We start from the raw sequence: 115,343 nt of genomic DNA, 5'->3' as shown, positions 1-115,343 counted from the left end.
CACATCTAACCAAGAATCGATTGGAAAATCCAATTCCGATTGTAAAAAATAATAAATCTCTGATTGAAATGGAAATACCAAATCACGGGTCATACGTGAAAGAGATAAATACGTGATATATTCTTTTTCTGTCCCTTGTTCTAAAATTAGATAATTTTTCTTTTCTGTGATTCCTGCACTGGCCAAATTCAATACATCATAGTGATACGTATACGTATTCGTTTCTTCTTTAAAGCTATTGGGTCGATACATCACTTCATCTAAGGATTGTTCTTTTTTTCCTTCTAAATGTTCCACTAAAAACACCATGTCTTCTGGTGTTGTTTTTCGTAACCGAAAGTATTTACTAATCCGGTTATACAATAAATTCTCCAATCGCTTATATCGTTGAATTTTTTCATTTGGGATGGTTTCAAAGTCTCCAAACAAACGGGCATTGGATCGGTGAAAAAAATCTTTTGTCGCAATACGAAATTCTTTCATCCAATGAGCTTCTTTGGGAGCACTTTCTTCTAATACCAGCTCAATCCCAACATACCAACAAACATTTTGAATATATTTTCCATGTAGCTCTTCTAAAATGTGCTGAACACCTTCTAAATGTTGGTAGGCAATCGTTTTTAATTCCCCTTCAGAACGCACCAATTCTTTTGAGGCTTTAATCGTTTTTTCAATTTTTTCTTCGTTTGTACAAAAAAAGAACCGAACATGCGAAGAATGACTTTGACGAATCAGACGCATGATTGCTTGTTGGAGTTGATACGCCTGATCTTCTCCCACGAAGCTATATGAATACATTGGGAATTCATAATAAGCGTACACACGATCTTCTTCTCCAAAAACTAAATTGTCTTCTAAATAATAAAAAGGAATCTTAGGCACTAGTTTTGGTAGTCGCATCCTTTTCACCTCCATAACGTACTACACAACGAATTCCTCGTTTGATTTCTTTTTTTTCTATTGGCTTTACCCATTGGCCATGAAAGGATTCTTTTGAACGACACTGAAATAAAAGAAAAGAAGCCAAATAATTATAAGGCTTCCTTCCTTGAAATTGTTTTCGTGTCATTAAAAAAGCAAATAACCACGGACAAAAAAATTGTCGAGTAATCGTATGTTCCATAACAAATGGAAAAATTCGAAAAATCCCCCCAAAAAAGCCAATCCCAAACCATATCGCAAATGTTTGTGTTACGGGACGAGGTAACGCGACCCCATCCCACAATTTATAAAACACTCGCTCTATATACCAAATCTTTGTCCAATTGCGTATTTTGTTCATTTTATCGCCCCCATGACCGCATACGATCCAAAATCCAATTGAATACGCCAGACGTATCTCCAACTAACCAAACAGCTACTGCTAGCACAAGAATCAATGGAATGGCTTTGCTTACTTTCCGTTCAAAGGCAATATATGCCGCACCACCAAGCATCGCCAACATAATCAAATACTTAAAATCCCCAACAAAATCAGTAAACACATTTTGAAAAAAATTCATTTGCTTTTTCCTCCCTGTTAATACTCATTGAACTAATGACGATACACAATACCACAGAGCAAAACTGATAAAAATTTCACTTGATATTCCTCATTATGCATTTTTTCCGTTCCTTGATTGCTGTTTTTTACGTAAGAAGTATAAATAATTTCTCACACGACGATACATTACTTTTACAGGAACATGCGTACAATAAATCCGGTGCTGCGTACTTTTCTTTGTTTTAGGATCAAGTTTCATAGAATAGAAATCATAAAAATACTTACCACTTTTTTTATCGTATGTTCCTTCAATCACCAGTGAAAAGCTAGGGTGGTAAATCTAACAAATACAATTGATACTTCCCTCTACTAGATAAAGGGATAAAACCAAGTACCTTTAAATGATCTGATACAGTCATAAACACGATCTATCTCCTCCCAAATAAAACAAAAAAAGGCTGTAATCGCATTTTGATTACAGTCTTTTTTGTTCTCTTTTTATAAATGTACTAATTAAAGGTTTACTTCCGGTCTTTTTATTTAATAAATCAATTTTCCCAAATTATTTTCTTTAGCTTTATTAACGATTTCTGTCGCAACTACCACATCTAATACAGCCGAACCAACTGTTTTGAAGATTGTGATTTGTTCTCCACTTGTCCGACCGATCAATTCTTCATTGATCAGTTGGCCTAGTTCCCCATGATAACTGTCTCTTTGAATATACCCATCTTGCAGCGGTGAAATGAAGTCCCCAGCTTCTTTTAGAACACCGTCCATGGTATCAAAAATAACAACATCTGCGGCTTTGATTATTTCTCGTGGAATTTCACACATTTCCGGTGTGTAAGCACCGACTCCGTTGATGTGCGCACCTTTTTTGACCCACTCAGCAGAGAATGTCGCACGTTTGGAAGTGGTCACACTTGTAATGATATCTGCTCCTTCAACGCATTCTTGACTGGTTTTTGTTGGGCGCATCGTTACAGAAAACTGTTGCATCATTTCTTCAGCAAATCGGCTGGCACGGTCAAAATCAATATCAAAAATCCGAACTTCTTCTAATTTACGAACGGTCAACATCGCTTCTAATTGCGACTGTGCTTGTCCGCCGGTTCCGATCAGTGCGCCGATTTTAGCATCTTCTCTTGCAAGAAGTTCTGTTGCTGCACCTTGAACAGCGCCGGTTCTTAATTGTGTCAAATAGGTACCATCCAAACAAGCGGATACCATACCCGTTTCTGGATCAAGGACGATCATCGTTGCTGGTACACTTGGTAAGTTTTTCTTGATGTTTTCAGGATACACGGAAACGATTTTGACACCTAACGCACCTTCGCCACCTTCTACATAAGCTGGCATATATAAGCTTTGTCCGTTGCTTTTTGGCACATCGATATTGGTGCGAAGAGGCACACTTGCCTTTCCTGCTGAATACAATGACAATGCTTTTTTGTCTGCATCGATGGCTTCTCTCATTGAGAAACTTTTGATAATATCTTCTTTTTTAAGAAATAACATTTGAATCGCTCCTTAATTAGCTGCTGAAACTTTTTTTAATTGACTGCCCAACATTGTATATGCACTGTATAGTAAGACCAAAATTACGATCCATTTCAAGACATAGGTATCTAAAGATTTGACTAGGAATACAGCGACCAATACCCCCAATACACCGAAGGTTGAAGTGAAAAGTGTGATTTTTCTGCTGTATTCATTAAATTTAATGAATTGAACACTACCGATCGGTACTGAGAATGTACAAGCACCCATCATGATAGGAAAGGCTGCCACTGGATTCAAGCCTAGCAAGTAGACAGTTACCATCGTTAACGCATAAGAACCAATGCCGATATTGTTCAATGCGCCATAGACAAAGAGTAAAAATCCTGCCAAGATTAATTTTCCGCCATACAATTCACTGGCTGTTCCGTTTGATGGAATCCAGTTCATTTGTCCTGCAAAAATCAATAATGCAGCAATGACCAATCCTATGCCGACAAACACTTTGATCGTTTTCTCTGGTAACTTCACGACAAATCTTGGTCCTAAATATGCACCGATAATTTGACAGATAATACAAACAGCTAGTGTCTTGATCCCTACGTTGATGGCAGTGATATAAGACAATGCCATGACGGCTACCGGTACGACACATTGGGTATTCAACGTTCCGGGTAGTTTTTTCATGCTGACCCATTTCAACTTTGGATAAAGAACGGTTCCGATAGCAAAGTCGGAAACGCCAAATGTTGAAAGAAAGAAGATGATAAATGACGTGAAGGGCAACAGACGCATATCCCCAGGTTCTTCTTTGAAATTTTGTTTGTTTTTGAAAAGGTCTCTTAGAAAGTAAATAATAAAATATAGATTGATTGCGACAATTAGTGTCAGCAAAATATTCCGAATCATAAAAATTTCCTCCTACTAGTAAATCTTTCTGATTCCCTCAAAGTCCTCACCATATTTTGCTTTAAGTTCTTCAGAAGATTCTGCAATCACTTTTAGTGTATATGCATCATGTTTGACATATTCTTTTGCTAGATTGACCATGGCGTGGTTTTTTGTCCAAGTGACATCGGTTGATTGCAGTTCTTCGTTAATGGTGCCAAACACGACTTCTTGCTCATCGGCGACGATGTTTATCCATCTTGCTCCAAAGTCAGCAAGTTTGTCTGTTTCAAAGCCATGAATATAATATTTTTCTAAGGGAAGATCATATTCATGGGTAGAACTGAATAAAATTAGTACAAACTTATCAACTCTTTTTTCAGCTTGCTGCAATGTCTTTAGCAGTGAATCCGTGAGGTTCTCATGCCAAACTTGAATGAGCAAACTTTCTTTTGCGTTTTTCACCAAATGCTCTACTTTATCCAGAACATACTCGATGCCATCAACTTTCCACAGCATTTCTTCTTCATCTTTTTCTTTGATCATCCCTAGATTCTTGGTAAGAAAAGAAAGATCATTTTTAACACTTTTTTCTAATTTCTCTAAAAACTCATTTGCCGAGATGGCATGATAAAGTTTAGGTTCTGATTTATTAACGACAATCAAATTCTTTTTTAATAGTTTTTCCAAAATGTTATATACTTTCGAGCGTGGCACACCTGAGATTTTACTTACTTCATATCCTGTAAGATTACCTTTTTCTAATAGTGTGGTATACACTCTTGTTTCCATCTCTGAAAAATCATATTTTTTCATGATTTGAATAATCGTTTCCATTGATTAATCCTCACTTTATTTTTAGTAGCTACTACGGTAACAACTATAAATTCTTTTTGATGATCTGTCAAGAGTTAGTTCAATAAAACACATATAATAATTAGCTTAAAAACAAGCTTTTTATTAAAAAGAAACATTATAATATAAATCTTTGTGAAAAAATAATACAACTTAGTCATTCTTTACAACGATTTACAGAAAAACGACCTCTTTAAAAATAAAAGGTACGGGTTACTGATTACTTGTAAATCTTTACGTTCCAGTTTTATTCTTTCTAAAAAAACTCCTCACTTTTTTTCTTAGACTTCTTTTTTTGATTCTCCTCTTTATGGTCTTGTCCTTTTTTGCCTTCAAAATATTTAAACAAACCTCTTTCAAAAGCATTTTTAGGTTTTGGACAATAAGGAATAACTTTTTTCTTCATATAAACACCTCATTTAACTATTTGATCTATTTTATATCACCACATTATCAAAATAACAAATGTATTAAAAGAAAGTTTTTATTAAAACCATCTTGACCTTTTGAGAAATTTCAATGCGATTTCTTTTTATTCCCATACTTTTTTTGTTGGTCACTTTCATATACCCAATCTAAGCGATCATCGGCGACGGTGCTTTTACAACGGATGGTAAGACAAAACAAGGGGCGGAAAAACTTTTTTGATCATTTCATAAAAAACTTTTTCCTACAGCATTCCCTTGTTTTCTCTTACCACACGTTGTGAACCCAAAGCACGCCGACGAACGCTTAGCTATACGAAAATGACCAACCAAAAACAAAAAGTGAGGTGAATAGAAACAAAAAGAAATTGAAATCTCCCAAAAGGTCGCCCACCTCGGAGACAACTTGCTGCCGAAAATGGTTGGTTGATTCGGCTAAGTATCAAATAAGGCAAATCAAACATTATTGGAGGAATAGATCATGAAAGCAAATACACCATACAAAGTAGGAGACATTTTTTATAGTAGTTGGGGCTATGAACAAACCAACGTTAATTTTTGGCAAATTATTAAATTAACCGAAAAAACAGCATGGTTTCGACCCATCAAAAAGCAAACTGTAAAAACCTATACTTCTATGAGTGGAGAAACTATGCCAATACCAAATGAATTTATCGATTATCCGCTTGCACGAACCAAAGACAGCATTGTTAGAAAACGAATTAATCCAGCCTTATATCCCAATGAATTATACGGTAATCGCAGTTGGGATACATTTTACCGCTATGATAATCAACCGGTTTATGAAAGCAGTTATTACTAAGAGGGAATTTCCCTCTTAGTCAATGTTAAAAATAACAAAAATAAAAGGAGCAAGAACAATGAAACCAATAACTCTATATGAAATCTTAGGTGAAGAACGGTCTGACAATTTACCAACAACGCATAAATTAAGAGTTCTTGCTTCTAAATCTATCAATAAAAAATGATAACTGAGTATTTCTAATCAAGGAGAGATTGCAATGCTAAGAACAAATGCTATTCCTATCGTTGATTCTTACGATCGGAATACCAATAACTATTTAGGATCTTTTGAACAAACAGATGAAAATATTTTGAACTATGTTGCTGGGTTAAGTCCTTTTCAATCTGTACGTTTAGTTGAACATACAACAGATACACTCATTTTAACAACAATCGGCTACTTCTTCGATCACGTATCTGACCAACAATGGTTACAACAGATTTTACCTAAACTTATCGCAAAACAAACTGGAAAAAAAACCATCGAAGCAGTCAAAATATTTTTTTACTAAATACATGTATTCATTCTCAAGGGATTTTTCCCTTGAGTGAAAGGAGAAAGAATGATGGCCATACTTCAACCCTTTGGTGAACCAATCGAACGAACAGAATTCATTCAACACTATATGAAATTATTTGTTCAAGTTATTAAACACACTCATCAAATTGATGAGTTTTATTCCAAAGAAATAGAGTATCTTCTAGCAGAGAAACAAAAAATTGCTTTACTTTATGACTATTTTGTCGAAATGTATGATCGCGCACCAGATTACTTTTATTTATCTGATACACTTACTACTAACTTTTTAGCTAAAGAATATCTTTTTGCCTCACACACAAAAAACTTTATGTGTGTAGAACACTTTGTCAATACCTATCTTCATTTGTTAAAAACTCAAAAAATCTGTACATTTGAAGCATTTCAAACAGATTATCTATTTATTTTAGATCGTGAAGCATATCATGCAAAACAAGCATTTGAAAAGCAAAATCAAGCCATTGAAGGCTATCCAGAATTACGCATCCAAAACAATTCTTTTTTACAACAACGATTGTTGAAACAGCTAATAAATGGATTCCATCAACGAAATAAAGGCTATCAAAAACAGAAACTTTTTTTTAATTGTTTGATTACTTTTTCAGTCATAAAGATCATTCGAATTTTTTCAAACAAATTATCCATATCTTCTAATATTAATGGAACATCTGCAATTATTCGATCCCTATTCGTACCAAATAATTCAATCGATGAAGCATCAAAGAAAGAAACTGTTTTTTCTAAATTACTAAATGTAGTTAGCTCTTATCTTCCTCAACATTAGAAACGCTTTGTACATTGACACCTAATTTATTAGCCAGCTCTTTTTGTGTAGCTCCCTTTTTCTTTGGCAATCTAGATAACTTATACTCGAAATTTTCTATCACATAGCCCACTTCTAAACATTAAATTTTTTAAATATATTTTTTTATCCAAAACGTTGCTGCGCCCAATGAATTATCACTTGTATTTGATCCGCCACAAAATTCAACACGCTTATGATAAAATCTTTTGGCGTTGGCATTCCTTCTCCCGATAATAAAATTCTAAAACAAATATAGGCAATACCTAAAATAATCACTAATTTCAATACATACCAAACACCGGTAAGAAAATACTGTCCCATTTTTCCAACATATTCCTTTCTTTAAAGTGTTAATAACCAAATAATACTACAGACAATACAAACTAAAAGAAACAGTAATTTCAAAAAATGCCAACCTACAGAAAATAAAAATCGAATCATTTCTTTTCCCCTCTATTTTTCATATATAGATACAGTTTTTCTTCCAATACTTGTTGTAAATCTAGGATGTCTTGCTTGGCAAATCGTCATATTTCATCATTGTTTTTACTGCTTTTTCGTATATCCACATACTTGTGTTGCATATAAATAAATCTTTGTCAACGAATATTTTAACGAATCACTAATACGGTAGCTTAATACTTCCCCTATTTCTACATGTAACATTTTGATTGATTGTTGATAATCTAAATATTCTTTAAATAACTGTAGATCATTTACAACACATAGGATCGTTTCTTTTATTAATTGTTAACAAGCAATCATATACTCTCCCCATCATTGGTCTTCTGTTTTAATCATGTTTCACCCATCTTATCGCAAGCTTTATAGCAAATAATGAATCGCGTCTGGATTTTCTTGTATATATTCATATACAGCACGCACCTCATCTTCTACAATTTTTTCATCTTGTTCCCGTAATTCTGTTTCTTCTAAAATTTCTCCAAATCGATTCAATCCTAAAATTTCATCCACAGTTTTTACAATCTTCATTGTACGAGCAGGTTGTGTCTTTAAATACATCAATTTCCGATTATAATTTGGCTTTTCTGGTGTTATTGTCAAATTGACTTTTCCAACGTTCTGAATCAATTTTCCCCATGGTTTCCACACATTTGCGTTTTTCTCTCCCTCAAACATTATTAACTGATTGGCTAAAATCCCCATCGTTAAATCTGAAAAATCTACTTTATTTAAGTATTGTTCAATAAAACTGACCGCTTTTGCATCACGTAAGCGAATTTCATAACGATTTTTTACCTCGACCTCTTCCAACGGAAGTTTCTGCTTTTTTGCAATTTCATAATTCTTCTGATAAAAACAAAAATACATCAAACTTTGTGAACTACCTAAATAAACAGATAAGCCACTACTTAGATTATCTAACAACTGTTTTTCTTCTTGAAACCGCCAGGTTCGAAATTTTGAATCAAATTCGCCACGATTTAGTTTTTGTGCAAATTCATGTAAAGAAAATAGTTCTTCAAAATCATCTACCGCAATATCAATTCTTCGAGGCACACCATTGAAAGAGACACATCGTGTAAAGAATTGATACCAACTATCATTTCGTTCATCCAGTACACTTTCATAATTCCGACAGCCTTGACCAGATAATTCGATCAACACTCCTTTATCGTCACCTTTTTTAGAATTTAATACACGGATCATGCCTTTTTGATACATTTCAATATAACCATATAAGCGGGTTTCTGCATAAAAAAAAGAGTTAAAATCCATTCCCAAAATTTCTTCCACAACTGTTTTCGTATCATTTGTCGGAACTCGTACACGGACATAATCAAATTTAATTTCTAAACTCGTAAAACTTGAAAAATTCGCATAAAATTCACAAAGTGCTTCTTCTTGTTCTTTCGAGCAACTTCGTTGGTCATTTTCTATCATTGATAAAAAAGATTGTGGCCATCCTAATGTATCTGCCACTAATTTCTGCGTCAAATTCCGACTTAACCGCATTTGCTTTAATTGTGTCCCATCCAAATATATCTTTCCTTTCTTTTGTGATATTTTATGTTACAAAGCGAAGAAAAATATCACAAAATTTTTGAAGCAAAATAGTGTTATATCAATGTTTCAATCACCCATCTTTGCCACCGAATATAAATTCTACCCCCCTGTTAGAATATGGGGGTTTTAGGCGTGCGCTACGCGCACGCCCCACAACGCACCCTGCACCTCAGGGCTTTCGCTAACGCTAGGACGCTTCCGCGTCCTTCCGCCCTGAGGCTTGTTTGCTTGTGGAGCACACGCACAGCATCTTCCGTATTCTAATGAGGACAAATTTAATTTTCTGACAACGCAAAGGACAAGTTAATATCCTCTACTTGTAGGTACAGTCGAGACCGGTCTTTACTTTTAACATAAGAACAGGAAAGTCCTTTGAATCGTCCATAAAAAACAGGCTGTTCCGCTGCTTTTTCGACAATTTGGTCACTATAGGATCGAGCACTTTTATTTGAAGTAAAAACCCGTCATATTCGCCTTCGATAATTGTCATAAGGCAACTGTAACCAATCGGTTAACTCGTTGGATACATACGTTCTAATCTCCAACGATTCTCTACTTTTTTATTGATAAAGAAGCTTAATCTCTTCTCACTGAAAACAATTGCCAAAAAAGAGTCAATCATTAAATCTTTTATTCCTAATCGAGTTCCACATGTAGCTGGGATTTCTTCATACATTTTTTCCCTCTTTCGTCTCCTTGATTTTTTCAGCCATTAATTGATCAGATAGTTGTTTAAATTCCGCAAAAAAGTTAAATCTTGTTATATCGATAAATGGCGCATAAAATTCTCGTACTTGATCGGTTCCCGAATCAATATAACCACGACCTTTAATCGGCTTATTAAATAATGATTTTACTGTATGTTCAAAGATCATCTTATACCCAGCTTTGGATACTCTTCCCAGTGTTACACGTAAACCAAAATTATCTCGTATCGCGCCGTCCAAATACTTTGTATCTGGACGTTGGGTACCTAAAATTAAAAACACGCCACATTGACGACCCATTAAAGCAATTTGGTTCAAACATCCCATTGCCTTCTTTTTTTCTTTAGTATCTAACGATGCATAATATGCTGCCCATTCATCAATCACCAAAAAATGAGGAGTTAGATGATAATAAGTATAATCGTACCCTAATTCATACTCGGGCTGTTCTCTTAAAAAATCGTATCGATTAGCAGTTTCTTTAGCTAGATTTATTAAACAAGATAAAATACCACCACCATAAAAAACTTGATCTTTAAAAATTGGTATTTTTTCTAAACTAGCCAAATCTGCACGTTTTGGATCACAAATATCAAACGTACCATACGGTAATAATGCATAGATCAAAGACATTATAAAATACGTTTTCCCACCGCCAGTACTTCCTATAATTATGGCATGTGGTGCTTTATTAAATGCCCATTGAACATTCTTCATTAAGGTGATTATGCCATCTTTTACGGTTATATCTCGAATCCCAATACGATTTTTTTCCACATCGTATAAAAAGGTATAACAAATATAGTTTTTCTCTCGTTGCTCTTCTACTAAATCACAAAAAAAGGCTTCTTCTAGTTGCCCAGCCATCTCATTAAACCGATCTTGAAAGGGACCTAAATCTAATGGCAATCGAACATGAATTAAGCCATTTTTATAGTGATAAAAAATTTTTGGATAATACACCACTTTCCGCCGTCCATTTTTCAATACTCTTTCAAGAATCAATCGACGACTATGTATCATCTTTGCTAATTTTCCTTTATGAACCAATCGCTGATAAACATTATAAAAGTAAAAATACAAACACATATACGCAAATAGACCAGCTAAACCAAATGCGATTATCCAATAAATACAGCACCATTCCCATGTGATCGTTGTATAAAAGAGAGAAAAAAATCCACTCATTAGCAACAGAACCGGCAACATAAGATAAAAAATAAATCGTTCTGAAGCATATTTATGTCGATTTCGAATACGAATACCTTTATATTGAAACACTTATTCTCATCTCCTCGCATCATAGAGTGACTAATGTATTGGATAAAAGAAAACCTTCATTAACACTAACAACATCAATATTAACTTAATGTAAATACCACACAATACTTAAATAATACAAAATACACAAAGAATCAATCGTATCTAACCACTATCTAAATTCTTAAAAATTCAAAAATTTATCCCAATAATATAGCCAGCCAATTCAATTTTCTCCACATCAGCTACTTCTTCTAGCTTTAAAATAAGAAAGAGCAATGGAAACCATTACTCTTTCTTTGCACTTTCTTTATTTGAGTCTTGTTTTTCTTTTACATATGTTGCACGAGTAGAGGAAGACGTTTGAAAAACGTTTTTTCCCGTTTTTTTATAACGAAGCGCAGATACTTTCAGATCATTCTCTGCTCGGTTACTCATTGATTCGCGATCAATAGAAATCCAAAATCGAAATTCAACCTCTTCTAATTCCACCACATCACCAAAATTTAATTCATCCAAATTCGTTTCTGGTGGAAAATTTACCACAAACGTTGTTTGTTGAGCAGCACTTGAAAACTCCACTGGACGTTCCTTAATCTCACCTGTATTTTCATTATCTTCATACAACATACGTGGACGTTGTGCCTTAACAAAATAGATTTCTCCTAATGTTTCTTTTACCAATCCTGAAACAATTCCTTGATCAAATTCTAGTGCCATTAGTCATTTCCCCCTTTTACTTCCACACGATCGACTAACAAATAAAACCTATTACGTGCTATTTTGTTTGTTTCACCGTCATTTCCAATATTTCGTACATCTGCTCGACGAGAAATTCTAGGATTTGCCAGTAACACTTCTGCATTGTATCGCATGGCTTTAGGCGCACCACCGACAGCTACACGTACTTCAATTTCTCCCATCTTTTCAGAGTTCATCTGAAAAATCTCCCACTCTACTTTCTTCATATTTCCTCGACGATCTCGTTCACCTGTCGAGCCAACGTGTTTTTGATTAAAACACTTTCCCAATACTTCTTCCTGACTAATTGCAACATAAGATAAACCCATTTTTACTCTCTCCTTACTAAATAGTTTTCTTAAACATATGACGCAAATGACGCCATTGTTTTTTACCATAAAAAATGCCCCCGGTTACTGCTGTTAAAAGAGAACCAAGGATAGTTAAACTAATTTGAAGTTCTTCACCTGTTTTTGGCAATACTTTTGTTTTCCCATCGATTGTTTTGATTTCAATATTGCCGCTAGGTAGTTTTTTTACAGGAATGGATAAATCTTCTACCAAATTCCCTTGATTATCTTGTACAAGTGGTACACCATCTTGTACCCCAACAATCGCTTGACCAATCGCTACTTGTAAAGGAGTTTCAGGTGTTGGGACATGATTAATTTCTTCTAAATTACTTGTCACAATAGGAATTGATTTTTCGGTACCCGTTCCTTGTACAATTTTTCCATCTGAACTGACTGAAACAGTCATTTCCTTTTCCGATACAGTCTTTATATGATTTTCAGGTGTTAAATTTTTGGGAGCTCCTAAATCATTTTTCTTTTCTGTTTCTTTTGGTGTATCTATTGTAGTAGATGAAGAACTAAAATCGTCTATTTTTGAATCATTATCTACCGAACTAGTTCCCGAATAAGACTCACTGGTAGTTGGTGTAGTATCTTTATCATTCGTTGTTTCTCCAGTAGAAGGCGATACAACTGGTGTTTCATTTTCTGAATTTTCCGTTATATCAGGAACAACAGGTGTTGTTGGTTCAGTTACTTCTGAAGATATATCCGGATCAACAGGAGTTGGTTGATCCGGAACAGACTCATCTATTTTAGAAATATCTGGAATTGGAACAACAGGTGTTGTTTCTTCTATCACAGGTGGCGTAACTGGTGTAATACCTATTTCATCTGCAAAAACGTTTATTCCACCAGCAAGAACTACGGAACTAAATAAACATGCGAAAAATAGCTTCTTCATTCTCTTTTTCCTTTCTTTTTTCTTCATAAAACAAAGATCATTTCTTATCTTTTCAAAGGTTACTTATGCAATAACTTTTTTAAAACCAAACAAGCGATTAGGCATCTAACCGCTTGTTTGTCCTACTTAGTCTTTGACTTTGCGTAACTCGTAAAATGTAAGACCTGCTGCTAAAACAAATAGCACACCAATGATCATCCATAATACAGTATCTTCTGATCCTGTTTTTGGCAACATTGGTACTACTGAAGCTTGTTTCACCTCTTTAAAAGGTTGTGATTTTTCAGGAATTTTTGGTTCCGGTACTTTTGGAACTTCTACAAAATAAACCGTTTGATCTTCTGATTTTAAGTCTACGTTGTGGTTTGCGATTTGTTCAAATCGAACTTCATAATCGTTTTCATCTTTTGGTTCACTTTGGGCTTCTAACCATTCTGCAAAAGATAATCCTTTGCCTGCTAGCTTACGTCCATCTACCAAAAATTCAAATAAGAACTCTAAAGTTGTCTTATCTGCTTTGAAAATTTTTTCAGCACTTGTACCGTCTAATTTCACACCATCAGGTGTAATATAACCTTGTACGAGCACTTTGTACGTTTGACCAACAATTAAGTCGTTCAACTGTACCCATTCTTTCACTTTTTGATTTGGTAAAGCTTGTAATTGTTTTTCGCCGTTTTGACCTGTTGCTTTTGTATGAATCATAGGGTTCACAATACGAACCGTTTGTCCTTTATCGTGAATATCTGTATGAGACGCAACTAAGCGTCCGTCACGATAGACATTTTCAAATACGACTATCTCTTTTCCAGCTAATGCACTAGCATCAAAGGCAAAGTCAAGGGAAATCATTCCGTTAGGATTTTTTGCGACAAACACTTTACTTGCGGTAATTTGTTTACCATTTACTAACAACGGTACGTCTTTTCCTGCTGTGATAGATTCTTCCTTATCCATCAAAACACCATTGACGGTATAAGTTTTTCCGATGATTAGATTACTGTATTTTACAGTGTCTGTAATCGTTACTTTTTTCAATGGGGTCACTTTTTGTTGGTTTGTATACTTACCGATAGCTGTAGTACCAATTTTAGGTGGAATCCGTTTGTTTTCCACTTCTAGTGCAATCACTGTACCGTCTTTATCAACCGTTACAGTAAATGGTACGTCTTTATCTAAGGCCAGATACCCTGCTAATGGTTTCACTTCTTTAAAGAAGTAATCGCCAACCAATAAGTCTTTCACATTGATTTTACCTTTTTTGTCTGTTTTGAATGTACCAACAAAGGTTGTGCCTGTTTCATCTTTTTTGAATAGGTCAAATTCAACACCAGCAATCGCCGTTTTTTGATCAAAATTCGTACTAGTATCATATTTGAAAACCTCTACGTTGGCTTTCGCTAAACGGTTAGCGAAGTAGATTAATTGAATCGTATTGGTGTCGTCTGTTACTGAAAAGACATAAGGCGTTTTATTTAGAACATATTTTTCAGGTGCTTTGATTTCTCGCAACTCGTAACGATTTTTTCCGTATTTCAATGTATCCGTTGTGACAAAGTACCCTTTCTCGTTTGTTGTAAATATGTCTGAAACCTCTGTATCATTCGGTAATGCCATCGATACATAGCCACCTTTACCATTGTTTGCGTATTTATCCCAAATTTTGAATTGGGTACCAGCTAGAGCAATGACTTTCCCTGTTTCTTGATCCACTTTCACCACTTTAAGACGTTGTTCGATTACTTTGTCTTCTAAAACATAATGGAAGGTTTGTCCATTTTCAGAAATTGTGACTTCGAATGGTTCAAATAGTTTATATCCTTCTTTTCCTTTGGTTTCAGAAAGAATGTACGTATCAAAGACAACGGTATTTTTACCAAAAGTAGCGTAACCATCATTATCTGTCACAACTGTTTTCACCACTTTTCCAGTTGTTTTTGACGTCAAAGAGATTTCAATACCAGCTAATTTGGGTTTGTTGTCTGGATTGGTTGAATCGACTAAATCTTTATTTGCGACTTTGACTAAATCAATGGTTCCTTTGATCACTTGATCTTTTGCGATCGTATTGACAGTTTTTCCAGGTTCAACGACGATTTCAATTGCTTCATCAGAAAGTACATAACCTTTTGGTGCTTTGATCTCTTTTAAAACATATTTACCAGGATCAAGATCTTTGATTTCTGCCTGTACTTTGCCATTGATATTTTTCAATGTAATTTCTTTGATTTTCTTCCCATTTGCTTGATACAAGCCATACACTGCATTTTCTAAAGAAGCTGCACCTTGTGCTTTCACACCGGTTTCTGCATCTTCTTTAAAGACACGAATGTTTCCTTGTTTCAAAATGGTCAAATTGACAACAGAGTCACCAGGTACAAAAGGATTCAGCACCCCAATTGTTTGAGCACCTGGACGACGATACGCTAATGGCACGCCTAATGCTTCAATTTGATTGAAATGAATTTTTGCCTTTTCTGGTGCCTCTTTTGTGATTGTAATCCATACTTCATTATCATGAATAGATACATTAACACCTTTTGGCTTTTGAATGTCTTTTACACGTTGTAGAAAGTCATTGCCACTTTTTACTTTTAACGTTTCGCCAATTTTTACCGTATGTGTTTGATTATGAAAAGTAGCTCTTACATCAAAATTATTAAGCAAACGTTGAATTTCTGCTTTTCGACGATCATAGTCAATACGGATATTTTTAATTGGAATTTTTGTGCCCAAAACTTCCCAAATCATAAATTGTGCCGCAATGTATTGTTCATCGGATTTGTCTTTGCTTGTGACATATCCTAAATAAGAGATCAAGCTTGTTTTTTTTCGTATATTTAAATCTTTCAAATAGTTTTCTAAAGCAGTAGCTGTATAAACTTGACCTTCTGCGGCTGCGACACCAGGTTCAATACAAAATGCTACTTGTCCATTAATCTCAAAACGAACCATGTAATTTAAAGTGAAATTGGGATTATTGGCACTAGAAATAACACCAATATTTTCGCCCCAATCAATTTTCCGACCACCCAAAACTGCTGTATTGGTTGCACGTCGCACCCGTGCACTTCGAGCGGTTTGTTGTACAATCAATGTATCTTCTTTTGAAGAGGTAGGAGAAACAGCTTCTTTTTTTGTATCAACAAATTCCTCGACTTTTTTCAATTCAGGTTCACGAGGTTCTGTCAAAAGAACTGTTTTCTCTTCTTTCTCAGAAGAAAGAGAAGTATTAGAATCCATTTCTTCTTTCGTTGATTCAATCGGAGTCGTTACCTCTTTTGAATCTTCTGATTGAACTGATTCTGTTCCTTCGTTTATTACAGTAGAACAACTTTTTTCTGATGAATTTTCCTTTTCAAAAATTGTTTGAACTTCAGGTGTTTCTATTGGTATTTCTTCTGCCACAACTGGACTATCTCCTGGTTGTTGGCTTTTACCGATGGTTTCATCGAGTACGCTTTTTTCGTTCATTGAAGGTGCTTCTGTTGGTGGAACAAATTCTGTCGATATCTCTTCTTTGGCAGTCTCTTTTGGTAAATCGGATTGTACTTCAACTTCATTTGAAGTAGGAGAAACTTGAGAAACAGTTGTTCCTTGAGTTATTTCTTCTGCTTGTGTTGTCAGTGAGCCTACCCAAAAAAATACTTGACAAAAAGCTGCCAATAAAGCAACTTTCAAGCAAAGCTTTTTGTTTCTTATCATATCAAGAAACCTCCTTTTATAAATTTTTTATAAAAAAAACGTCGATAACTTAATAAGTATCGACGTAAACTATTTATTGTGTTCTTAATCAAAAAATCTAAAGAAGCATAGCCTATTATGCATATTGTATCTATCTTAATATTTGATATATTCCTATCATACCTACTACTCTCATTTTGAATTTGAAGGAGAAAAATTCAAAACTCATCTGTACATTTAGCTTTTAAATCAAATTTTTTACCTTTTGTAATAGAAATAAATATTTTTCGTTCACATCTCTATTTTCTATTAAAATACAAAGTTTAAGCAGTAACATGAAAATAAGCAGTGAATTCAGTATTGTATTTTAAACCTCATAAATCATGAATAAACTGCTATGGATATTTAAAATAATGGTACAGATAAAAATATGCTGAAAAATACTTTGTTTATTCATATCTTGAACATATTTTTTTTGATCTACAACGCAAATTATTTCTCTGTTTTTTTATTTTTATTTCTTTATAATCATACCCAATTTCGCTCATCAATTCTTCCCATGTCTTATTTGTCCGTCTCATAATTGTATATACAGATGGAAGATGTTTGGATTTTGAATAGTTTTGAAATTTTGTCATAGATAAATCATCTTCCATATTAAGTCTAATTATTTCATTCTTAAGCTCTAAAAGTATCTCAAAATTAGTTAATCCCTTATTCACTTCCTTTTTAAAAAGAAAACGAATGTCGCCCAATCTATTCTTTAAAGTGCTTAAACACGGAACATCTTTACCAGCAGACTTTTTTTCATAAACGCGTTGTGATTTTATTTTTTCTGAATCAATAAATATTTGTGCCACTTTTATTAATTCATCGGTCTCCATTCTAGCCCATTTTTTAGATCCGTTATTATCAATTCCAATGCTATTCAGCAAATTATTCCACGAGCCATATTTATTAATAATAAACCACATGCTGGGAGCTGAATGTGGATTTTTCGATAACTGTTTCTGATATTCTCGACTAGATTTTATTTCGTAAGTTTCAATAAACTGACTAATTGTTAATATAATTTTTAAATCGCTTTGATCCTTCCAAACAATACGCTTATCTTTTCCCATTACAAAAAACTCCTAAAATTATTTAAATAGAAACCTATCACATAAACTTTTTAGCACAATCGTATATGTTTTGCTTTTTTCGAAAGCATTCAACCTTTTTAGCAACTCGGGTTCAAAAATTGCTAAATTCGGTAAGTGTTTAGGTATTTTTCGTATTAAATTTGTCGTCAAAATGACTACTAATTTTTTCGGTATTTTGACGATAATAGTAGTCAATATTGGGAGATTCAGGACAATTTGAGAGAACATTAGAAAAAAAGGCCCAAAACATATTAAAAATGTGATAGAGAAAAAAGAAAAAGTCCTTGATATACAAGGACTTTTCACAGATTTCAGATTTCCAAGGAAGTTTTCCGTGTTTATCTTCTGATTTCTTTGATACGAGCTGCTTTTCCGTGTAATGCACGCAAGTAGTACAATTTTGCACGACGTACTTTACCGTAACGAACAACTTCGATTTGTGCAACACGTGGTGTGTGCAATGGGAAGGTACGTTCAACACCTACACCATTTGATACTTTACGAACGGTATAAGTTTCGCTAATACCAGCTCCGCGGCGTTTGATAACAACACCTTCAAATAACTGGATACGTTCGCGCGTTCCTTCAACAACTTTCGCATGAACGCGAACAGTGTCCCCAGGACGGAAAGCTGGGATGTCAGTACGTAATTGTTCTTGAGTTAATTCTTGAATCAATGGATTCATCTTTATCATTCTCCTTATTCCCAAACATTCTTAAAGCAATTTGCTCCAGCGGAATATCGTAATAGTTGAGTTTACACTCACTGAAATATCTTACCATAACTTTCCAGCTCATGTAAAGACAAATTTCTTGTCACCAGCTTTTTTTCCCGACATTTATTTTGTCTCTATAAAAAAGACAACGGACTAGACTGGTGCTTCTAGTATCCGTTGTGGTGGTTTCATTTGATTGCAGGTGCGATTCTAGATACTGAGATTTCTTACTTTGATTCATCCTCTGCCGAAGCTTCTTCGGCGATCTCTTGTAGCATTTTTTTCATTTCTGCTGTTAGGGGATAATCCGCCAACATATCAGGTCGCCGATGATAAGTTCGTCTCAAGGATTCTTTTAAGCGCCATTCTTCGATCAGTTTGTGGTTGCCGTTCATCAAGACTGGTGGGACCGTCATCCCTTGAAATTCTGCTGGTCGCGTGTACTGCGGGTGTTCAAGCAACCCTGTGGAGTGGGAATCAGTCTGCGCAGACGTCTCGTTTCCTAGCACTTCAGGCAGCAAACGAACGGTCGCATCGATCATCACCATCGCGCCTAATTCGCCACCAGTCAAAACATAATCCCCGAGAGAAACTTCATCCGTCACTAGCGAACGAATTCGTTCATCATACCCTTCATAATGTCCGCAGATAAATACCAGATGCTCTTCTTGCGAAAAAGATTCGGCCATTTTTTGATCGAATTTCTTACCGGCAGGGTCTAACAAGATAATACGTTTTTTGGTTTGCGGGGTGGCAGTTTCAATCGCTTTTAAATTATCATAGATCGGCTGAACTTTCAGCAGCATCCCTGCCCCTCCGCCATAAGGGTAGTCATCTACTGTTTGGTGTTTGTTGTCCGAAAATTCGCGAAAGTTTGAGACATTGATTTCTAGAAGCTCTTTTTCCCGAGCTTTTCCAATGATCGATTCCCCCATTGGGCCGTCAAACATTCTTGGGAATAAGGTTAAAACATCAATCCTCATCATCCAACAACCCTTCTGGGATCTCAATATGCACTTCGCCTTTATCCAAATCAATTTGCTTTACCACTGATTCGATGTAGGGAATCAACGCATCTTTTTTGCCTTTGCGTTGGACTACCCAAACATCATTGGCACCGGGAGATAGGATTTCTTTGATTTTTCCTAGTTCTCTGGCTTGCTCATCAATGACGGTCAAGCCGATGATTTCATGATAGTAATACTCATTTTCTGTTAGTTCGCTTAATTCGTCTTTTGAAACTTTTAAAATACCGTCTCGCAAAGGTTCCACATCATTGATCGTGGGGTACCCCTCGAATGTCAATAAATCAAAATTCTTGTGTTTACGATGACCAGCGACGGTTAATTCCAGCGGTGCTTTATTTTCTCGAAACAGTGTTAATCGTTGCCCTTTACGGTAGCGTTCTTCTGGGAAATCGGTTTGCGAGATCACTCGTACTTCTCCCCGGATTCCGTGGGTATTGACAATTTTTCCTACATTTAAAAATTCAGTCACGATTGGTCCTCATTTCCTTTATAATCCTTCTCATTTTAGCATGGGCAGTTAAGGAATTCTAGTGTTTTCCCGAGGAGGAACTGCTTGGATCATCAACAAGCATGGATTTTCCGCTCCCCAAAGGGTGGGAAAAGTTTCCACCGGCAAGAATCCCATAGATCGATAAAAGTTTCGTGTACGCTGATAATATTGGTCTGGATGCGTCTCTGCCAATGTCTTAACCTGTAAAAAGGCCATACTTTCTCGTTGGCACCAACGGATGGCTTCTTGGATCAATTGGCTGCCGATTCCTTGATGGTGATCGGCTTTCAATACGCCCATAACATAGATCTCAGCAGTCGCTGGACTTGTTTTTACAAGGGTCAAAAAACCTTTGTTTTCTACTACGATCATTTCTTGATAGGCACTTTTTTCAATATAATCGGCAGTGCTTTCAGGCAGACCGAACCATTCCGGCAAATCAGCCAGAATGGTTTGTGCGATCTGTTTCTTTTCTTGAGGATCAGATAAATACGTAATTTGCATGACTTCCTCCTACACGTTAGATTGGCTCTTTTATTGATTCATTGAGACAGCCATTTTCAATGCGGATAAAGGATCTTGATGTTGCAAGGTATAAGTGATCTTACTGTCTTGCCAAGAAACGCTGTTAGCCGTGTAATCTGATTTTCCCATATCAATGGTGATTTGACCAATTCCTGGAGCGGGCAGCATAGCTTCTTCTAAATAGGCCACGATTTTTTTTGCTACTGGCACGGGATCTTGATTTTCTTGATTGACTGCTCGTACCGTCAAGTTCCAATTGCCTTCTTGCCAACTTAGATAACTGGAACCAGCTGCACCTTGCATATGACCAGTGATGTTATGTCCTAGATCGACCGCCTGTCCGCCTTCATCAAGGTTCGCATGTACAGCCTCCGCCGCTTGGTCTTCATTTTCGTAAGCAGCATTTTTGTAGCTAGCGATTGGTGTCTCATTGTTCAATGATGGATCATTCAATTCTCGTTGATCATTTAACTGATAATAGAGGATAGAGAGTTGATCTGTCCCTTCGTCGGTTGCAGCATTCAAGGTCTTTTGCTCCGTCAGCGGCACCTCTGATGGCAAGCGATCCTGCGGAAAAGCAGCTGACAACTGATCCAGTGTTCCTGCTTGGGTAACTGTCTTACTTGAAGTTTGCGCGGCACTGCTGGAGGCTGCCTCACTACTACTGCTACTGCTTTCAGAAGAAATGGTTGTACTAGTATGAGTGCTTGAATGGGTTGACTCAGACTTATCCGTATTATTTTTCGTGTCGCATCCTGCTAATGCCCCAATGGCCAATACTGTCACTAGGAGACCTATTTCTTTTTTCATGATGATTCCCCCTTTTTATAGAGCATACCTTTTCCAAAATAAAAAGACAAACAACTTTGCTTGTCTCCTGTTCCTAGCTAATCCTATTCGAAATCCAGCTTTGCAAGGCTTGCCAGCCGTCTTTTACCCATTGAATTCCTTGGTCCAAATAAGTTGGTAGTTGGTCCCAGCGGAAATCTCGTGTCCATTGACTAACTTGTGTAAAGATGACATCCCGATAGATCCATAGTAAAAATAGCAAAAACAATACGCCTAATGTGCGCCAGATAAATGACCCCACTTTATAAATAAAGATCAAAACAAAAATAAATAGGATCCATGCAATCACTTGTGACATACTCCCGCCTCCTTTTTCTTATTATCTCAAAAATCAGCCGATCTGTCATAGGTCTTGAGCATGAACTAACAGGATAGAAAAAAAGCATCACTCAATGAGTGATGCGATCAATTACTTTCCATCAATGATATTTAAACGGACCTTTTTGGGGCCGTTGGTGCGAACCCCGTAAACGATCGTCCGGATTGCTTTAGCCACCCGACCTTGTTTACCAATGATTCGTCCGATATCTTCCGGAGCAACTGTAAGATTATATTCAAAGAAATCTTCTGATTCAACCACATCAAGCTGGATCTCCTCAGGTTTGGTCACTAATGGTGAAACGATCGTTAAGACTAATTCTTGCAAATCATTCATCCGTCGTCACCTTATTTCTTAGTGAATTTAGCTTCGTGGTGTTTTTTCATTACGCCTTCTTTTGAAAGAATATTGCGTACTGTATCAGAAGGTTGCGCACCTTTTGATAACCAATCAAGAATCAAATCTTCTTTGATTGTCACTTCAGCTGGGTCTTGCAAAGGATTGTAAGTACCTACTGTTTCGATGAAACGTCCGTCACGAGGAGAACGTGAATCTGCTACGACAATACGGTAAAAAGGTTTCTTTTTAGAACCCATGCGTTTTAAACGAATTTTTACTGCCATTATTTACACCTCCATTGTTTTAATCACAAGAGCTAGTTTAACAGGTTTTACTGACGGTGTAAAGAGTTTTTTCTTTACAGTCTCTTTTTTTCTGTTTCTTTCTTCTATAGGTTATCTTTTGCCAGATTTTCCTGCAACGCGTATCATTAGAGAGAGACAGTCATTATAGCTGAGACATCGCTTTATGACTGGATTTTTTAGGCAAATGCTTTTTATTTGTCAGTTTTACTTACTTTTGGTAAGATAAAACATGTAAAAGATATGAGGAGGAATTCAACATGACAAAAAAAATTGGTTTTATCGTTGGTAGTTTACGCGAAGGCTCTTATAACAAGCTGGTAGCGAAGAAATTTGCAGAATTATTGCCAGAAGGTTTCGAAGCTGTCTTTTTAGAAATCGGCAATCTCCCATTTTATAATGAAGACTTGGAAGTAGAAGGCAAAGTGCCTACAGAATGGACAACATTCCGTAATGAATTGCAAAGTGTGGACGGTGTATTCTTCTTTACACCAGAGTACAATCGTTCTGTACCAGCAGCATTGAAAAATGCCTTGGATGTCGGTTCACGGCCTTACGGAGCAAGCAGCTGGAGCGGGAAACCTGCTTTAGTCGTAAGTGTTTCACCAGGTGCGATCGCTGGTTTTGGTGCGAACCATCACCTGCGTCAATCATTGGTATTCTTAGATATGCCGACTTTGCAACAACCAGAAGCTTATATCGGTGGAATCATGAACTTGATCGATGAAAACAATACGATCAAAGAAGATACCGTCAACTTCTTCCAAACAATCGTTGATAACTACATCGACTTGTTTAACCGTTACAACTAAAAACCGGTCACGATTTTGTGACAGTCAGATAAGAAACGCACACTCACTGATCTATCCCATAAGGGAAACCAGTGAGTGTGCGTTTTTTTGCTGGATGGTTCAATGTAAACTCTGAGTGAATCATAAGGAAGTATCTGCAACACAGAAAAAGAGAAACTCAGAAAGCAAGCCATCTATTTCCGTTGATAGTGGATCTCTACGAGTTCACCCATTTGCGTCATATCCACGAATTGTAAACGAGTAGTATACTCTCCTGGCTCAAACAAGCGCTTGCCTGTTCCTAATAACACAGGAGCGATCTGTACATACCATTCATCAATCAGATCTGCTTCCAATAAAGGGTGCAATAACTTTCCACCGCCAACCAACCAAACCGTTTTCTCTTTTTTCAATTGTGATAAAAAAGCAACCGGGTCTTGATCCACAACTACTGCGTCCGTTAAATCGGTCTGCATCTGACGGGAAAACACATAATTTTCTTTTTCTGGATAGAGCTTCTCCGTCGCCAACATTTTTTTGGCTTCTTCGTACGTCTTACGGCCCATCGCTGTTGCATCAATCGTTTCAAAAAATTTCTCATACGTAGTACTTGTCCCCGTATCGGTCTCCAACAACCAGTCCAATTGATCCTTTGCTCCAGCTAAATAGCCATCTAAACTGATAGCGCCATAAAAAACCAGTTTTCCCATATATGACTCCTCCTCGATTTTTCTCGTCTTCTTTCTAACGTTCCTCGTAACAGATACAGCTTGTCAGGTGATCGTTAACCATTCCTACAGCTTCCATGAATGCATAGATTGTCGTCGTTCCTACAAACTTAAAGCCACGGGCTTTCAAATCTTTCGCCAAGCGATCAGAAATTGGTGAATGGGTGGGTACTTCTGATTGTGTTTGAAAATGATTGATGACGGGTCGATGGTCGACATAACGCCATAAAAAATCAGAAAAACTGCCGATTTCTTGCTGAATCGCTAATACGAGTTGTGCATTATGAACTGCCGCTTCTATTTTTCTGCGATTACGAATAATACCTGGATCATCCATCAGTGCTAGAATTTTTTCCTCCGAATAATTGGCTACTGTCTCAATATCAAAGTGATCATATGCTTGATCAAAGTTTGACATCTTGTTCAAAATCGTTTGCCAACTCAGCCCTGCTTGATTCATATCTAAAACCAACTTACGAAACAACTGCTGATCATCATACTCCGGTTTCCCCCAGACATGATCATGGTACTCTTGCATTGCGGGACTACTTGTTGCCCAACCACAACGAGTCATAGTCACTCCTCCTTTTTGTCTTATTTTAGCAAAAGTTCTTTACTTTTGATAGTGTACTACGTATACTAGTACACATAAATGAAAGGGGCTGAGTACATGGTCATGATCAACAAGACAAGCAGCAAACCTTATTACGAGCAGCTGATATTGAGCATCAAAGAAGACATCTTGCATGGTGTTTTGAGACCGGGTGATCAAATTCCTTCGGTTCGTGAGATGGCCAAACGCTTGTTGATGAATCCAAATACCGTCAGCAAGGCCTACAAAATATTAGAAAATGAGCAGGTCTTGATCACCATCAAAGGCAAAGGAACGTTTGTCAAAGCACTGGACAGTGTTCCACGCGACGAGCGGCGCATCCAACAATTAAAAGAACGATTGAAAGAATTAGTGATCGAGGCAGGACATTTGCAGATCAGCATCCAAGAAATCACTGCTTGGGTCACTGTTTTTGAAGAAGAACTGGGAGGGATCAATAAATGAACCTAGAAGGCGTTACAAAGAAAATTGAAGGGACTACTATTCTAGAAGATGTTACATTTTCATTGCGCAAAAATGAAATCGTTGGCTTGATTGGGCGCAACGGCTCTGGAAAAACCACGCTTTTCCGTACACTCTCAGGACAGTACGCTTTAGACGGCGGCGAAATCATGATTGATGGTCAATCATTGGCTCAGAAGCCACAACTAAAGGAAAACTTATTTTATATCGATGAAAAAGAGAACTTTTTAGCGGCGTATTCATTGAAAAAAATCAATGCCTTTTATCGTCTCGCCTATTCCCACTTTAATCAAAACCTTTATCTTGAGCTGATGCAGAGCAATGGATTGCCGCTTGGCCATTCGTATCGCCGAATGTCTAAAGGCATGCAAGGATTGTATAAAATGATCTTAGCCATTGCTTCAAATGCCGATTACTTGCTATTGGACGAACCTTTTGACGGTTTAGATATTATTGTACGCAAAAAGGTCATTGGCCTTTTGTTAGAAAACTTGAGTGAATCTAATCGCACAGCCATCATCGCTTCTCATAATCTAAATGAGCTTGAGAACATTATCGACCGAGCCCTTTTAATCAAAGGAAGAACAATCGCTAAAGATTATCGGTTAGAAACGATGCGGGAAAATGCCCGTAAAATTCAATTCGTCTTTCGTGGGAAACAGGTACCGCCAATGATCAAACAGCATTCAAAATTGATCAATCGTCAAGGGCGGGTGATTGTTGCTTTGTTCGAAGAATACGACGCGGCATTAGAAGAACAGATCCGGCAACTAGAGCCGTTGCTCTTTGAAGAACTCCCATTGACCTTGGAAGATTTATTTGAAGCCAATTTGAGTCAAGAATCCTTGTTGAAAGGTTAGAGGTGAAAGAAAATGTTAAAACAAATTTATTGCCAGCGATATGGCAAACTGTTGCTTGGCTTTTGTCTGATCTTGGTTTTGATTTATGCAGGAATGGGCTGGGATACCCAACGTTCTTGGCACAATCAAAAGAACTATTTTGATTCAGAAGAATTCAAGAAAGATTTCCAAGAGCATCCTGATTACTATATTAAGGACTATAACGGAGAAAAACCAGTCTATTACTCATCGATCGATGAATACAAGGATGAAAACTTGCTCATTTATAATAGGCCGGTACCAGAAAGTAATGGACAGGATACGTATATTGCTAATTTCAATACCTCAGGCGCTTATTTTATTCTTCCATTATTGTTTGTTTTTGGTTTTCTTAGTTTTTTCATTGATCAAAAGACAAATTTCAATCGTTTTTTATTCTCATTGCCGTTTAAAAAACGACAGATTTTCCGTCAAAAAGCGGTTTTCTTATTTGCACCGATCAGTTTCGCTTTAATCATTGGTATTTTGAGCAATATTTGCATTCGCTACTTGATGATTCCCTCCGAATATTTCCAAATTCCGCTATCAGATCTATTCGCATCTGGTGTTGGTACGTTTGTAGGAAATTTGGCAGTGACAGCCATCGGATCCTTATTAGGGGTGCTTTTGGGCAATCTCTTTTTCGGTCCATTAACGATCGTTTTGATTTTTTTCTTGATGAGCGGTTTTTACAGTTTTTACTATAATCTGCAAGAATTTCTGAGCTTTTTCTTCTATGGAAAAGGGGGGCACTTAGTCTTGAACAATCTTTGGAATGACTGGCCCAATGGCTTACCAGTCAATTGGTGGGCAGTCTTCGCCACACTACTCCTATCCTTGTTGTTGATTGCTGCTGCTCAAGAAGTGTTCGCCCGCATCTCCTTAGAAAATGACGGCGACTATCTGACGGTTCCCGCCTTTCGATTGTCCGTCTTTTTAGTGATGGCCATTGGTACTTGGTTCTACTTGATCAATATGAATTGGTTGCTGGTCCAACTCTATTATGATGACTTCTCTCAAACGAGAACTATCGTTTCGATTTGTATTTACTTAGTGGTCTGTCTTGTAGTCAGCTTCCTATTGGTTTATCCGAAAGCAATCAAAAAATGGTGGCATGCTCGTCGCTTTATGAATAGCCGGACTGTCAGCTAGCACTTCTTTGACAGTCTTCCTTTTTAAAAGAAAAAAACAACCGTTAACGAAATCGTTAACGGTTGTTTCAGTTAAATTAGCGGTTAGGCTTATCTTTATCGTCATGTTTATCAAAGAAATGATTCACTTTGCGAGAAACGTCATCTGCAAAGTCTTCTACTTTATCTTTCACTTTACCGTATTCGTTTTGGGTTTTCCCTTTTAATTCTTCGGAGTCATCGCCCGTAACTTTCCCTTTTGTTTCAGTAATTTTACCTTCAACTCGATCTTTGTTTGTCATCGTCACTTGCTCCTTTCAATTACTATAAATAAATAGTAGCATCTATCCGTCTAAAGCACGAATATTTTGCCTTGCAACGCGTTCAAGTACTTAATGAATCTACTTGGATCAGCTAGTTAAACCATCTATCCTTGCTCAGCCGATACATGTTCAAAGGTCGCTATATTACGTTTCAGCTATCGATCCAACTGATAGGTATTCCCTTTTCCAAACAAGCAACTGACGAACAGAAGACCGCAAACGAAAAAAGCAACCGTTGTCGACCAAACCATCTTCTAGTATCAGAAATGATCCTGGAATCTTTTCGATACTTCTCATGGTGATCAGCATAACGGCTGCTTGCTTATTTCAGTTAATTATTTACGTTTTTTCTTTTTCTTCTTTTGTTTTTTGACCATTCGGTTCATGGCCATTTTACCTAATTTTCCTTTAACACCGCCGCCAAACATTTGATCCATACCCGGGATATTCATATTCCCTTTGGTCATTTGTTGCATCATTTTTCGGGATTCTTTGAATTGTTTGATCATCCGATTGACTTCGACCACGCTATTTCCAGACCCCGCTGCGATCCGACGACGACGACTTGGATTCAGCAAATCAGGATTCTCCCGTTCTGCAGGCGTCATTGAATAGACCATCGCTTTTTGACGCGCGATTTGTTTCGGATCGACTTTGACGTTTTCGATACCTGGCATTTGACTCATTCCTGGAATCATCTTCAAAAGATCTTCGATAGGTCCCATGCCCATCACTTGGTCGATCTGCTCAACAAAGTCATTGAAGTCGAAGGAATTTTCTTTCATTTTTTGCGCTAATTCTTCTGCTTTTTTCTCGTCGTAATCTTGTTGGGCTTTTTCGATCAGCGTCAACATGTCTCCCATACCTAAAATACGGCTGGACATCCGATCAGGGTGAAAGACTTCTAAGTCTGTCAGTTTTTCCCCAGTACCGGTAAATTTGATTGGCGCACCAGTCACTTGTCGAATGGAAAGCGCAGCACCCCCACGAGTATCCCCGTCTAGTTTCGTAATAACGACCCCAGTAATACCTAATTGTTGATTGAAGCTGTCGGCGACATTCACGGCATCTTGTCCAGTCATCGCATCAACGACTAAGAGGATTTCATTCGGCTGTGCTAACTCTTTGATCTGCTTCAATTCATCCATCAATGTTTCATCGATGTGTAAACGACCGGCAGTATCGATTAGGACATAATCATTTTTCTTTTCTCTTGCCAATGCCATCCCTTGACGAACGATCTCAACAGGACTGACATCGGTTCCCATATCAAAAACTGGTACATCTAATTGTTGGCCTAAAACTTTCAGCTGATCGATCGCTGCTGGACGGTACACGTCTCCTGCGATCATCAAAGGCCGCGCATTTTCTGTCTTGATCAAATGGTTGGCTAATTTCCCAGCAAATGTCGTTTTACCGGCCCCTTGCAGACCAGCCATCATAATAACAGTCGGGATTTTTGGTGATTTCTCAATACCAACTGTTTCAGAACCTAATGTTTTGGTCAGTTCCTCATCAACGATCTTGACGATTTGTTGCGCGGGAGATAAGCTGTCTAAGACTTCTGCTCCAACTGCACGTTCACGAACATTTTTGGTAAATTCCTTGACTACTTGTAAATTAACGTCGGCTTCTAATAAAGCCAAACGAATCTCCCGCATCATTTCTTTTACATCTGCTTCAGAAACTTTCCCTTTCTTACGCAGTTTGCTCATCGCCTGCTGTAGGCGTTCTGTTAAACTTTCAAATGCCATCTTTTTTCATTCCTTTATTCTTCGATTTCTTGGATCTCTTCGATCAACGAGCGCAATGTCTCATCTTTGGGATAGTGCGTCTTGGTGTACTCAGATAATTGCTCCAACAAGTCTTCCCGCATCATATAATCCGAAAACATGTGTAGTTTTTTTTCATAGTCTTCAAGAATTTTTTCCGTTCGTTTGATATTATCATACACTGCTTGCCGACTTACATGGTATTCTTCTGCAATCTCACCTAATGAGAAGTCATCTGCATAATACAATTCCATATAATTCATCTGCTTCTCAGTTAACAGTGTAGAATAAAATTCAAACAACGCGTTCATTCGATTGGTTTTTTCAATCTCCATTATTTTCCTCCTGCTCAGCAAGCCAGTCGACATCCGACAGCACGGTCATTCCTTGTTGTTGAAAATAAGCACTGGCGACACCAACACCTTCTTTTTTGACTCCTGAAAAATTGCCGTCGTAAACAATCCGACTGCCGCAAGAAGGACTTTTTTCTTTTAAGATCAGTTGCGTGATCCCAAGATCGCGTAATTTTTGATAGGCAAGGTTTGCGCCGATCATAAATTGTTCTGAGACATCTTCTCCAGTGACAGTAATGACTTTGGCTTTTTGTGACCAAACATCTCTACCGTCCCCACCAACAATTTCTGCTGGCTCACGAGGAATTGGCAACCCGCCAAGGACTTCTGGACAGACCATCACTGCTTGACCAGTTTGAACGAGTTCAACCAGTTGAGCAACCGCTTGATGCTGCCCGTCATAGCGGCACATGACCCCACCTAAACATGCACTGATTCCAATCATCGAACACCCTCAGCTTTCTTCTCAAATCGTCCTTTATTATAGCATTTATTTGTGGTAGACAATAGTACCAATTCTTTATTCATGCTAAAATATAGCTAGAACAACGTAAAATGATTGTTCCTTTGTTAAGAAAGGAGTTCATGATGAAAAAAATTCTCGTGGTAGATGATGAACCATCTATCGTTACTTTACTTACATTCAATTTAGAAAAAGAAGGATACCAAGTCGTTTCGGCTGTCGACGGTAAAATGGGGGTTGATCTGGCACTATCTGAAGATTTTGACTTCATTATCTTAGATGTGATGTTGCCGCAAATGGACGGTATCGAAATCACCAAGAAACTACGACAAGAAAAAATCGAGACCCCTATTTTAGTTTTAACCGCTAAAGATGATCCGATTGATCGGATTCTTGGGCTTGAAATCGGAGCAGATGATTATTTGACCAAGCCCTTTAGCCCTAGAGAAGTGCTTGCTCGGATGAAAGCAATCTTTAGACGGTTGGAACCGCGAGGCACTGCAGATCTTTCGGATCAGCCAGCAGAAATGTTGCAAATTGGTGACATTTTAGCAGACTTGACCAATTACCAAGTAAGCGTCAAGGGAGAAAAGATTTTTCTGACTCCAAAAGAGTTTGAACTGCTAATATACTTCATGAAACGGAAAGGCCGTGTGATCGACCGCGATACGCTGCTGAATCGCATTTGGAATTTTGACTTTGATGGCCAAAGCCGAATCGTTGATGTGCATATCAGTCATTTACGCGAAAAGCTGGAACGTGACCCGAAACATCCCGAGTATTTAGTAACAGTTCGCGGATTTGGCTATAAATTTCAGGAGCCTCATTCATGAAACGCTTTGGCTATGGCCTATGGAGTCTGCTATTAGCCGTACTGTTTATCATCTGCTGGCAGTTTCTTAGCAGCTTCTATCGCCAGCAAGTGATTGCCCAACAAGTAGACTTCTTGGAAGAAAAAGCGGCGATTTTCTTGAACCTTTCTGATAATCAACCAGCGACATTGCAACAATTTGCTGATGCCTATGTACAGGATAGTTCCAGCCGGATCACTTTATTGGACAAGGATGGGCGGATCATCTACGATACTTACGATTCGTCTTTAAAAGAAAGCAGAGCCAACCGGCCTGAAGTGCAGGCAGTCTTAAAAGGTAGTAATCTGGGCCAGTCTTTGCGAAAAAGTGATACATTGAATGAAGAATTGCTGTATGTTGCGATCCCTGTCAAAGAAGATGGCAACTTGCAGCAAATTTTGCGGATCGCTGAACCAACGGCACCTTTTTTTGCTAAAAGCCAAACCATTCAGCGTTCGATCTTTTTCGTTTATCTCCTATTTTGTTTATTTGTCAGCTTTTTGACGTTTCATGCGTTACGTCAAAGAAATCGTCCTGTGCAGACTATTTTGCCTGTTCTAAAAAAAATGATTTCTTCTCCTGATCAACAGGCGATCATTATGCAAGAAACACCTGAGCATGATGACTTATACCAGACGATCAATCAATTGAGTGAACAAATGAGTCGAACCTATCAAGCTTATGCCGCTTCTGAGCAACAATTGTATGGCCTGTTGAATGAACTGATGATCGGGGTTTTTATCATTGATCAGGATGACCGATTGTTATTGCTGAACCCTACCATGCAAGAGCAGCTAGGGATCGAAGCATTGCCTCAGTTGCCACAACCATTCACTGAAGTGATTCATGATACACAGTTGATTCAATTAATTTATCACATGAACGAGCAGACCCCTTCTTTACAAGAAGAAATTGCTTTGAGTGATGATCATCCGCGAGTTCTTGATGTAACATTGCGTCTCTTTAATGAAAATGAGTTGTTAGGGATCTCTTATGATCTGACTCGGGTGCGTCAATTAGAAAAAATGCAAAAAGATTTCGTCGGTAATGTTTCTCATGAATTGAAAACGCCAGTCACTTCTTTGATTGGTTTTACGGAAACATTATTGGATGGTGCCTTAGAAGATCGAGAAACATTGGTTTCGTTCCTTAAAATCATCCAAAAAGATGCCTATCGTCTAGAAAATTTGATTCAAGAGATTATTCTCCTATCCAAAGATAGTCATTCATTTGATTACACCGCACAAGAAATCAACCTTCGAGCATTGATTGAGCAAATCATCCGTTCCTATGAACCAATTGCACGAGAAAAACAGTTGTCCTTTATCATCAATGGTCCTGAAGAATTGATTTTCATCTCAAAAAGAGAGCTACTGCAACCAATCTTAAAAAATTTGATTGAAAATGCAGTCAATTATTCCAAATCACAAGGGACCATCCAAGTTGACTATTCGTATCGAGCAAAACAATTACAGCTTTCAGTTCGTGACCAAGGGATCGGTATAGATCGAGAAGATCAAGTTCGGATCTTTGAACGTTTTTATCGCGTAGATAAAGCTCGTACGCGTAATTCAGGAGGAACCGGCTTAGGACTAGCCATCGTTAAAGATTATACGAAACTGTTAGGCGGCACTATCACAGTTGACAGTTTCCCAGGGGCTGGCTCAACGTTTACGATCACACTTCCTCTTGAGACCAAAAAAAATTCAGGACCTGCGTAATCTATACGCAAGTCCTGAATTTTTTAGTTTACTTGGCGAGTGGCCGATTCATTAATATAACCTTGCCAAATGCCTTTGTTGTCATAAATTGATAAGTAATTGCTTCCGTTAAAATGACGATATACATATCTTGCTTCATACGTCTCTTGTTTCATTGCATCTGTAACGGTACTTTTCTTTTTCCAGTTAAAGTTTTGCCACAAAGGAAAATTTTGTGTGAACTTTATTTTCTTATGATAGCTTTGTGCACTCCCAGCTGCATTATCCGCCATCTTCATTCCACCACTATTAATATATCCTTGCCAAGTACCTCGATTATCATATAAAGAATAATAGGTACTGCCATTAAAATGATTATAATAGCGTTTCACTTGCAATGTCTGTCCATAAACGTTAGCACTTTTATTTTTTTCTTTCCAAGAAAAATTTTGCCATATTGAATAATTTTTACTAGTAACCGTTCCGTATTGTCCACTGGATAACACAGCACCCGCTGCATTGTCGGCAACTTTCGTGGCATTTGCATTAATATAACCCACCCAATTGTCTTGATTGTCATATAATGAAAAATAAACGCTGCCGTTCAAATGCTCATAACGATATTTAATTTTTAGCGTCTGGTGCAAATAAGAACTACTTGACGCACGCATTTTCCAAGAAAAATTTTGCCAAATCGAGTAATTTGCACTAGTGATTGTTGTATAGCGTCCGTCGCTAATAGCTGGACCTTGATTCTCCACACTAAGCTTTGCAGAATCGATATAACCGATCCATTTACCATTGAGATCATATACTGAATCATATACGACACCATTAAAATGACGATAGGTGCCTGTTACCTTGTAAAGATTCCTCAACATTTCTTCTGATACTATTGCTGTGGAATCGAAATTAAAATTGCGATAAACCGTTCCGGTCGAACGAAACTTTACATACGTTTCTTTTGACTGCCAACTTCCTTGTGCGCCATCAGTTGTCTTAGTTCCACCAGCATTAATATAACCTATCCAAGTACCTTGATTATCGTACACAGAAAAATACGTACTACCATTGATATGCTCGTAACGATATTTTATTTGTAACGTTTGACCCAAATAATCTTTTGAATCTGCTTTTTTCTTCCAAGAAAAATTCTGCCAAATCGTGTAGTTATCTTTCGTAATCGTAGCGTAGCGGTTGTCTGGTATTGCTCCTCCTTGCCCCTGACCAGTAAAGTATTTCTTATAGTCAGAAGACATATCGAAGGTCCCACTGACTCCTGGGAAAGAAAGATTATAGGTCCACTGCCATGCACTATATTCCGTGAATTTTTGTCCTGCAGGAACATACGGATAATTCGCGATCCAGACATTACTATAGCCAAGTGCAGCAGGATCGATCGCTTTTTGAGTGACCCAAAGTACCCCAGTGTAATGATGGGTATTACTATAGCCTAATTCTTTGATACGATTGGCAAATACTTTAGAAAGTGCAGTATGATCTGCTTTTCCCATTATTTGATTGTCCTCGATATCATTAACCATCAAAGCTGAGGTTGGCAGCTTCAATTCTTTGGCATATTTGACAAAATACTCGGCTTCTGCTTTAGCTTGCGCTTCTGTCGTGAACCAACTGTAATGATAAGCATGTACTACCAGTCCTGCCGCTTGAGCATTCGCAATTTGAGATGCTGCTAATGGATTGCGATAAGAAGTAGCTTCTGTCAATTTCACAACCACGGAAGAAATACCATAACTTTTGATAATCTTGTATTGTTCCACGCTAATGATGCCATTGTGAGAAGAGACATCAATAAAATCCTGACTAGGAGTCGATGGGTCTCCGGCTTCAATAAACGCGACGTCTGCTGAACGCAGAGAACGCCGCTGAATGCCCACCTGTTCTTTCAAATCGGAACGATTTCTGCTCGATGGATCAAGTCCACCTTGAACATCATAAATTTTTTCGGGTTCTTCTTGTGTTTCTTGCTGTGATTCATCTGAAGCTTGTGTTTCTTCTTTTGTACTTTCTTGACTACTCTTTTCTGAACTACTGGTATTCGAAGCTCCCTCTGAATCTGACAACACGGTACTTGAGCTCTCCGTTGATGAGGTTTCAGAAGTACTGGTTTCTTCCGTTATTCCTGTAGTTAGTATTTGACTGTTGCTTCCATTTTCTATAGCTAAAACAGTTCCTGTATTTCCTAAAAACAGTAGCGGCAAAAGTGCACAAATATATATAAAGTATTTTGTCTGTTTTGACATTTTTTTCCCCTTTCAATTTTACTCCTTTTCATTTTATAGGAAAAAAGCATAAAAATACAGAAAAAAAGGGCATTTATTTGCCCTTTTCGTCTCTGACTATTCATTGATAACTATAGTTTCTTAGTTTATATTCGTAACTTCCCCTTCAACACTACGTTCAACTTTCATTTCTGTGATTGGTAAGTATCCTAATTCTTTCACCACACCTTGTTGAATATCGTCACTCAACATGTAATCAAGAAATGTTTTGACGTTTGCATCTGGTTCGCCATTTGTATACATATGCTCGTAAGACCAAATTTTCCAGTCATTTGTAGCAATATTTTCTGGAGTTGCTTCAACACCGTCAATCGTTAATGCTTGTAAAGAATCATCCAGATAAGATAGAGCAAGATAGCTGATTGCTCCTGGTGTTTCTGCAACGATTTTGCGAACCGTTCCAGAAGAGTCTTGTTCTTGGGTTTGAATTGTTTCGGCCCCGTCAAGTCCCCATTTTTCAAATGTTGCCCGTGTACCACTACCAGAGGCACGGTTGATCACTGCGATCTCTTGGTCTTTTCCACCAAGTTCAGACCAATTTTTGGTTTTACCAGTGAAGATATCAATCAAGTCCTGTTTGCTGATATCTTTAACACCAACTTCTTTATTCACTACAGGAGCCATCCCAACTACGGCGACTTTATGGTCTACCAATTTGCTAGCATCTACTCCGTCTTTTTCTTCAGCAAAAACATCAGAATTACCGATTGTTACAGCACCAGCTTCTACTTGGCTCAGTCCTGTGCCGCTACCGCCGCCTTGAACAGTAATCATATAGTTTGGATTTTCAGAGGTGAAACTTTCTTGTGCAGCTTGAACTAATGGTTGTAGTGCAGTTGATCCAACAGCCAAAATTTCTACATTTCCAGACGCTGCTCCTGAAGCACTTGATTCATTTGATGCTTGACCGCTATCAGCAGCATTTGATCCGCTATTTCCACAGCCAGCTAGTAATAGTCCTGTTGCTAAAATTAAGAATCCCAGTTTTTTCATTTGTTAAATCTCCTTTCGTTATATGCTTAGTTTAGCAACCCCTTGTAAACCCATGATTGATTTAAAGTAAAGAATAGATAAACCCATGTAAATCTTTTGTAAACATTAAAATGTATCGCTCGTCATTGTTCCTCTCTTTTCATTGAAGTGAAAAGAGCTTGCCTGGTTCCTTCTTAAAAAGCAAAAGGTACAAGTGCCGCTGTGTGTTGTTCTTTATGACTCCATATTGGGGCTACACTTACTTTGCTTCGCACTGGCTTCTAGCGTGTTTGCGCTAAGACGAACTTACATGCCACTCTTCGAGTGTCAATCGCAGTGATTCATTTGAATGTGACTACGCTCTCTTTGATCGCCTAGTACTGCTCATCATCTACTCTGCCACTCTTCGAGTGTCAATCGCAGTGATTCGCAGCAAAAGAGCGTCCCATTGGGACGCTCTGATGTGTTTATTGATTTGGTTGTTTCTTCATATAATTACTTAGTCGCTTCATGGCTTCTTGCAGGTTCTCTTGGCTGGCTGCGTAGCTTAGGCGTACATATCCTTCGGCTTCGGGTCCGAATGCAATCCCTGGTATGATTGCTAATTGATTTTTTTCTGCTAAATCAACACAGAATGCCATCGAATCTTGTTCATAACCGGTTGGGATTTTTGCAAATAAATAGAAAGCTCCTGACGGCTTGGCGATTTCAAAACCTAATGCTGTCATTTTTTCATAGAGAAAATCACGTCGCTGACGGTACTCGGCTTTCATAACTGCAGCATCATTGATTCCTTCAACTAACGCTCTTACAGCTGCTTTTTGTGAAATCGTTGAGGCTGCCGTTACTAAATATTGATGAACTTTGATAATTTGGGCAGTTAAGGCAACGGGAGCAAAGATAAAACCAATCCGCCAGCCAGTCATTGCATGTGATTTTGATAACCCATTGATCAAAATGGTCTGTTCCGGTAAATATTCTGCGATCGATACATGGGGTGCGTCGTAAGAAAGTTCACTATAAATTTCATCACTAACGACAAACACAGGATATTTTTTCAGAACTTCCGCAAGTGCTTGAACTTCTTCACGAGAATAAACCACGCCGGTTGGATTACTAGGATAATTTAAGATAACCGCCTTGACCTGATCCCCATGCTCAATCAAAGCCGCTTCCAACATCTCCGGTGACAATACAAAATCGTTCGCTGTGGTATCTAAATAAATGGGGGTAGCGTGAGCTAGTTGAATCACGGGCTCATATCCGGGATAAATAGGTGCTGGCAAAAGGACTTTATCTCCTGGTTCCAGAATTGCTAATAAAGAAGCAGAGATTGCTTCAGTTGCACCGATAGTCACTAATACTTCTGATAACGGATCATAACTCAATTGATATTTTTCTTTTAAAAAAAGGCTTGCGGCTTCTCGAACATCCGTTAACCCGGCCATTCCTGAGTAATGGCTGTAATTTTGCTCAATTGCTTGAACACCAGCATTTTTGACATGATCCGGTGTATTGAAATCCGGTTCGCCTAATGTTAATTTCAAAATATCTGGTATACCAGATACCCGCTCATCAAATTTTCGAATCAAAGAAACAGCAATTTGATAGACTTCTTTGTTAAAACGTTGACTGACATCTGTCATCGTATCACTCCTATCCACACAAAGTTACCTTTTGTTATTGCTGTTAATCCTATCACATTTTGATCCGTAATTTAATACTTTCGCTAAAACAAAAAATAAAAAATCCATCTGTTTATATATTTGCAAACGATATTTGTAAATGTTAGTATATAAACAAACGAAAGGAGATGATTAAAGTGAATACTATTCCCGCCACCTCTTTGTCTGACTATGAACATGGGTATCGTTCCACAAAAACACATTATCAATGCCTATTCTGCGATGTTAATTATGAAAAAGGACAAATTTATCCAACCTCTGATCGCTTTTATACCGCCAAAAAATGCATCTTATTACATCTAAATGAGGTCCATGGTGGTTTACTGAATGCATTGCTGTCATTAAGTCGCGAGCAGACAGGTTTGTCAGAAAGCCAACAAGAGATCTTATCATTATTTGCGCAAGGACTCAGCGATGCCGTCATCGCGCAACGTCTAGGTATCTCTAATTCGACAGTACGAAATCACCGCTTTAAATTAAAAGAAAAAGAACGGCAAGCGAAAGTCTTTTTAAGTATTATGGCACATTTAGAGGAACAAGATTTTGTTCTTCCCCATACAGGAGCAACCATGTTGGATGATCGTTATGCAATCACCAGCGAAGAAAGAGAAAAAATCATTGCGACTTACTTCGATCAAGATGGGGTGATTCATCAATTCCCAAGTAAGGAAAAACGCAAAATCGTGGTATTGAGTGTTTTGGCTCAAAAATTTGATTCTCAAAAAAATTATTCCGAAAGTGCCGTCAATGATATTTTGAAACAGTTTATTGCTGACTACGTCACTGTTCGCCGCTATTTGATCGAATACGGATTCATGCAGCGAACCAAAGATGGTAAAACCTATTGGTTGACGGTTGCTTAGTGGGTCGCTGAAAAAGGCTGAGACTTAGCTGTTATCTGATGGTACTTTTTGATCCTAATCAGGAGTATCCTTTTCACACCTTTTGTCTCAGCCATTATTTCTATCGGTATCGACTAAACTCACACTATTACACTTACGCAAAAAAACAGTTATGCTGCAGCATAACTGTTAGTTTTCTTTAAGGAATATTTTTTTGATGATCAATTTATCAAAAAGCTGCGTTTGATTGTCTTGCTCGCCGATGACTTCGGCACTGATAGATTTTCCATCGGGCTTTTTGCGCAATTGATAGACAATCTTTCCGGTTTCTTTTAATTCATTGATCATGTCAACTACACCGCCAAAGCCTGTTTTGCGGGTAATAAAGCCTAATGCGACCATTCGTTCGTCCAAATTTTTTGCAGAAATCGTTGCCCCTGTGATCAATGCTTGCCGCATAATCTGTAAGAATTCTTCCAATCCCGCCACAGCTGGTTGATCCGGCTCTTCTTCCGCTAATGGCCGTTGATCCAGTTCCTGTAAGAGTGTTTCATATTGCTCTTGTGTCAGCATGACCCCCGCCACTTTTTCACGATTGAATACATATACTGCTGTTCCCGCTTCTCTCGCTTGATTAAATACATCCATCGGAGATTTTTTTACTTCAGTGATCGAAGTAGTGGGAACCTCTAACTTCTTCAGTTCCATTCTCAACGTCCTCCTTGTCTCAACGAACACATTATAGCATAAAGTCACTGGTCGATTGTAGGTTTATTTCGACGGCTTTGCCGTTAAATCACCAAAGAATCTTCGATTCTCAACTGACTAAAAAACCGAATCAGTTTGTTTCGGTCGTTCTCCTGCTTACAAGAGAATCAATGGAAACAAACGATTCGGTTTTTTGTCACTCATCAATTTTGAGTGTCATAGCATTGATTGCTACTACGATTGTGCTTAGTGACATCAAAACGGCGCCGACAGCGGGATTTAAAATGATACCAATTGGTGCTAGGATTCCTGCAGCTAAGGGAATCGTCACAATATTGTACCCTGCTCCCCACCAAAGGTTTTGAATCATTTTTCGTCTAGTTTTATGAGCCAGTTCAAGAAAATGCAGAATATCATTAGGGTTACTATTGGTCAAAACAACATCTGCGGAATCAATCGCGACATCTGTTCCAGCGCCGATAGCAATACCGATCGTTGCCCGAGCCAAGCTTGGTGCATCATTGATACCATCACCAACCATCGCTACCCGTTGTTTCTTATTCAGATAATCAGCAACGATTCGTTCTTTATCTTCTGGCAATAATTCAGCAAAATACTCATCGATGCCTAGATAAGTTGCCACTGCCTTAGCAGCTGCTTGATTGTCTCCAGTTAACATCACTGGTGTGATCCCCTGTTTCTTCAATGTTTCGATGAATTTTACCGCCTCTGGTTTGATTTTGTCTCCCAAAGCTACGAGCCCTTCGACTTGATTGCCTTTCACCAAGTAGCTAATGGTGTTCCCTTGTTCTTGATATTTATTCAATTGGTCCGGATCAATGGTTGTCTGATACTTTTCGATCCCTTTTTGATTGACGATCTGCCATTTCTCCCCAGCAATCATCCCTTCGATCCCGATACCAGAATGCGCTTGGATTCCAGTCGCTTCCTTCGGCTGAATATTTTCCTTTTTTGCTTGCGCTAAGATGCCATCAGCAATAGGATGATTGGCCGATTGTTCCAGCCCTGCTAGATAGGCTAGTAGTTCATCTGCTGTATAGTCACCAAAGCTTTCAATTCCTGTGACCGAGAAAGTTCCTTGTGTTAAAGTACCGGTTTTATCAAGTAACAAATAGTCTAGATCATGGGCATTTTCCAGTGCATTACGATTTTTTAACAATAAGCCGTTTTTAGCAGCAATTGATGTCGAACGTGCGACAACCAACGGAATGGCTAATCCAAGTGCATGAGGACAGGCAATGACAAAAACAGTTACCATCCGATCCAGCGCTGTTGGCAAATCCGCTGCGAACACCCAAATTACAAATGCGGTAATTCCGACGACCAATGCAATATAGAACAACCATTTTGCCACTTTATCTGACAAAGCTTCCAATTTTGATTTATCCGCCTGCGCTTGACGAACCATTTCCATTACTTTTGAAAGATAGCTCTCATCACCGGTTCCTGTTACTTCAATAGTAATCGTTCCATTTCCATTTACGGAACCCCCGATTACCTTCGAACCGGACTCTTTCGCTACTCTACGGGACTCACCCGTAACTGCGGATTCATCAATCGTGGTTGCCCCTTCTTTGATGATACCGTCTGTAGGGATTTTGTCACCCGCTCGTACGATCAAACGATCATTTTTCTTCACTGTGTCCAGTGGTATCTTTTCTTCAGAACCATCTGCCTTTTTGCGAGTTACTTCATCAGGCAATAATTCAGCTAATTTTTGCAATGCATTCCCTGCATTGGACACAGCGTTCATCTCGATCCAATGTCCTAAAAGCATGATCACGATCAATGAAGCCAGTTCCCAAAAGAAGTCCATGACATGTGCGCCATGCATGAAATGATTCGCGATAAACGCGTAAATACTATAGACATAAGAGACTGTGATCCCCATAGCAATCAACGTCATCATTGCTGGACTCTTTTGCTGCAGTTCCATCTTCGCTCCGCTCAAGAAAGGCTGACCGCCATAGAAGAACAAAATCGTGGCTAAAATCATCACTAACCAGTCAGACCCTGGAAAAGTGAACTGAAAAGGCAATTCAAGCCCCATCATAGGGGATAAAAGAATAATCGGGATTGCTAAAACCAAGGAAAGCCAAAACTTTTGTTTGAAATTCCCCATATGCATACTATGATCCATTCCACTCATGCCATGATCCATGTGGCTATGATCCATCTTACTATGATCCATCTTACTGTGATCCATCTTACTATGATCCATCTTACTGTGATCCATCTTGCTGTGATCCATCTTACTATGATCCATCTTACTGTGATCCATCTTACTGTGATCCATCTTGCTGTGATCCATCTTACTGTGATCCATCTTACTGTGATCCATCTTACTGTGATCCATCTTACTGTGATCCATCTTACTGTGATCCATCTTACTGTGATCCATCTTACTGTGATCCATCTTACTGTGATCCATCTTACTGTGATCCATCTTACTGTGATCCATCTTACTGTGATCCATCTTACTGTGATCCATCTTACTGTGATCCATTTCCGAATGTCCTCCGTCCATTTCGTTATGGCTCATCTCAAATTCCTCCTTTTTGCTGGAAAGTTTTGCGCCCTGCTGGAACGCGTTGGGGGGTGACAGAAGTTGCCTACCGTCTTTCCGCAAACAATTAAATGAACTTTTTTCATTCCATATCTTTCAAGAACAGCAGCGAGAGACTTATTCAACCGTGGCTGTGTACCCCACCTCCGTTACTTTAGCGATGATGTCATCATCTGTAACAAGTTGTTCGTCATATTTGACTTTGGCATTGGCTTTCTTTAAATTTACCTTTGCTTTTTTGACACCTGGCACTTCAGACATTGCTTTTTCTACCCGAGCAACACAGTGGTCGCAGCTCATTCCTTCAATGTGATAGATTTTTTTCATGATTTATTCTCCTGCATTCATTGTACATTGACATTGTCCCGGTATACAGTTGCAAGCAATAGCGGCTACCGGTTCTTTTTGCGCCAGTGCCTCTTCCAACATTGTTAGATCTTCATTCGTTAGTTCCGATTCACGAATCATTTCTGCCAATGTTTGGCCGATTTTTTTTGCACAGATATGAGAGAATAAACTCTCTGTGGCACTTTGAATCGTAGCATCCTCGGAAACCAAAGGATAATAAACAAATTTTTTTCCTTGGGTTTCTGTCCGCAATACGCCTTTTTTCACTAGACGGCCTAGTAATGTTTTAACGGTTGCTGTTTTCCAGTCTTTGGATTCGCTAAGAAGTGCCGTGACTTCTTGGGCATCGGATTTTCCTAATGTCCAAATCACTCGCATGATCTCCCATTCGGAATCACTGATTTTTATAGGAGCACTTGATGATCGCATATTTTTTCCTCCTTGCTTGTTTACGATTTAAGTTTACATCTGTAATCGAAAATTGTCAAAAAAAACCTCTGCAGTGTTTGAGATCAACTGACAGAGGTCATATATTATCTATGATTAATAAAAAACACGATAACGAGTCACAGAATGGAAAGGTTTTTCTGGACGTAAGAGGATCTCCCCAAACTGAGGATATTTTTCTGTTCCAGGAACGCCTTGGGTCTCAATAGCCATTCCGCCATGGTTTGCAAAAGGTCCAGTTTTCATTGGTGCTCCTTCTTCGCCATCTCGTGTGGTATAGATGACTACAGCCGGTCGATCCGTTGTAACTGTGAGGGAAACTTTTTCATCAGGGCTCGTCACTTTCAAGTCCCAGTCCTGAGTATGATCCAATAAGAATGGATCATCAAGTAATGTTGTGCCCATTTTTCGTGCTACACGAAAGTCAAACTTCGTATCAGCAACAGGTTGTTTTTTTCCTGTTGTTGTGACATCAGGATTCGTTTCAGCCACATATTCTGCATTGATTTGAACCATGTGATCATCGATTGGATTTCTAGTGTCACCAGTCAAATTGAAATAGCCATGATTCGTGGGATTATATAGTGTAGGCTGATCGGTTGTGGCATCGTAAGTAATCGTAAATGAATCATCATTTTCCAATGTATAAGTCACTGTGTATGAAACATTGCCCGGAAATCCACTATCGCCGTCTTTGCGTTCTGTCCGATAAATTACGCCAGCTGCAGTTTCTGTTTCAAATGTTTCAGCTTTCCAAGTATCGGTATCCAATCCCTTAAATCCGCCATGCAATGTATTGCCATTATCATTATCTTCTGTTTGATACTCTTTCCCATCGATAGTAAATCGGGTTCCTGCAATTCTGCCGGCAACTGGCCCAATCGTTGCGCCATAATAACGCGCTTTCTGGTGTCCTGCGATCGTATCATACCCAACAACTAAGTCTCGGCCGCCATCAATCGGCACGATCCAATCCAGTAAGCGTGCTCCTTCCGGGCTTGTTACAAGTTTGACACCGCTATCATTTTCAACTTCATAAACTGTTCCCATTTTTTCTGTTTCTCGTTGCTGTACACTTGGCATTGACCATCCTTCTTTCTTCACTGAAATAACTTCTCATTCAGTATAGACGTTTTAGCCTCAAGACGTCAATAAGCTGAAAGCAGATTACTTTTGTTCTGAGGGAAATGCTCTTAGAATGAAATTGAAGAGAAAGAAGGAGGAACACATGATGGAACTAAAAATGTCACAAGCAGTCATCAACAAACTAGAAGGATATCATAGCAATGAGGGTGCTTTACTGCTGGATCTGGATGACGGTGTCGGACCTTATTCGAAATTAGGGATCTGTTCTCTCGATACAAGTTTTCGTTTCTTGCTGGTCTCAGACAAAGAGGTTCCCGCACCTTACACCATTACTCTCTCATCTGCGGTTGGACCTATTTATATCAAAGACTATACAGCCAATTATTTCGACCAAGAACCAAAGCTTAATTTAAATGAGCGTTTCCAATCGATTGTGTTAGAAACAGAATCTGGCGTTGTCGATCGTAACGTTGAAATAATCGATTTGCGCAAACAATCCTTTTAGGGATAGATACAAAAAAAGAACGACCCACACGTGACTTTCAGCTTCAACTGAACATGTCATGTGAGGATCGTTCTTTTACTGATGGACCGAGATTATTTTTCATGCCTAGCCCGTCGTTTTCTGCGCGAGGTCCGCTGAGGGGTTTTTGATTCTGTTGGTTCCTTTATTGGCTCCTCGGTTGTTTCTAGTGAGTCGCCTGTTCTCTTAGTCAAAACTTCCTGACGAAAGCGCCGATTACCTAGAAATTTCAAGGCGCACATCAATGGTTGGCGATTCTCTCCCACCAAACCAATCAATTCAATAAATAATTCAATCCCAAATGCGGTACTAATGATCAGTAGAATAATTGCCGTATTACTGGCATAGTTCATCAACAGTGCAATAAAAGAAAATACCATTGCTAACGCATAGATTGTCAATACTGCTCCCCGATGAGTAAATCCTAAAGAAAGCAAGCGATGATGAAGATGCATTTTATCAGCAGAAGAAATTTTTTGTTTGTTGAACTTCCGTCGAATCATCGCATAGACAGTATCGGTGATTGGTACGCCCAGAATCAGCATAGGCGTGATCACGGTAATAAACGTCGCATTCTTCAACCCTTGCAATGAGAGAACGGAAATCATAAACCCTAAGAATAAAGCACCCGTATCACCCAGAAAAATCGTTGCTGGATAAAAGTTATAGGGAAAGAATCCCACGATGGCAGCGACTAAAGTAAAGATCACCATTGAAACAGCTACTGAATCAGGCAAAAAGAAGTAACTGATAATCCCAATCGTTATCAAACTGATGATCGATACTCCACTAGCCAGTCCATCTAACCCATCAATCAAATTGACAGCATTTGTGATTGCCAATATCCATAAAATTGTCATTGGCAGGCCTAACCACCCTAAATCGAATACACCGATATAAGGAATCGACACAGTACTGATCTTGATCCCCGCCACAAAATAGATTTCCAAAGCCGCTAGCGTTAACCCACAGACCTTTTGTAATGGAGAGAGCTCAAAGATATCGTCAAGCAAACCAGTCACTACAACGATCGCGGCTCCTAAGAGCATTGGCCAGACATAGTTAAATGGGATCATTTCGCGAAATTCCCAAAGCAAGGCAAAAGAGAAGGACAGGAAAATACTAAGTCCTCCTGCTGTAGGCATTGTTTTGGTGTTGATTCGTCGTTCTCCTGGGCGATCGACTGCACCAATTTTAAAGGATATCAATTTAATGATGGGCGTCAATATCAAAGATATGATCATCGTGATGAAAAGACGTACAATAAATTTAAATGCAAATTCCATCGCTCATTCTCACTTTCATTTATTTCTCCTTATTGGAAAATGTATCTTCAAGTTTTGATGAGATACGTTCCACGGGATCTTTTCGTTCTTTGATCTCTTGTCCCGATAAATATTCTTCCACAACTGCGTTGATGATGCCGCCTAAAATAATGATCGTTGCTGCCAGATTCAGCCAAATCATCAACACAATGAAACTCCCGATGATTTGATAGCCGCTGATCCTAGCAGCAAAAAAGCGGGCATATAAGCCAAACACTTGCGACAGCAGCATCCAGCCCGCAGTAGCAAATACTGCGCCAGGAAGCGTTGACCGAAGTTTTACTTTGGCATTAGGCACCAACCAGTAGATTAGCATCAAGATAAACAGCAACGCAATGATCGTCAAAGGCCATTTGACAGTTTGGAAGGTAGCAATCAAATCATCTTGAATATGGAAGATTGGTTGTAGAAAGTCCAAAATGATCTTCCCTAAACCAATAACCATCGTCACACCTACGATTGCAATCATAAACAAGAGAATAATGACAAAAGAGACCGCACGAACAACAATAAAGTTCGAACGCTGATCGACACCAAACGCTTTGTTCATGGCAATTTGTAATGCATTGATGCTTTGGCTGGCTGACCAAAGAGCTGCAAGTGCCGAAATAGACAACAAGCCGCCGGAACCAGAAGTCAGCAGATTCTCAATGGCCGGTCCGATAAATTCATACACTTGACCAGGAATCAATTCTTGGACATAGGGCAGCACGTTACTAGGAGCGATTGAAAGAAAAGGCAGCAAGTTTCCGATCGCGATCAGCAATGGAAACAAGGATAGTAATAAATAATAGGCTACGACAACTGAGGTCGTTCCCATTTCAGATTCCGTGATCCGCGTTTGTGTCGTTTCTATAAATCGCATAAGCTTTTGATTGCTTTTCGCCTTATCGATCCATTTCATTTGGGGTTCCTCCGACATCCGTCCATTCTTTTCTAGTAGGTTCCTTCTTCTCCTTGAGAAGTCAAGATCCGTGGACCATCTTTTGTGATAGCTAAGCTATGCTCATATTGACAACTCAATCCACCATCAAGTGTGTACGCTGTCCAACCATTTGGATCCATCTTCATTTTCCAAGTTCCTGTGTTGATCATCGGCTCGATCGTGATGACCATCCCTTCTTTCAAGCGCAGGCCTTTCCCTGCTTCGCCATAATGAGGAATCATTGGTGCTTCGTGGATCGTTGGACCAATGCCATGACCGACAAAATCACGGACAACACCATAGCCTTCACCTTCCGCATACGTTTGGATCGCATGACCAATATCACCGATTCGATTCCCAACTTGTGCTTGTTCGATTCCCAAATACATCGCTTTTTTCGTTACTTCCATTAAACGATCGATTTCTGGGGTCGATTCACCTACGACATAACTCCAGCAAGAATCGGAGATTCCGCCTTTTAGATCAATACACATATCTACTTTGATCAGATCACCATTTTTTAATACTTTTTTTCGGGGAAACCCATGACAAATCTCATTGTTGATGCTGCAGCAAGTCGCATATTTATAATCTTCAAAGCCGATCTGTGCAGCGATTCCGCCATGGCTTTCAATATAATTTCTCACAAATACTTCGATATCCCAGCTAGTGATCCCTGGTTTAATAAACGTACGAAGTTGTTTATGAACGTCCGCAAGTAATGCGCCGGACTCAGCCATTTGATCAATCTCTCTGGCAGATTTTAATGTTATCATTTTCTCGTCTCCCTTATTTAAATTCCTCTTATTTTACCATAGAAAGCAAGAATTTTACAAAGTCTGCTGATTCACCTAAGACTTTTTTCAAGAATTGTTATTCTTGACTGGGTTTGCTATAATCAGAGAGGGTTTTTACTGTTGACCGTTAAAGGATCGGAGGACTTATTTATGACTTTAGCTAAAATCGTTTACGCAAGCATGACAGGCAACACCGAAGAAATAGCTGATATCGTTGCAGAAGCACTTGAAAATCTGGCTATTGAGGTAGATATCAATGAATGTACGCAAGTAGATGCCGATGAATTCGAAGAGGCAGATATTTGCATTGTAGCCACTTATACCTATGGTGATGGTGAACTGCCAGACGAGATCGTTGATTTCTATGAAGACTTGCAAGAATTAGACCTGAGTGGAAAAACATTTGGTGTTTGCGGTTCAGGTGACACGTTCTACGATGATTTTTGCAAATCTGTCGATGATTTTGAAGCAGCTTTTGCCAAGACCGGTGCTATCAAAGGAGCAGAAAGCGTCAAAGTTGATTTGGCTGCCGAAGAAGAAGACATTCAAAACTTAGAAGACTTTGCGAAAAAAATCGTTGCATCTCTTTGATGCGCATACATAAAAAAGCATGTATCCCACGCTGGGTACATGCTTTTTTTCTCTTTACGTATGATTTAATTATTGATCGAATGACTTGTATGAAATATCAATCGGTGTTTCTCGATGAATGATATTTTCTGCGGTCTCGGTCATCAATTTTGCAATTTGGTCTTCCGTCGGATGAAGAATTCCCGAAGACATCAATGCGGCTAATCCAGTGGCAACGATCCATACACCCGTATGCAATGATTTCAGTTCGACTTCTGTTAAATCCTGATATTTCGGATCTTTTTTCACAGATTTGACGAATAAATCAAAAGAAAATTTTTGCATGGAATCGCCACCGCCATACTCTTCCAGGTAAAGCGCGCGATACAAGCGTTTTTCTTTATTCGCAAAACCAATGTAATTCAAAGTCAGATCGACGATCACGTCCCCACGTCTCTCAATGGGAAATACTTCTGTTGCTAGATAATCATAAATTTGATTGATCAAGGCACTTTTAAGGTCATCCATGTTTTTGAATTCTAAGTAAATCGGTTGGGTTGAACACTTCATTTTCGCTGCAATATTACGTGCGGTAAAACGTGTGAATCCTTCGGTTGCGACAACTTCATAGGCAGCTTTTAAAATCTGGTCTCTAGTAATTGTTTTCTTTCTTGCCATAATTTTTTAATCTCCTTAATTCTGCTATACATCGCTTTCAGAAAAACCTTTTATTCATTGTATCATGTTTTTTTAAGATTGCAAAACAACTTTTAAGATTGTCCTAGTCCCTATTTGCTTCCAATTCAGCATGAAAAAATCTGTTTTTTTGACTTCGATTTCATTTGTTTTCAAAAAAAGATAGTGCTATCATAGAGAAAGTTATAGTTAGAAAAATTAGGAGGAATTTTAATGGTTTTACCAAATTTTAATCAAAATCTTGAGAAATATGCCCAACTAATCACAGAAGTTGGCGTCAATGTTCAAAAAGGCCATACGATCGTCATCCAAATCGCTGTTGATCAAGCACCTTTGGCTCGCCTTTTGACAAAAAAAGCCTATGCATTAGGGGCAGCAGAAGTCATCGTTCAATGGACAGATGATGTCGTTCAAAAAGAATTTCTTGCCCACGCCGACAGCGATCGCTTGGAAACGATTCCTCAATACAAAATCGATCAAACAGACGATTGGGTAGCAAAAGGTGCGAGCCGTATCAGTGTGGTTTCAGCCAATCCCGATGCATTAGCAGGTGTAGATTCAGACCGCGTAGCGACTTATCAAGCCGCCTCGGGGAAAGCCATGATTAACTTGCGAAAAGCAACCCAAGCCAACAAAGTGAGCTGGACGGTTGTGGCAGCCGCTGGTCAAGATTGGGCACAAAAAGTCTTCCCTGATGCAACACCAGAAGAAGCGCAAGACTTGCTTTGGGATCAAATTTTCAAAACAACGCGCATCTATGAAGAAGACCCTGTGGCAGCTTGGAAGAATCATGATAAAACGTTGCAAGAAAAAGCCAATGAACTCAACGAAGAACAATTCACAGCGTTGCATTATACTGCCCCAGGCACAGACATTATTATCGGCTTGCCAAAGAACCATTTATGGGAAGGTGCCGGCAGCTTCAATGCCCGTGGCGAAAAGTTTATGGCAAACATGCCAACAGAAGAGGTCTTTACCGCTCCTGATAGCCGCCGCATCGATGGCTATATCTCAAGTACGAAACCATTAAGCTATGCGGGAACGATCATCTCTGGGATGAAGTTCACCTTTAAAGATGGGAAAGTGGTTGATTTCTCTGCAGAACAAGGAGAAGAAGTTTTAGCAAAATTATTAGCCATTGATGAAGGCGCAAAACATTTAGGCGAAGTGGCCCTTGTTCCTGATCCTTCACCAATCTCACAATCCGGAATCATTTTCTTCAACACCCTTTTTGATGAAAATGCTTCAAACCACTTAGCTCTTGGTTCGGCTTATGCATTCAGCTTACAAGGCGGAACAGAAATGAGCGAAGAAGAATTGGCCGCTGCTGGTCTCAACCGCAGCCAAACACACGTTGACTTTATGGTAGGATCTGCCCAAATGTCCATCGATGGAATCAAAGAAGATGGCACAACAGTCCCAGTATTCAGAAATGGCGATTGGGCTTAATACACACTAAAAAGGCTGAGAGGATGAATCATTCTCTCAGTTTTCTTCTTCTTAAAAAAACTGACTGTCAGAATAAGCGAATAAAGTAAAGCGGTTTATAAAAAACCTTCTTCTTCCCACGGTTTTTCCGTAGTAATCTGTGGCTTTTTTTGATAGAATTTAGTTTGATAGTCTTTGATAAGAGAGGATGAATACCATGACACCAAACCGCGAAGATTATTTGAAGCTCATCTTGGAATTGGGCGGTGATCAGAAGAAAATCAACAACAAACAAATCGTTTCTGGTCTGGATGTGTCTGCTGCTTCAGTAAGCGAGATGATTTCTAAGCTTTTAAAAGAAGGCTTAGTGGAACACTCTCCTTATCAAGGCGTTCAATTGACCGAAAGCGGACTAGCTTCGGCAAGTGCTCTCATTCGTAAACATCGTTTATGGGAAGTATTTTTAGTGGAGCATTTGAATTATTCTTGGAATGAAGTCCACGATGATGCGGAGGTACTTGAACATGTCACATCAGGGACATTGGCTGATCATTTAGAAGCCTATCTAGGACATCCTAAGTTTTGTCCTCACGGCGGAATGATCCCCGAACAGGGACAACCCGTCCACGAAGGAGAAAAAACGACGATGAGTGCTTACCCTGTCGGGACAAAGATCCGGATTGCTCGCGTATTGGATGAACGGGAATTGTTGGACTATCTGGTAGCCATCGACCTGAATATTCATGAAGAGTTTGAGATCATTGATACGGCTGCCTACGAAGGACCGATCACCATTAAAAATGCGGATAAAGAAATTGCTGTCAGTTATAAAGCAGCTAGTACGATTTTTGTAGATAAATTGTAAGGAGTGAAAACGATGGAAAAAAAGGTGCTTTTTACTATTTTTGGCGGAACCGGTGACCTTGCACAACGCAAACTTTACCCTTCCCTCTTCCGTTTGTATAAAAAAGGCGATCTTAAAGAAGATTTTGCTGTAATCGGTACGGCTCGCCGTCCTTGGTCAGATGAACATTACCGTGAAGTTGTTATGGGAACGATCGAAGATTTGATCGAGTCAAAAGAACAAGCTGAGACTTTCGCTTCACATTTTTATTATCAGTCTCATGATGTAACAGATACCACTCACTATGACTCATTGAAAGAGCTGGCAGATTCTCTAGATCAGAAGTATCAGCTTGAAGGAAACCAACTGTTTTATCTGGCAATGTCTCCAAACTTCTTTGGTACCATCGTCTCACATTTAAAATCACAAGGCATGCTTGAAACCGAAGGCTACCATCGTGTGGTGATTGAAAAACCTTTCGGAAGTGACTATGCCTCTGCGAAACAATTGAACGAAGAAATCAATCAAGTTTTCAGTGAGCAAGAGATCTATCGAATCGATCACTATCTAGGAAAAGAAATGATCCAAAATATTTCTGCAATCCGTTTTGCCAATAATATTTTTGAATCGCAATGGAACAACCGCTATATCGACAATGTTCAAATCAATATCGCTGAAGATCTCGGCGTTGAAGAACGCGGCGGCTATTATGATAAGAGTGGTGCCTTAAAGGATATGGTCCAAAACCACATCTTGCAGATTCTCTCTTTGCTAGCTATGGAACCACCAGTCGCTTTCTCAGAAAAAGAACTCCGTACAGAAAAAATCAAAGCATTGAATGCGATTCGCATTTATTCAGAAGAAGAAGTCAAAACCAATTTTGTCCGCGGACAGTATGCTCACGGGCAATTAGAGGATCAGCAGTTTGCTGGGTATCGTGAAGAAATGAATGTTGCGGAAGATTCTGCCACCGAAACATTTGTCGCAGGCAAGTTTTTGATCGACAACTTCCGCTGGTCAGGAGTCCCTTTTTATGTACGCACAGGGAAACGTTTAACAGAGAAAGGCACCCGTATCAATATCGTTTTCAAGCAAGTCCCAGTGAATGTTTTCAAGAAAGATGTGACTGATTGCGAAAGCAAGAAGAAATTAGCACCTAATGTCTTGACGATTTATATTCAACCGACGGAAGGCTTTTCACTTTCTCTAAATGGCAAAGAAATCGGTCAAGGATTCGACACCCTTCCTGTTAAACTAGATTACCGCAATAGTACTGAAATCGTAGAAAATACGCCAGAAGCCTATGAAAAATTGCTCTTAGATGCTTTGAATGGGGACGGCACCAACTTTACTCATTGGGACGAAGTTGCTCAATCATGGCGCATCGTCGATGTCATCCGACATGCTTGGGATAAAGAAACACCTGATTTTCCGAACTATTCAGCAGGGACCATGGGACCAAAAGCCGCCTATGATCTATTAGCAGCTGATGGCTTTGAATGGATTTGGAAACCAGATGAATGGTATCGTGAACGGAACTTACTAAATAATCAATAAGCAGCAGCCAATTGGATGGGTAAAAAAACAGCCAATTGGCTGTTTTTATTTTTGCTCCATTCGCTATAATAAAACGAAAGACTAAAGGATGTGAATCAATGAAACAAGTATTGACCATTGCTGGCTTAGACAGCTTAGCAGGTGGTGGTGCCACTGCAGATATCAAGACCTTTGAAGAATTCAATACCTTTGGTCACATGGTGCTCACTTGTGTCGCAGCCATCAATGAGGAAATCACCATTTATGATATCCCTCCTGCAACGCTGAAGGACCAATTAGCTTCAGTTACAGCTTTCACCCGTTTAGCAGCCATCAAAATCGGCCTATTACATACACTGGAAACGATCGAATTAGTGAAAAATTTCCTAGTGACCCAAGACTGCCCGATCATCTTAGATCCAGTCTTAGCTTTTAAAGAAGGACAGACAAAAGCCAATCAAGAGTATCAACACGCCCTGCAATCCTTATTTTCCTTAGCCACTATCGTTACTCCCAATTTGGTTGAAGCAGAATATTTCGCAAATCAAGCCATTACTACTCGGGAACAAATGAAGATAGCTGCCAAAAAAATCAAAGCACTTGGGCCTGCTTTTGTGTTGATCAAAGGTGGCGCTCGTCTGAACGGGCAGCAAGCCTGCGACCTGCTCTATGATGGGGATGACTTTTTCTTTTTTGAGACACCAAAATCACCCAAACAGACAACGAACGGCGCCGGTTGTACGTTATCCGCTGCCATCGCTGCGCTTTTGGCTACTGACCGCTCAATGACAGATGCTGTACAGCAAGCCAAAGACTTTGTTTTTGCCGGCATTGAAAATGGGCTACAGCTGACAAAATCTTTAGGAAATGTCGATCAACTTGCTTATTTTAGGGAAGGAGTTACCTCATGTCTACCAAGAAACTAACAACGTTAGCTATGCTGACAGCACTGACTACCGCTCTTTCTTTATTATTTGTCCTGCCAGTTCCTCAGACAAAAGGTGTCGTGACCCTTTGCGAAGCCGGCATCTATACCACGGCTCTTTTATTAGGCGGTCCTTCAGGTGCGATCGTCGGCAGCTTGAGCGGCGGAATGATCGACTTTTTGTCCGGTTATCCAGAATGGGCATTGTTTTCTATTTTGATCCATGGCTGCCAAGGCTACTTTACTGGTCGTTTTCGTCACTATCCCCTGCTGGCACTTTGTTTGGGAAGCGTGACGATGATTTTAGGCTATGCCGCAGCAACGACCATCATGTTTGGCTTTGGAGCAGGCATTGCTTCGATTCTCAGCAATAGCCTTCAAAATGTTTTTGGTATATTGGTAGCATTTCCGCTTGTCAATTATTTAAAACGAACGCAAAAATTTTCTTTGAATGAGAGGTAAGATTCCAATGAATGATTTTCATCAACTTAAAAATGACTTAGTAACCATCACAACTGAAGTAATTGACGCAGCACACTTAACGCAAAATGATTTATTTGTTTTAGGCTGTTCTACTAGCGAAGTCGTTGGCGGGATGATCGGCAAAAACTCCAGCGAAGAAGTAGGCTACGTCATTATTAAGACCATTAAAGAGGTGTTGGATCCGCTTGGCATTCGCTTAGCGGTTCAAGGATGCGAACACTTGAACCGTGCATTAGCTGTAGAGCGTAGCACTGCTCAGTATTATCAATTAGAAGAAGTGGCAGTTGTCCCTGCACTTCATGCGGGAGGTGCTTGTTCTGTAGCGGCATTTCGCTTGTTTGATGATCCCGTTGAAGTGGAGCATATCGTTGCGAAAGCTGGCATCGATATTGGTGATACTGCCATCGGCATGCATGTCAAACACGTACAGATCCCTATTCGGCCAAGTATCAAAACGTTAGGTGCAGCTCATGTGACTGCATTAGGCTCACGCCCCAAATATATCGGCGGACCGCGGGCACAGTACAAAGTATCTGCTATGTGACGAAAGATTCAACAAAACCGAAGGATACCTGCTAAGCTTCTTGGACGATTCGTCCTTCGCGCAAGATTGCGCATCGCTTTTCAGAGATAGCCTTCGGTTTATTTGTCTTATCTGTCGCATTTTTCCCGTTGTTTTTGCTAAATTTGTTGATAAATCAAGGCCCTCAGCGATTGATCGACTTTCTCCGCAGCGAGCCGCCCCTCTCGAATTGCCCAAATCACTAAGCTAGGACCTCTTTTTGCATCACCAGCTACCAAAACCCGTTCATTATTGGTTGTATAATCATCATAGATTTCACGGACATTGAAGGTGTCTAACAAGTGTGTTTCTGGACCTAAGAAGCCCATTGCCAACAAAACTAAATCGGCTTTCATCACTTGCTCTGTACCAGAGATTGGCTGAAAATTCTCATCTACTTTGACTGTTTCGATCCCAATCACCTGTCCCCGTTCCGCTCCTACAAAAGCAGTCGTCGAAATGCTGTGATACGTATGTTCCTGTAGAACCGCAGCAACTTCTTCCTGACCATACCCGATTTTAGCTGTCATTGGGTATTCAGGCCATGGATTTTCAGCTAAACGTTGTGGTGGAAGCTGTGGCGTGATTTCCAACTGACGAACAGAAGCAGCCCCTTGGCGCATCGCAATCCCTAAGCAATCATTTCCGGTATCTCCGCCGCCGATCACGACTACGTGTTTGCCTGCCAAGGATTCATTCGCAGCTTTTCCATGGTTCAATACCTCTTTGGTTGCTGCTGTCAAATAATCAACAGCAAACTGAATCCCTGTCAAAGACCTTCCTGGAATCTTTAAATCCCGCGGAACACTGGCGCCAGTAGAAATAATAACACGATCATAAGCAGCTTCTAATTCTTCAGCAGAAATGTCGCGGCCGACTTCGACATTCGTTAGGAACGTCACGCCTAGTTCTGCCATCAAATCGATTCTGCGCTGAACCACTGTTTTATCTAGTTTCATATTAGGGATGCCATACATCAGCAACCCCCCGCAACGATCACTGCGTTCATAAACCGTCACTTGATGACCTAACTGATTCAAGCGCCAAGCAGCGGATAGACCAGCTGGTCCACTGCCAATGATGGCGATTTTGAAACCCGTTGCTGCTTGCGGTTCTCCCGATGCTCGGACCCAATCATTCTCAAATGCAGTGTCGATAATGAAACGCTCATTGTCATGAATCGTGACCCCGCTCCCATTTAGTGCCTCCGTGCAGCCTTTCTCACAAGGAGCTGGACAAACCCGTCCGGTCATTTCAGGTAATGGATTCGTTTTCGCTAACCGTTCAAAAGCCGCTTGAAACCTGCCTTGATAAACAAGATCATTCCATTCAGGAATCAAATTATCGTTGGGGCATCCAGATACTGTCCGTTGCCCACCATAGAAAGAACCGGTATGACAAAAAGGAATGCCACAATTCATACATCTTGCTGCTTGTTCTTGCCGCTCACTTGCTGGCAATGGTTCTTGCAGTTCTTGCCAATCAGTGATCCGCTCTGCTACCGGACGATACGGATTTTCTTTTCGAGGGTATTTTAAGAAACCAAAAGGATCTGCCATACTAGTCATGCTCCTTTCCTGGGATCGTCATCTGAGGACCGACAACTGACTCAAAAGCTTTAGCGATCAGTTCATCTCCTGAGAGACCTTGTTGCGCCAATTGATGAGTCGCTTCCACCATTTGATGATATTCCTTAGGATAAACTTTGATGAACAACTGCTTATGATAGAGCCAATCGCTTAGAATCTCGGCTGATTTTAAGGAATCTGTATAGGCAAAATGGTTCTCGATCAATTCTTTCAATACCGCATCATCCCCGCTCTCATCTACCTTAAACAATTCCACCATTTCTAAATTGCATTGAGCAGCAAACGCTTGCTCCGGATCGTACACATAGGCGACACCTCCAGACATGCCAGCAGCAAAATTGCGGCCTGTCTTGCCTAGAATAACAGCGACACCTCCAGTCATATACTCGCAGCCATGATCGCCGATTCCTTCTACAACCACTTTGGCTCCGCTATTTCGAACACAGAAACGTTCTCCTGCCAGACCTCTGAAATATCCTTCTCCTCGATTTGCCCCAAAGCAAGCTACATTACCTACAATGGGCGACTGTTCAATATCATAACTAGCATCTGCTGGCGGTACAATGATCAAACGGCCACCACTCAATCCTTTGGCTACGTAATCATTGGCTTCTCCAACCAATCTCAGCTCAAGTCCTTGCGTTGCAAAGGCACCAAAACTTTGACCCGCAATTCCTTGATAATTGAATTGCAGCAATCCTGGAGGAAGTTCATAGTTCCCAAAGCGTTCTGCAATCCATCCCCCTATGCGGGCACCAACAGAACGTTGAATATTGTTGATCGGTTGACTGATAGCAACAGGATGTTGTTTTTCAATTGCTGCTTTGGCAAAACTATCCAATTCTGGCCATTGTCGTTTCTCCAAAAAAGGATCCGTCACTTTACGTGCAATCGGAAGTGTCGTACCCAAGATGCGAGCGAAATCCAATGATTTTGCTTTCCCTTTGGCAATGAAACGAGGTACCAAGACTTCTGTGTGCCCCACCATCTCATCAATGGTACGAAAACCCAGTTCTGCCATGATTTCTCTGAGGTCTTCTGCTAAGAAAAACATAGTATGAATAATATGTTCCGGTTTACCAGCAAAAAACTTTCGTAAAGCTGGATTTTGGGTGGCAATACCCACGGGACAAGTATTCAGACTGCAGACTCTCATCATCACACAGCCTATCGCAACAAGGGCCAATGAAGCAAAACTGTACTCTTCAGCACCTAAAAGTGCCGCAATCGCAATATCCCTTCCCGTCATCAATTTACCATCCGTTTCTAAGGTCATCCGCTGACGAAGATGATTGAGTGCCAATGTTTGATGAGCTTCTGCTAACCCCATTTCCCAAGGCAAGCCCGCATCTCTGATGGAATTGCGGGGAGAAGCACCAGTACCGCCATCATAGCCTGATATTACAACAACATCAGCACCTGCCTTGACAACACCGGTTGCAATCGTTCCAACACCCGTACTGGCAACCAGCTTCACATTGATTCGCGCATAAGGGTTGATGGTCTTTAAATCATGGATCAATTGTGCCAAATCTTCAATCGAATAAATATCGTGATGAGGAGGTGGTGAAATCAAGCGAACCCCAGGGGTTGATCCGCGAATCTCAGCGACCCAAGGGAAAACTTTATTTCCAGGCAGTTGACCGCCTTCACCTGGCTTCGCTCCTTGAGCCATCTTGATCTGCAACTCATCGGCACTCATCAAATACTCCGCATTAACTCCAAAACGTCCAGAAGCAACTTGCTTGATCCGACTATTGTAATTTTTGCCGTTGACCGCTTTGAAACGCTCGCGATGTTCCCCGCCTTCTCCACTATTTGATTTAGCTCCGATGGCATTCATTGCCTCAGCAATACATTTATGAGCTTCCTCACTTAGCGATCCATAAGACATTGCTCCTACTTTGAATCGTTTGACGATTTGGACAGCAGGCTCTACTTCCTCCAATGGAATTGGCTGACGCGAAGGTGTGAACTCCCATAGTGAACGAAGTGTCGTGGGTGTGCTTAAAGCCTCTTGATTCATGACAGCTGCATACTCCTTGTACAACTGATAATCTCCTGTGCGCACCGCTTTTTGAAAGTGATAGATGGTTTTGGGATTAAAAAGGTGATGCTCACCTTCTGCTTTAAACTGAAAGCTGCCTCCCGAATCTAGATAATCCTGTTGTTTTTCACCATAGGCAGCTTCGTATCGCTCAAAATACTCTTGTTCGATTTGTTTCAACGACAGTCCGCCAATCCGAGAAACAGTTCCCGTAAAATAAACCTCAGTGACTTGTGGTGAGATACCGACAGCTTCAAAGAGCTGAGCACCATGATAACCGGCAATAGTTGAAATTCCCATACGAGACATAATCTTTATGAGTCCCTTCTCACAGGCCTGTCGATAATTTTCGACATGATCACTCATGTCATAATAATGCAGCGTTTCGTAAGCCCCGTAAGGATGAATCCCACTGGCACCGTAGCCAACTAACATAGCATAGTGATGAACTTCGCAGACTTCAGCCGTGTCAACAATGAGTGAGGCAAGCGCTCGCTTTCCTTTTCGCACCAAGTAATTATGCAAACCCGAAACAGCCAACAAGACAGGAATTGCCATCTTACCTAGTTGTGGTGCAATGGGTTCGCGATCACTTAACACGAGAATCGTAGCCCCTTGATCAATTTTGGCTTCACTTTCTTTAAAAAGAGTATCCAAAGCTTGGTGCAGTGTTTGTTGCTCATTGCCAGTCACAGAATAAAGAGTAGAGAGGACTGCCGCCGATTGTTGTTTCTGATTTAGATGTTTGATCTTCAGATACTCGCTTGTGGCTAAAATCGGACTAGCGATTTTTAATTTATGGCAATTTTGGCTAAGATCTTTTGTAACATCGCCATCTCGTCCCAGAAATAATTCTGTACCGATCACTAGCTTTTCGCGAATCGCGTCAATTGGTGGATTCGTTACCTGTGCGAATTGTTGCTTAAAGTACGTAAAAAGCGACTGGGGACGTTCACTTAAGATTGCTAATGGTGAATCAAATCCCATGGAGATAACCGGTTCCTCTCCTGTCTGAGCCATAGGGATCAGCAGTGTCCGGATGACTTCGTCGGTGTACCCGTGAAGTTTCCATAACCGCTGTAATGTCTCTGTCGATAATCCATCAGAAAAAGGAGGTTCTGGTAAGTCATCCATCGTTAACAAATTTTCTGTCAACCATTCGCGATAAGGATGAGCTTGCGCGTATTTTTCTTTGATCTCTTTATTTCTCAAAATCAAGCCATTTTTGGTATCGACCAAAAACATATTGGCTGGACCTAAAACCCCTTTTTCAATTACCTCTGCTGCGGGTAGATCAACCACCCCTGATTCGGATGCTACGACAACTAAGCCATCCCTCGTAATTGAATAGCGGGAAGGCCGCAACCCATTGCGATCCAAAGCAGCACCCACCAGCTCACCATCCGTAAAACAAAGCGCTGCCGGTCCATCCCATGGTGCCATAAAACTAGCATTGTACTCATGAAAAGCAACTAGTTCTTCTGGCAAACCGGCTTCTTTCGACCAGGCTTCAGGTACCATCATCAAAAGCGCCTGAGGTAAATCTCTCCCTTGGCGATACAAGAATTCCATGCAATTCTCAAGTTTTGCGGAGTCCGAATTTTCCTCATCATAGACTTCGATTTGATGACTATGCATCCAATTTTCGGCTCCTCTTAACGTATTGATTTCCCCATTATGGGCTAAAAAACGAAAAGGCTGCGCGCGATTCCAGCTAGGAAAAGTATTGGTTGAAAAACGAGAATGAGTCAATGCGATACTGGAAGTCATACGCGGATCTTGTAAGTCCGTATAAAACAGTCCGACCTGATAAGCATGTAACATGCCTTTATAGACGATTGTTTGGCTAGAAAGACTGCAGATGGCTAGTTCCTTGGCTGCATAGTTTTTTTCTAATTGTCGCCGCAAATGATACAAACGGTCCTCAAAATCTCTGCCGACTGTCACATCGAGAGGTTTTTCAATAAAGAATTGACAAAAACTAGGCATCACTTTTTGTGCTCCTGGACCACATTGCGAATAGTCATAGGGAACTTCCCGCTGCCACAACACCCGAAATCCCATTTGCTGAATATCCTGAGCAACGGCCTTTCTTAATTTGACTGCGGATTCTCGTTCTTGCGGCAAAAAAAACATGCCTACTGCATAGTGACCTTTCGGCGGTAAAACAATCTCTGCCGCTAAAGCAATTGCTTGAAAAAAAGGATCAGGTAATGCCATCAACACACCAGCCCCATCCCCTGTATCTGGTTCGGCTCCTGTTCCGCCACGATGATTCATTCGTTCTAACATCGTCAACGCATTTTCAATCAGTTTTCTCGAGTATAATCCATCTTTTTGTACGATAAAGCCCATGCCACAAGCATCACTTTCAAAACGAGGATCATACATTAATGTCTCTTTTTCCCTCATCCCCTCATCCTTTCTTTAAATATTCTGAATATTCCAATTTTTAACAGTTTACCTTTTCTATGTAAATCTTGCAATCTTTTTCTGCAAGTTGGTCTAGCTTCCTCTCAAAAACGCTGAACGGGTAAAACCGATTGGGACAAAGAAAGCACGATTGCCTAGCGCTGCATTTTTGTCACTTCTATGCTTCTTATCATCAGTTGCTGTCGTCTAGTTGCTATTGCTAGGAGAAAACGATGAAAAAGACACAAAAGCTGATAACTAAGTCAGCACAATGAAATGATCACAAAAAACGTGTGCCATCGGACGATCTACTTAGATCGTCCAACGGCACACTAATAATTTTTGGCTTACCTTTATTTCTCAGCTAATTTTTATTTCTCAAAGCCTTCAGCAACGGCTTCTGGATAATATTCTTCCACCAAATGAGCACAACGCCCGCAAAGTGTTGGCAGTTTCTCATCCACTCCGACATCTGTCCGCACTTGCCGACAACGGTCGCAAACTTCACCATCGGCTTTTTCGATCAAGATTGCACCATCTTCAAATTGTAGCGCTGCTTCTGGAGCAGCACTTCCTGCCTCTTTGATTTCGAAGAAGTCTGGTGAAATGATCAATAATTGGGCCAAATCAGCATCAACAGCCGTTAATAGGTCTGCCAGCGGTTGTGATGGATAGATGGTCACTTTTGCTTCCAATGACTTACCAATCAGTTTTTCATTCCGTGCTTCTTCTAGTGCTTTCAGGACATTGTCACGGAATGAAAGAAATGCCGTCCACATATCAAGCAACTCAGCTTGATTCGCAAATGATTCATAACTTGGCAATTCAGCTAGTTGAACATAGGCTTCCTCTTCTTTTAAGTGAGACCAGATTTCTTCGGCTGTGTGAGGAATGATTGGCGTCAACAATTTTGTCAAAGCCACTGCCGTTTGGTAAAAGACAGTTTGCATTGCTCGCCGTTGTGGATCATTTTCCGCTTCGATATAAACAACATCTTTCGCAAAGTCTAAATAGAAAGCAGAAAGATCGCCAGTCAAGAAATTGATGATCGTCTTATAGATATGCAAGAAATTGTATTTCTCATATCCATCTTCACGAATGGTTTTGATCGTTTCGTTTAATCGAACCAGCATGTATTTGTCTACAGAGCGTAAGTTTTCATAAGAAACCATATCCGTTTTTGGATCGAAATCAGCCGTATTGGCTAATAAGAAACGCATTGTATTACGGATCTTACGGTAAACCTCGGAGACTTGATTCAAAATATCCATTGAAACTCGGACATCTGCTTCATAATCTACACTGCTAACCCATAGGCGAAGGATATCGGCACCCATTTGTTTGATTACTTTCTCTGGAGCAATGGTATTTCCAAGAGATTTACTCATCTTCCGGCCTTCACCATCCAAGGTAAACCCTTGAGACAAGACTGATTTGTAAGGTGCTTCCCCATTGATCGCCACACTTGTGGTGATACTTGAGTTAAACCATCCACGGTATTGATCTGAACCTTCCAAATACATGTCAGCTGGGAAAGTCAACTCTGGACGTTGACGCAAGACTGCTTCATGAGAAGAACCAGAATCAAACCAAACATCCATGATATCTGTTTCTTTAGAGAATTTGCCATTTGGTGAACCCGGATGCGTAAAGCCTGCAGGCAATAATTCTTCGGCTTCTTTTTCAAACCAGATATTTGATCCGTGTTGTTCAAATAGCGTTGCAACATGTTCGATCGTTTCTGGCGTAATGATTGCTTCGCCGTTTTCGGCGTAGAAAATCGGCAGTGGTACCCCCCAGGCACGTTGACGTGAGATAACCCAATCGCCTCGATCACGAATCATGTTGTACAAGCGTGTTTTGCCCCAAGGAATGATCCAGTCCACTTTCTCGATTTCATCAAGGATGTTTTGACGGAATTGATCGATTGAAGCAAACCATTGTGGTGTTGCCCGATAGATAACAGGTTTTTTGGTCCGCCAATCATGAGGATAACTATGGACAAAGAAATCAAGTTTCAATAATGCACCTTTTTCTGCTAACAAATCGGTGATCATTGGGTTCGCTTTATCATAGAAGATTCCTTCAAATCCTGGTGCTTCTTCCGTAAACATCCCACGACTATCGACAGGAGATAGGACATCTAATTTGTATTTTTTGCTTACGATGTAGTCGTCTTCCCCGTGCCCAGGAGCAGTATGAACCAATCCAGTACCTGCTTCCAGCGTGACATGGTCACCTAGCATCACCAATGAAGTCCGATCATAGAAAGGATGCTGGCCAGTCATGTATTCTAGTTTTTCTCCAGCAATTTCTTGCAAGATTTCAACACTTTCCCATCCAATAGCTGCTTGAACAGTCTCCAACAAATCTTTGGCGATCACAAATTTACGGCCATCTGCCATGATTTGAACATAAGTAAACGTTGGGTTTACTGAAATTCCTAAGTTTGCTGGTAATGTCCAAGGTGTCGTCGTCCAAATAACGAAAGATGTATCTTCATCAAGGATTCCTTTTCCATCTGCTACAGGAAAAGCGACATAGATCGAAGGTGATTTGACATCTTTGTATTCGATCTCGGCTTCTGCCAATGAAGACTCGCTGGATGGTGACCAGTAGATTGGCTTTAATCCTTTATAGATGTAGCCTTTTTCTGCCATCTTTCCGAATACACGGATTTCAGCAGCTTCGTAATCAGGTGTCAAAGTGATGTAAGGATGATCCCAATCACCTGAGATTCCTAAACGTTTAAAGTCCTCACGTTGGGTATCTACTTGTGTCAAAGCATACTCTTCGCATTTTTTGCGATATTCCGCAAGTGTCATTTCTTTGCGTTTGATGCCCTTGTTTGTCAGCACTTGTTCGATCGGCAATCCATGCGTATCCCAACCTGGTACATAAGGTGAGCGGAATCCTGACATTGATTTAGAACGTACAATAATGTCTTTACTGATTTTGTTTAATGCATGACCAATGTGGATATTGCCATTCGCATAGGGAGGGCCATCATGTAAGACAAATGTTGGTTTCCCTTCGTTCAGTGCTTGTCTTTGTTGATAGATATTTTGTTCTTCCCAATCTTTTTGCCATTCGATTTCGCGATTAGGCAAATTTCCCCGCATCGGAAAAGCCGTTTTTCCCAGATGCAATGTTTCTTTCATCTTCATTGTATTCGCTCCTTTTACTGATTACTCATGATTATGGCATGTGCAAGCACATGTCGATCAAACAATTTTGTCTATCCTGCCTCAATTTCAGTGAATTCACTCATTGAAATGACTAAATCCTTCTAATAAGCCCATAGGCTATGAAGCTATAAAAAAAAACACATCCATCCCGGAAAGGGACGAACGTGTTCGTGGTACCACCCAAATTTTATTGTCAGTGACAATTCTTTGTTGATCGGTAACGAGATCAAACGTTGGACTCTACCACTGTTCAAGACCAAGACTAACAGATGATCTAATTTCTTACAGGGTTTTATCCGGCTTCCACTCTCCCAGACTCGCTTTAAAAGTATAAGAAATTTTTCTGTTCTGTATATTAGTCATTTGTTTTATTTAATTCATCTAGTAATTGACGTGCATCATCCAATGTTTTCACTTCTGGATTTTCTTCTACATCAATTTCTTTCTCACTGGATTCCACGATTTCTACTGGACTCTCCACTGCTTCTGAGTTTACTTCAGAATCATTTTCGCTGTCAAGTTCTTTTGATAAAACTTCTTTGATTACTTGATGAGAATCTTTTACATAGCTAGAAAATGGCGCCAAAATTTCTTCCCATTCTGGACTTTTTACTTGCTCTAATTGTGTTTGCAGCATAACCAAAAGATTGTTGTGGAAAACACGCGTTTTCTTCTTCAAATCATTGGTTTCAGTTGCCAATTGACGCGCATTATTGGTTGCATCCGTCAGAATTTCTTTGGCTTTTTCTTCTGCAGCTGTTGTCAATGCATGAGCGCGTTTTTCGGCATTCGTTACTAATTCATCTGCACGGTTTTGAGCAGAAGTAACGATCACTTCAGATTCTTTGCTTGCGCTCGTTTTTACTTTGTCTGCGGTATCTTGAGCCACGATGATCGATTGGTTCAATGCATCTTTCAATTCATTGAAATACTCAAGTTTTTCTTCTGCATGCTTCAATGATTTTTCTAGTTCACGGTTCTTTTGAACAGCTTCTTCATAATCACGAACGATCATATCTAAGAAGTCATCGACTTCATCCTGATTGTAACCGCGCATTTTTACTGAAAAGCTTTTGTTTTGAATATCTAATGGAGTTAATGCCATAAGTTTACACCTCTTTGTTTTATTTACGTAATACACCTAATAACAATCTAACTTTTTCTTTTTTTGTCGTGCCTTCTAACCCCTGAATCTGGATACGCCCAAATCCTCTGATTGATACGATATCCAGTAGATCCAACATAAAATCCGGACGTAATGTTTCTGTCCAATTGACTTTCACTTTGCCAGACTCGATGAGTTGTTTGGAACGCTGGCGCGAAATATTATAGACAGCAGAAATGACAGTATCCAAACGGAGAGAGCTGACCGTTTCTCGTTCTTCGCTCCAGCCGTCTTTTGGTACGATCAATTCCGTGTACTTCGTTTCTTCGAGGCGAACTGAGACATTCCCGATTTTATCGACCTGTGTTTGGACAAAATGACTGATTTCGCTTGCCACAAATACTTGCCAATTTTCCCCATCAGAAATGATGTCACCAAAGTATTCCCTTTTGACCCCTGTGCCCATTAACGTTCCTAAAACCTTCCCATGACTTAAAACCGTGAATTTTTTTGGATAGATAATGGTGAATAATACCAAATCAAATTCTTCACTTGCTGGTTGGTAATAGTCTGGGTAGATCAGGCACCGTCTTCTTTCAGCAGCTTCATATCCGCCAAAAAAATGAAAACTCAAATCGGTTGATTGCCGAATCAGACTTTCTAAAATATAGGCTTGCCGCGGATCAAGAAAATCTGTTAAATAGGGTGCGTATTGCATCTGCACTTGTTCGATCCAGCCTTGCGCAGAATCAATAAAAGGGTGCTCATCGCTTCGAAAATGCTGATAGACATTTGCGTTCACCGATATTCACCCCTTACGTTAGAATAAGATTGCTTGTAGAAGAACGAACAGACCTTGCGTTGCTAGCTGCAGAACGATAATGGCAAATGCAATCGTAAAGTCGATGCCAGCGAAACTCAGATTTAGACGATCAAACAAACCTAGATATGGTTCACAGATTTTTGCTAAGAAACGTCCAAATGCTGATTGGTATCCTCCCGGAAACCAAGAAAGCAAGGCATAGATCACTAATAATACTGTATAGAGATATACTGCATCACTGAATAGATTTAATAACCTAAAGACTAAAATATGCTTTCCTCCTTGACTCAGATATCGAAGAAATTACTATCTGCTAATGTTTGAGCAGTTCCCTCGATCTCCATTCCTTTTGGCGTACATAAGAAGATTTCATCTCCAACACGCTTGATATCGCCATCTTCAGCGTACACTGTTCCCGTCAAAAAATCAACTATTCGCCGTGCTTGGTACTCCTCAATTAAATGAAAATTAACAAGTACTGCATCGCCATTGATCACTTGTTTCGCGATTCCCATCGCTTCTGAATAAACTCTTGGTTCTACGATAGTAATCTTGCCTGCAGCCTTGGACTTTATTTCTTTTGTTTTGGGATTACTGCGTTGTTGGGCCATAGAAACGACCTTTTCCTCTGTCTTTTGGACAGGGCGTTGTTGTCTTTCAAGGGACGCACTTGATGCTGTTGAACGCTGCGCTTGCGCTTGCTGTGATGGCATATGGCTTCGTGAAAATGTATTCGTTGGATTTTCAGCACGAGTCGTGCGTGGTGCAACATAAGAACTACCTTGATTGACGGCGATATTTTGCGGGGATCGCACAGATTCTTGAGCTACCACGCTTTCTTCGTAATAATCTTCTTCATCTGTCAATCCAAAAAAATTGGTCAATTTCTCTTTTAAAGACATATGTCAACCTCCTTTACTCCTGAAATAATGCGGTGCCGATGCGAACAACTGTCGCACCCGCTTGGATCGCAACGGCAAAATCATTACTCATTCCCATACTTGTTTCTGTACATGGAGCATGTGCCAAGTGCAGCGCTGCGATTTTTTCTTGTAATTCTTTCAACTGATGAAAATAATGGAGCTGCTCTGCTTCTGAAGAAGCAAGTGGTGCCATGGTCATCAAGCCGATGACATTGATTTTATCAAAGGGCTGCAACTCTTCAATAAATGAAACAACGTCGTCTGGTGCAATTCCTTGTTTACTTGCTTCACCTGAAATATTGACTTCTACAAAACAAGCAATCGTTTTTGCTGCTCGTTTTTGAATTTCTTGCGCCAATTTCAGCGAATCTAACGCATGGAAATAATCAACTTCATTTATAATTGATTTTACCTTTCTGCGTTGCAAATTACCAATAAAATGCCAGTTTACTTCTGAAAAATCTGCTAGTTGCTGCTTTTTTTCCAGGAGTTTTTCTACTCGGTTTTCCGCACAGTCAGTGACACCGGCTTCGATGATCTTCCGTGTTTTTTCACTATCGACAGATTTTGTCACAGCAACCAGACGAACCTCACTTGCTTTTCTAGAAACAAGAGCACAAGAATCCTGGATCTCTTGCTGGATCTTGTGCAAGTTCTCAGAAATCATGTGCTCTGCCTCCTAGCGTTTGCGACGGAAGAATGGTGGTGTACTTAATTCATCGTCGTCATTTGTTTTTACTTCATCTCTATTGAATGTATCAAATTCTTTTTTTTCAACATTCTCAAATTGGCTTTCTTCTACTTTAGGACGAACGTTTTGTTCTTTACGAATATCCCAATCACCAAAGCCATGATCATCTTCTACGTGTGAAGGTTTCGCCTGATCCATATCTAACGTTGGTTTTTGTGGAATTGAATGGATTTGACTTTGTCTGCTTGTACGAGAAGAGCGTTCCTTTTTTGAAGGATCGATACCTGTTGCAATCACAGTCACACGGATTTCATCTCCTAAGTCTTCATTGATTGAAGTTCCTAGAATAATGTTTACGTCGCCTGTTGCAGCACTTGCTACGATATCAGAAGCATCTTGTGCTTCAAATAAAGTCATGTCTAATCCGCCAGTGATGTTCAGTAAGACTTGTTCTGCACCATCGATAGATGTTTCTAGCAATGGAGAAGAGATCGCCTTTTTCGTTGCTTCGATGACACGTTCTTCGCCGCTAGCAACACCAATACCCATCAATGCTGTTCCTTGATTTTCCATTACTGTTTTCACGTCAGCAAAGTCCAAGTTGACATAGCCTGGTGCAGTAATCAGATCAGAGATTCCTTGTACCCCTTGACGCAATACATTGTCTGCTTCACGGAATGCTTCCAGCATTGGTGTCTTCTTGTCAACAACTTCCAATAAACGGTTGTTGGAGATGATCAATAATGTATCGACGTTTTCTTTTAGTTTTGCAATTCCTTCAGCTGCGAAACGGCCGCGTTTTGGTCCTTCAAATGTGAATGGACGAGTTACTACGCCGACTGTCAATGCGCCGATTTCTTTGGCAAGTTTTGCAACAATCGGAGCTGCCCCAGTTCCGGTACCTCCACCCATGCCGGCAGTGATAAAGATCATATCAGCGCCTTGCAAGGAATCACGAATTGCGTCTTCACTTTCTTCTGCTGCTTTTTCTCCAACTTCAGGTTGAGAGCCAGCACCTAGACCGCGAGTATATTTAGGGCCTAATTGGATCACTGTTTCAGCTTTTGAATTTTTCAATGCTTGCACATCTGTATTGGCAGCGATAAATTCGACACCTTTAACGTTTTCTTCGATCATACGGTTGACAGCATTGCCGCCGCCGCCGCCGACACCGATAACTTTGATTACAGCGCCATCATTGATATTGTTATCAATTGAAAATTCCATAGTTTATCTTCCTCCTGAGTATCGTTTTAGATTATTCAAAGATATTTGAGAAGAAATCTTTGACACGATTCGTGATCGATTCGCCTTTCTTCTCTTCTTCTGGTTCTTCATAAGTTTCTTCTGGAGCCTCGTACTGCTCATAAGAAATCTCTTGTTGAACAGCAACAGGTTGTTGCGTCGTACGTTCACCCGTGATCGCGCTTTTAGCAAGCTGATAAACTTCACTTAAATTAGCAGAATAATCAACGATACTGATCACATTAGTGAAAACCGGATTTCTCAATCCCATATGGTTTGGCACGTATAATTTCACATTTGTTTCGAAGACTTCCTGTGCTAAATCGACAACGCCAGGTAAGCTAGCAGCTCCGCCAGTCAAAATAATTCCGCCTGGTAATTCAAACGCATCGATTTCATTCAAGACATCTTTTGATTTATTAAAGATTTGCTCCATCCGTGCTTCGATGATTTCAGCAAGATACCGTTCATCGATTTTGACAGGTTCAGATTTACCAATGACGTCCACTGGGAATTCTTCGCTTGCCGATGTACGTTCAGGATAAGCATCACCATAATTGATTTTTAGCGCTTCTGCATTATTGAAAGAAGTATTCAACACAGTAGAGATGTCTTTTGTTACAAATTCTCCACCTTCTTGATTGACATGGGTGAATTTCAACTGTTTGTCATGCATTACCGAAGTCGTTGTTTGACCGCCACCAATATCAATCACGATCGTACCAAAGTCTTTTTCGCCATCTGATAAAATCGATTCAGTCAAAGCTAGTGGTGTGATTACAAGTTCGTTGACAATCAAGCCGGACTTTTCAACACATTTGCGAATATTGTGCAAAATCGTTTTAGGGCCTGTATAAACTACCCCAAACATCTCCAAGCGGACACCGATCATTCCGCGAGGATCTTTGATCCCTTCAAAGCCATCCACAGTAAACTCTTGCGGTAAAATGGCAATGATCTGTCTTTCAGGAGGTGTAGATCGAACGAGCGCTGCTGATGCTACGTTACGCACGTCGTCATCTGTGATTTCTTTTGATTCGCTGTTGACAGCAATCATCCCTTGGCAATTTTCAACTTCTAACAGATTGGCTGGCACACCCACGCTCACACTGCGAATTTGGATACCCGCTTTTTCTTCTGCTTGTCTTACTGCTCTTTGGATGGCTTGAACCGTCTTGTCAATGTCTACAATGATTCCGCGGTTGATTCCTTCTGATTTTGCATTTCCTACACCAATAATGTTCATTTGGCTATCAACGTATTCAGCTACAACAACTTTCACAGATGTCGTACCAATATCGAGGCCAACATACATTCCCGTTTTTGCCATGGATGGGGTTCCCTCCTACTTAATTTGCATATATCGCGAACCTTGAAAAGTTCGTATTTATATCTAATTAGAATAATTTGTTCACTGTTACCAATTCTACCATATAATAGCGATTTTTAGAAACAAGTTAATGAAAAAAACTCTTGAATTTTTCCTAAGAATCCCCTTCGGTCGATTGTTCTGTTGCCGAGTCACTGTCTTTTGTATTGGAAATCGGATAGGTAAAGATGCCCACTTCCATATCGATGATACTGTCTTCTTTCAAATCTTTTGCGATTTGCGGATAATACTGCATTTGACTAGCCATATTTGAAATGTTCACAATCACTTGGTTACCATCATTCATATAGATCGTTAACAACTCGTCATTACTGTCCCGAGGCGTGTACTTGATTTGAGAAATTCCTTCACGAATCTCTTGACTGAGCTTCTGATAAGCAGTCAGTACTTCTTTGATTTTTGACTGATCCGAAAAGCTCTCTAAAATAGGTAGTCCTTCCAGAGGCTGGTCACTCGGTTCATTGATCACGACACCACTTTCAAGAATAGGTGAATAATGATTATCGCTTGCTAGCAATGCCACCTCTTGGTACTCCGATACCCGAATCTTGAACTGGTTTAAAGAAGTGATCGTTACTTGAACATTTTTGACACGAGGCAACGCTTTTTTGATGGCTTGTTCCGTTTGTTCGCGGTCAAAATACTGCGGCCATATTTCTTCTCCAGTCGTTAATTCCGAATGTTCGATAATTGATTGGGCGGACACTTGATCATTGCCCACGACTTTAACATCCGCTAACTTACTCAACGGGGAGACGTAATACAGAATAAATAACAACGGGATCAGCAAAACACCAATAATCAACAGCAATCGGCGCAACAATACTCGATTACGGTATTTTTTTAAATTGGGCAATCGATCAGCAAAAGAGCGGGGAGCTTGTTCTGAATCTTCAGTCTCTGCGCCTTCTTCGTGCTTTTCTTCTGTTTGGTCTTCTGATTGTTCTTCATCTGAGTGAATCCCGGAAATGACAGAGGGTGACCATACAGGTTGATCGCCTTTTTCTTTTTGATAACGCAGATTTTCTTTCTGCCAAGGGGTCAATTCTTCTGTCGTGGGGGTGGTTTGATTATCATGAGATTTCTTATCTTTACTGATGACAATCTCTCCTTTCTATCCAACACATTGTACTATTTGATTACCTCTTGCACAAGTCGAAATAGTCGCTCAGATGCATCACTGATTCCTTGCTCTTTCGACGCCTTTGCCATTTCCATCCGTACGTTTTCATCACTCATGATCGCATCGACACACTCAATTAGATTTTGACTGTTCAACTCATTGTCCGCAATCATCTTGACTGCCCCAGCATTGACTAAGCTTTGCGCATTTTTTGTTTGATGATCATTCGTCACATAAGGACTAGGAATCAAAATCGCTGGTAATCCCAATGCAGTAAATTCAGCGATCGATGTAGCGCCAGCTCGTCCGATTAACAAGTCACTATTCGCCATGACTTCTGCCATTTGATCGATGTAGGGGCGAATGCTGATATTTGGAAAGGCATCTTTCGACATACCGATCTTCTCTTCGATTTCTTGGTAATAACGGTCACCAGAAGCATATAACAGTTGATAATCTTTCTTTGCAAAAAGTGGAATTGCTTCGATAATCGCTTGATTGATTTTCAGTGCTCCTTGACTGCCGCCAAAGACTAAAACAGTTTTTTTCTTAGGGTCAAGGTCATAGGAAGCAAGGATCGCAGACTTCTGACTGTTTTTTACTTCTTGCCCGCGGGGATTCCCCACCAAGACCGTCTTCTTATCCGGAAAATAGTGCGCTGCATCCTGAAAAGCAATAGCAATCTTGTCCACATATCTGGTCAAAAATTTATTAGTGATTCCAGGAACACTATTTTGTTCATGGATGATCGTTGGGATCTTAAGTGCTGATGCCGCGTAGACCACAGCACCAGAGACATAGCCCCCTGTCCCGATCACTACATCCGGTTGAAATTCTCTGAGTATTTTCTTTGCTTCACGATAACTTTTCAGGAAAAGTTGGACTGTTTTGACATTGTCCAATGAAAGTTTTCGTTTAAAGCCTTGTATTTCTAATGTCTTAAAAGGAATCCCGGTTGGTGGAACGATTTTGTTCTCTAATCCACGGGTAGCCCCAATATATAAAAATTCAGCTGTTGGATCAATGGAACGAACATAATCGACAAAAGACAATGCCGGATAGATATGCCCGCCGGTTCCACCGCCAGTTACTAGTATTTTCATTCACTTCGCTCATTTCTGTTAAGTTCTGCTACTGCCGCCATAAATTTATCCCCCCGTACTTCAAAGTTCGGGTATTGGTCCCAGCTTGCATTGGCCGGTGATAATAAAACGGTATCTCCCGGTTGGCTTAATTGATAAGCCAAAGGAACAGCTGTAGTTACATCTTCTGTCAATTTAATCGTTTTGATTCCTGCTTTACGTGCGGCTTCAGCAAGTTTCTCTTTTGTTTGTCCGAACAAAACAATCGCTTTGAGATCTTGCAGTGATGGAATCAGCTCATCAAAGGAGTTGCCGCGATCCAACCCTCCAGCCAACAAAATCAACTGATCCTTTTGGAAACCACCTAAAGCCATCTCTGTCGCCAAGCTATTTGTGGCTTTCGAATCATTGAAAAAGCGAACCCCTTCAATCGTATCAACATACTGAGTACGGTGAGGTACACCGCTAAATGTATGCAATGCTTGAACGATAGCCTCATTTGCTATCCCTTCTAATTTTGCCACTGCGATTGCAGCTAATGCATTTTCAACATTGTGACTGCCGGGAACGCCCAGTTCAGAAACAGGCATGATTGCCTCATCTTTGAAATATAACTGCTCTTCAAAAAGATACGCACCAGCCACTTTTTGTTGTGTCGAGAATGGAATCACTTTTGCTTTTGTTTGTTGAGAAAGTTCGACTAATTCTGGCTGGTTCCAATTGATGACTAGAAAATCTTCTGCTGTCATATTTTGCTGCAGCCGCCATTTAGCCCGCACGTATTCGGATCGATTGCCATGATAATCTAGATGAGCTTCATAAATATTCGTGATGACTGCAATCTTGGGATGTAATGTTTCGATCCCCATCAATTGGAAGCTGGAAAGTTCCATGATCAAGCGATCTTTAGCGCTAGCGGTTTGGGCGACGGTACTTGCTGGAAAGCCAATATTTCCAGACAACAATGCCCGGCCTTCACTAAATCCCGTATTTAAAACATTAGCGATCATCGTAGTGGTCGTGGTCTTTCCATTCGTTCCAGTGATCCCAATGATCGGTGCTTCCGAAATTTTGTAAGCTAACTCTACTTCCGTAATGATTGGGATATTTTTCTCGATCGCTTTTTGGACAATAGGCTGATCATAAGGAATCCCAGGATTTTTGACCACAAGTGAAAAACCCTCATCCAGTAGTTCAATTGGGTGACTGCCGGTGATTACTTTAACGCCTAACGCCAAAAGATCCTGTGCTTCTGGATTTTCGGCAAAGGGTTTCCCGTCATTAACAGTAACAAGTGCGCCCAAATCATGTAACAATTTAGCCGCACTGAACCCACTTTTTGCTAATCCTAGCACAAGAACTTTTTTATTTTGATATTCATTTATATTTTTCATATGATTCCTCTCTCCTACCATACAATCACTAATGTGATGATCGAACATCCTAAAGCAATCAGCCAAAAAATTGTATCGATCTTCCATTCCGACCAGCCACTCATTTCAAAATGGTGATGAATAGGCGACATTTTAAAAATCCGTTTACCAGTCAATTTGAAAGAAGCGACTTGCAGCATGACACTTGCTGTTTCAATCACATAGACAAGTCCGACAAGTAATAATGTCCATTCTTGGTGAAGCAGTATTGAAACTGCTGCTAAAAGACCGCCCAATGCAAGGGAGCCCACATCACCCATGAAAATTTTAGCTGGTTTACGATTGTAAGGGAAGAAGCCGATCAATCCTCCAATGACCGCTAAGCAGACGATCAGGATATCGATTTGATCTTGACGCCAAGCAATGAGGCCATAAGTTGCAAATGAGATCGTACCGAGTCCAGCAACCAAGCCGTCAATCCCATCTGTTAAGTTGACGGCGTTTGAAAAGCCAACTAACCAAAAAATCACAAATGCGCCGTAAAAGATCGATAGCGGCAGCTCAAATCCAAAGAGATTCAAAACATTCGCATTGCCTTCTGATAAAAAGACCAGATAAAAGACAATCCCACCGATGATTTGTCCAATCAATTTTTGTAAAGAGTTTAAGCCCATGTTGCGTTTCTTGAAGATTTTGATGAAATCGTCCAAGAATCCAAGCGCACCATAAACCAGGATAATAAATAACAAAATGAACAGCGATGCGGTCAACTGCTTTTGCCATGCGCCAACCCAAACTGCTGTGATCAATGCCGCAATCAAAAATACGAAGCCGCCCATTGTAGGAGTGCCAGCTTTGACATTGTGCCATTTTGGCCCTTCTCCTCGAATCTCTTGTCCGTATTTTTTCATTTGAAAATAGCCGATAAACAGCGGCATTGCAGCAGTAACGATTGCAAAACTACTGGCAAGTGGCAATATCATCTCTGTCCATTCCATAGTGTTCTCTCCCTATTCTTTTTCGCTCAATTTGAAGGTGATTGTTTGATCCGTGATTTCCTCATAAGGTGCAAGACTTTGGGAAACACAATACCCGTCGCCCTCAAATTTGACATCAACATCCAACATGTTGCCCAATTTGACTAAATCAGCTTTTGACCATGTGGTGGTGTCAGGCATATAAATTTTGTCACTATCCGTTAGCAAAAGAAGTCGTTCTCCTGGCAGTACTTTCGATCCACTGTCCACAGACTGATCGATAACTGTTTTTCCATCCCCTAATACTACAGGCGCTAGACCGATTTTTTGTACATCAGTTGCCGCGGTAGTTGTATCTAATTTACGATAATCATTGACGGTTACTTTCTGACTATTTTCTGTTGCTGTTTCTTCTAATGTTGCTTTCTTTAAATCCATCACGCGTTTCATCAACGGATTGGCGATTTTTGCCAATGCTTCGCTGTCGTGGTGTTCTGGTAATTTAATTGTTAGATAAAGAATGTACTCAGGGTCTTCTGAAGGAACCATTTCTACGATTGAGTACAAGTAATTGGAATCCCCAGATAAGTATTTCCCAGTTTTTGGATCAGCTACTTGGGCAGTCCCAGTTTTTGCTGAAATATTGTAACCAGGTACACTATAGACACCATACGCACTTCCGTAGTTTTCACTTTCTACCACATCACGCATATATTCTCGAACTTTCGTCGCTGCTTGTTCCGTGATAGGGTGTCCAACAACTTCTGGCTGTGTTACAGTCTCTTCACCTGTTTCATTGTCCACGATTTTGCTGATGTATTGCGGCTTGACCATCGTGCCGTTATTTGCGACTGCGGTAAAAGCCTGCATCATTTGAAAATTCGTCACACCGATTGCTTGACCAAATGAAGTCATTGCTTGACTGACCGGATTATTTTCCGGCATGATCCCAGTATTCTCATTTGGCAGACCCGAGTACGTACTGCGACCAAATCCAAACTGTTGCAAGTATTGTTGCCAACGGTCTGTCATTCGTTGTTCCAAAGTAACCATCCCAATATTACTTGACCAAGAAAGAGCTTGACGCATCGTCAATGTTCCTTTTTGACCAAAGTCCCAGTCATTGATTGTCGCATCATACAGTTTCAATCCATCCGGACTTGGTGTAAAAGTTTCATTTTCATCGAATATCCCTTGATCGATAGCAGCAGCTGTGGTTAAGACTTTCATGGTCGATCCTGGCTCATAGTTGTCTTCGACTAATAAATTCTGCCAGGTCTTGATGGTACTTAAATCATCAGGATCATAGGTTGGCCTTTGTGCCATCGCCTCGATTTCTCCTGTTTTTGCATTCATTAATGTGGCAGTCAGATCTTCTGGCTTGTATTCTTTGAACACTTTATCCATGAGCGTTTCTAAATAGCTTTGAATCCGGCTATCAATCGTTGTATAGATATCTTTGCCATCTACCGCTGCCACTGATTCTGCCACCGTTCCCGGTAGCGGGTTTTGATTGTTATCCTTTTGATAGACGATTTTCCCGTCTGTTCCAGATAATACATCATCATAAGCAGCTTCTAGACCAGTTTTTCCTACTAAGCCAGAAGAGTCGTTCTCCTCATTTTCTGCTAGAGCATAGCCGATAAAGTGAGAAGAGAAAATTCCATTAGGATACATTCTAGAAGGATGATCTGTAAAATAAAGGCCAGCGATTCCTTCTTTTTTCATTGCTTCTTCGATCGCTGTCTTTTTCTCCAGCGTCATTTTACTTCCTTGGCTACCGAATTCCACTTGCCAACGTTCTTCTTTTAGACCTTTTTCCAATGTTTGCACAGCCTCATTCTGATCAATACCTAGTTGCTCATTCAGAATTTTAGCTAATTTATCAAAGTTCTTCTCTTCAGCATATAAATTCTTTTTCCCACTAACGTAGGATTTTGACAAAATAGCATAAACAGAATAAGAAGTTGCATCTTCTGCGATCGCGATCCCGTTGCGATCATAGATTGTCCCGCGTTTTGCTTTGACAACTTCGCTTCCTTGATAAAGGCTCTTGGTTTTCTCAGCCAATGAAGTACCTGCCACATTACCTACGATAACAATGTAGCTCAAACGCGTGACAAACAAAAAGAACAATCCAATACTCGTAGCAAAGAGAATAATACCTACTTTTTTGCGATTGTTCGTTGTAGTTTGATTTTTCTTTTTCAAGTATTGCTTGAATTTATCTGTTAGCTTCATTTAATCCACTTTCCTTAAATTGTCATCATCGATCGACAATCCATTATCCTCAGCAACCTTTTTGATACGCTCAGTTTTAGAAAGTTCGTTTCTTTCTTGCTCTAATTGTTCTGCTTGACTATTTTTTTCATTGATGTCTGATTGGATCAGTGAAATATCATGTTCGACTTGACTGATCGTAGTCCGAATATTGATCGTCAGGATCGCTAATGTCAAAACGGCAATGATCACAAATGCTGCAATCAGTTTTTCTAAATTAGAGATACTTTTTAACCGGCGAGCAGGAGATGCTGGTACACGGATAACCTCAGGACGCTCAGGTTCGCTTGGCAGCTGTTCAATTGTCGGTTCAGAGTGAGCATAAAACTCTTGTTCAGACGTTTCTTCAAATTCATAATCATGAACTTTTAGTTCTGCCATAATTGCTAACCTTCGCTTTCCTTCATTTTTTCCGCGATCCGCAGTTTAGCACTACGGGAACGATTGTTTTCAGATACTTCTTCTTCAGAGGGAAGAAGTGGTTTTCGAGTAATTAATTTTAGTACTGGTTGAAATTCTTCGGGGATGATCGGCAACCCTGGTGGCACATCTTTTGGGGTGCTGTAAGCTTTGAACGTAGACTTGACGATTCGATCTTCTAAAGAATGGAAAGTGATAACACTGATTCGTCCATTTTTTTCCAATAAATCGATGGCCTGTTCCAAAGATTCTTCAATGACACCTAATTCATCATTCACAGCAATCCGAATGGCTTGGAAGATCCGTTTGGCCGGGTGTCCGCCTTTGCGCCGCGCCGGAGCGGGAATCGCTGTTTTGATAATCTCGACTAATTCTCCAGTCGTTTCGATTGGTTTATTTGCTCGTGTCCGTTCAATTTCACGAGCAATTTGTTTTGAAAATTTTTCTTCTCCATAACGGAAAAAGATTTTTACAAGTTGGTGATAATCAAATTGATTCACTACCTCATAAGCAGTCAAAGCAGCCGACTGATCCATCCGCATATCTAATGGTGCATCCTGGTGATAACTGAACCCACGTTCTGCTTCATCTAATTGCGGCGAAGAAACGCCTAAATCATACAACACACCACTTACTTGATCGACACCCTGTTGCTGCAAAGCTTCCTTTAAATAGCGGAAATTGCTTTTTATAAACGTGACCATTCCTTTAGCCACATAAGGCGCTAAGCGTTCTTTGGCATGATCGATCGCTTTTTGATCTTGGTCAAATGCGTAGAGGTGTCCCTCTTCTGATAATTGGGACAATAAATATTCACTATGACCCGCTCCACCTAATGTACAATCGACATAGATTCCATCCGGACGAATAGCTAAACCGTCCACTGTCTCCTTCAACATTACGGTGTAGTGTTGAAATTCTGCCATGCGCTTTCCTCTTCCTATAAGCCAAAATCAATCATTGTTTCAGCAATTTCATCAAAATTTTCTTCTGCTTCAGTGGTAAATGCTTGCCAACGCGCTTCATCCCAGATCTCAATCCGGTTGGAAACGCCGATGATCACGCAGCTTTTCATAAGTGACGCGTGTTCACGCAAGGTTGCCGGAATATTGATACGACCTTGTTTGTCGATCTCGCACTCCGTGGCAGCGGAATAAAAGAAACGTACGAATGTCCGAGCATCTTTCTTCGCCAAGGGCATTTCGTTCAGTTTTTCTTCTAGTTTTTCCCATTCAGATAAGGGGTAGCCAAATAAACAGCCATCTAATCCACGTGTCACAACAAATTTTTCTCCGAGTTTTTCTCGCAGTTTTGAAGGAACGATTAGTCGGCCTTTTGCATCTATCGAATGTTGAAATTCACCCATAAACATCGATAAATAACCCCCGATCTCCACCTGATAATCACAGTCTACCACAATCCCCCACTTTCTACCACATTTAACGTGAAATTTAAAAGTGAAGTTCTTTGACTAATTTTTACCAAACGAAAAAACAGGAGTTTCTTTCTCTTAAAAAGTTTTTAAAAAAACTTTAAGCAGAAAAATCTCGATGGGATAAGGGTTCTCCTTGTCACAAATTACAAATACTTGACGATATTTAAAATGATCAAAACAACATGGAAAATCAATGTAAACAAAAAGATACTCCGCCAGTACATTTTGATGTATCTGCCATACTGGATCTCTTCGTAATAATACGCTTGAAAGACAGCTAAGAGAATCCCCAGTAATAAGATAGAGATCAAATAATAGGGAGTGATCGATTGCTCAAAGGTATTCTTTGATAACTGATGAATCCCAATCACCAAAAAAGGCACAGCTAAGTCGGGTGCCTTCAGTCCAAACCGTTCTTTCAAAGACAACGCAGAAACTAAAAATCTGCAAGCAAAAAAAACGACTAATGGAAAGATATACCAAAATAAAACAGCAGGCCCAAATCCAGACATACAAACAATTCCTTTCTAACAGCTAGTGTAACTATACTTTATTTTCTTTACATCTATGTTTCAGTTCGTTTAAAAATCCGCGGTCCAATAAGACAGTCTGCAATCTTTTACTTTCCTTACTCAAGCATCCTGCTTATTTTCTACTTATTTTTTCTCTATGTCTTTACTAATTAAAACAGAACAACCACCCTTCAACAAGAGAATCTTTGAAAAAACTTTTTGTGCTCTTGCAAAATATTCAAGATTTCTTAATTTATAAGAATAGCAGCTTGAGTTCTTTGGTAATTGGAGGTAAACTGTGACTAGAAATCAATCTAAAAGGTGGATCATGATGAACGAAAAAAAACCAAAAAGCACCTTCGCCAAAATCACTCAAGTAGTTATTTGGACAATGCTTATTTTGACAGTCGGGTCAGTTTTTCTGGCAGCCTACACAAGTATCATGAAATAATAAAAAACAGCAGTTGCATGAATCACCTTCTAACGTTGATCCAAAAAACAAACGTTAGAAGAGGTGCTTCAGCATTACTGCTGTTTTTTTGTTACCCAACTTTCACCTACGTTTACTAAATAGTTTCTATAGAAGCGGCGAAACAAGTCGTGCTAATCCCTCTTTGACCTTGATCAACAATCGGCGATTCCGGTATTTTTCCAAAGTCAAGTCCTCTGAATCCTTGGAGTCAGCAAAAAATGCTTGGCGCGCTTCCTCAGCAACTTTTGCATCATAGACAACTGTATTGACCTCAAAGTCAAGTCGAAACGAACGAACATCAATATTCGCAGAACCAATCGAAACGACCCCACTGTCAACAATCATCGTTTTGGCGTGCATAAAACCTTTCTCATAAGTCTCTACCACTGCACCATAGGCTAATAACTCAGCAGCAAAAGAGTAAGTTGCCCAATAGACAAGTGGATGATCTGGTTTATTAGGGATCTGTAAATGAACAGAAACACCGGACAAAAGTGCCAGTTTCAAGGCATTGTGGATCGATTCATCAGGAATATAATAGGGAGTTTGAATCAAAATTTCTTTTTTGGCTAAATTAATCATCTTCAAATAAGTTATCTTTATCTCTTCGTGTTCTGAATCAGGACCGCTAGTCACTACCTGTGCAGCAATCGTTCCGTTTGTTTCGATCATTGGAAACAACGCTGCTTCATATTTGATTTCGATAGCATGTTGTGAATTCCAGTCCATCAAAAACCGGTTTTGTAGTGAGTAAACAGCTGGTCCCAAAATTCGCAGATGATTATCCCGCCAATAACCAAATTTTTCTACCTCACCTAAATATTCATTTCCAACATTGAAACCACCGGTATAACCAATCTTGCCGTCGATCACGACAATTTTCCGATGATTGCGATAATTGATCCGAGGATTGAGATAAGGAACGAACAACGGGAAAAAGAACGCAACTTGACCGCCATGAACCCGTAATTCATCGAAGAATTTCAGTGAAACCTGGGTGCTGCCCCAAGCATCCAAAAGCACACGGACTTTCACTCCTCGTTTGGCTGCACGGATCAAAGCATCTCGTACTTCTCCCCCCAATGTATCACTGCGATAAATATAATATTGCATATGGATATGATCTGTGGCGCCTTCAATATCTTTGAGTAATGCATCAAATTTTTTTCGGCCATCTTTATAAAGAGTCATTTCATTTGTAGTGGTATATAACGACTGACCATAGATCGTCAATAAATAAACGAGCTGTTTGACTTCTACTTGCGCAGTGGGCGGATGGGGATAAAGATTCCGCTGCAGCGCTTGCTTTTGCTCTTCCAGCTCCACGTTCAAACCAATTTTGGCTTGTGTCCTCAAATCGAAAATTTTTTCTTTGGAGATTCCGCGACCAAAGAAAAAATAGAGTACAAATCCCACGACTGGTATAAACAATAAAACAAGCAACCACGCCCATGTCTGAGCCGTTTGCCGTCTTTCTCTAAAAATAATCACGATCGACAACAAAATGTTCACGAAGAAAATGATCGTGAACAGGTTATCCATAACTAACATACCAACCCTCACCTCTCCTAAAAGAATAGCGAACTTGCAGTCTAAAGTAAAGGTGTCGGCAAATGAAAAACAGACCTGCTAGTCAGCAGATCTGTTTCAATAACACGTTCTACGCTTTTAAGAAACGGCGCATTGAGATGATCGATCCTAATGAACCAATCACGATTCCGATCAGAGCCATGACACCACAAACTTGCAGTAGAAACTGATTTGGTGCAATCAAACTATAATTGGAACGTAGCAGTGCTGGATTGACTAACAAGTAAACTTGGTGATAACCAAAATACATAATAGCGATAGGGACAATTGATCCCAGCAATCCGATCCAGCCGCCTTCTAAGAAGAAAGGCCAGCGAATGTAACCATTTTTAGCACCTACCAGGCGCATGATTTGAATCTCTCTTTGACGAGACAAGATCGTGATCCGAATCGTATTTGAAATCAAGAACATTGCCACAAAGATCAATAGGATAGCAGCCCCAAGTCCCCAAGTACGAACCGCAGCTGATAGAGCAAAGATCTTGTCAGAAGAATCGCCACCATAGTCTGCTTTGAAAACATTTGGCAATTCTCCAGCTTGTTTTGCAATTTTTTTCGTGTATTCAGGATCTGTGGCACTAACAACGTATACGTTATAAAGCGGATTGCTGTCCCCTTCGAATAAGTTCCAAGAATCCCCCATCGCATCCTGAATTTTTTTCAATTCATCATCACGACTCGAAAAACGAACGTCTGAAACATTCGGTAATTCTTTAAGCGATTGTTCCAAAGTATCCATGTCTTTTTGTTCTGTTCCGATATCCACAAAGACAGAAACATCCACATTCTTACGGATGTCTTCGGCTAACTTCGTTGCATTTAAAATAACACCCAAAAAGATACCGACTAACGTCAACGTGATCGTGACTGCACTGAGTGACGCGATCGTCATCCAGCCGTTTCGTTTTAAACTTTTAATACTCTCAAGGAGATGACGGAAAAACGTTCTAATCATCGTAACCATATTCTCCTTCCGCTTGGTCGCGAATGATCCGACCATTTTCAATTGCGATTACACGGTGACGAATCGTATTGACGATCGTGCTATTGTGTGTCGCCATCACTACTGTTGTTCCTTGTGCATTGATCCGATCCAACAACTTCATGATCTCCCAAGAATTCTCAGGATCTAAATTTCCTGTTGGTTCATCTGCAATCAATACTTTCGGGGTATTCACGATTGCTCGTGCAATAGAAACCCGTTGTTGCTCTCCGCCTGAAAGCTCACTTGGGAAGACCCGTACTTTGTGTTTCAATCCTACAAGGTCCAATACTTCCATTACCCGTTTTTTGACCTCCCGAGGCTTGCGGCCAATAACTTGCATCGCATAAGCGACATTCTCATAAACCGTTTTTCGCGGAAGCAATTTATAATCTTGGAAAACAACACCGATTTCGCGGCGCATCAATGGCACTTCGCGATTCTTGATCGTCAACAGGTCATACCCTGCTACATTAAGAACACCCTTCGTTGCTTTTTCTTCACGATACATCAATTTGATAAAGGTCGATTTCCCTGCACCGGAAGGTCCGACGACATAAACAAACTCACCTTGATCAATTGAAATCGAAAGATTACGGATAGCAGTCGTACCATTAGAGTACTTTTTCATTACTTCTTTCATTTCAATCATGCAGCTATCTCTCCATCTCACTTTTTTTCATACTGGCTTATTATAGCATGAATATATTTCACAATGCTTTCAACAGATTACAATTATATTTCAATCTGTTTAATAGCCCAGTATAGTTATTTTTGATTTAATTTCAACTTGAGGTAGGCATCGATAAAGCCGTCTAAATCACCATCCATTACTGCTTGTACATTTCCTGTTTCAAAGTTAGTCCGGTGATCTTTGACCATGGAATACGGATGAAAGACATAGGAACGAATTTGTGAACCCCAACCGATCTCCATCTGTTCTCCGCGAAGCGCTGCAGCTTCCTGTTCTTTCTTTTCTACTTCTAGTTGATAAAGTTTTGCTTTCAACATTCCCATTGCTTGTTCCCGGTTTTTCAACTGCGAACGTTGTGCTTGACTAGCCACTACGGTACCAGTTGGAATGTGCGTGATTCGTACAGCAGACTCCGTCTTATTGATGTGCTGACCGCCCGCACCGCTCGCTCGATAAGTATCGATTTTCAAGTCATCACTATTGATTTCGATATCAATCGCACCATCTAGCTCTGGCATGACATCTACCGAACAAAAAGAGGTATGCCGTCTTTTGGCTGAATCAAATGGTGAAATCCGAACTAAGCGATGGACGCCTTTTTCTGATTTCAAATACCCATAAGCATTATGGCCTTTGATCAACAAAGTGACACTCTTGATTCCGGCTTCGTCTCCTGCCTGATAGTCCAATGTTTCGACTTGGTATCCATGTTGCTCGCAAAAACGAGTATACATCCGCAACAACATACTGCCCCAATCTTGGGACTCGGTGCCGCCAGCACCTGGATGCAGTTCGATGATTGCATTGTTTCGATCATATGGTTCATCTAACAGCATAGACAGTTCATAAGTTCCCATTTTTTCATTCAAAGCTTGGATACGTTCTGCTAGTTCTGCTTCCATTTCTGCATCTGGTTCTTCTTGGATCATTTCCAAAAGAACTTCCAACTCTTCAAATTCTTCTGCCAATTGATTGAACTGATCGTAGGTTTCTTTATTGGCATTGTTCTCGTTGATCACTTTCTGTGCTTGCTCAGAATCATCCCAAAACGTAGGGTCCGCCATCTGGTGTTCTGCTTCAGCGATTGCCTCTTCTAACTGATCTAAGTCAAAGAGACCCCCTAAAACTATTTATTTTTTCATTCATTTGATTCAATTGATTCCGGATATCTGCGATTTCCATTTGAATTCCTTCTTTCTTCACGCGTATTGTAAATGAACGGAAAAGGCTGGACAAGAAAAGCTGCCAGCCTTTTTCCTAACGTATCAATTCTTCTATTTTTTGCCGTGACAGTTTTTGAATTTTTTGCCACTGCCGCAAGGACACGGATCATTACGGCCAACATTTTTGAAACTAGGATCTTCTTCTGGGACTGTTTCAGTTTCTTGAGCTTCTCCTTGAGCGACTTGTTCTCGTTGTACATTTTGGCGAATCTCGGCTTTCATAAACAAGCGTGTCACTTCATATTCGATCGCTCCCACCATATCTTCAAACATGTTGTATCCTTCAGTTTGGTATTCAACCAATGGATTGTTCTGCCCATATGCCCGCAGACCGACTGACTGTCTTAATTGGTCCATCGCATCGATATGGTCCGTCCATTTCGTATCCACTACTCGCAGAATAACTACTTTTTCAAATTCTAACAATTGTTCTTGACTGTTTAATTGGGCTTTTTTCTGCTCGAAAACTTCTTCTGCCCGTTGATAGAGATAGTCTTTGATTTCTTGTGGTTTTTTGCCTTTGATATCATCAACAGAGATGGAATCTTCATGCACTAAAGCATTTCCGGCAAAGTCGACGATCCCTTCATAATTCCAATTGCTTTCTTCTAATTGGGTATGGCTATCGACAACTCGTTCAATCGATCGTTTGACCATATTCATCAATGTTTGTGAAAGATCCTGCTCTTCCATGATGACTTCTTGACGTTGACCATAGATGACTTCCCGTTGCTCACGCATAACATCATCGTATTGCAAAACGTTTTTCCGGGTATCGTAGTTGTTACCTTCTACTCGTTTTTGCGCAGATTCTACTTGTTTAGACAACATCTTACTTTGAATCACGGCATCTTCTTCATCAATCTTCATCCGATCCAAGAACACTTTGATCCGCTCAGAACCAAACCGTTTCATCAAATCATCTTCCAACGAAAGATAGAATTGAGAAACCCCTGGGTCTCCTTGACGCCCAGAACGTCCTCGTAATTGGTTATCAATCCGGCGAGATTCATGACGTTCCGTACCGATGACCGCTAATCCACCTAATTCAGCAACACCTAAGCCTAATTTGATATCTGTTCCCCGACCAGCCATGTTCGTTGCGATCGTTACAGCACCTTTTTGTCCTGCGTTCAGAATGATTTCAGCTTCTTTAAAGTGATTTTTGGCATTCAGTACTTCATGAGGGACTTTCTCTCTATCCAACATGCTTGAAAGCAGCTCGGAAGTTTCTACAGCTACTGTACCAACAAGAACTGGTTGCCCTTTACGATGCCGTTCTTTGATATCTTGCACCACTGCGTGGAACTTGCTTTCCAGCGTTGGATAAAGTAAATCTGCACGGTCATCACGAACGATTGGTCGATTGGTCGGAATCTGAATGACTTGCATATTGTAGATTTCACGAAACTCTTCTTCTTCTGTTTTTGCGGTACCAGTCATACCAGAAAGTTTTTTGTACATCCGGAAATAGTTCTGGAAAGTGATTGTAGCCATCGTTTTGGTTTCATCTTCGATCTCAACATTTTCTTTTGCTTCGATCGCTTGGTGCAATCCGTCAGAATAACGACGTCCATCCATGATCCGTCCAGTAAACTGGTCGACGATCAAGACTTTACCTTCTTGTACGACATAGTCGATATCGCGGATCATGATATAATTCGCCCGCAACGCTTGGTCCATATGATGGGTCAACGCTGTATTTTCGATATCATACAAGTTTTCCAAGCCAAATGTTTCTTCGGCTTTCTCGATCCCTTTTTCAGTCAATCCAATTGTTTTTGATTGGATGTCGATTTTGTAATCTTCTTCTTCTTTTAATCGTTTCACAAAATTATCGACCCGATTGTATAGTGCAGTCGATTTTTCTGCTTGTCCAGAAATAATCAATGGTGTTCTGGCTTCATCGATCAAGATTGAGTCGACTTCATCGACGATGGCATAATTCAATGGCCGTTGAACCATTTGATGGCGGTAAACCACCATATTGTCGCGTAAATAGTCAAAGCCTAGTTCATTATTCGTACTGTAGGTGATATCACAGGCATATGCAGCCCGTTTTTCTTCTGCTGTCTTCGAATTGATGTTTAGCCCAACAGTCAATCCTAAGAAATTATATAACTCACCCATTTCTGTAGAGTCACGAGTTGCCAAGTATTCATTGACCGTTACAACGTGTACACCGGCACCACTTAACGCATTCAAATAAACCGGCAATGTCGCAGTCAAGGTTTTTCCTTCACCGGTACGCATTTCAGGGATATTTCCGTCATGAAGCACGATCCCCCCCATTAATTGGACATGGTAAGGATACAGCCCTAAGACGCGTTTTGCCGCTTCGCGAACCACAGCAAAGGCTTCTGGCAATAATTGGTCTAACGTTTCACCTTGTTGAAAACGACCGCGAAATTCATCTGTTTTTTCGCGCAATTGTTCGTCAGATAAAGCGGCCATTTCGTCCGCATGAGATTCAACTTGTGAAGCAATATGGTCAAGACGTTTTAATTCTTTTTTATCATTCTCGATTAATTTTCTAAAAAAATTGGCCATGCCTATATAATTCTCCTTTTATTTCTACTTTTCCTAACTGGAAACTCTCCTAACTATTTTATCACTAGTTCATCATAAAGGAAATATTTTTCGGCGTAGTTCATGTTTCTCCATGATTTTTTAACTCTTTTTTTCTTTTTTCAATTGCTTTAAATAGATTTCTTTTACGCCCATTGCTTCTTGTGTCCAAAAGAAACTCTACTTCTCTTGCTCCTTAAAACAATCTCTGAAACAGAAAGCAATCGTTTGCTTTACAACGGACGGAAAAATGATCTGCCACATTTTCATTCGCTTTTCAAATGTGAATAGAATAACTAAGTTATTTACTGAAAATTTCGACTTTATCATTCCAATTGTAGAAAGGTTTTGTGTTAGACTGATTCTTAATTTTTCTTTTAAGCAATAGAAAACCAAAAAAGTTGTTCATTTTCTGCTTGACTATTATTGCAATCGATTGCATAATTAGGTCTGTAAACGCAAACAATTAATTTTTAGGAGGAACAAGAATGAAGGTAGATGTAAAACGATTACTTATTGGGGGAAGTATTTTAAGCTTGTCTGCAATCGTACTAGGCGCTTGTGGCAACAGCAACGACGATGCTGCTTCAAGCAATGGCAGTGCAGCGGAGTCTAGTGCAAAAGTCGAAGGTGATATTAAATTATGGGTAGATACCGAACATATTGATGCCTTACAAGGGCAAGTCGACAAATTTGAGAAAGAGTATCCTGATGTAAAAGTAACAGTTGCAGCTGGCTCTTCTGCCGATGCCAAAGCAGACGTCTCAAAAGACCCTGAACAAGCAGCCGATGTATTCATGATGCCTCATGACCAAGTAGGACAAATGGCTGAAGCTGGTCTGATTTATCCAATCGGTGATAAGCAAGCAGCAACAATCAAAGATACGAACGTGGAAGCAGCAGTTGATGCCGTGACTTGGAAAGACAAAATTTACGGCTATCCTTACGGTGTTGAATCTCAAGTGCTTTATTACAATACTTCTACATTGACAGCAGATGATGTAAAAACTTGGGAAGGATTGACTTCCGCTGGAAAAATCGGTACCAACTTTGCAGAAGACGGTGCAAACTACATTTTTGGCCCTCTATTTATGAGCAACGGAAATGTTCTTTATGGAGAAGACGGTGAAGATATTAATGGAACCAATTTCAACAACGAAGCTGGTGTTGAAGTCCTACAATGGATCGCCGATCAAAAAAATAATAGCGGTGTCCTTCAAGCCAGTGAATCCGCGTTGTCTGATTTGCAATCTGGTAAATCAGATGCCTTCCTTTCAGGTCCTTGGTCAAAAAATGACGTAGAAAAAGCGCTTGGAGACAACATGGGTGTTGCCGCCTATCCAACGATCGACTTCGGCAGTGGTGCGAAACAAATGAAAGCTTTCTTAGGTGTAAAACTTTATGCTGTCAACCAACAAACCGAAGCGCCATTAGCAGCTATGGCTTTAGCAGAATATTTAAGCAACCAAGAAACACAAGAAATCGAATTTACTGAAAACGGCGTTGTCCCTTCAAATAAAGATGCACAAGAATCTGATGCAGTAAAAGCTGATGCAGTAGCAAAAGCTGTGATGGAAATGTCTGATGCAGAACACTCTGTCGTGATGCCTAAATTGCCTGAGATGGTTTCTTTCTGGCCACCAATGGATGCGTTAATCAACGATACCTATAAAGGTCAAATCAAACCAGATCAGTTCCAAGATAAACTCGATAAGTTTGTTTCCGATATTTCAAAAGTAACCGAATAATCAACAACACATCACTATACATGACAAAGGGAAAGCCTGCTTTCCCTTTTCTAGTTAATTACGAAAGCAAGGTGAGAGGATATGTTCAGGAAAAAACATGCGTCGCATATCACTTTTAGAGAATTATTCAAAAAAGGCGATCTAGCGACAAAACTATCTTTTATTTTGATGGGAAGCGCTAATTTCGCCAATAAACAATGGCTGAAAGGAATTATTTTCATCGTATCACAAGTTGGTTTTATCGCTTGGTTCATAAGAAATGGTTTCCACGCTCTTCTGATGCTGCAAACATTAGGAACACAAAAACAAGGGTTGGTCTATAACGAAGCACTTGGTATTGAAATCTTGCAAAAAGGTGACAATTCAATGCTCTTATTGCTTTTCGGTATTGCTTCCCTGCTCGTTTGTGCACTCTTGATTATTCTCTATATCATTAATTTGAAAAGCGCCCGTCATTTGTACGAATTAAAACAACAAGGACTTAAAATCCCTACGACACGCGACGATTTACATAGTCTGGTGAACGAACGCTTTCATGCAACATTGATGACAATCCCATTGATTGGTGTCTTATTTTTTACTATCTTACCGCTCTTATATATGATTTCGATTGCCTTCACCAATTATGATCACAAAAATTTACCCCCAAAAAATCTGTTTACTTGGGTAGGATTGAAGAATTTCTCTAATGTCATCACTGGTGATATGGCGTCCACCTTTTTCCCAGTACTAGCTTGGACATTGACATGGGCTGTACTCGCAACGATCACTTGTTTCTTCTTCGGCGTGATCTTAGCCTTATTGATCAACGCGAAAGGGATCCGTTACAAAAAATTGTGGCGCACCATTTTTGTTTTGACGATGGCAGTTCCTCAATTCGTGTCACTTTTGATCATGCGTAACTTACTAAACGGTTCTGGTCCGATTAACTCACTCTTACTGAATTGGGGATGGATCTCTTCTTCGATCCCGTTTCTGACCGATCCTTTCTTTGCGAAAGTCAGCATTATCTTTGTGAACATGTGGATCGGGATTCCAGCAACGATGCTTGTAACAACAGGAATCTTACAAAATCTTGATCAGGAACAACTAGAAGCAGCCGAAATCGATGGCGCCAATAAATTCCAAATTTTCCGCTCCATCACATTTCCTCAGATATTGTTTGTAATGATGCCCGCATTGATTCAACAGTTTATCGGCAACATCAACAACTTTAATGTTATTTTCTTATTGACTGGCGGCGGCCCATCTAACTCTAATTTCTATGGTGCTGGCTCGACCGATCTGTTAGTAACGTGGCTGTACAACTTGACAGTCAACACGATGGATTACAATTTAGCTTCCGTAATCGGTATCTTGATCTTTATCTTATCTGCTGTCTTTAGCCTGTTTGCGTACACGCGAACAAATTCTTATAAGGAGGGGTAACAATGTCTGTAAAGAAAAAGAAATCCGGCTACCAACAAGGGCAGTCAAAAACCCGTTTTCTGATTTATACGATTTTGATCATTCTTTCTGTTCTTTGGTTATTCCCGATCGTTTGGATCATTTTGACAAGTTTTAGAGGAGAAGGTGGGGCCTTCGTTCCTTATATCATTCCCAAAGAATTCACTTTTGAAAATTACCGACAACTATTAGCCAATGATAGCGGCAGCTACCCTTTTGTCCGCTGGTTCTTGAATACATTGTTTGTTGCTGTCTGCAGCTGTCTTTTGTCCACATTTATTACAATCGCAATGGCCTACTCTCTCTCACGGTTGCGCTTTAGACTTCGTAAACCTTTCTTGAAAGTTGCCTTGGTATTGAATATGTTCCCAGGCTTTATGAGCATGATCGCCGTTTATTATATTCTAAAAGCCCTCAACCTAACACAAAGCTTATTAGCGCTGATCTTGGTTTATTCGGCTGGAGCGGCACTGGGATTCTACGTTGCCAAAGGGTTCTTTGATACGATTCCAATGGCGCTAGATGAGTCTGCCATGATCGATGGTGCCAATAAATGGCATATTTTTACCAAGATCACATTGCCGTTATCAAAACCAATTATCGTCTATACCTCTTTGATGGCCTTCATGGGTCCTTGGATGGATTTCATCTTTGCTCGAATCATCATGGGTGATGACGTCAAAAACTATACCGTTGCGATCGGACTTTATTCTATGATGACAAAAACAACAGCCAATTCGTTGTTTATGTCCTTTACAGCTGGCTGTGTGCTGATCGCTATTCCAATCACTCTACTCTTTATCTATATGCAAAAATATTATGTACAAGGAATTACTTCCGGTTCAGTGAAATAACCCTCTTCCTACCTCACTTTTTTTAAGCAAAACTAGCAATCGCTGAGTGACTCTCGACTCGACGATTGCTAGTTTATGTTTTTGATCTTCCCTACGCCTCTTGACTAGCTAACGCTACTTCAACGCCTTGTTCTTTCAATGTTGAAACATGCATTTCTCCCCAATGACAGAGAGCATCCAATACGCTGCTTAATGTCAGACCATAGTCGCTGAGAGAATAGACAACCTTTGGTGGAACTTGGTGATAAGAGGTTCGCAAAACGATGCCGTCTGTCTCCAGCTCTCTTAGTTGCTGCGTCAGCATTTTTTGACTGATATCAGGTATCCGTCGCTTCAAATCACTCGGACGCAAGGCGCCATCTCGCAGATTACACAGAATAATCGGTTTCCATTTTCCACCGATCACATCCATAGTAGCTTCCACACCAATGTTGTATTTTTTTGGAGTCATACTTTAAACACTTCCTTTAAATTCAAAAAAGTTACTTTTTTGACACTATAGCACAAAAAAGTAGGTACTATTCATCTGAACTTTTTTAGTATAAGGTATATTTACCAAAAATCAAGGAGGAAATTTATATGATTCATTCATTAACCGACACAATTACATTGAACGAACAAGTCAGCATTCCTGGCTTTGGTTTGGGCGTCTTTCAAATTCCTGATGAAGAAGTAGCTACTGTTGTAAAAAACGGCATTTTAAAAGGTTATCGTTTGATTGATACCGCGCAAATATATGATAATGAAAGCGGAACAGGCCAAGGGATCAAAGAAGGACTAGCAGCAACGGGACTTACACGAGAAGAACTCTTTATCACTTCTAAAGTTTGGAACAATTATTTGACCTACGATGAAACGATCGCGGCTTTTGAAAAGTCCCTCGCGCTTTTGCAATTGGATTATTTAGACCTTTATTTGCTCCACTGGCCTGGCAAAAATGCGTATCAAGAATCTTGGCGGGCACTTGAAGACCTCCATCAAGCTGGAAAGATCAAAGCCATCGGCGTCAGCAATTTTCAGAGCCATCATTTGAAGGAATTGCTCGCTGCAGCAAAAGTCAAACCTGTGTTAAATCAAGTGGAACTACATCCAAAATTAGCTCAAAAAGAACTGCGTGATTATTGTCAGCAACAAGCAATCAAGATCCAAGCTTGGTCTCCATTGATGCAAGGTCAGATTCTCCAACATCCGATCCTCGTAAAGATGGCTCAACGCCATCACGTATCCCCTGCACAAATCGCCTTACGCTGGCATATCCAGCAAGATATTTTACTGGTAGTTAAGACAGTTAATCCCGACAGAATGGAACAAAATCAGCAACTCTTTGATTTTTCTTTATCGGAAGAAGATATGCGTGAACTTAATCGTTTGAATGAAGATCACCGGGTAGGTCCCGATCCGGATCAATTTAACTTTAACTAAGGAAATGGAGTGAAGGAAATGGAATTAGGATTAACAAAGAAAACAGCACTGGTCACTGGCTCTACGAAAGGTATTGGGAAAGCAATTGCTTTCGAGCTGGCAAAAGAAGGCGCGGATGTCATCGTCAATGGACGGCAAGAGGACAGTGTCAAAGCTGTCGTTGCTGAATTAAAAGAAAAATTTCCTAAGACGAATCCCCAAGTGGCTCCATATGATCTAGCCGATGCAGCAGCTCGCCAACAGCTTTTTGACCACTTCCCTAAAGTAGATATTCTTGTCAATAATATGGGGATCTTCGAACCAATGGATTACATGGAAATTACCGATGAAGTTTGGGAACATTTTTTCCATGTGAATGTTTTGTCGGGAAATGCTTTAGCAAAATTTTATTTGCCTCATATGCTCCAACAAAACTTCGGCCGTGTGATTTTTATTGCCAGTGAAGAAGCCGTTATGCCTTCTGGAGAAATGCCGCAGTACAGCATGACAAAAACGATGAACCTCTCTTTGGCTAAAAGTTTGTCAAAACTCACCGCTGGGACACAGGTCACTGTAAATACGATCATGCCTGGTTCAACACTGACCGAAGGCGTAGAAACGATGCTGAAAACGATGTATCAAGAAAGTGATTTGCCGGAGTCCATGTGGGAAGAAGATTTTATGAAAAAGCATCGCCCACTGTCTCAAATTCAACGGCTCATTCGTCCAGAAGAGATTGGACGCTTTGTAGCTTTCGTTGCTAGTCCTTACGCATCCTCTTTCTCTGGAGCCGCCTTGAGACTCGACGGTGGTTTAGTACCAACGATTTATTGATTTCTCAGCAAAGAACTATGTCAAAAAGACTTTAGCAAACACAGCAGCCGAAAGGCCATGAAATTGCCCCTATGATCCCGCAGATCGGATTTACACCTGCAGGATTGATGGGGCAATTTTATTTCACTCAGCGAATCATTTTGTTTAACTGCCCCTTTTATCACAGCTTTTTTATTCAAAAAAACAGAGCAGATCACTCTGCTCTGTCAAAAAAGACTTTTTTGGGGATTTCCGACAAGTCATTCTTTGATCAATCGGTTTCGATCAATCCATACTTGCCGTCTTTACGGCGATAAACAATGCTTGTGCCGTTTGTTTCGGCATCTTCAAAAATGAAGAAGTTATGTCCTAGCATATTCATTTGCAAAACGGCTTCTTCACTATCCATCGGTTTTAGAGAAAGACGTTTTGTACGTACAATGTCTAGTTCTGCTCCATTGGTTTCTTCTTCGCTTGTATCCGTTGTGAATAAGTCGCCATTGTCTGGAGCCACTAAAGCTGTTTCCCGAGATTTACGGTTGATTTTCGTTTTGAATTTACGGATTTGGCGTTCCAATTTATCAACAACCAAATCAATACTTGCATATAGATCAGGAGAAGTTTCTTCCGCACGCAAGACTAGGAATGGTAACGGAATGGTTACTTCAACTTTTGCTGTTTTTTCGGTATATACTTTCAAATTAACATGCGCTGTTGCTTCAGGCACATCATTAAAATAACGCTCTAGTTTACCTACTTTTTTCTCAACGTAATCGCGGATCGCTTCAGTTACCTCGATATTTTCGCCACGTACATTATATCTAAACATAAAAATTACCCCTTTCGTCTACCACACTAAGAAGGAAAAGGACCACTCTCTTCTTCTTCTTAACTCTATTATATCGAAGTATCTTGCATTTGGAAAGCGAATCGCTAAGATTTTTTTAAGCGTTTACAATTCCTTATCTGGCAAAAGAAAAGGACGTGATCGTTTTCGGCTGGCAAGTCAAAAGTACTTCTGCAGCATGATAAATTGTTTGTCCAGTCGTATACACATCATCCACCAGCAACACACGTTTGTCCTTGATTTCTTGAGCCTTTTCGATAATAAATGGTTGCGGAGCTGCTAATCGTTCGTTTCTAGTCATTGCTGCTTGAGGAGGTAAATGGATCTTTTTCTTTAGTAAGGATCGGTAATCAATCCCGGCAGCTTGTAATACTGCTGTCACTTGATTAAAGCCACGCTGCTGATAGCGTTCATGAGAAAGGGGGATCGGGATGACCAGATCATAGAGCAATCCTTTGAAAGCTTGCTTGATCTCTGGGAGAAAGGTAGCCCGCAGACGAAAATCGCCCATTAATTTGTATTGATGGAGCCACTCCTGCATTCCTTGATTGTATGTCATCAGAGCACGATGCTGTAGCTGAAACTTTGGATAACGTTGCCCCCAATAGCGACAATCCCGACAATTTTGGCTTTCATTACAACATGTCTTGCAGCAGCTAGTCAAATCAACAAACTGCAATTTACTCCTACAGTCTGGACACTTCTCTGAAGCAGGAATTCCTAATGGCCATAAAATCTCCCGCAGCCACAGTTCTCGTGCAAACTCCTGTTGGCACCAGCTACACTTCACTTGCCAGCCACTCCTTTGCTAATCGATTCATCGCTTGGATTTCCAAGATCGCCTTACGAATCGCTGATGTTGCTTGATCATAGAAAAAGAGAACTTCTCCATGATTGAATGGACCTTTTCGATCAACTCGTCCAGCAATCTGGACCAGTGCTGATTTAGAAAAAACAGGATGATCTGCTCCCATCACCACTACAGAAACATTTTCAAAGGTAACACCTCGTTCCAAGATGGTAGTTGTGAAAAGAATCTGATACTTTGAATTGCGCGCCTTGACTACTTTTTCTATTCGAGCAGGGTCTTTTGCTGAAACACTGGTTATCGTCTCCTCTTTTAAGAATGATCGAACAGCTTTTTCTAGCCGTTCCATAAAAACAATACTTGGGCAAAAAACTAAGACAAAATTTGTTTGAGATAGGCGTTGCAGATGAGACAATAAGCGCCATAGTCTTCTTTTTGTTTGATACATGTTACGCCAACCTTCATACCAAATCAGTTGAGGAACGATCAGCGGTCGCTGATGAAAACGCAGCGGCATTTTTTCCACTGCAAAATTTGTTGTTTCTTTTAGTAACGCATCTGAAGGTGTAGCACTTAGATAAATCAGACAGCCGGTCGCTTTCAATGCATTCATTAACCCGAACCTTAGTTGCTGGTCCCCTTCATAAGGAAAAGCATCTACTTCGTCAACGATTATCAGATCAAATGCCCGATAAAAATGCAGCAGTTGATGAATGGTCGCCACAAGCAAGTCTGTATACCGATAGTCTTCCTCTGAATCTCCGTAAAGCAGTAAACAAGATTCTTTGGGAAATGCCTGTTGGATCCGAGGGAACAGTTCGCGGCACACATCGATTCGCGGAGAGACGACAGCTACCCGATGTCCTTGCAGCCTTGCCGCTTGTATCACTTCAAAAATCATTTCCGTTTTGCCAGAGCCGGTTACCGACCAAACCAACGTTGCTTTTTTTTGTTGATAATTTCTTACCAACGCTTGTGAGATTCTTTTTTGAAAAACCGTTAGTGGACCAGGCCAATGAATTTTCGGAAAACTGACGCTGCTTTGTTCCGAAACTGTCACAAAAACTTTAGACGTATCTGCCCGTCCGTAATGGATGCAGGCAGGGCAATAGTGAATCCCTGTTGGCAGTTGTACCTCCTCTTTATTGAAGCAGCTGCCACAACGCTGACATTCAATTTGTCCCTCTTTGATTAAGACGGCTGGACGAATGTCACCTTTGAGTTGGTCGGAGTTGTTGCGTTCCCTTTCGGATACTAAAATTTGACGACCGCCTTCTTCCATCGTATCCCTCCTCTCGTTATATATGACTGATCAAGCCTTCAAAAGCAGGTACATTCTCTAGTTTTTTCGAAAGCCTTGGACATTCGACACAATTAAAGTACGCCATCCACAAAAAAAGAACCTTACTCGTTCTCATTTTCTGCCAAAACAGAGAAATTCGAAACCTGTAAGGTTCTACTCAATAGTCTTAAGTAATCGTTGAAAATGGATTGGGCTTATTCACCAATCAATGTCAATGCTTGATCCAACACTTTTTCACCATTCATCATACCATAGTCAGCCATGTTGATAACTTCCAATGGGATTCCCTTTGGTGCTAAACGTTTTTCAAAATCGCCTTTCATGAAACGAACTTGAGGGCCTAATAATAAAACGTTCACATCTTTGCTTTCTAAATGTTGATCTGCTTCTGAAGCGGAAACAGCAAAAATATCTGTATCAAGACCTTTTGCATCAGCAGCTTTCTGCATTTTTGTCACTAATAAGCTGGTGCTCATTCCTGCGGAACAAACTAACATAATCGTTTTTTTAGCCATATCGAACACTCCCTAAAATTTTAAATAATATAACATTACCTATTCCTAGTATAGAACAAGTTTCAAATTTGTCAACGCTTACTGTCTATTAACCAATTGGACTTGACCAATTGATTGAAAACAACATATTCCTTCTTTAAATTCACGTGAACCACTTCATATCTTGCATTCAACCACGCATAGGCCCCGTTTTCCGGATGTCGATAATCATTGGCCCACCAATCAATGCTCTTGCGGGCACTCTTTGGCAGCCCTGTCGCCGGAAATAACAGTTCATCAAATTGTGTGAAAGTCAATGTGACTTGAGAACCGCCATTAGATTTTAAGTAATGAGTGATGATATCGTATTTCTTGCGTTTACTCAATGGCAACGCCTCCTTTTTTATCCGTTCACTTATTCTTTACTGATTTCTTTCATTGAAACTTTTTTCCACATTACCTATACTGAAAATAAAAGGAGGAGCCTATGAAGAATAGTTATCGCACCATTCGTGAGGATGGACAAAGTGAACAAGAAATCAAGAAATCCCGATTCATTTGTTCCCTTAAACGTGTCACTTCCGAAGAGGAAGCCAAAGCATTCATCCTCGCTCTCAAAAAAGAGCATTGGAAGGCCAATCATAATTGCAGTGCTTTTGTTATTGGCGAAAACAATGAGATCCAACGAAGCAGCGACGACGGGGAACCAAGCGGTACCGCTGGTGTCCCCATGCTAGATGTCCTCAAAAAAAATGAATTAATCAATGTGGTTGCTGTTGTGACCCGTTACTTTGGTGGGACGAAGTTAGGCGCTGGCGGTTTGATCCGCGCTTATGCAAGCACTGTTGCCGCTGCCTTAAAGGAAATCGGTATCGTTGAAGGGACACTTAACCAGACACTTTATTTGACCATCGATTATCCTCAGCTAGGAAAGCTGCAAAATCACTTAGAGCACCAAAACATTCACTTAGCATCCATTGACTATACGGATAAAATCCGAGTAACGCTGATGGTTCCCGAAATATCCTTGTCCGCGGTAGAAGCCGATCTAACAGATCTGTTACAAGGACAACTAGAGATCGCACACGGCCCTGTCAGCTATGTGGAACGACCGATTTCCTGAGAAACAGATCGAATTTATGTTGTCATTACTTGCTGGTGAAGCAGAATGATTGTTCAGATAGCTACTGTCAAGCGATGCCTCATGAATCTGCTTGAGGCATCATTTCTGACAATTCTTGCTACTCTTTCACCTCGTTTACTAGCTTTCACTTTTGTCTTTCACTTTGGTCAATATAATTTTCTATTTCCTGTCTTATTTTTCTAAATAAAATTCAAAACGATTCCCTACGTATTGTGTACGCACGTATTCAAATGGTTGTCCGTTTTCAAAACAGGTAATTTGCCGCATTCTTAAAATTGCATCCCCGCGTTTGATTTGCAAGTAATCAGCGATTTGCTCCGAAGCAATCATTGCTGAGATCGTTTGTGAGGCAGCTCCGATCTTATGACCGCCCTTTTCTTCTAACACATGATACAAAGATGAGATGATTTCTTCTTTACTAAAATTGTGAATCAATTTCTCTGGAATACTCGCCACTTCGAAACAAATAGGTACATCATCTGCATAACGAATGCGTTCCATCCGTAAAATCGTCTCATGTCCTTCTAATTGCAACTTTTCCATTTCACTCGAACTTGGGGCTGTCAAGAAGTAGGCCACTGCTTTACTAGAAGGCACCCGTCCAAGTGAGCGCATGATCTCAGTAAAACTCGTGGTTCCGCTCATTTTCTCCTGTACTTTCTGACGAGCCACATAAGTTCCTGATCCGATTTTTCTTTCCAAAATCCCTTCGTCGGCTAGTGTCTGAATAGCTTGGCGCAATGTCATGCGACTAACACCGAATTGTTTCGCTAACTCGCGCTCAGAAGGCAAACGGTCACCGATTTTGTAGGTTTCATTCTCGATGTTTGCTTTGATTTGATCATGTATCTGTATGTATACGGGTAAGTTCTCTGCCATAGTCTATTCCTCCATTCAGTTTCTATTATAACTGGTATATACCTAAATAACCAATGAAAAAACTAAAAAGACTGTCAATTTAAGGGAAAAATCCTTTTTTTCATTCTGTTCTTCTTGCAAAAGACAAAATAAGAAAAAAAGTTCCCTCAAATTGGTACAGTCTTATTGGATAGTTAAAGCGCTGAATGTTAGTTGCTGCTTTGCAAAGCTTTATTGGCCGTTGCCAACATTAAACGAATCCGATTCAATTGATTGACCATGGAGACTCCAGGATCATAATCAATCGCAGCAATATTGGCTTTAGGATATTGGTGCCGCAGTTCTTTGATTACACCCTTACCGACCACATGATTTGGCAAACAACCAAAAGGCTGCATGCAAACGATATTAGTCACATCAGATTTCAATAGATCAATCATTTCACCAGTCAAAAACCACCCTTCACCCGTATGATTACCAATAGATAAGATTTTGCTAGCATCATCTGCTAATTGATAAATCGAGTGTAATCCTTCAAATCGCTGAGAAGCCCGCAACGCACGGTCCATCGGTTTTTGGATCCGTTCGATCAATCCAATGGCAAATTCAGCGATCCATTTGCTTTTTTTGGCCATTCCTAGGTTTTGATAGCGCCAAATCTGATTATAAAGCGAATAATTCATAAAACCAACCATGTCTGGTACTACCGCTTCCGCCCCTTCTGCTTCCAAAAGTCTCACGATATCGTTATTCGCTGTAGGAGAGTATTTCACTAAAATCTCGCCTACCACACCGACTCTTGGTTTCACGATGTCCTGCAGATCAATCGTATCAAAATCGGCAATGATTTTTTTCATGTTGTGGTTGAACAAAGTAAAAGAACCGTTGCGTACATTTTTTTCAACTTTTTTAAGCCACGTTTCATGAAGCCGATCTACAGAACCAGAGATGGCTTCATAAGGCCGCGTTCGATAAACAACTCGTTCAAATAAATCTCCATACAAAAATGCAACAGCCACGCGTTTGAGCATTGGTAATGTAAACTTAAAGCCAGGATTTGACTCCACGCCTTGATTTCCCATGGAGACCGAAACGACGGGAACTTGTGGAAAACCCGCCTCGTTCAATGCTTTACGCAGCAGCGGGATATAATTGGTTGCCCGACATCCCCCGCCCGTTTGTGTCATCAATACGCTAGTGTTTTGCAAGTCATATTTTCCACTTTGGAGTGCTTCGATCAATTGACCGATGGAAATAATGGCTGGATAGCAAGCATCGTTATTTACGAAACGCAGGCCCACATTGACTGCTTCTCGATCATCCGCCGGCAAGCAGATCACATTGTATCCCGAAGCTTGCAGTGCCACATCGACTAACCCGCTTTGATGGATTGGGCTTAGCATGGGTAATAACAAAGTATGTTGTTTACGCATTTCTTTAGTAAATGTGATCTTGGCTGGTTCTTCAAAACGTTGAGTAGGAATAAAATGTTTTTTCTCCCTTTCATTGACAGCTGCCTTAAGAGAACGTAAACGGATCCGAATGGCGCCTAAATTAGCCCCTTCATCGATTTTCAATACAGTGTACAATTTGCCATATTGTTCCATGATCTCTTCTACTTGATCTGTTGTGACGGCGTCGATTCCACAACCAAATGAGTTTAGTTGGACCAATTCCAACTGCTTGCTTTTAGCGACGACCCGTGCTGCGGCATATAAACGAGAATGGTAAACCCACTGATTAACGACCCGTAAATGACCGACATTTCCCAAATGCGCAATGCTATCTTCTGTTAATACATGAAAGCCCTCTTGGGTAATCACTTCCGCGATCCCATGATTGATCTCCGGATCCAAATGATAGGGTCTGCCAGAAAGTACGATGCCTCGCTGATTGGTTTCGGTCAGCATCCGTAAGGTTTTTTCCCCTTGCTGACAAACATCTAGCTTAAATTGATCCAATTCTTCAAAACCATGCCGCAATGCGTGCGCGATCTCTGTCTCAGTGATACCCAAATCTTGAAATTCTTCTGACAACACTTTGACCATTGAAGTTTCGTCTGCCAAATTTAGAAACGGGTTACGATAATCCACACGACCAGCGCGGATATCATCCAGATTGTTGCGAATAACATCTGGGTAGCTTTGTACGATGGGACAGTTGAAATGATTCTCAGCCTGCGCTGTTTCTGGTCTTTCAAAAATAATTCCTGGATAAAAAATCAATGGGACCCCTTGGTCGATCAACGCTTGAATATGTCCATGAGCGATTTTGGCCGGATAACAAGCGGTATCACTTGGAATCGTCTCGATACCTTTCTCATACAATTCTTTGTTTGATCGTGGGGACAATTCAACGCGAAAGCCCAGTTCTGTAAAAAAAGTATGCCATAACGGATAGTTTTCATATAGATTCAATACACGAGGAATGCCGATACGCCCACGAGACGCTTCTTTTTTGCGAAGCGGGCGATACTTAAACAAGCGGCGGTATTTGTAATCGACTAAATTTATCTTGCGCTCTTCTTTTTTGATTTTGATGCGGGCACCCCGCTCGCAGCGATTTCCGGTAATAAATTTGCGTCCATCCGAGAATAAAGTGACAGTCAGCATACAATTATTTTCACATAACCCGCAATGAGTGAATTCTTTTTCAGCAGTAAATTGACTCAATTCATCACTTGAAAGCAAGGTTGTGACTTCACCAATCTCGTAATTTTCTAACGCGATCAGTGCTGCACCATAAGCCCCCATCAAGCCAGCAATTGACGGCCGCACGACTTCCCTGCCGCTGATTTTTTCAAAGGCTCGTAACACTGCCTCATTATAAAAAGTTCCTCCTTGGCAGACGATTTTTTCGCCTAGATCTTCTGGGCGACGAATTTTGATCACTTTATACAAGGCATTTTTGATCACAGAATAGGAGAGACCCGCAGAAATATCCCCGACAGATGCACCTTCTTTTTGGACTTGTTTCACTTTTGAATTCATGAATACCGTACAGCGAGAACCAAGATCGACTGGATTCTTGGCAGTAGTGGCTGCTAACGCAAATTCTTTGACTTCGTATTTCAGCGAACGCGCAAAGGTTTCAATAAAGGACCCGCAGCCTGAGGAACAAGCTTCATTCAGCTGGATCGAAGAGAGTGCACCATCTTTGATAGTCATGGCCTTCATATCCTGCCCGCCAATGTCTAAAATAAAATCGACCCCCGGTTGGAAATGTTCGGCGGCTTTATAATGAGCCATCGTTTCAACTTCACCAATGTCAATTTTCAGTGCATTTTTGATCAACTGTTCTCCATATCCTGTGACCGCAGCTTTCCCAATGAACACAGCTGGTGGCATCTGCTGATACATTTCCTGTAATACCCGCATGGTGGTTTCCAATGGCTGCCCTTCATTGTTGCCATAAAAAGAGTAAAGAATCCTACCCACTTCGTCGATCAATACGACTTTCGTTGTCGTTGAACCCGCATCGATACCGAGAAAGGCTGCTCCTGTATGAGAAGCAAGTTTTTTTTCTTCCACCGAAGATTGGCCATGACGCTGTCTAAAAACTGCGAGCTCTTCTTCCGTAGCAAATAGCGGCGCCAATGTGTGAGACGGTTGTAATTTCGCTGAATCATCGGTTGATAACCGGGCTAATAATGTATTGAGTTGAGCTGTTTCTTCTCCATATAAAGCGGCGCCGATCGCAACAAACAGCTGGGGATTTTCTGGAAAAATAATGTCTTCTTCAGCAATTTGCAGTGTCTCCACAAAGCGGCGCCGTAGTTCAGACATGAAATAAAGGGGGCCCCCTAAAAAAGCCACTTTCCCCTTGATTTTACGACCAGCAGCTAACCCTGCAATCGTCTGATTGACCACTGCTTGAAAAATACTGGCGGCGATGTCGGCTTTATCTGCTCCTTCATTGATCAAAGGTTGCACATCTGTTTTTGCGAATACCCCGCAACGGGAAGCGATAGGATAGATCGTTTGATAATTTTTCGCTAAATCATTTACACCATTAGCATCGGTTTTCAACAATACCGCCATTTGATCGATAAACGCACCCGTCCCACCTGCACAGCTACCATTCATTCGTTGTTCCAACGCCCCTTCAAAAAAGGTGATTTTGGCATCTTCTCCCCCTAATTCAATGGCAACATTTGTTTCAGGAATCAGTGTCTCAACTGTTTTAGTACAGGCAATGACCTCTTGCACGAAAGGGATCGCTAAAACTTCGGCCAGTTCCATCCCTCCAGAGCCAGTGATTGCTAGTGCGACCTGTTGATTACCGATGACTTCCTGAGCTTCCAGTAAAACTTTTTTTGTGGCAGTTTTGATATCCGAATAGTGGCGTTCATACTTGGCAAAGAGGGTCTGCTTTTTTTCATTCAAGACCACCATTTTGACAGTCGTCGATCCTACATCAATACCAGCACTTAATTTTTTCATAGGGTGCCTCCGCTTTATCCAACACTTTGTTGATTATCTTACAAACTGTTTGTTATAATACTTATGTCTATTTTAAGAACAATCTATTGACATTTCAACAAACAGATTCATGGGATGTGTGGGATAAGCAACAGGAACGGTAAAAATGTCGTTTAAATTGAGAGGAAGTTCACAAAAATGAAAAAAGTTGATTTGCGGGTTCAACGCACGAATAAACATATCATGGAGGCTTTTATCCGACTCGTAGAGCAAAAAGGCTACGATCAAGTGACTGTCCAAGATATTGCCGACGAAGCCATGATCAATCGTGCGACATTCTATGCTCATTATAAAGACAAACAAGATTTATATGAAAAAATTTTTGATATGGCAATCGACTCCTTTACTTCGATTTTGTCCCTTGAAGATTTAGTCCAGGGAAATCGAATCAAGATCAAACGAGTCGAACTTGCGATGACAAAAATCTATCAGCACATTCAGGACAATCGCTTTTTTTATCTGACCATCATGGATGGCGCGGCCATCGAATTAGTCCGGCAACGAATCGCGGAGATTCTCTATGAACAATATGACCATATTTTTTCAAAATTAAAAATTACAGAAAGCTCCATCGAAGTACCGCTGGATTTCGTTATTGAGTATATGACATCGATTTTTGTTGGTACTCTGCACTGGTGGCTTACTGCCGATAGTCAAATGACTCCTGACCAACTAGCTAAACTGGTCATTAAATTAGTCGCCAATGGACACTTAACCGTTCTCGGTATCGAAATCGAAGGGTAACATACGAGAAGGAGAGTATATCGTATAAATCAAAAAACCGAACCAGAGTTGCTTCCCCCAGTACTTCCTCTCAGAAATCAGGAAAACGTGAAACGGGTGACTACTCTTGTCCGGTTTATTTGTTATTGGGCTGTTTTACTCAATGTCTTTTCGCAATCAATGATTCTTTGACCGCCATTTGATCGTATCTTTTGTTTTACGCAATTGTGTAACTTTGATACCTTTTGGTGCAATACGAATAGCATAATCTTCACGTTTGACAACATCATACACATGTTCAGCTGCTTCGGTGACTTTTTCTTTTAGATTCAATTTAAATTTCATCTTCTCATCTCCTGAGTTATTTACCTATAGCCTATCGTAAATAAAAAAAATCTTCAACTTTTAACCCTTAGAATTTTGCTATAAATAACGAAGAAAAGTCAGCAAGACATGCTTGCTGACTTTTCATGATTGTTCATTGACTGGGGTAGCTGGATTCGAACCAACGCATGACGGAGTCAAAGTCCGTTGCCTTACCGCTTGGCTATACCCCAATGGTGGAGGAGAGTGGATTCGAACCACTGAACCCGAAGGAACGGATTTACAGTCCGTCGCGTTTAGCCACTTCGCTACTCCTCCAAACGGCTTTTAAAAAACCTGACTCAGTTATAATACCTAAAAATATAACAAATTGCAAGAGCAAAATGTCATTTTTTTTAAGAAATTATTCATGTAAGTTCCATTGGCGCAAAATCGTTTCAATTGCTGCATCCAAAGTTCGGCTTGCACCTAAATCTTCTTCGCCCAGAAAGCTTTGGAATTCTTTCGGACCGGATGCGAGAATTTCACCAATCACTTTTTTCCCTAATACTAGTTGATGGACTTCATATTCTTTTCCTTGGATCACCTTAACGGTTTCTTCCACACGGACTTCAATATCTTTATTTTTTTTCGACATCATACTCACCTCTTTCAGATACCTTGTTTATTCTACCAGAAAACACCGCAAAGCAAAAGCAAATCTAGTCAACCATTCATCCAGAAAAAAATCATGCAATCACTGATTGTGTTTGCATGATTTTTGCTTATTTTTGATTGGTCAATACCGCACTCAATACCGTATACCCAGCATTGGCAAAAATTTTCTCGATTTCTGACACTTGTCTGGATTCAACTTGAATCTCTACGATCGTTTTCAAAGCCATTCGGTTGACCACGATCGTTAAAATACTTAATTGATGATCTGTTAATAACTGCGTGATTTCCGCTAAGACACCGCTGTGGTCATCAATAATCTCAAGAGCTACTCTTGTACCGCCCTCATAATAACCTGTGATCTTCAAGAAAGCATCAAAGATATCATTATTCGTAATGATCCCTACTAGTTCGTCATCTGCTAAAACAGGCAACACACCGACATTTTCTTCTCGCATGACTGCAATCGCGTCTTCTAGCAGCGCCTCCGGTTTGATGGTGGTCACTTTCTTCAGCATGATATCTGCTACAGTCGTTTTGTTTAATAAATAATTCATTTCATAAACACTTAAACTTGTCGCTTTTGAAGGCATTGCTTCTGCAATCGTGCCTTCTGTAATCAGGCCAACTAACCGTTGCTGATCAACAACCGGCAATCGATGGATGTCATGTTTTTTCATTAAGTCTATCGCATCAAATATTGGCATTGCCGAATGAACAGTGATGACATTCTTGGTCATAAAATCACGTACGCTCATTTTTCATCCTCCTTGTTGTAAGCTATTAACCGCCTAGATAGGCTTTCTTGACTTCATCACTTTCCAATAACTCTTGCCCGCTTCCTTGCAAGACGATTTTGCCGGTCTCTAGAACATACCCGCGGTCAGCAATGGACAAAGCCATTTTGGCATTCTGCTCAATCAATAAAACGGTCGTTCCTTGCTGTTTGATTTCTTGGATAATCGAGAAGATCTCTTTGATGAATATTGGGGCTAGGCCCATGGATGGTTCATCGAGTAAAAGCAACCGAGGCTTGGACATCAGTGCACGTCCCATTGCCAACATCTGCTGTTCTCCTCCTGATAACGTTGAAGCATCTTGACTTAGTCGTTCTTTTAGGACAGGAAATTTCGTGAAGACCTGCTGATAGTCCTCTTTGACTTGATTGTCTTTTCGCAAAAAAGCGCCCATCTCAAGGTTTTCTTGAACGGAGAGTCCTGGAAAAACGTGACGTCCTTCAGGTACTTGTGATAATCCATTAGCAACGATTTTTTGTGGAGCTTCTTTTTGGATGGGTTTGCCTTCAAAGAGAATCGTGCCTTTAGAGGGTCGGATCAGACCGGAAATCGTCCGCAAAATCGTCGTTTTCCCTGCACCATTGGCACCGATCAACGAGACGATCTCTCCTTGATTGACTTCAAAGGAAACATCATGAACCGCTTGGATCATGCCGTAATGGACACTTAAATTTTCAATACGCAGCATTAGAGTTCCCCTCCTAAATAGGCTTCGATCACTCGCGGATCATTTTTGATCTCTTCTGGCTTTCCATGAGCAATCACTTGCCCATATTCCAGTACATAGATGCGTTCACAAACCTCCATGACTAAACTCATGTCATGTTCGATCAATAAAATCGTCAGTTGAAAGTCTTTTTGGATACGGTAGATCAATTTAGTCAGTTCCGCTGTTTCCTGAGGGTTCATCCCGGCGGCTGGCTCATCAAGAAAAAGGATCTTTGGTTCAGTAGCCAATGCCCGAACGATCTCAAGACGTCGTTGTTCACCGTAAGGAAGATTTTTTGCTAGTGTTTGGCTTTTATTTTCTAAGTCAAAGATACGCAATAATTCCATGACTTTCTCTTTCATTGCAGCCTCTTTGTGATAAAACTTTGGCAACCGCAACACACTCGTAAAAAAGCCTTCTTTTTGTTTGCTGTTCATGGCAATCAGAACATTGTCCATCACTGTAAGATCTTTGAACAACCGAATGTTTTGGAAGGTGCGGGATAATCCCATAGCTGCGATATGATAGGGCTTCTCCCCATTCAATCTCTTGGATTGTCCTTGTTCTTCTAAAAGAACGTCGCCTTCACTTGGTTCATAGACGCCTGTCAGCAGATTGAAGAGTGTCGTTTTCCCTGCACCATTCGGACCGATCAGGCCAACTAGTTCATTAGTTTCTAAATGTAAATCGACATGTGAAACTGCCGCCAAACCACCAAAGTTCTTAGTCAGCTTCTTAACTTCCAATAGAGGCATTCGTGTCATCCCCCTTTTTTGTAAATTTATCAAAGATGCGCTTCACAGAAAATTCCCAAGTTCCCAAAAGTCCACTTGGCTTGAAAATCATAATGGCGATCAATGCCAGTGCGTAAATAATCATGCGCAAATCTGAGAAGCCTTGTAAGTACATATTCAATATACCTAATACGACCGCTGAAACCACTGCTCCTGTCGTGCTACCGATCCCGCCAAACACAACGATGATCAAGACATCGATCGATTTCATAAAGCCATAATCTTTCGGAAATACCGATTGTTGATAACTTGCATATAATGTACCGGCAATACTAGCCATGACAGCACCCATCACAAAAGCAATCACTTTGTATTTCGTTGTATTGACCCCCATTGCTTCCGCAGCGATCTCATCTTCTCGTATCGCTAATGTTGCTCGTCCTGGTCCACTATGGATAAAATTAGAGACCACCAGGATGGAGCCGACAGCAAAAAGAAAGACGATTTGCCAATTACTGAATTGCGGTAACCCGAATATCCCTGCAGGTCCATTCGTCAATCCTCGTAAATTGACTAATAAGATACGGATAATCTCTGAAACACCTAACGTTGCAATCGCTAAGTAGTCTCCTTTCAAGCGCAATGTTGGAATCCCGACAACTAGTGCGATCAGCCCCGAAACGAACATCCCCACGATCAGACCAGAAAGAAATCCGCCAAATGTAGGATTGTTGGCTGTTAAAATTGCCCCAGCGTAAGCACCAATCGCCATAAAACCTGCATGACCTAAAGAAAATTGTCCCGAAAAACCAATAATTAAATTTAGCCCTACTGCTAAAATAATATTGATTCCGATATTGACGATAATCGCGTCTGAAAATAGATTGATCAATCCGCCGTTATAAGCTGCAAACAAACCGAAGTAGATAACAGCGGCGAGTGCTAACCAAGTAATGTTGTATTTCAAATTCTTTTTCATCACTGACACCTACACTTTCTCTTTCAGGTTCTTGCCCAATATTCCTGCCGGACGGACCAACAATATAATTATTAAAATGACATAGACTAAAGCATCTTTATAATCAGAAAAACCTAATGCAGTAGCAACTGTTTCAATTAGTCCGATCACGAAGCCACCTAATGCTGCCCCAGGAATGATTCCTATACCGCCTAATACAGCCGCAACAAAAGATTTTAGTCCCGGCACAACCCCCATCGTAGGATCGATCGAATTGTAATACAATCCAATTAACATCCCACCAGCAGCTGCCAACGCAGAACCAAGAGCAAATGTGAAGGAAATCGTCCGATTGACATTGATCCCCATCAACCGTGCGGCATCCGCATCCACGCTAACAGCACGCATCGCTTTTCCCATCCTGGTTTTCTTGACGATTAGCTGTAAAAGGATCATTAACGCCAATGAGACTGCTAAAATCAATAATTGTATGTTACTTACCTCCACAAAACCAATACTATAAGTTTTGCGGGCAATCGCTTGTGGAAATGGTCGGACATCTGGTGAAAAGAAAAAAATCATGACATTTTGCAATAAATAGGAAACACCGATAGCGGTGATCAAAGCCGAGATCCGGGTGGAATTCCGGAGTGGGCGATAGGCCAGAAACTCGATTGTCACGCCTAACGCTGCACTAGCGATCATTGAGATGAATAGTGCAGGAAAAAAGCCCAGATTCCATTGATTGATCAAAAAATAACCAATAAAACTGCCGATCATATACACTTCACCATGAGCAAAGTTGATCAGTTTAATGATGCCGTAAACCATCGTGTAGCCTAACGCTAATAAGGCATAGATACTACCTAGAAATAAACCGTTGATTAGTTGTTGGATCATCATTTCCATGTTTTCACTTCCAATACCTTAAATTCTTGATACTTGTCTAAGAAAAAGGAACCGCGACAGAAGTCTGCAGCAACGAGTCAAATGAGTATCTGCCATGATTGATAGGATCACAGATTTACGACTTTTTCATTTATCGTTCATCATTTTGTTCGCTTACCTTCGACTTTGTCTCAGTCCCTATTTGATCGTGTAAAGAACGGTCCTTCTATTTAAGGATTTACTGTATCAGCTGACGTTTCTTTACCTTCAGTTAGTCCTAATACAACTGCTGATTTTTCTGGATTATGATTTTTGTCCATGGTGATCTCTCCCGTCACACCTTGGAAGTTTTTCAAAGCAGATAGTCCTTCAGCAATCGCAGTTGAGTCTGCTGAATCTTGATCTTCAATGGCTTGTTTGATCATGTAGACAGCGTCGTATGCCAATGCATTAAATGCGGAAGGTTCTTTGCTATACTTTGCTTTGAATGCTTCGACAAAAGGTTCTACCTTGTCATTGGCAGGAGCTTTAGTTGAGAAGTGTCCTGTATAATAAACATCCGATACATTTTCCGCGCCTGCTGTTTGGACCATTTTTTCATCACCAAAGCCATCCGCACCAATAATTGGCTGATCGATTCCTAATTCTCGGGCTTGCTTGATAATCAAACCAGCTTCGGTGTAGTAGCCAGGAATGAACAATACATCAAAGTCAGCATTTTTGATTTTCGTCAACACCGCTTGGAAATCTTTGTCACCTTCTGTGAAATTCTCTTCGAGTACAATGTCGCCATTGTAGCTATCTTTAAAGGCTGCTGATAATCCATTCGCATAGTCGCTGGAATTATCGCCTAAAATAATTGCTTTTTTAGCATCCAAGTTGTCTGCAGCATATTTTGCTAAGATCGTTCCTTGGAAACTGTCTTGGAAACAAGAACGGAAAGCAAATCCTTGAACTTTGTCACTGCTGACAGTAATCGCATCATCTGTTCCGGAAGGTGTCACTAACGGAACTTGTGCTTTGGTGACATTTGGCAATGCCGCCTTCGTCGCACCTGAAGTTGCTGGCCCGATCATTGCTACCACTTTATCATTGGTCGTTAAATTGGCTGCGACTGTCGCTGACTCATTATTGTCAGATTTGTTATCTTTTGAAACAATTTCAATTTGTTTTCCTAAGATACCGCCACTCTCATTGATTTCTTCAACCGCCAGATCAATTCCTTCTTTTTCCGCCGTTCCATAAGCTGCAACAGCACCCGATAATTCTAAATTGACACCTATTTTGATCGTATCACCTTCTTGTTTGTTGCCACCGCTAGCAGAACCGCTACCGCTAGTGGAACCACCAGTTGGTCCCGCACTACAAGCCGATAATAAAAATAAACTAGCAAATAAAAATGCAAATTTCTTTTTCATCATTATTCCTCCCCTACTCCCATGGATATGTTATCAAATATACTTAATAATAGGGAAAATGTCAACGAATTATCAGAATATTTTCTTTATTCAGATACTTTAAATTATTTTAAAAAAAATAAAGATTGATGCGTCGCGATTGTAATCGATTTCCGAAAAAAAAGTTGTGACCACTCTTCCAAAGTGATCACAACTTGTGTATCTGTTGATTCAAGGTTTATGTTTAAAATTGAAAAAAATGGCAGCAACAATGCGCTGAATCAATTCAGCACTTGTGCGGTGAAATTAGCTGCCGCTCCAACTAGATTGGCATCGTTTCGATAATCACAAAGCTTAATCAGTGGAACAAAGTCATTTAAGTCTTGTGCTGCCAGCATTTTCTTCATTCGTTGATTGATTTCTGGCAACAATCCTGCTTTTGCACTGACTCCGCCACCAATAATCAATACTTCAGGGTCAAAAGCAAATTGGATGCTGAATAACCCTTCAGTCAAATAGCGATAAAATTTGTCTACCTCTTCTTTGGCGATAATATCACCTTCTTCTGCTCGACGAAAGACTTCCTCGCCACTGATCGTTTTGCGGTCCACACCGATTCGGTCACAATAACGCCAAGCCATTTGAACAGCCGTCCCTAACTGTGAAAAAGATTTGCCTTTATCAAGAACCATCAAACCAAACTCGCCGCCGTAAAGATGGGCGCCTTTGATCAGTTTTCCTTGTTGAAAAAGTGCTCCGCCGACCCCAGTACCAATCACGATGAATGCTGCCGTGTCAAAATCTTTCCCAGCGCCTTGATAAAATTCTGCCATTCCGGCACAATTGGCATCATTCTCAATAGTGACTGGCAATTGAAATAACGCTTCCAATTCAGCGAAAATATTAAATCCGTGAATATATGGAATGGCGCTGATCCCATTGATCTGCTGCTGTGCAACATTCACCGCTCCTGGCGCACTAATGCCAACGCCTTCAAGAGGTTTTTTAATGCTATCTCGAATTGCTTTGAGCTCTTCTTTCATTTTTTGCCAAGTATCAGGCGTCGCAAATTGTCCTTTGTCACTTAATTGTTCGTCCTGCCATAATCCATATTTCACTGCAGAACCGCCCATATCAAATACTAGTAATGTCATCTCAACATTCCTTTCTCACTCAGTTGTCTCCCTTATTTTACTGTACTTTCCTCAGTTAAGAAAGCGATTTCTGTTGATTTCGTTGAAAAGGACAATAACGCGCTCTAAATGATTTGATTCAGAGTAACATGAATGGCGGACAAAACCCATTTTTCAAATGAAGTCAAAGTGCGCGAGATGCTTTTTAGAGAATTTTCTCTAAAATCACTTGATCAGTAAGTAGAATGCCGTTCTCATAAATGGGCTCTTTGTAATGATCGACAAAATAGTTTTTGACTATTTTTTTTTCAATGAAACCCATTTTTTTATAAAGTGTTAACGCTGCGGAAGGAAGATTACCAGTTTTGATAGTTACACAAAGAGTTTCCGTAGTTTTTGTTGCAGCAATCTTACTTAACGCTGCGGTCAGTAAACGACCACCGATTCCTTGATTCTGTGCTTCCGGTGCAACAGCAACATTCATGATTTCCCATCCTGCTGTTTGCAGTTGATAAACAATCACTCCTACGATCTGCTGCTCATTTTCAAAAACAAGAATCTCACTGGCTTGTATGTATCGATCTACCGCTTCTTTTTCTGGATCAGCATCCAGTAATAGCGGCCATGGCAAAGATTCTTTTGGTGATAAAGCTCGAATCATCGTTTTGCTCCTTTACTCCGTTCATTCCTGCCTACCCCTGCAGTTTGAAGGGTTTATTTTTTGCGATAGTGATAAGTAGGCTGCTCCTGATCTTGGGTATTTCGTTTTAATGTAAAGCGCTGAGGTACGTAGTCGATTCCCCCTTTTACAAACGGATGACAACGTAAAATTCGCGAGATTCCCATCAAACTTCCTTTACCTGCCCCATGTACTTGGATCGCCTGAATCATATAGGACGAACACGTAGGATAATAGCGACAGCTAGGGGGAAATAAGGGAGAGATGAATCGCTGATACAGCCGAACAAATCCAATCAAAAGCTTACTCACATCTCATACTCCTCTCTCTTCTATTTATAGAATTGAAAAAAACTAGAATAAAGCAATGTGCTCCATTCTAGTTTCAGCTTTGTTTACTTCATGAAGTCCAATATATGGTTCCATAGATGAGGCGAGAACACTTTTAACGGCATACCGTCTCCAATGATACCATAGCCGATCATAGTGCCGGCAATAAAGAGCAGGATCGCCAATAAGATAACCAACAAAATTTTTACCAAACTAGTTAAAATATATCGATTAAGCTTCAAGGTCGCATCTCCTCTTTAAACGGTTACTGGTGCTGTTTTTTCAGAAGTTGTTACCCGCTCAACAGAAGCACCTAACTGTTGCAATTTTTCGTGGAATTTATAATAGCCACGGTCAAGATACTTCAGATTACGGACACGAGTCAATCCGTTTGAACGCAAGCCTAATAAAATCAAAGCTGCTGCCGCTCGTAGATCCGTTGCATAAACCAGCGCGCCTTGTAATTCGTGGCCGCCTTCGATCACAGCGATGTTTCCGTCAATTTTAACATGACCGTTCATACGGCGCATTTCTTCTAAATGTTGGAAGCGATTTTCAAAAACCGTTTCATTCACGATGCTAGTCCCATCAGCCAACATTTGAATCGCAGTCATTTGCGCTTGCATATCTGTTGGGAAACCTGGATGAGGCATCGTTTTTACATCAGTTGCTTTGATTGTTTTAGGTCCAACTACCCGAATCCCTTCTGGAACTTCAGTGATTTTAGCACCCATTTCAGTTAATTTTGAAATCAGTGGACGATTGTGTTCAGAAATTGCATCTTTGATAATCACATCGCCTTCTGTCATTGCAGCAGCTACCATGAAAGTTCCTGCTTCAATACGGTCTTGTACGATCGCATGAGAGACCGCATGCAAATGGTCGACGCCTTCAATGCGCATGGTTTCTGTCCCAGCACCAAAGACTTTTGCGCCCATTTTATTTAAAATGTTCGCTAAATCTACGATTTCAGGCTCTCGAGCGACGTTCTCAATGATCGTCGTTCCTTTGGCTTTGACTGCTGCCATCATGATGTTTTGAGTAGCGCCTACACTCGGAAAATCAAGGTAGATCGTATTTCCTTTTAACTCACTAGCAATCGCTTCTATGTAGCCATCTTTTTGAATAATTTCAGCTCCCAGAGCTTGGAATCCTTTGAGATGCAGATCAATTGGTCGTTTGCCAATAGCACAACCTCCTGGCATTGCAACTTTCGCATGACCATTTCTGGCTAATAAAGGTCCCATAACAACGATTGATGCACGCATTTGACTAACATATTCATACGGTGCTTCAATAGCTAATTCGCGGGAAGCATCCATTGTAATGGTATTTTTTGATTGATCAAAAGCAATCTCGACGTTTAAATGACGGATCACTTCATTCATTGTCAAAACATCAGATAAAATCGGTACATTCTCTAAAGTCGTTGTTCCTTCTTCTGCTAACAAACTTGCTGCTAAAATAGGTAAAACGGCATTCTTTGCACCTTCAACCTTGACAGTTCCAATTAAACGATTACCACCTTGAACGATAATCTCTTCCATTTTGTTCCCTCCAAATAATGCAGTTGAATCATACACAAAATCTTGACAATTATAGCATACAATCGCACAACCTGCATGTATTATTGAATTTCTTAAAAACCTATTAAAAATAAATTACGGCATAATGCAATCAGTTCAAGGAAAAAAGTGCTAGCAGTATAGCCTAAAGCAATTGCTAAAAAGACCATGACCATCCGTATTTGCGTCGTTTGTAAGGCTTTAAAAAAAGCATCGATCCGCAAAGACTGCAACGCCCAAAACGCTAAATAGATAAATGCTAAATGACTGACGATACGAATAATCGCATCTACTCCATAAACTTGCATCCTCGATTCTCCTTTTCACATCTGAACGTTACTATCATACCACAAAATTTAAAAGAGCCAAAATATTCTTTCTTGAAACTTTCATTGGAAGACTTTAAAAAGACTTTAAAACGTTTTTGAGATAAAAAAAAGCAAAGACCACTGGTCTTCGCTTAGGAATGTTTTGACACATTGATTCGATTGATTGCACGATGCAAAGCAACAGTCGCACGTCGTAATTGGTCGATATCTTCCACTTGTTTTGCTTCTTCGATTTGCTTTTCGGCACGCTGTTTGGCACGTTCAGCACGAGAAACATCGATATCACGATCACGTTCAGCACTATCGGCTACAATTGAAACTACATTGTCCCGCACTTCCATGATTCCGCCATTGACAGCGATCCAATCGACGTGAGTATCGGAATCGATCCGTTTCACTCGAACTTCATCGATAGCTAAAGGCACGATGATCGGCGCGTGTTGCGGTAAGATCCCGATTTCTCCATCTGTCGTTCGTGCAACCACGATTTTGGCATGGTGTTCATACACCAAACCAGCAGGTGTCACCACATTAACCGTTAAAAATTGATCCATGAGGTTCCCCTCTTTCTCTATGGTTGCTTATTAATAACCTAGTGCTTTTGCTTTTTCAATTACATCTTCGATTCGACCTACACTTCGGAAGGCTTCTTCAGGAAGATCATCGTATTTACCTTCTAAAATCTCAGCAAATCCTTTGATGGTTTCTTCAACTGGCACATAAGAACCTGGTTGTCCTGTAAATTGTTCCGCTACGTGGAAGTTTTGTGATAAGAAGAATTGGATTCGACGCGCACGCGCTACGAGAGTCTTTTCTTCATCTGACAATTCATCCATCCCTAAGATCGCGATGATATCTTGCAATTCACGGTAACGTTGCAACGCATGCTGAACTTCGGTTGCTACTTCATAGTGTTTTTCCCCTACGATTTCAGGAGCTAATGCACTTGATGATGAAGCCAATGGATCTACCGCAGGATAAATCCCTTGTTCAGTCAATTTACGTTCCAAGTTCGTTGTCGCATCCAAATGGGCAAATGCAGTTGCTGGCGCTGGGTCAGTATAGTCATCGGCTGGCACATAGATGGCTTGAATCGATGTTACAGATCCTTTTTTCGTAGAAGTGATTCGTTCTTGTAATTGACCCATTTCAGTTGCTAGAGTTGGTTGATAACCAACGGCTGATGGCATCCGGCCTAACAAGGCAGATACTTCAGAACCCGCTTGTGTGAAACGGAAAATATTATCGATAAACAAGAGCACATCTTGACCTTCAACGTCACGGAAATACTCAGCAATGGTCAAACCAGTCAAAGCAACCCGCATCCGGGCACCTGGTGGTTCATTCATTTGACCGAAAACCATGGCTGTCTTTTCGATAACGCCTGATTCTTTCATTTCATAATACAAGTCATTACCTTCACGCGTCCGCTCGCCAAC

At 40.3% G+C, this 115,343-nt stretch carries 117 protein-coding genes and 2 tRNA genes (2 of these 119 cut by a window edge); 26 read left to right on the top strand and 93 right to left on the bottom strand.

Annotation, left to right across the window (positions count from 1 at the left end; genetic code table 11):
* The 7 genes from IGJ45_RS04550 to IGJ45_RS04520 all read right to left on the bottom strand — a co-directional run.
* Positions 1-900, bottom strand: partial view of an ATP-binding protein gene (locus tag IGJ45_RS04550; protein WP_049219561.1) — the 5' end (the start) only. 1,638 nt of this gene lie to the left of the window's left edge; 900 of the gene's 2,538 nt are visible here — the first part of the coding sequence; the start codon lies at positions 898-900; its stop codon lies off the left edge, out of view.
* Positions 875-1,282, bottom strand: coding sequence for a TcpE family conjugal transfer membrane protein (locus IGJ45_RS04545; RefSeq protein WP_102993998.1), 408 nt, complete (start codon positions 1,280-1,282; stop codon positions 875-877). The genes IGJ45_RS04550 and IGJ45_RS04545 overlap by 26 nt, the downstream gene beginning before the upstream one ends.
* Before the next feature lies 1 nt (position 1,283).
* Complete coding sequence (locus IGJ45_RS04540; protein WP_049219559.1) at positions 1,284-1,502, bottom strand: hypothetical protein; 219 nt, start codon at positions 1,500-1,502, stop codon at positions 1,284-1,286.
* Positions 1,503-2,023: 521 nt separating this feature from the next.
* Positions 2,024-3,004, bottom strand: a complete 981-nt coding sequence (locus IGJ45_RS04535) for an ornithine cyclodeaminase family protein (protein WP_049219558.1) — start codon at positions 3,002-3,004, stop codon at positions 2,024-2,026.
* A gap of 12 nt (positions 3,005-3,016) precedes the next feature.
* Entirely contained in the window at positions 3,017-3,895 is an 879-nt protein-coding gene (locus IGJ45_RS04530; RefSeq protein ID WP_049219556.1) for a sulfite exporter TauE/SafE family protein, read from the bottom strand.
* A gap of 15 nt (positions 3,896-3,910) precedes the next feature.
* Positions 3,911-4,711, bottom strand: a complete 801-nt coding sequence (locus IGJ45_RS04525; protein ID WP_049219554.1) for a TrmB family transcriptional regulator — start codon at positions 4,709-4,711, stop codon at positions 3,911-3,913.
* A 274-nt stretch (positions 4,712-4,985) separates the two neighbouring features.
* Positions 4,986-5,135 carry a hypothetical protein gene (locus IGJ45_RS04520; RefSeq protein ID WP_162846303.1) on the bottom strand — a complete coding sequence of 50 codons (150 nt, stop codon included), beginning with the start codon at positions 5,133-5,135 and terminating at the stop codon, positions 4,986-4,988.
* Between the two features lie 500 nt (positions 5,136-5,635).
* Between IGJ45_RS04520 and IGJ45_RS04515 the strand changes: the two genes are divergently transcribed.
* The 3 genes from IGJ45_RS04515 (at position 5,636) to IGJ45_RS04505 (ending at position 7,280) form a co-directional block, all read left to right on the top strand.
* Positions 5,636-5,977: a hypothetical protein gene (locus tag IGJ45_RS04515; RefSeq protein ID WP_049219552.1), complete on the top strand. Its 342-nt coding sequence runs from the start codon at positions 5,636-5,638 to the stop codon at positions 5,975-5,977.
* Between the two features lie 199 nt (positions 5,978-6,176).
* Positions 6,177-6,470 (top strand): hypothetical protein, encoded by a 294-nt coding sequence (locus IGJ45_RS04510; RefSeq protein ID WP_143343776.1) that lies wholly within the window; start codon positions 6,177-6,179, stop codon positions 6,468-6,470.
* A gap of 54 nt (positions 6,471-6,524) precedes the next feature.
* A complete protein-coding gene (locus tag IGJ45_RS04505; RefSeq protein WP_181236409.1) occupies positions 6,525-7,280 on the top strand; it encodes a hypothetical protein in 756 nt (251 codons plus the stop codon).
* Here the strand turns inward: IGJ45_RS04505 and IGJ45_RS04500 are convergent.
* The 18 genes from IGJ45_RS04500 to rpsP form a co-directional block, all read right to left on the bottom strand.
* A complete protein-coding gene (locus tag IGJ45_RS04500; protein ID WP_154731832.1) occupies positions 7,255-7,383 on the bottom strand; it encodes a helix-turn-helix domain-containing protein in 129 nt (42 codons plus the stop codon). The two genes, IGJ45_RS04505 and IGJ45_RS04500, sit on opposite strands and share 26 nt — an antisense overlap.
* Before the next feature lie 41 nt (positions 7,384-7,424).
* Positions 7,425-7,622, bottom strand: a complete 198-nt coding sequence (locus IGJ45_RS04495) for a hypothetical protein (protein ID WP_049219549.1) — start codon at positions 7,620-7,622, stop codon at positions 7,425-7,427.
* A gap of 504 nt (positions 7,623-8,126) precedes the next feature.
* A complete protein-coding gene (locus IGJ45_RS04490) occupies positions 8,127-9,302 on the bottom strand; it encodes a replication initiation factor domain-containing protein (RefSeq protein WP_049219546.1) in 1,176 nt (391 codons plus the stop codon).
* A gap of 538 nt (positions 9,303-9,840) precedes the next feature.
* Entirely contained in the window at positions 9,841-10,005 is a 165-nt protein-coding gene (locus IGJ45_RS04485) for a hypothetical protein (protein WP_161799676.1), read from the bottom strand.
* Positions 9,998-11,317: an FtsK/SpoIIIE domain-containing protein gene (locus IGJ45_RS04480; RefSeq protein ID WP_049219544.1), complete on the bottom strand. Its 1,320-nt coding sequence runs from the start codon at positions 11,315-11,317 to the stop codon at positions 9,998-10,000. The genes IGJ45_RS04485 and IGJ45_RS04480 overlap by 8 nt, the downstream gene beginning before the upstream one ends.
* A gap of 267 nt (positions 11,318-11,584) precedes the next feature.
* On the bottom strand, positions 11,585-12,016 hold the full coding sequence (locus tag IGJ45_RS04475; RefSeq protein ID WP_049219542.1) for a DUF961 family protein: 432 nt from the start codon (positions 12,014-12,016) through the stop codon (positions 11,585-11,587).
* On the bottom strand, positions 12,016-12,366 hold the full coding sequence (locus IGJ45_RS04470; RefSeq protein ID WP_049219540.1) for a hypothetical protein: 351 nt from the start codon (positions 12,364-12,366) through the stop codon (positions 12,016-12,018). The genes IGJ45_RS04475 and IGJ45_RS04470 overlap by 1 nt, the downstream gene beginning before the upstream one ends.
* A 16-nt stretch (positions 12,367-12,382) precedes the next feature.
* Positions 12,383-13,321 (bottom strand): LPXTG cell wall anchor domain-containing protein, encoded by a 939-nt coding sequence (locus tag IGJ45_RS04465; protein WP_185097715.1) that lies wholly within the window; start codon positions 13,319-13,321, stop codon positions 12,383-12,385.
* 99 nt (positions 13,322-13,420) lie between these two features.
* Positions 13,421-16,999, bottom strand: coding sequence for a SpaA isopeptide-forming pilin-related protein (locus IGJ45_RS04460; RefSeq protein WP_202257675.1), 3,579 nt, complete (start codon positions 16,997-16,999; stop codon positions 13,421-13,423).
* Positions 17,000-17,427: 428 nt separating this feature from the next.
* Positions 17,428-18,099 carry a hypothetical protein gene (locus IGJ45_RS04455; protein ID WP_060815218.1) on the bottom strand — a complete coding sequence of 224 codons (672 nt, stop codon included), beginning with the start codon at positions 18,097-18,099 and terminating at the stop codon, positions 17,428-17,430.
* 359 nt (positions 18,100-18,458) lie between these two features.
* Positions 18,459-18,806: a 50S ribosomal protein L19 gene (rplS, locus tag IGJ45_RS04450; protein WP_002357176.1), complete on the bottom strand. Its 348-nt coding sequence runs from the start codon at positions 18,804-18,806 to the stop codon at positions 18,459-18,461.
* Positions 18,807-19,063: 257 nt separating this feature from the next.
* Positions 19,064-19,819, bottom strand: a complete 756-nt coding sequence (gene trmD / locus IGJ45_RS04445) for a tRNA (guanosine(37)-N1)-methyltransferase TrmD (RefSeq protein WP_081131299.1) — start codon at positions 19,817-19,819, stop codon at positions 19,064-19,066.
* Positions 19,809-20,333: a ribosome maturation factor RimM gene (rimM, locus tag IGJ45_RS04440; RefSeq protein WP_003127690.1), complete on the bottom strand. Its 525-nt coding sequence runs from the start codon at positions 20,331-20,333 to the stop codon at positions 19,809-19,811. Before rimM ends, trmD begins: the two co-directional genes overlap by 11 nt.
* Positions 20,334-20,381: 48 nt before the next feature.
* A complete protein-coding gene (locus tag IGJ45_RS04435; protein ID WP_081131251.1) occupies positions 20,382-20,858 on the bottom strand; it encodes a GNAT family N-acetyltransferase in 477 nt (158 codons plus the stop codon).
* Between the two features lie 30 nt (positions 20,859-20,888).
* Entirely contained in the window at positions 20,889-21,689 is an 801-nt protein-coding gene (locus IGJ45_RS04430; RefSeq protein WP_252712215.1) for a hypothetical protein, read from the bottom strand.
* Between the two features lie 73 nt (positions 21,690-21,762).
* Positions 21,763-22,026 (bottom strand): hypothetical protein, encoded by a 264-nt coding sequence (locus IGJ45_RS04425; protein WP_081131250.1) that lies wholly within the window; start codon positions 22,024-22,026, stop codon positions 21,763-21,765.
* 111 nt (positions 22,027-22,137) lie between these two features.
* Positions 22,138-22,383 carry a KH domain-containing protein gene (locus IGJ45_RS04420; protein WP_003127686.1) on the bottom strand — a complete coding sequence of 82 codons (246 nt, stop codon included), beginning with the start codon at positions 22,381-22,383 and terminating at the stop codon, positions 22,138-22,140.
* 11 nt (positions 22,384-22,394) lie between these two features.
* A complete protein-coding gene (gene rpsP / locus IGJ45_RS04415) occupies positions 22,395-22,670 on the bottom strand; it encodes a 30S ribosomal protein S16 (protein WP_003127685.1) in 276 nt (91 codons plus the stop codon).
* Between the two features lie 278 nt (positions 22,671-22,948).
* Here rpsP and IGJ45_RS04410 point away from each other — a divergent pair, with 278 nt between their 5' ends.
* Positions 22,949-23,500: an NADPH-dependent FMN reductase gene (locus IGJ45_RS04410; protein ID WP_003127684.1), complete on the top strand. Its 552-nt coding sequence runs from the start codon at positions 22,949-22,951 to the stop codon at positions 23,498-23,500.
* A gap of 173 nt (positions 23,501-23,673) precedes the next feature.
* On the opposite strand, the gene IGJ45_RS04405 is transcribed toward IGJ45_RS04410, so the two are convergent.
* On the bottom strand, positions 23,674-24,189 hold the full coding sequence (locus tag IGJ45_RS04405; RefSeq protein ID WP_005471936.1) for a dihydrofolate reductase family protein: 516 nt from the start codon (positions 24,187-24,189) through the stop codon (positions 23,674-23,676).
* A 34-nt stretch (positions 24,190-24,223) separates the two neighbouring features.
* On the bottom strand, positions 24,224-24,781 hold the full coding sequence (locus tag IGJ45_RS04400; RefSeq protein ID WP_005471934.1) for a DNA-3-methyladenine glycosylase I: 558 nt from the start codon (positions 24,779-24,781) through the stop codon (positions 24,224-24,226).
* 96 nt (positions 24,782-24,877) lie between these two features.
* Here IGJ45_RS04400 and IGJ45_RS04395 point away from each other — a divergent pair, with 96 nt between their 5' ends.
* The 3 genes from IGJ45_RS04395 to IGJ45_RS04385 are packed head-to-tail and all read left to right on the top strand — an operon-like array spanning position 24,878 to position 27,312.
* On the top strand, positions 24,878-25,264 hold the full coding sequence (locus tag IGJ45_RS04395; protein WP_003127681.1) for a GntR family transcriptional regulator: 387 nt from the start codon (positions 24,878-24,880) through the stop codon (positions 25,262-25,264).
* Positions 25,261-26,142 carry an ABC transporter ATP-binding protein gene (locus tag IGJ45_RS04390; protein ID WP_005471930.1) on the top strand — a complete coding sequence of 294 codons (882 nt, stop codon included), beginning with the start codon at positions 25,261-25,263 and terminating at the stop codon, positions 26,140-26,142. Before IGJ45_RS04395 ends, IGJ45_RS04390 begins: the two co-directional genes overlap by 4 nt.
* 12 nt (positions 26,143-26,154) lie before the next feature.
* Positions 26,155-27,312 (top strand): ABC-2 transporter permease, encoded by a 1,158-nt coding sequence (locus IGJ45_RS04385; RefSeq protein ID WP_347083540.1) that lies wholly within the window; start codon positions 26,155-26,157, stop codon positions 27,310-27,312.
* Positions 27,313-27,388: 76 nt separating this feature from the next.
* On the opposite strand, the gene IGJ45_RS04380 is transcribed toward IGJ45_RS04385, so the two are convergent.
* The 4 genes from IGJ45_RS04380 to IGJ45_RS04365 all read right to left on the bottom strand — a co-directional run bounded on the left by IGJ45_RS04380 (position 27,389) and on the right by IGJ45_RS04365 (position 30,183).
* The gene (locus tag IGJ45_RS04380) at positions 27,389-27,592 is read right to left on the bottom strand and encodes a CsbD family protein (RefSeq protein WP_096710927.1); all 204 of its coding nucleotides are present in this window, start codon (positions 27,590-27,592) and stop codon (positions 27,389-27,391) included.
* A 356-nt stretch (positions 27,593-27,948) separates the two neighbouring features.
* The gene (gene ffh, locus IGJ45_RS04375; protein ID WP_003127677.1) at positions 27,949-29,367 is read right to left on the bottom strand and encodes a signal recognition particle protein; all 1,419 of its coding nucleotides are present in this window, start codon (positions 29,365-29,367) and stop codon (positions 27,949-27,951) included.
* 14 nt (positions 29,368-29,381) lie between these two features.
* Positions 29,382-29,720, bottom strand: coding sequence for a putative DNA-binding protein (locus IGJ45_RS04370; RefSeq protein WP_003127676.1), 339 nt, complete (start codon positions 29,718-29,720; stop codon positions 29,382-29,384).
* On the bottom strand, positions 29,710-30,183 hold the full coding sequence (locus tag IGJ45_RS04365; protein ID WP_349703940.1) for a DUF523 domain-containing protein: 474 nt from the start codon (positions 30,181-30,183) through the stop codon (positions 29,710-29,712). Before IGJ45_RS04365 ends, IGJ45_RS04370 begins: the two co-directional genes overlap by 11 nt.
* Positions 30,184-30,326: 143 nt before the next feature.
* On the opposite strand from IGJ45_RS04365, the gene IGJ45_RS04360 reads away from it, so the two are divergent.
* Complete coding sequence (locus tag IGJ45_RS04360; protein WP_003127674.1) at positions 30,327-31,034, top strand: response regulator transcription factor; 708 nt, start codon at positions 30,327-30,329, stop codon at positions 31,032-31,034.
* The gene (gene pnpS, locus IGJ45_RS04355; RefSeq protein ID WP_003127673.1) at positions 31,031-32,773 is read left to right on the top strand and encodes a two-component system histidine kinase PnpS; all 1,743 of its coding nucleotides are present in this window, start codon (positions 31,031-31,033) and stop codon (positions 32,771-32,773) included. The genes IGJ45_RS04360 and pnpS overlap by 4 nt, the downstream gene beginning before the upstream one ends.
* A gap of 23 nt (positions 32,774-32,796) precedes the next feature.
* Here pnpS and IGJ45_RS04350 read toward each other — a convergent pair whose 3' ends face one another.
* From IGJ45_RS04350 to IGJ45_RS04340, 3 genes are all read right to left on the bottom strand, one after another.
* On the bottom strand, positions 32,797-35,016 hold the full coding sequence (locus IGJ45_RS04350; protein ID WP_349703939.1) for a GH25 family lysozyme: 2,220 nt from the start codon (positions 35,014-35,016) through the stop codon (positions 32,797-32,799).
* 120 nt (positions 35,017-35,136) lie between these two features.
* The gene (locus tag IGJ45_RS04345) at positions 35,137-36,048 is read right to left on the bottom strand and encodes a phosphate ABC transporter substrate-binding protein PstS family protein (RefSeq protein ID WP_005471921.1); all 912 of its coding nucleotides are present in this window, start codon (positions 36,046-36,048) and stop codon (positions 35,137-35,139) included.
* A gap of 446 nt (positions 36,049-36,494) precedes the next feature.
* Positions 36,495-37,673: a pyridoxal phosphate-dependent aminotransferase gene (locus tag IGJ45_RS04340; RefSeq protein WP_029487166.1), complete on the bottom strand. Its 1,179-nt coding sequence runs from the start codon at positions 37,671-37,673 to the stop codon at positions 36,495-36,497.
* Positions 37,674-37,840: 167 nt separating this feature from the next.
* Between IGJ45_RS04340 and IGJ45_RS04335 the strand changes: the two genes are divergently transcribed.
* Positions 37,841-38,575, top strand: coding sequence for a DUF2087 domain-containing protein (locus IGJ45_RS04335; protein ID WP_003127669.1), 735 nt, complete (start codon positions 37,841-37,843; stop codon positions 38,573-38,575).
* 168 nt (positions 38,576-38,743) lie between these two features.
* Here IGJ45_RS04335 and IGJ45_RS04330 read toward each other — a convergent pair whose 3' ends face one another.
* The 5 genes from IGJ45_RS04330 to IGJ45_RS04310 form a co-directional block, all read right to left on the bottom strand.
* Positions 38,744-39,262 (bottom strand): prevent-host-death protein, encoded by a 519-nt coding sequence (locus IGJ45_RS04330; RefSeq protein WP_029487167.1) that lies wholly within the window; start codon positions 39,260-39,262, stop codon positions 38,744-38,746.
* 196 nt (positions 39,263-39,458) lie between these two features.
* Positions 39,459-41,609: a heavy metal translocating P-type ATPase gene (locus tag IGJ45_RS04325; RefSeq protein ID WP_409531978.1), complete on the bottom strand. Its 2,151-nt coding sequence runs from the start codon at positions 41,607-41,609 to the stop codon at positions 39,459-39,461.
* Positions 41,610-41,966: 357 nt separating this feature from the next.
* Positions 41,967-42,176, bottom strand: a complete 210-nt coding sequence (gene copZ / locus IGJ45_RS04320) for a copper chaperone CopZ (protein WP_081131246.1) — start codon at positions 42,174-42,176, stop codon at positions 41,967-41,969.
* Between the two features lie 3 nt (positions 42,177-42,179).
* The gene (locus IGJ45_RS04315) at positions 42,180-42,626 is read right to left on the bottom strand and encodes a CopY/TcrY family copper transport repressor (RefSeq protein ID WP_349703937.1); all 447 of its coding nucleotides are present in this window, start codon (positions 42,624-42,626) and stop codon (positions 42,180-42,182) included.
* A 114-nt stretch (positions 42,627-42,740) separates the two neighbouring features.
* Positions 42,741-43,727 (bottom strand): aldose epimerase family protein, encoded by a 987-nt coding sequence (locus IGJ45_RS04310; protein WP_257602532.1) that lies wholly within the window; start codon positions 43,725-43,727, stop codon positions 42,741-42,743.
* Positions 43,728-43,872: 145 nt separating this feature from the next.
* Here IGJ45_RS04310 and IGJ45_RS04305 point away from each other — a divergent pair, with 145 nt between their 5' ends.
* Positions 43,873-44,235 carry an iron-sulfur cluster biosynthesis family protein gene (locus tag IGJ45_RS04305; RefSeq protein ID WP_103300923.1) on the top strand — a complete coding sequence of 121 codons (363 nt, stop codon included), beginning with the start codon at positions 43,873-43,875 and terminating at the stop codon, positions 44,233-44,235.
* A gap of 92 nt (positions 44,236-44,327) precedes the next feature.
* Here the strand turns inward: IGJ45_RS04305 and IGJ45_RS04300 are convergent, their stop codons facing one another.
* From IGJ45_RS04300 to map, 3 genes are read right to left on the bottom strand one after another with little or no spacing between them, the layout of a single operon-like run.
* Entirely contained in the window at positions 44,328-45,539 is a 1,212-nt protein-coding gene (locus tag IGJ45_RS04300; RefSeq protein WP_349703936.1) for a glycosyltransferase family 4 protein, read from the bottom strand.
* Between the two features lie 19 nt (positions 45,540-45,558).
* Positions 45,559-46,482 (bottom strand): YihY/virulence factor BrkB family protein, encoded by a 924-nt coding sequence (locus tag IGJ45_RS04295; RefSeq protein ID WP_003127661.1) that lies wholly within the window; start codon positions 46,480-46,482, stop codon positions 45,559-45,561.
* Between the two features lie 32 nt (positions 46,483-46,514).
* Entirely contained in the window at positions 46,515-47,279 is a 765-nt protein-coding gene (gene map, locus IGJ45_RS04290) for a type I methionyl aminopeptidase (protein WP_003127660.1), read from the bottom strand.
* Between the two features lie 171 nt (positions 47,280-47,450).
* On the opposite strand from map, the gene IGJ45_RS04285 reads away from it, so the two are divergent.
* Positions 47,451-47,891 (top strand): flavodoxin, encoded by a 441-nt coding sequence (locus IGJ45_RS04285; RefSeq protein ID WP_003127659.1) that lies wholly within the window; start codon positions 47,451-47,453, stop codon positions 47,889-47,891.
* Between the two features lie 69 nt (positions 47,892-47,960).
* On the opposite strand, the gene IGJ45_RS04280 is transcribed toward IGJ45_RS04285, so the two are convergent.
* Entirely contained in the window at positions 47,961-48,548 is a 588-nt protein-coding gene (locus IGJ45_RS04280) for a TetR/AcrR family transcriptional regulator (RefSeq protein ID WP_003127658.1), read from the bottom strand.
* Positions 48,549-48,779: 231 nt separating this feature from the next.
* Here IGJ45_RS04280 and IGJ45_RS04275 point away from each other — a divergent pair, with 231 nt between their 5' ends.
* From IGJ45_RS04275 to IGJ45_RS04250, 6 genes are all read left to right on the top strand, one after another.
* The gene (locus IGJ45_RS04275; protein WP_003127656.1) at positions 48,780-50,015 is read left to right on the top strand and encodes an aminopeptidase; all 1,236 of its coding nucleotides are present in this window, start codon (positions 48,780-48,782) and stop codon (positions 50,013-50,015) included.
* Between the two features lie 196 nt (positions 50,016-50,211).
* Complete coding sequence (locus IGJ45_RS04270; RefSeq protein WP_005471905.1) at positions 50,212-50,859, top strand: metal-dependent transcriptional regulator; 648 nt, start codon at positions 50,212-50,214, stop codon at positions 50,857-50,859.
* A gap of 12 nt (positions 50,860-50,871) precedes the next feature.
* Positions 50,872-52,395, top strand: a complete 1,524-nt coding sequence (gene zwf, locus IGJ45_RS04265) for a glucose-6-phosphate dehydrogenase (RefSeq protein ID WP_060815194.1) — start codon at positions 50,872-50,874, stop codon at positions 52,393-52,395.
* Between the two features lie 98 nt (positions 52,396-52,493).
* Positions 52,494-53,300, top strand: a complete 807-nt coding sequence (gene thiD / locus IGJ45_RS04260) for a bifunctional hydroxymethylpyrimidine kinase/phosphomethylpyrimidine kinase (protein ID WP_349703935.1) — start codon at positions 52,494-52,496, stop codon at positions 53,298-53,300.
* Positions 53,282-53,761, top strand: coding sequence for an ECF transporter S component (locus IGJ45_RS04255; protein WP_138371649.1), 480 nt, complete (start codon positions 53,282-53,284; stop codon positions 53,759-53,761). The genes thiD and IGJ45_RS04255 overlap by 19 nt, the downstream gene beginning before the upstream one ends.
* 7 nt (positions 53,762-53,768) lie before the next feature.
* Positions 53,769-54,326 (top strand): TIGR01440 family protein, encoded by a 558-nt coding sequence (locus IGJ45_RS04250; protein ID WP_409531963.1) that lies wholly within the window; start codon positions 53,769-53,771, stop codon positions 54,324-54,326.
* 137 nt (positions 54,327-54,463) lie between these two features.
* On the opposite strand, the gene IGJ45_RS04245 is transcribed toward IGJ45_RS04250, so the two are convergent.
* The 19 genes from IGJ45_RS04245 to IGJ45_RS04155 form a co-directional block, all read right to left on the bottom strand.
* Entirely contained in the window at positions 54,464-55,903 is a 1,440-nt protein-coding gene (locus IGJ45_RS04245; protein WP_438768654.1) for a glutamate synthase subunit beta, read from the bottom strand.
* A gap of 1 nt (position 55,904) precedes the next feature.
* Positions 55,905-60,392: a glutamate synthase large subunit gene (gene gltB / locus IGJ45_RS04240; RefSeq protein ID WP_349703934.1), complete on the bottom strand. Its 4,488-nt coding sequence runs from the start codon at positions 60,390-60,392 to the stop codon at positions 55,905-55,907.
* Positions 60,393-60,763: 371 nt separating this feature from the next.
* Positions 60,764-63,559 (bottom strand): isoleucine--tRNA ligase, encoded by a 2,796-nt coding sequence (gene ileS / locus IGJ45_RS04235; protein WP_156248151.1) that lies wholly within the window; start codon positions 63,557-63,559, stop codon positions 60,764-60,766.
* 376 nt (positions 63,560-63,935) lie between these two features.
* Positions 63,936-64,685, bottom strand: coding sequence for a DivIVA domain-containing protein (locus IGJ45_RS04230; protein ID WP_003127647.1), 750 nt, complete (start codon positions 64,683-64,685; stop codon positions 63,936-63,938).
* 19 nt (positions 64,686-64,704) lie between these two features.
* Complete coding sequence (locus IGJ45_RS04225) at positions 64,705-65,487, bottom strand: RNA-binding protein (RefSeq protein WP_349703933.1); 783 nt, start codon at positions 65,485-65,487, stop codon at positions 64,705-64,707.
* 18 nt (positions 65,488-65,505) lie between these two features.
* Entirely contained in the window at positions 65,506-65,778 is a 273-nt protein-coding gene (locus IGJ45_RS04220) for a YggT family protein (protein ID WP_029487179.1), read from the bottom strand.
* Positions 65,779-65,795: 17 nt separating this feature from the next.
* Positions 65,796-66,410 (bottom strand): cell division protein SepF, encoded by a 615-nt coding sequence (locus IGJ45_RS04215; protein ID WP_349703932.1) that lies wholly within the window; start codon positions 66,408-66,410, stop codon positions 65,796-65,798.
* Between the two features lie 13 nt (positions 66,411-66,423).
* Positions 66,424-67,098, bottom strand: coding sequence for a YggS family pyridoxal phosphate-dependent enzyme (locus tag IGJ45_RS04210; RefSeq protein ID WP_349703931.1), 675 nt, complete (start codon positions 67,096-67,098; stop codon positions 66,424-66,426).
* 12 nt (positions 67,099-67,110) lie between these two features.
* Positions 67,111-68,349: a cell division protein FtsZ gene (gene ftsZ, locus IGJ45_RS04205; RefSeq protein ID WP_003127641.1), complete on the bottom strand. Its 1,239-nt coding sequence runs from the start codon at positions 68,347-68,349 to the stop codon at positions 67,111-67,113.
* Between the two features lie 31 nt (positions 68,350-68,380).
* Positions 68,381-69,697 (bottom strand): cell division protein FtsA, encoded by a 1,317-nt coding sequence (gene ftsA, locus IGJ45_RS04200; RefSeq protein WP_003127640.1) that lies wholly within the window; start codon positions 69,695-69,697, stop codon positions 68,381-68,383.
* A 154-nt stretch (positions 69,698-69,851) separates the two neighbouring features.
* Positions 69,852-70,802 (bottom strand): cell division protein FtsQ/DivIB, encoded by a 951-nt coding sequence (locus IGJ45_RS04195; protein WP_138371644.1) that lies wholly within the window; start codon positions 70,800-70,802, stop codon positions 69,852-69,854.
* 86 nt (positions 70,803-70,888) lie between these two features.
* Positions 70,889-71,983 carry an undecaprenyldiphospho-muramoylpentapeptide beta-N-acetylglucosaminyltransferase gene (gene murG / locus IGJ45_RS04190; RefSeq protein WP_138371643.1) on the bottom strand — a complete coding sequence of 365 codons (1,095 nt, stop codon included), beginning with the start codon at positions 71,981-71,983 and terminating at the stop codon, positions 70,889-70,891.
* Positions 71,980-73,356: a UDP-N-acetylmuramoyl-L-alanine--D-glutamate ligase gene (murD, locus tag IGJ45_RS04185; protein WP_156248154.1), complete on the bottom strand. Its 1,377-nt coding sequence runs from the start codon at positions 73,354-73,356 to the stop codon at positions 71,980-71,982. Before murD ends, murG begins: the two co-directional genes overlap by 4 nt.
* A 14-nt stretch (positions 73,357-73,370) precedes the next feature.
* Positions 73,371-74,333, bottom strand: coding sequence for a phospho-N-acetylmuramoyl-pentapeptide-transferase (gene mraY / locus IGJ45_RS04180; RefSeq protein ID WP_005471888.1), 963 nt, complete (start codon positions 74,331-74,333; stop codon positions 73,371-73,373).
* Between the two features lie 12 nt (positions 74,334-74,345).
* Positions 74,346-76,553 (bottom strand): penicillin-binding transpeptidase domain-containing protein, encoded by a 2,208-nt coding sequence (locus tag IGJ45_RS04175; RefSeq protein ID WP_041119492.1) that lies wholly within the window; start codon positions 76,551-76,553, stop codon positions 74,346-74,348.
* Complete coding sequence (ftsL, locus tag IGJ45_RS04170; RefSeq protein ID WP_003127633.1) at positions 76,554-76,973, bottom strand: cell division protein FtsL; 420 nt, start codon at positions 76,971-76,973, stop codon at positions 76,554-76,556.
* A gap of 5 nt (positions 76,974-76,978) precedes the next feature.
* On the bottom strand, positions 76,979-77,938 hold the full coding sequence (gene rsmH, locus IGJ45_RS04165) for a 16S rRNA (cytosine(1402)-N(4))-methyltransferase RsmH (RefSeq protein ID WP_003127632.1): 960 nt from the start codon (positions 77,936-77,938) through the stop codon (positions 76,979-76,981).
* Positions 77,939-77,952: 14 nt separating this feature from the next.
* Positions 77,953-78,384, bottom strand: coding sequence for a division/cell wall cluster transcriptional repressor MraZ (gene mraZ, locus IGJ45_RS04160; protein ID WP_003127631.1), 432 nt, complete (start codon positions 78,382-78,384; stop codon positions 77,953-77,955).
* A gap of 206 nt (positions 78,385-78,590) precedes the next feature.
* Positions 78,591-78,959 (bottom strand): DUF3397 domain-containing protein, encoded by a 369-nt coding sequence (locus tag IGJ45_RS04155; RefSeq protein ID WP_003127630.1) that lies wholly within the window; start codon positions 78,957-78,959, stop codon positions 78,591-78,593.
* A 331-nt stretch (positions 78,960-79,290) separates the two neighbouring features.
* On the opposite strand from IGJ45_RS04155, the gene IGJ45_RS04150 reads away from it, so the two are divergent.
* A complete protein-coding gene (locus tag IGJ45_RS04150) occupies positions 79,291-79,410 on the top strand; it encodes a DUF4044 domain-containing protein (protein ID WP_005471881.1) in 120 nt (39 codons plus the stop codon).
* Between the two features lie 126 nt (positions 79,411-79,536).
* Here IGJ45_RS04150 and cls read toward each other — a convergent pair whose 3' ends face one another.
* From cls to secA, 5 genes are all read right to left on the bottom strand, one after another.
* A complete protein-coding gene (cls, locus tag IGJ45_RS04145) occupies positions 79,537-80,982 on the bottom strand; it encodes a cardiolipin synthase (protein WP_349703930.1) in 1,446 nt (481 codons plus the stop codon).
* Positions 80,983-81,091: 109 nt separating this feature from the next.
* On the bottom strand, positions 81,092-81,976 hold the full coding sequence (ftsX, locus tag IGJ45_RS04140) for a permease-like cell division protein FtsX (RefSeq protein ID WP_003127626.1): 885 nt from the start codon (positions 81,974-81,976) through the stop codon (positions 81,092-81,094).
* The gene (gene ftsE, locus IGJ45_RS04135) at positions 81,969-82,655 is read right to left on the bottom strand and encodes a cell division ATP-binding protein FtsE (protein WP_005471877.1); all 687 of its coding nucleotides are present in this window, start codon (positions 82,653-82,655) and stop codon (positions 81,969-81,971) included. Before ftsE ends, ftsX begins: the two co-directional genes overlap by 8 nt.
* Positions 82,656-82,771: 116 nt before the next feature.
* Positions 82,772-83,879 (bottom strand): peptide chain release factor 2 gene (prfB, locus tag IGJ45_RS04130; RefSeq protein WP_103300934.1). Its coding sequence is split into 2 segments (ribosomal slippage): positions 82,772-83,806 and positions 83,808-83,879, totalling 1,107 coding nucleotides; the frame shifts between segments, so codons are not numbered across the junction.
* A 92-nt stretch (positions 83,880-83,971) separates the two neighbouring features.
* Positions 83,972-86,470: a preprotein translocase subunit SecA gene (gene secA / locus IGJ45_RS04125; protein WP_003127623.1), complete on the bottom strand. Its 2,499-nt coding sequence runs from the start codon at positions 86,468-86,470 to the stop codon at positions 83,972-83,974.
* 506 nt (positions 86,471-86,976) lie between these two features.
* On the opposite strand from secA, the gene IGJ45_RS04120 reads away from it, so the two are divergent.
* From IGJ45_RS04120 to IGJ45_RS04110, 3 genes are all read left to right on the top strand, one after another.
* Entirely contained in the window at positions 86,977-88,236 is a 1,260-nt protein-coding gene (locus tag IGJ45_RS04120) for an extracellular solute-binding protein (RefSeq protein ID WP_060813454.1), read from the top strand.
* Between the two features lie 81 nt (positions 88,237-88,317).
* Positions 88,318-89,664, top strand: a complete 1,347-nt coding sequence (locus tag IGJ45_RS04115) for a carbohydrate ABC transporter permease (protein ID WP_003127621.1) — start codon at positions 88,318-88,320, stop codon at positions 89,662-89,664.
* Between the two features lie 2 nt (positions 89,665-89,666).
* Positions 89,667-90,536 (top strand): sugar ABC transporter permease, encoded by an 870-nt coding sequence (locus tag IGJ45_RS04110; RefSeq protein WP_003127620.1) that lies wholly within the window; start codon positions 89,667-89,669, stop codon positions 90,534-90,536.
* 91 nt (positions 90,537-90,627) lie between these two features.
* Here IGJ45_RS04110 and IGJ45_RS04105 read toward each other — a convergent pair whose 3' ends face one another.
* Positions 90,628-90,987 (bottom strand): winged helix-turn-helix transcriptional regulator, encoded by a 360-nt coding sequence (locus IGJ45_RS04105; RefSeq protein WP_003127619.1) that lies wholly within the window; start codon positions 90,985-90,987, stop codon positions 90,628-90,630.
* A gap of 128 nt (positions 90,988-91,115) precedes the next feature.
* Between IGJ45_RS04105 and IGJ45_RS04100 the strand changes: the two genes are divergently transcribed.
* Together IGJ45_RS04100 and IGJ45_RS04095 are read left to right on the top strand one after the other, a co-directional pair.
* On the top strand, positions 91,116-91,958 hold the full coding sequence (locus tag IGJ45_RS04100) for an aldo/keto reductase (RefSeq protein ID WP_208774848.1): 843 nt from the start codon (positions 91,116-91,118) through the stop codon (positions 91,956-91,958).
* Between the two features lie 18 nt (positions 91,959-91,976).
* Positions 91,977-92,771: an SDR family NAD(P)-dependent oxidoreductase gene (locus tag IGJ45_RS04095; protein ID WP_060813460.1), complete on the top strand. Its 795-nt coding sequence runs from the start codon at positions 91,977-91,979 to the stop codon at positions 92,769-92,771.
* A 250-nt stretch (positions 92,772-93,021) separates the two neighbouring features.
* Here the strand turns inward: IGJ45_RS04095 and hpf are convergent, their stop codons facing one another.
* The 5 genes from hpf to IGJ45_RS04070 all read right to left on the bottom strand — a co-directional run bounded on the left by hpf (position 93,022) and on the right by IGJ45_RS04070 (position 96,588).
* Entirely contained in the window at positions 93,022-93,579 is a 558-nt protein-coding gene (gene hpf, locus IGJ45_RS04090) for a ribosome hibernation-promoting factor, HPF/YfiA family (protein WP_171917934.1), read from the bottom strand.
* Between the two features lie 133 nt (positions 93,580-93,712).
* On the bottom strand, positions 93,713-94,387 hold the full coding sequence (locus IGJ45_RS04085; protein ID WP_103300937.1) for a ComF family protein: 675 nt from the start codon (positions 94,385-94,387) through the stop codon (positions 93,713-93,715).
* On the bottom strand, positions 94,377-95,687 hold the full coding sequence (locus IGJ45_RS04080) for a DEAD/DEAH box helicase family protein (RefSeq protein WP_349703929.1): 1,311 nt from the start codon (positions 95,685-95,687) through the stop codon (positions 94,377-94,379). Before IGJ45_RS04080 ends, IGJ45_RS04085 begins: the two co-directional genes overlap by 11 nt.
* Before the next feature lie 215 nt (positions 95,688-95,902).
* Positions 95,903-96,223, bottom strand: coding sequence for a PTS sugar transporter subunit IIB (locus IGJ45_RS04075; RefSeq protein WP_003127611.1), 321 nt, complete (start codon positions 96,221-96,223; stop codon positions 95,903-95,905).
* A gap of 71 nt (positions 96,224-96,294) precedes the next feature.
* On the bottom strand, positions 96,295-96,588 hold the full coding sequence (locus IGJ45_RS04070) for a DUF7662 domain-containing protein (RefSeq protein WP_003127610.1): 294 nt from the start codon (positions 96,586-96,588) through the stop codon (positions 96,295-96,297).
* 101 nt (positions 96,589-96,689) lie between these two features.
* Here IGJ45_RS04070 and IGJ45_RS04065 point away from each other — a divergent pair, with 101 nt between their 5' ends.
* Positions 96,690-97,325, top strand: coding sequence for a YigZ family protein (locus IGJ45_RS04065; RefSeq protein WP_003127609.1), 636 nt, complete (start codon positions 96,690-96,692; stop codon positions 97,323-97,325).
* A 192-nt stretch (positions 97,326-97,517) separates the two neighbouring features.
* On the opposite strand, the gene IGJ45_RS04060 is transcribed toward IGJ45_RS04065, so the two are convergent.
* Together IGJ45_RS04060 and IGJ45_RS04055 are read right to left on the bottom strand one after the other, a co-directional pair.
* Positions 97,518-98,225 (bottom strand): GntR family transcriptional regulator, encoded by a 708-nt coding sequence (locus IGJ45_RS04060; protein ID WP_003127608.1) that lies wholly within the window; start codon positions 98,223-98,225, stop codon positions 97,518-97,520.
* Positions 98,226-98,413: 188 nt separating this feature from the next.
* A complete protein-coding gene (locus IGJ45_RS04055) occupies positions 98,414-102,646 on the bottom strand; it encodes an acyl-CoA dehydratase activase-related protein (protein ID WP_349703928.1) in 4,233 nt (1,410 codons plus the stop codon).
* 177 nt (positions 102,647-102,823) lie between these two features.
* Between IGJ45_RS04055 and IGJ45_RS04050 the strand changes: the two genes are divergently transcribed.
* A complete protein-coding gene (locus IGJ45_RS04050; protein WP_060813470.1) occupies positions 102,824-103,429 on the top strand; it encodes a TetR/AcrR family transcriptional regulator in 606 nt (201 codons plus the stop codon).
* 156 nt (positions 103,430-103,585) lie between these two features.
* Here the strand turns inward: IGJ45_RS04050 and IGJ45_RS04045 are convergent, their stop codons facing one another.
* From IGJ45_RS04045 to atpD, 18 genes are all read right to left on the bottom strand, one after another.
* The gene (locus IGJ45_RS04045; protein WP_003127605.1) at positions 103,586-103,753 is read right to left on the bottom strand and encodes a hypothetical protein; all 168 of its coding nucleotides are present in this window, start codon (positions 103,751-103,753) and stop codon (positions 103,586-103,588) included.
* Positions 103,754-103,893: 140 nt separating this feature from the next.
* Positions 103,894-103,965: transfer RNA gene (locus IGJ45_RS04040), tRNA-Gln, on the bottom strand.
* Between the two features lies 1 nt (position 103,966).
* Positions 103,967-104,050 (bottom strand) — tRNA-Tyr (locus IGJ45_RS04035).
* An 85-nt stretch (positions 104,051-104,135) separates the two neighbouring features.
* Positions 104,136-104,372, bottom strand: a complete 237-nt coding sequence (locus tag IGJ45_RS04030; RefSeq protein WP_005471857.1) for a DUF2969 domain-containing protein — start codon at positions 104,370-104,372, stop codon at positions 104,136-104,138.
* Between the two features lie 124 nt (positions 104,373-104,496).
* Positions 104,497-105,144 (bottom strand): CBS and ACT domain-containing protein, encoded by a 648-nt coding sequence (locus IGJ45_RS04025; protein WP_003127602.1) that lies wholly within the window; start codon positions 105,142-105,144, stop codon positions 104,497-104,499.
* A gap of 25 nt (positions 105,145-105,169) precedes the next feature.
* Positions 105,170-105,871 carry an ABC transporter ATP-binding protein gene (locus IGJ45_RS04020; RefSeq protein ID WP_005471855.1) on the bottom strand — a complete coding sequence of 234 codons (702 nt, stop codon included), beginning with the start codon at positions 105,869-105,871 and terminating at the stop codon, positions 105,170-105,172.
* Positions 105,871-106,647: an ABC transporter ATP-binding protein gene (locus tag IGJ45_RS04015; protein ID WP_060813473.1), complete on the bottom strand. Its 777-nt coding sequence runs from the start codon at positions 106,645-106,647 to the stop codon at positions 105,871-105,873. Before IGJ45_RS04015 ends, IGJ45_RS04020 begins: the two co-directional genes overlap by 1 nt.
* The gene (locus IGJ45_RS04010; RefSeq protein ID WP_005471852.1) at positions 106,628-107,605 is read right to left on the bottom strand and encodes a branched-chain amino acid ABC transporter permease; all 978 of its coding nucleotides are present in this window, start codon (positions 107,603-107,605) and stop codon (positions 106,628-106,630) included. The genes IGJ45_RS04015 and IGJ45_RS04010 overlap by 20 nt, the downstream gene beginning before the upstream one ends.
* A 9-nt stretch (positions 107,606-107,614) precedes the next feature.
* Complete coding sequence (locus IGJ45_RS04005; protein WP_003127599.1) at positions 107,615-108,493, bottom strand: branched-chain amino acid ABC transporter permease; 879 nt, start codon at positions 108,491-108,493, stop codon at positions 107,615-107,617.
* A 209-nt stretch (positions 108,494-108,702) separates the two neighbouring features.
* Entirely contained in the window at positions 108,703-109,890 is a 1,188-nt protein-coding gene (locus IGJ45_RS04000; RefSeq protein WP_003127598.1) for an ABC transporter substrate-binding protein, read from the bottom strand.
* Between the two features lie 260 nt (positions 109,891-110,150).
* Complete coding sequence (locus tag IGJ45_RS03995; RefSeq protein ID WP_003127596.1) at positions 110,151-111,023, bottom strand: ROK family protein; 873 nt, start codon at positions 111,021-111,023, stop codon at positions 110,151-110,153.
* 184 nt (positions 111,024-111,207) lie between these two features.
* Positions 111,208-111,663, bottom strand: a complete 456-nt coding sequence (locus tag IGJ45_RS03990) for a GNAT family N-acetyltransferase (protein WP_176333174.1) — start codon at positions 111,661-111,663, stop codon at positions 111,208-111,210.
* Positions 111,664-111,716: 53 nt separating this feature from the next.
* On the bottom strand, positions 111,717-111,992 hold the full coding sequence (yidD, locus tag IGJ45_RS03985) for a membrane protein insertion efficiency factor YidD (RefSeq protein ID WP_003127593.1): 276 nt from the start codon (positions 111,990-111,992) through the stop codon (positions 111,717-111,719).
* Between the two features lie 83 nt (positions 111,993-112,075).
* On the bottom strand, positions 112,076-112,252 hold the full coding sequence (locus IGJ45_RS03980; protein ID WP_005471848.1) for a DNA-directed RNA polymerase subunit beta: 177 nt from the start codon (positions 112,250-112,252) through the stop codon (positions 112,076-112,078).
* Positions 112,253-112,267: 15 nt separating this feature from the next.
* Positions 112,268-113,557: a UDP-N-acetylglucosamine 1-carboxyvinyltransferase gene (gene murA, locus IGJ45_RS03975; protein WP_003127592.1), complete on the bottom strand. Its 1,290-nt coding sequence runs from the start codon at positions 113,555-113,557 to the stop codon at positions 112,268-112,270.
* 92 nt (positions 113,558-113,649) lie between these two features.
* On the bottom strand, positions 113,650-113,883 hold the full coding sequence (locus IGJ45_RS03970; RefSeq protein ID WP_003127591.1) for a DUF1146 family protein: 234 nt from the start codon (positions 113,881-113,883) through the stop codon (positions 113,650-113,652).
* A gap of 152 nt (positions 113,884-114,035) precedes the next feature.
* Positions 114,036-114,458, bottom strand: coding sequence for a F0F1 ATP synthase subunit epsilon (locus IGJ45_RS03965; protein ID WP_003127590.1), 423 nt, complete (start codon positions 114,456-114,458; stop codon positions 114,036-114,038).
* A 30-nt stretch (positions 114,459-114,488) separates the two neighbouring features.
* Positions 114,489-115,343, bottom strand: the 3' portion of a protein-coding gene (gene atpD, locus IGJ45_RS03960; protein WP_003127589.1) for a F0F1 ATP synthase subunit beta. The gene runs 552 nt beyond the window's last position; 855 of the gene's 1,407 nt are visible here — the last part of the coding sequence; the start codon falls outside the window, past its right edge; the stop codon is at positions 114,489-114,491.

This window comes from Enterococcus sp. DIV0574, from assembly GCF_051711125.1.
Taxonomy (GTDB): domain Bacteria; phylum Bacillota; class Bacilli; order Lactobacillales; family Enterococcaceae; genus Enterococcus_D; species Enterococcus_D gallinarum.
Note: the sequence above shows the minus strand (reverse complement) of the source record. Positions and strands in the feature narration are given on the sequence as shown.

Coding starts and splice junctions, on each gene's coding strand:
- IGJ45_RS04545 (WP_102993998.1), bottom strand. CDS start 1,282: ATGAACAAAATACGCAATTGGACAAAGATTTGGTATATAGAGCGAGTG.
- IGJ45_RS04540 (WP_049219559.1), bottom strand. CDS start 1,502: ATGAATTTTTTTCAAAATGTGTTTACTGATTTTGTTGGGGATTTTAAG.
- IGJ45_RS04535 (WP_049219558.1), bottom strand. CDS start 3,004: ATGTTATTTCTTAAAAAAGAAGATATTATCAAAAGTTTCTCAATGAGA.
- IGJ45_RS04530 (WP_049219556.1), bottom strand. CDS start 3,895: ATGATTCGGAATATTTTGCTGACACTAATTGTCGCAATCAATCTATAT.
- IGJ45_RS04525 (WP_049219554.1), bottom strand. CDS start 4,711: ATGGAAACGATTATTCAAATCATGAAAAAATATGATTTTTCAGAGATG.
- IGJ45_RS04520 (WP_162846303.1), bottom strand. CDS start 5,135: ATGAAGAAAAAAGTTATTCCTTATTGTCCAAAACCTAAAAATGCTTTT.
- IGJ45_RS04515 (WP_049219552.1), top strand. CDS start 5,636: ATGAAAGCAAATACACCATACAAAGTAGGAGACATTTTTTATAGTAGT.
- IGJ45_RS04510 (WP_143343776.1), top strand. CDS start 6,177: ATGCTAAGAACAAATGCTATTCCTATCGTTGATTCTTACGATCGGAAT.
- IGJ45_RS04505 (WP_181236409.1), top strand. CDS start 6,525: ATGGCCATACTTCAACCCTTTGGTGAACCAATCGAACGAACAGAATTC.
- IGJ45_RS04495 (WP_049219549.1), bottom strand. CDS start 7,622: ATGGGACAGTATTTTCTTACCGGTGTTTGGTATGTATTGAAATTAGTG.
- IGJ45_RS04485 (WP_161799676.1), bottom strand. CDS start 10,005: ATGTATGAAGAAATCCCAGCTACATGTGGAACTCGATTAGGAATAAAA.
- IGJ45_RS04475 (WP_049219542.1), bottom strand. CDS start 12,016: ATGGCACTAGAATTTGATCAAGGAATTGTTTCAGGATTGGTAAAAGAA.
- IGJ45_RS04470 (WP_049219540.1), bottom strand. CDS start 12,366: ATGGGTTTATCTTATGTTGCAATTAGTCAGGAAGAAGTATTGGGAAAG.
- IGJ45_RS04465 (WP_185097715.1), bottom strand. CDS start 13,321: ATGAAGAAAAAAGAAAGGAAAAAGAGAATGAAGAAGCTATTTTTCGCA.
- IGJ45_RS04460 (WP_202257675.1), bottom strand. CDS start 16,999: ATGATAAGAAACAAAAAGCTTTGCTTGAAAGTTGCTTTATTGGCAGCT.
- IGJ45_RS04455 (WP_060815218.1), bottom strand. CDS start 18,099: ATGGGAAAAGATAAGCGTATTGTTTGGAAGGATCAAAGCGATTTAAAA.
- rplS (WP_002357176.1), bottom strand. CDS start 18,806: ATGAATCCATTGATTCAAGAATTAACTCAAGAACAATTACGTACTGAC.
- trmD (WP_081131299.1), bottom strand. CDS start 19,819: ATGAGGATTGATGTTTTAACCTTATTCCCAAGAATGTTTGACGGCCCA.
- IGJ45_RS04435 (WP_081131251.1), bottom strand. CDS start 20,858: ATGCAAATTACGTATTTATCTGATCCTCAAGAAAAGAAACAGATCGCA.
- IGJ45_RS04430 (WP_252712215.1), bottom strand. CDS start 21,689: ATGAAAAAAGAAATAGGTCTCCTAGTGACAGTATTGGCCATTGGGGCA.
- IGJ45_RS04425 (WP_081131250.1), bottom strand. CDS start 22,026: ATGTCACAAGTGATTGCATGGATCCTATTTATTTTTGTTTTGATCTTT.
- IGJ45_RS04420 (WP_003127686.1), bottom strand. CDS start 22,383: ATGAATGATTTGCAAGAATTAGTCTTAACGATCGTTTCACCATTAGTG.
- rpsP (WP_003127685.1), bottom strand. CDS start 22,670: ATGGCAGTAAAAATTCGTTTAAAACGCATGGGTTCTAAAAAGAAACCT.
- IGJ45_RS04410 (WP_003127684.1), top strand. CDS start 22,949: ATGACAAAAAAAATTGGTTTTATCGTTGGTAGTTTACGCGAAGGCTCT.
- IGJ45_RS04405 (WP_005471936.1), bottom strand. CDS start 24,189: ATGGGAAAACTGGTTTTTTATGGCGCTATCAGTTTAGATGGCTATTTA.
- IGJ45_RS04400 (WP_005471934.1), bottom strand. CDS start 24,781: ATGACTCGTTGTGGTTGGGCAACAAGTAGTCCCGCAATGCAAGAGTAC.
- IGJ45_RS04395 (WP_003127681.1), top strand. CDS start 24,878: ATGGTCATGATCAACAAGACAAGCAGCAAACCTTATTACGAGCAGCTG.
- IGJ45_RS04390 (WP_005471930.1), top strand. CDS start 25,261: ATGAACCTAGAAGGCGTTACAAAGAAAATTGAAGGGACTACTATTCTA.
- IGJ45_RS04385 (WP_347083540.1), top strand. CDS start 26,155: ATGTTAAAACAAATTTATTGCCAGCGATATGGCAAACTGTTGCTTGGC.
- IGJ45_RS04380 (WP_096710927.1), bottom strand. CDS start 27,592: ATGACAAACAAAGATCGAGTTGAAGGTAAAATTACTGAAACAAAAGGG.
- ffh (WP_003127677.1), bottom strand. CDS start 29,367: ATGGCATTTGAAAGTTTAACAGAACGCCTACAGCAGGCGATGAGCAAA.
- IGJ45_RS04370 (WP_003127676.1), bottom strand. CDS start 29,720: ATGGAGATTGAAAAAACCAATCGAATGAACGCGTTGTTTGAATTTTAT.
- IGJ45_RS04365 (WP_349703940.1), bottom strand. CDS start 30,183: ATGATTGGAATCAGTGCATGTTTAGGTGGGGTCATGTGCCGCTATGAC.
- IGJ45_RS04360 (WP_003127674.1), top strand. CDS start 30,327: ATGAAAAAAATTCTCGTGGTAGATGATGAACCATCTATCGTTACTTTA.
- pnpS (WP_003127673.1), top strand. CDS start 31,031: ATGAAACGCTTTGGCTATGGCCTATGGAGTCTGCTATTAGCCGTACTG.
- IGJ45_RS04350 (WP_349703939.1), bottom strand. CDS start 35,016: ATGTCAAAACAGACAAAATACTTTATATATATTTGTGCACTTTTGCCG.
- IGJ45_RS04345 (WP_005471921.1), bottom strand. CDS start 36,048: ATGAAAAAACTGGGATTCTTAATTTTAGCAACAGGACTATTACTAGCT.
- IGJ45_RS04340 (WP_029487166.1), bottom strand. CDS start 37,673: ATGACAGATGTCAGTCAACGTTTTAACAAAGAAGTCTATCAAATTGCT.
- IGJ45_RS04335 (WP_003127669.1), top strand. CDS start 37,841: ATGATTAAAGTGAATACTATTCCCGCCACCTCTTTGTCTGACTATGAA.
- IGJ45_RS04330 (WP_029487167.1), bottom strand. CDS start 39,262: ATGGAACTGAAGAAGTTAGAGGTTCCCACTACTTCGATCACTGAAGTA.
- IGJ45_RS04325 (WP_409531978.1), bottom strand. CDS start 41,609: ATGGATCACAGTAAGATGGATCACAGCAAGATGGATCACAGTAAGATG.
- copZ (WP_081131246.1), bottom strand. CDS start 42,176: ATGAAAAAAATCTATCACATTGAAGGAATGAGCTGCGACCACTGTGTT.
- IGJ45_RS04315 (WP_349703937.1), bottom strand. CDS start 42,626: ATGCGATCATCAAGTGCTCCTATAAAAATCAGTGATTCCGAATGGGAG.
- IGJ45_RS04310 (WP_257602532.1), bottom strand. CDS start 43,727: ATGCCAAGTGTACAGCAACGAGAAACAGAAAAAATGGGAACAGTTTAT.
- IGJ45_RS04305 (WP_103300923.1), top strand. CDS start 43,873: ATGATGGAACTAAAAATGTCACAAGCAGTCATCAACAAACTAGAAGGA.
- IGJ45_RS04300 (WP_349703936.1), bottom strand. CDS start 45,539: ATGGAATTTGCATTTAAATTTATTGTACGTCTTTTCATCACGATGATC.
- IGJ45_RS04295 (WP_003127661.1), bottom strand. CDS start 46,482: ATGAAATGGATCGATAAGGCGAAAAGCAATCAAAAGCTTATGCGATTT.
- map (WP_003127660.1), bottom strand. CDS start 47,279: ATGATAACATTAAAATCTGCCAGAGAGATTGATCAAATGGCTGAGTCC.
- IGJ45_RS04285 (WP_003127659.1), top strand. CDS start 47,451: ATGACTTTAGCTAAAATCGTTTACGCAAGCATGACAGGCAACACCGAA.
- IGJ45_RS04280 (WP_003127658.1), bottom strand. CDS start 48,548: ATGGCAAGAAAGAAAACAATTACTAGAGACCAGATTTTAAAAGCTGCC.
- IGJ45_RS04275 (WP_003127656.1), top strand. CDS start 48,780: ATGGTTTTACCAAATTTTAATCAAAATCTTGAGAAATATGCCCAACTA.
- IGJ45_RS04270 (WP_005471905.1), top strand. CDS start 50,212: ATGACACCAAACCGCGAAGATTATTTGAAGCTCATCTTGGAATTGGGC.
- zwf (WP_060815194.1), top strand. CDS start 50,872: ATGGAAAAAAAGGTGCTTTTTACTATTTTTGGCGGAACCGGTGACCTT.
- thiD (WP_349703935.1), top strand. CDS start 52,494: ATGAAACAAGTATTGACCATTGCTGGCTTAGACAGCTTAGCAGGTGGT.
- IGJ45_RS04255 (WP_138371649.1), top strand. CDS start 53,282: ATGTCTACCAAGAAACTAACAACGTTAGCTATGCTGACAGCACTGACT.
- IGJ45_RS04250 (WP_409531963.1), top strand. CDS start 53,769: ATGAATGATTTTCATCAACTTAAAAATGACTTAGTAACCATCACAACT.
- IGJ45_RS04245 (WP_438768654.1), bottom strand. CDS start 55,903: ATGGCAGATCCTTTTGGTTTCTTAAAATACCCTCGAAAAGAAAATCCG.
- gltB (WP_349703934.1), bottom strand. CDS start 60,392: ATGAGGGAAAAAGAGACATTAATGTATGATCCTCGTTTTGAAAGTGAT.
- ileS (WP_156248151.1), bottom strand. CDS start 63,559: ATGAAGATGAAAGAAACATTGCATCTGGGAAAAACGGCTTTTCCGATG.
- IGJ45_RS04230 (WP_003127647.1), bottom strand. CDS start 64,685: ATGGCATTAACTCCATTAGATATTCAAAACAAAAGCTTTTCAGTAAAA.
- IGJ45_RS04215 (WP_349703932.1), bottom strand. CDS start 66,410: ATGTCTTTAAAAGAGAAATTGACCAATTTTTTTGGATTGACAGATGAA.
- IGJ45_RS04210 (WP_349703931.1), bottom strand. CDS start 67,098: ATGATTTCTGAGAACTTGCACAAGATCCAGCAAGAGATCCAGGATTCT.
- ftsZ (WP_003127641.1), bottom strand. CDS start 68,349: ATGGAATTTTCAATTGATAACAATATCAATGATGGCGCTGTAATCAAA.
- ftsA (WP_003127640.1), bottom strand. CDS start 69,697: ATGGCAAAAACGGGAATGTATGTTGGCCTCGATATTGGTACGACATCT.
- murG (WP_138371643.1), bottom strand. CDS start 71,983: ATGAAAATACTAGTAACTGGCGGTGGAACCGGCGGGCATATCTATCCG.
- murD (WP_156248154.1), bottom strand. CDS start 73,356: ATGAAAAATATAAATGAATATCAAAATAAAAAAGTTCTTGTGCTAGGA.
- mraY (WP_005471888.1), bottom strand. CDS start 74,333: ATGGAATGGACAGAGATGATATTGCCACTTGCCAGTAGTTTTGCAATC.
- IGJ45_RS04175 (WP_041119492.1), bottom strand. CDS start 76,553: ATGAAGCTAACAGATAAATTCAAGCAATACTTGAAAAAGAAAAATCAA.
- ftsL (WP_003127633.1), bottom strand. CDS start 76,973: ATGGCAGAACTAAAAGTTCATGATTATGAATTTGAAGAAACGTCTGAA.
- rsmH (WP_003127632.1), bottom strand. CDS start 77,938: ATGGCAGAATTTCAACACTACACCGTAATGTTGAAGGAGACAGTGGAC.
- mraZ (WP_003127631.1), bottom strand. CDS start 78,384: ATGTTTATGGGTGAATTTCAACATTCGATAGATGCAAAAGGCCGACTA.
- IGJ45_RS04155 (WP_003127630.1), bottom strand. CDS start 78,959: ATGTCTGGATTTGGGCCTGCTGTTTTATTTTGGTATATCTTTCCATTA.
- IGJ45_RS04150 (WP_005471881.1), top strand. CDS start 79,291: ATGAACGAAAAAAAACCAAAAAGCACCTTCGCCAAAATCACTCAAGTA.
- cls (WP_349703930.1), bottom strand. CDS start 80,982: ATGTTAGTTATGGATAACCTGTTCACGATCATTTTCTTCGTGAACATT.
- ftsX (WP_003127626.1), bottom strand. CDS start 81,976: ATGATTAGAACGTTTTTCCGTCATCTCCTTGAGAGTATTAAAAGTTTA.
- ftsE (WP_005471877.1), bottom strand. CDS start 82,655: ATGATTGAAATGAAAGAAGTAATGAAAAAGTACTCTAATGGTACGACT.
- secA (WP_003127623.1), bottom strand. CDS start 86,470: ATGGCCAATTTTTTTAGAAAATTAATCGAGAATGATAAAAAAGAATTA.
- IGJ45_RS04120 (WP_060813454.1), top strand. CDS start 86,977: ATGAAGGTAGATGTAAAACGATTACTTATTGGGGGAAGTATTTTAAGC.
- IGJ45_RS04115 (WP_003127621.1), top strand. CDS start 88,318: ATGTTCAGGAAAAAACATGCGTCGCATATCACTTTTAGAGAATTATTC.
- IGJ45_RS04110 (WP_003127620.1), top strand. CDS start 89,667: ATGTCTGTAAAGAAAAAGAAATCCGGCTACCAACAAGGGCAGTCAAAA.
- IGJ45_RS04105 (WP_003127619.1), bottom strand. CDS start 90,987: ATGACTCCAAAAAAATACAACATTGGTGTGGAAGCTACTATGGATGTG.
- IGJ45_RS04100 (WP_208774848.1), top strand. CDS start 91,116: ATGATTCATTCATTAACCGACACAATTACATTGAACGAACAAGTCAGC.
- IGJ45_RS04095 (WP_060813460.1), top strand. CDS start 91,977: ATGGAATTAGGATTAACAAAGAAAACAGCACTGGTCACTGGCTCTACG.
- hpf (WP_171917934.1), bottom strand. CDS start 93,579: ATGTTTAGATATAATGTACGTGGCGAAAATATCGAGGTAACTGAAGCG.
- IGJ45_RS04080 (WP_349703929.1), bottom strand. CDS start 95,687: ATGGAAGAAGGCGGTCGTCAAATTTTAGTATCCGAAAGGGAACGCAAC.
- IGJ45_RS04075 (WP_003127611.1), bottom strand. CDS start 96,223: ATGGCTAAAAAAACGATTATGTTAGTTTGTTCCGCAGGAATGAGCACC.
- IGJ45_RS04065 (WP_003127609.1), top strand. CDS start 96,690: ATGAAGAATAGTTATCGCACCATTCGTGAGGATGGACAAAGTGAACAA.
- IGJ45_RS04060 (WP_003127608.1), bottom strand. CDS start 98,225: ATGGCAGAGAACTTACCCGTATACATACAGATACATGATCAAATCAAA.
- IGJ45_RS04055 (WP_349703928.1), bottom strand. CDS start 102,646: ATGAAAAAATTAAGTGCTGGTATTGATGTAGGATCGACGACTGTCAAA.
- IGJ45_RS04050 (WP_060813470.1), top strand. CDS start 102,824: ATGAAAAAAGTTGATTTGCGGGTTCAACGCACGAATAAACATATCATG.
- IGJ45_RS04045 (WP_003127605.1), bottom strand. CDS start 103,753: ATGAAATTTAAATTGAATCTAAAAGAAAAAGTCACCGAAGCAGCTGAA.
- IGJ45_RS04030 (WP_005471857.1), bottom strand. CDS start 104,372: ATGATGTCGAAAAAAAATAAAGATATTGAAGTCCGTGTGGAAGAAACC.
- IGJ45_RS04025 (WP_003127602.1), bottom strand. CDS start 105,144: ATGAGCGTACGTGATTTTATGACCAAGAATGTCATCACTGTTCATTCG.
- IGJ45_RS04020 (WP_005471855.1), bottom strand. CDS start 105,871: ATGCTGCGTATTGAAAATTTAAGTGTCCATTACGGCATGATCCAAGCG.
- IGJ45_RS04015 (WP_060813473.1), bottom strand. CDS start 106,647: ATGCCTCTATTGGAAGTTAAGAAGCTGACTAAGAACTTTGGTGGTTTG.
- IGJ45_RS04010 (WP_005471852.1), bottom strand. CDS start 107,605: ATGAAAAAGAATTTGAAATACAACATTACTTGGTTAGCACTCGCCGCT.
- IGJ45_RS04005 (WP_003127599.1), bottom strand. CDS start 108,493: ATGGAAATGATGATCCAACAACTAATCAACGGTTTATTTCTAGGTAGT.
- IGJ45_RS04000 (WP_003127598.1), bottom strand. CDS start 109,890: ATGAAAAAGAAATTTGCATTTTTATTTGCTAGTTTATTTTTATTATCG.
- IGJ45_RS03995 (WP_003127596.1), bottom strand. CDS start 111,023: ATGACATTACTAGTATTTGATATGGGCGGTTCTGCAGTGAAATATGGA.
- IGJ45_RS03990 (WP_176333174.1), bottom strand. CDS start 111,663: ATGATTCGAGCTTTATCACCAAAAGAATCTTTGCCATGGCCGCTATTA.
- murA (WP_003127592.1), bottom strand. CDS start 113,557: ATGGAAGAGATTATCGTTCAAGGTGGTAATCGTTTAATTGGAACTGTC.
- IGJ45_RS03970 (WP_003127591.1), bottom strand. CDS start 113,883: ATGCAAGTTTATGGAGTAGATGCGATTATTCGTATCGTCAGTCATTTA.
- IGJ45_RS03965 (WP_003127590.1), bottom strand. CDS start 114,458: ATGGATCAATTTTTAACGGTTAATGTGGTGACACCTGCTGGTTTGGTG.